The organism is Mariniflexile fucanivorans, assembly GCF_004341235.1.
GTDB classification, from domain to species: Bacteria; Bacteroidota; Bacteroidia; order Flavobacteriales; family Flavobacteriaceae; genus Mariniflexile; species Mariniflexile fucanivorans.
Map to the genome: position 1 here is coordinate 1 of NZ_SLUP01000004.1, position 115,343 is coordinate 115,343.

Sequence of the window (115,343 nt, forward strand, 5' to 3'; positions counted from 1 at the left end):
ATGCCTTACCTTACTTAATACCATTACGATAAAACTCCAGCATAAAAAGATATAGCGGATAGCGCGCTTTTTAAACCACTTAAAAACTTGCCATAAAGCCTTTTAATTGTTACGAAATAACCCCTAATGTATTATTACACCAATATTGAAATCCTATAAATTTGGTTTGTATTATGCTATTATTTTGCATTTAGATAAAAGTTTTTAGCGTAAAGGATTTTTGAATACAATTCATTGTTTTTGAGTTAGTTATACTAGCTGTATTTTGCAGAAATATCTTGATGGATACTCATTTGGTATCTTTTTTTTTGAATGATTTATACCATAATAAACCACAAAGTGATTATCTACAGGTTTATTACAAACCAGGTAAGTAATCACAATGAGTGAATAGTAGGATAAAATCGAGTTATTTAGAATAAGAATTAATTTTTTTTACTTTTAATTTCAGTAAAAAAGAGGCCATAATGAAATATATAAGAGTTAACCCCCATAACTTATACCATTCATTCATAATTTCAGTAAAGGATGCTTTCATTTGGGTTAATTTTACAAATCCTTCAATTCCATGCGTTGAGGGTATTAACTGAGCTATAATTTGATAAAATTGAGAGAAACTTTCAGGAGGAAATGATAATCCGCTAAGCATTAGTGCAGGAATGGATGTTAGAACGATAAACAAAAGTGAGTCTTCTCTTCTTTTAAAAAATGAACTGATAACTAATCCTAAAAAAACAACGGAAAATACATAGGGAATTATAAAAATATAAACGGTTATTATTGATGATCTAATAGGTATTGAAAACAGCGTATAAACAATTCCAATTTGTATGGGTATGATTATTAAAAAGAGGCATGTATATAAAATTGCTTTACCTAAAAGTACAGGAATTGTACCTCCTTTATGTGCCAATCTAGGGAAGTGAGATTTTGTTGTCCGGTCTTCATTACGGGTTCCGTTTATCAGACCAACCCCCATTAATAATACCAATTGTACAATTAAAGCCGTTAGTATGGGGATTAAATATGTGGCGTAGCCTCCCGATATGTTAAATAAGCTATTGTTAACAGATTTAATTGGTGTATAATTTTCAACAGCTTGTTTATATGTCATGCCTTTTAATACATCTTTTTTTATTATAATTGCTGCATTGAAATATCCATTAATAGTAGTAACTGTACCTAGTACTTTCTTGTAAAATAGCATGTTAGAAGCATCAGAGTAAGTTGTTATGGTAACTTGTTTTCCGCTTTTAATATTTTTCTCAAAATTGTTAGGGATTATAATGATGCCTTTAATAGTGTTTTCATAATAAGCAACTTTAGCTTCTTGTAAATCGGTATAACTGGTTTTAACTTCCAAACCATCCCCTGAATTTAACATAGCGATATAATCTCGACTTAACCTTGAGGCATCTTGATTTATGATAGCTACAGGTACTTTTTCAACAACTTGATTGGAATAAACAAAGGTGTATGCTACAAGGACTAAAAAAGCAATGGATAGAAAAACACCTATAATGGCTTTATCATTTTTAATAGCATTCCATTCTGTATTTATGGCATTCCAAAATGAAATTTTTGATCTGTGATATGACTTTGTGATTTTTTTCATAACTAGATTCTATGGTTAAATTCACCTTTGATAAAAAGTTTTGTTAGTTTCTTCCAGAAAAAAATAATTGGTAATGCACAAAGGAGCATTAGTACTATAATCGTTTTAAAAGAATAATATACAGGAAATCCTTGTTGAGATTGTTCCATAAACAATTTAAAAAAATGTGTAAACGGAAAAATTTGACTTATCCATTTTAAAACTAAAGGCATAGAAAAAATGGGAAATGTAATTCCTGAAAAAGACAAACTAATAGCAGCAAACCCAGAACCAATTGTTAATGCTTCTCTGAAACTATTGCTTAAAGACAAAAAGAGTAGCCCAAAACACTGACTTGAAATAATCAATAATATTAATCCAATTAATAAAGCAATTTTACTTCCATTTAAAGGGAAATCTTGCCAAACAAACATGGTGTAATACATGATAAGTCCAACAAAAAAGAACCATATGGTATAAGGTAAAATTTTACCCAAAAGTATGGGGCTTAATTTTCCGTTAGAGATTCTTAATAATTGATTGCCTTTAATGTATTTTAAATCACTCCCAAAACAATAAATGGTAGTTAAAATAATTATTATTTGAAAAAAGTATGCTAAAAAGCCTGAATTTAAATAATAGGAATAATTGGTATAAGGATTGGATAAAACATGATTTTCTAAGCTAACAGGTTGATAATTTATTACTGCTTGCTGAAATGATACACCTTTTACAAGTTGTTTTTGAATATATATTTGAGCAGAAATAGTACCAATAACTTTACTAAAAGCTTTAAACTCTAGTCCACCTGGTAGTAAAACATTGTTATTGTATTGATTTAAAATGGTTACTTGTTTACCGTTTTTTAAATCGGCTTCAAAATCTTTTTGAATGGTAACCAATCCGTAAATTTCACCTTGCCGGATTAATGATTCTCCTTCTTGTTGATTAATTAATGTATGACTAATTTGTAATTCTGGTGTAGCGTCTAATTGAGAAATAACATTTCTTGATATTGCCGAATTATCCAAATCAATCACAGCAATTGGTAAATTTCGCGCTACCCCAACTTTTAATAAACTAGAAAAGAAAAGAAATGAAACAAACGGTAATATTACAGCAAAAACAAATAAGGTTTTACTATTTAAAAGTAATCCCACTTCTCTTTTTGCTATACGGAACATTGGTTTCATATTATTTTTTAAATTGAGAATAGTCTATTAATACACTCATTCCTGGTCTTAAATCTTCCTCTTTGTTTATGGGTGAAGCTTTAATTTCAAAGGTTCTAATATCAAATTCTCCAGTTGATTTTGTAGCATTCCATGTTGCATACTCTCCCAGTGGCGCTATGTAATACACTTTAAATTTTATTTTTTTGTTTTCAAGGGCAGGAATGGTGGCTTCAAACTCAGCATCTTTTTTAAAATGAGCTAAATAAGTTTCTTTTATGTTGATAACGGAATAACTATTTGCTAGATCTACTAAATGTACAACAGGATAGCCAGCTGAAATTAATTCACCTTCTTCGGGTAAAAAGTTTAGTACTTCAGCATCAATAGGTGAAACAATATTTCTTTCATTGCTATAATTTTCAACTTCACTTAAAGCACCATCAGCTCGTTTTACTAAAGCTTTAGCCGCAGCTATGTCTTCTTTTCTAGCACCATTCATTGCCATTTGATACATGTTTTGAGCTGCTATTTGATCGCTTAAAGCGGCTTGTTTTTTAGCAAAAGCTTCATCTTTTTGTTGTTGTGATATTAAACCATCATTAAATAAATTATCGATACGTTTGTACGTTTTATTCATAACATCGGCAGCAGCTGTCGCTTTTTCAAAAGTACTTTTAGCGGCTCTAATTTCCTCAACTCGTGCACCATTTATGGCTTTATCTTTTTGGGCAATAGCAGCTTCTTGGGCAGCAAGCGCTTGATTGATTTTAGCCATAATTTCCGGACTCTCTAAAGTTGCCAACAATTGTCCTTTTTTTACGGAAGCTCCCTCTTTTACATCGAACGTTTGAATTCTAGTTGGAATTTTGGCAGATAAATAGATTTCTTTTGCCTCAATTCTACCTTGTAAAACAATGTGTTTTGGTTTTATTAAAAGCCAAACGCCGGTTAGGACTAAAATGGCTACTAAAGTGCCAATAAATAGTGATTTTATTAATTTTGAATTTTTCATTTTAAGTTTAATTTTGGTTCAAGAATAGTTCTGTTTGGCCAGATACAACCATCAATTCTCCGTAGGCTATATTGTAGTCGTATAAAGCTTGTAATTTGTGAAACTGTATTTGTGAAAGTTTTAAGGTGGCATCTACAACTTCTAATGAAGTTCCTGTACCTTCTTCAAAAGCACGCGTTCTCATAAATTTTAATTTCTGTGCATACGTTTCATTTAAAACAAGACTTTGATATTGTTCTGATGCCTTTTTCATTGTGTTATATAATTTTTCAGAATACGTTTGAAGATTCAATTTGGCTTGAGAATCTATAGCCTCAACTTGATTTATTTTATATTGAGCCGCTTTAATTTTGTGTTCTCTTTGTAAGCCATCAAATAACACCCATTCTACACCCACGCCAACAAACCATTTTGTATTTTCTGTAATTGTTAAATTATCTGTCCATGGTACATAATTTCCAAATAAACCAATTTTAGGATAATAATCACTTTTTTCTGCCTTAACACCAACTTCAGCTAGACTTTTGTTTTGCTGAATGGCTTTTAATTGATGGTTGTTCTTCAATATATCGGTTTGAAATTCGCCTAGTGATTTAATTAAATTTGGTTGAGAAAAATTAGTTGAAAGACTATCTACATTGTCAGACCCTATTAAATTTTCTAGGGCTGTAGTAGCTAGTTCCAAGTCTTTTTGAGAACTCATTAAATCTGTATTTGCGTTAGATAATGCCACTTGAGCATTCAAAGTTTCAACTTCTGGAATGATGCCATTTTCAAAAAACTTATTTGCTTGGTTATAGTGTAATTCTACGGTTTTATAAATAGTTTGTCTAAGGCTTTCAACAGATTTAGCTAGTTTTAATTTATAATAAAGTTGAATGAGATTAATAGTGTAATCATTATCCACAATTTGGTGATTGTTTTTCGCTAAATTATATTTTATTTTAGCCGCTTTGTTGGCGCTATTTATTAAACCTCCAGAGTAAAGGGGCATGGAAAGACCAAGCGTTGCAAAACCTAAGTTTTTTTCCTGTAAGGTGAAATTCCAATCGCCTAAAACTTCAGCAGGGTTCGATATGCTTAATAAGCCACCAAACATATCTCTTGGTGTATTTAAGTCAACACTAATATCATTATCGATTCTTAAATAGGTTCCAGAGGCGGTTATTTTTGGTAAATACAATCCTTTTGCAGCTTTGTACTCTTCTTGGCTCTGGTTTATTTCAAATGAAGAGGCTTTAATATTACCGTTTGAAGATAGCATTAATTCATGGGCATCTTTTAAAGAAATTATTTGTGCTTGACCAATGATGCTGCCCATTAATAAAATTAAAAAATTCAATTTTTTAATTCTGGATTTATATGTTTTTTTAATTTTTAAACTAATCATCTTTTTATTCTTTTAAAATTCTCATAATACTTTGTGTTATAAAAGCAAGATCTTCCTGTATGGATTCTTCTAATCCGAAAATGTTTTTTCTTTTAAAATGGATATAATCTATGGCATATAGAAAAATATGGTAGTGCAGTTGAGCGATACTTATGGAGGTAGAAATTTCGCCAGATTTAATTCCAATATCTTTTATCTTTTCAATTAATTTTAAGCTTTTTTCTTTTAGTTCGTCTGGCAGAATATAATTTTCGTTGTGTAGAAGCTGATAGTAAAATTTGGAAGCTATAGGTTCGTTTATGGAATACACAATTCTGTTTCTAATAAAAGAATGTACAAACGGTTCAATATTTGTTTGATTAAAGCCTAGGAAGAAATCTAATTCCTGATAAATGGAGTTTGCTTTTTCAAAATAAAGCTCATTTATAAGGTCTTGTTTTCCAGTATAAATTCTGTATAAATAACCGCCGCTTACCTTAGCTTCTTTGGCTATCATGGCGATGGTGGTCGATTCTATGCCGTTTTCAACAATAGTAAGCATCGTTGCTTCTTTAATTCTCTTTATTTTTTCTTCATCTATTTTTCTTGCCATAATCTAATAATTAGTATCGGATGCAAATATATGAATAAACGTTCATTCATTTATAAAATGATTAAAAGATTTAGCATTTTATATTCTGATAGATATAATTAAAGACGAGAAGGCTAATTAATGGTTGCAATAAGGTCTCAAATATTTTGTAGATGTTAATATCAAAAAAAGAAAAAGAGGTATTTTTTTTGAATCTTAGACACAGGAAATTGATGTTAACAAAAAATCCCGTAAACATTAAAGTTTCGGGATTTTTTCGTGGTACCTCCAGGAATCGAACCAGGGACACAAGGATTTTCAGTCCTTTGCTCTACCAACTGAGCTAAGGTACCTCGCCAAAGCGGTTGCAAATATATATTCATTTTTGCTATTCACCAAAATAAAGTTAAAAAAAATGACATCTATTTTTTATTATTTACCATGTTGGGTTTTATTTCTTTTATAATCAATATAATAAGTTAAATAGGATACATATTATTTCTCATTTTGTAATTTTGGATTTTAATAAAAATATGAATTTAATAATAGATATAGGGAATTCTCTAGTGAAATTAGCTGTTTTTGATGGAAACAAAATTGAACATAAAGAAGTAGTTGAACTAGATTTGATTTTAGTACGCATAGAAGTTATTAAAAGCATGTTTAGTACAATTAGGAAAGCCATTGTTTCTTCTGTTGGAAAATTAAGTGAAAGTGATATTGAAGCTATTGCTAGCCATTTTGAATTAGTCATTTTGAATTCTAATACAAAACTACCTTTTACAAATCTTTATAAAACCCCAAAAACATTAGGCGTAGATAGGATTGCTTTGGTGTGTGCGTCTGTTAAATCCTATCCAAATAATAATGTGCTTATTATTGATGCTGGCACTTGCATTACTTACGATTTTGTAAACAGTAAAAATGAATATCTTGGAGGCGCTATTTCTCCGGGTTTGCGTATGCGTTATAAAGCATTGAATAATTTGACGGCCAATTTACCGTTATTAGATACAGAATTGCCAAACAGTATCATTGGTAATTCAACAGAAACATCCATGCATTCTGGCGTTGTTTTTGGTGTTTTAAAGGAAATAGAAGGCGTTATTTTGGAATACGAGCAAAATTATTCAGATTTAACAGTTATTTTAACAGGAGGTGATAGTAATTTCTTGTCTAAACAATTAAAAAGTAGCATATTTGCGACTTCTAATTTTCTTTTAGAGGGACTGAACTTTATTTTACAATATAATTCAAACGAATGATTAAAAAACTTGTATTGGTTTTTATTGCAATTTTTGCAATTAATAGTTACGGACAACAGGGTACAGCTTCACCTTATTCTTTTTATGGTATTGGAAGCTTAAAATTCAAAGGAACAGTCGAAAACCGAAGCATGGGTGGTTTAAGTATTTATAATGATAGTATACATATAAACTTAAGAAACCCTGCCGGATATGCAGGTAAAAACTTGGAAATGCTTAATGGAGAAAGTAGACCGGTAAAGTTTACCGTTGGTGGATCTTATTCCGATGTGGAACTAAAAAGCAATTCAGGAAGTGCAAAGGCTAGTGCTACCACGTTTGATTATTTAGCCTTATCTATTCCAATGGGGAAATTTGGTTTTGGCTTTGGATTAATGCCATATACAGCTGTGGGTTACAAACTAGAAACTTTAGACGATAATTATGATGATGGCAAAAAATCGAATAGATTTAGAGGTGAAGGTGGACTAAACAAAGCTTTTTTAGGTTTTGGCTATCAAATTACAGATGAATTAAGTGTGGGTATTGATGCCCAATATAATTTTGGAAATATTCAAAATAGCAACATCACATTCAGTTATGATGAAGATGGTAATACTACACAATATCAAAGTAGAGAAAATAATCGCTCTGATTTAAGTGGGTTAAATATAAATTTAGGATTGTCATATAAAACCATGATAAACACTAATTTAGAATTAGTTACAGGTTTAACATATACGCCAAAAAGCATCTTAAGTTCAAAAAACGAAAGATCCATTTCAACAATAATTCTGTCATCTACGGGCTCGGAGTCTGTTTATAATACAATAGACACAGATTTAGAATCTTTAGGTTTATTGGAAACCGATTTGGTGTTACCATCAAAATTCTCAGTGGGTGCTGGTGTTGGAGAGCCAAGAAAATGGTTTGTGGGTGTAGAATCTGAATACCAAAAAACCAGTGATTTTTCAAACGATTTATACAATTCTTCTGCGGTAGTTTATAAAGACGCTGCCAGTGTTTCAATTGGTGGTTTCTACATTCCGCAGTATAATTCATTTACAAGTTATTTTAAACGCGCTGTTTATAGAGCTGGTTTACACTATGAAAATACAGGTTTAAATATAGAAAATGAATCAATAAACGAGTTTGGCATATCTTTTGGAGTAGGATTACCAGTTGGTAGTTTTTTCTCTAATGCCAACTTAGGAATGGAACTTGGAAAAAGAGGAACAACAAACAGCAATTTAATACAAGAGAATTTTATTAATTTCCAAATAAGTTTATCTTTGAACGATAGATGGTTCCAGAAAAGAAAATATGACTAACAGCGTAACATTATTATCATGAAAACAAAAATTACATTATTATTAGCAGCATTATTTATTGGATTAAATATAGGGTTTGCACAGCAAGATGAAGAGTGTATGACAAAGCTTTCTATATTCCACGAATATGTAAAAGCTAAAAATTATGATGCAGCCTTCCAGCCTTGGATGGATGTAAGAAATAAATGTCCTAAATTTAACAATGCCATATATATAGATGGTGAGAAAATTTTAATGGACAAAATTGAAAAAGCTACAGGTGCAGATAAAGCAACTCTTCTAAACGATTTAATAAAGTTATGGGCAGAAAGAGGCGAGCATTTTCCAGATAAAACACCAAAAGGAGAGTACGGTGCACAAACTGGACAATTAATGTACGACAATAAAGCTATTTTAAATAAATCGAGTGAAGATTTGTATACCGTTTTTGATAATGCCTATCAAGAGGATAAAGCAACTTTTACAAATCCACAGAGTTTGTATACTTACTTTTCTTTAATGGTAGATTTATATGATGCTGGTAAAAAACCTGCAGAAGATTTATTTAATAAATATGATGATATTGTTGAAAAAGTAGAAGACGAAGTTAAAAATTACTCTGAAAGTCTTAACGTACTTATAGAAAAAGAAACTGCGGGTACCGAGTTAACAAGCAAAGAGTCTCAATACAAAGCCTATTACGAAAGCTACTTAGCTGCTTACGATCAAATTGAAGCTGGTATTGATGAAAAAATGGGAACAAGAGCAAATTGTGATATCTTAATTCCATTGTACGAAAAGAATTTTGAGGCTAATAAAGAAAATGCCGTTTGGTTACAAAGAGCCGCTGGTAAAATGTCTGAAAAAGAATGTACAGATGATCCTTTATTCTTTAAATTGGTAAATGCATTTCATGAGATTAGCCCATCTGCTAATTCAGCATATTACTTAGGTATCTTAAAAGATAAAGAAGGAAGATCTAGCGAAGCAATTGCTTTTTACAAACAAGCGATTGATTTAGAAACTGATAGTTTCAAAAAATCAAATTTAAATAATAGAATTGCTTTGAAACTAAAATCAAGAGGTAGTTATTCTCAAGCAAGAAACTTTTTTAGAGAAGCTTTAAGATTAAACCCTTCCAACGGACGTCCTTATTTGTCTATTGCAGCTATGTATGCAGCAAGTGCCAATGATTGTGGAGATACTAACTTTAATAAAAGAGCTGTGTATTGGTTGGCAGCAGATGAAGCTCAAAAAGCAGCACGTGTTGATTCCAAATTGTCAGGTGCAGCAGCAAATTCGGCAGCGAACTATTTATCAAAAGCACCATCAAAATCTGAGATTTTTAGTGCAGGTAACTCAGGTACAGTTATTAAAATTGGATGTTGGATTGGAGCTTCGGTTACAGTGCCAAAAATGTAATGAAAAAACAAAGTTTACATAAAATTCTAAACATAGTCATCATATTAATGATGGCTATGTTTTTTTCATGTAACGACAGTTTTAATCAAGTCCAGAAAATAGGTGTTTCAGAAAATGAACCTATTGGAATTGCAGAAAATATTAATTTAAAACACACCGATTCTGGTAGAGTTACAGCAAACTTACTAAGTCCAAAAAGGTTAGATTTTACTAACAGAGACTTTCCATATAATGAATTTCCCGAAGGGATTACTTTATATTTATATGACGAGCAAAACAGAAAAAACACTGTGGTAGCCGATTATGCTATTGTTTATGACCAAACCGACCTATTAGATCTGCAAGGAAATGTTGTTATAACCAGTGAAAATGGGGTTTTAAAAACCGAACAATTATATTACGACCAGAAAAAAGAATGGTTGTTTACCAATAAACCCGTAACCTATAAAACCGAAACGGATATTATAAATGGCAATGGTTTCGACTCTGATTCAAAATTCAAGACTGCCGAAGTGCTAGAAGTTACCGGTATTATTTCTGTTGAAGATTAACTAATTCCCTAAAAGGAATTTAAAAATGCTGCTTCTTCAATTTTAATTATCTTTACACCAGTTTTTACAATAAATATAAACATGAAATATTCTAAAATTTTTCAATACGCCTATTTGGTTTTCGCTATACTTTTTATTTACGATGGTATCACCAAATGGAATGATGGTACAAATGGCGCTTATATTTCTCTAGGGCTTGCAGCACTAGCTATTTTCATGTATTTCTTTAGAAGGAAATTTGCTAAGAAATACGATAAAACAAATAATTCAAAATAAATGAGTATTGATGTCGTCATCATCATTGTATCATTAATACTTTCTGCCTTCTTTTCGGGTATGGAGATTGCCTATATATCTTCAAACAAAATTCATATAGAAATTGAGAAAAAACAAGATGGCATCTTATCAAAAGTTTTAACCAAACTTACTGCAAAACCATCCAAATTTATTGCAACCATGCTTATTGGCAACAATATAGCTTTGGTTATTTATGGGTTTTTTATGGGCGACTTGTTGGTAGATTGGTTTAAAACCATGGTGCCAACATCCTATGGTTTTTTAGATTTAATGTTAACCGATTTTAGTTTGTTAACCCAAACAATAATTTCTACGCTCATTATTTTAATAACTGCGGAGTTTTTCCCTAAAGTATTTTTTCAAATATATGCCAACACTTTAATTAAAGCACTGGCAATTCCTGCATATGCCTTTTATATGCTGTTTACGTTTATTTCAGATTTTGTTATTTGGATTTCAGATTTTGTGTTAAAACATATTTTTAAAACGGAAGGGGACCAAATACAATTGGCATTCACCAAAGTGGAATTGGGTAATTATATAACTGAACAAATGGAATCGGTTGAAGCACACGATGATGTAGATTCTGAAATACAGATTTTTCAAAATGCCTTAGAATTTTCCGAAGTAAAAGCACGCGAAGTCATGGTGCCACGTACCGAAATAACGGCTATTGAAATTAACGATTCTATTAAATCGCTCAACGCTCTTTTTACAGAAACAGGTTTTACCAAAATATTAGTATATAAAGACACTATTGATGATATTTTAGGTTATGTACACTCCTTTGAATTATTTAAAAAACCTAAAAACATTAAAGCCATGATGCTTCCTGTGGAATATGTTCCAGAAACCGTCTTGGTTAAAGATGTGCTTAGTGTGCTTATAAAAAAACGAAAAAGCATGGCCATTGTTTTAGACGAATACGGAGGAACTGCGGGTGTTATGACGGTTGAAGATATTGTTGAAGAATTGTTTGGGGAAATTGAAGATGAACATGATACCGTCGATTTAATTGAAGAAAAACTAGACGATAGCACCTATACCTTTTCAGCACGATTGGAAGTTGATTATTTAAATGAAACCTATAAGTTGAACCTGCCGGAGAGTGAAAATTACGAGACTTTAGGAGGTTTAATAGTGAATCATACCGAAGAGATTCCTGCACAAAACGATGTTGTAAAAATTGATGATTTTGGTTTTACAATTTTAGAAGTATCAAATACTAAAATAGACCTTGTAGAACTGAAACTTTTAGATGACAATTAGTCTTCTTTTTTGTTGAAAATTGAAGTAATTTTTCCTTCGCAGAAAACAAAGCGTATTACTGCAAACAAATGCCTAATAACACTTTTATTATTAAATAGAAAATAGTATTTTCGCCCACGATATTTTGTCAAGCGTAATTGACAACCAACTTAACAATAGTTTTTTAAAAAAATATATTTCAAATGGCAGTTTTAAATAAGATAAGACAACGTTCACTATTTTTAATCATAGTGATAGCGTTAGCGTTATTTTCTTTCGTATTAGCAGATTTATTTAAAAGCGGTAGTTCGTTTTCATCAAAATCTCAAAATATTGTTGCAACCGTAAACGGAAAAGACATTACCCGCGAAGATTTTATGCAAAAAGTAGAGGCAGCACAGCGTCAAGCAGGTCCAAACGCTACGGGGTCTCAAGTAATTAACCAAGTTTTTGAGCAGGAAGTAAGACAAGCCATTATGGATAACCAGTTTGAGAAACTGGGGATTTCTATTGAAAAAGACCAAATGAGAGACTTGTTAAAAACGACATTGTCTACCAGTCCAGAGTTTTTAAACGAAGCTGGTCTATTTGATGAAAATAAATTAAACGAATACATTGCTAACTTAAAAGAAACTTCTGCCGAAGGGTACCAAGGTTGGGTTAACTACGAAAAATCCATCGCTGCAAATGCTTTGCAACAAAGCTACTATAATATGGTTAGGGCAGGTTTAATTGCTACGCTTAAAGAAGGCGAGCTAGAGCATAAATTAGAAGGGAATAAAGTGGATGTTCAATTTGTTCAAATTCCTTATTCTTCAATTGAAGACGATAAAGTGAAAGTATCAACTTCAGATGTTTCCGATTATATAAACAAACATAAAAAACAGTTTGAAGTAAAAGAATCAAGAGATATTAAATTTGTTCAATTTAATGAAGTTGCTTCAACTGAAGACGAAAACACGATCAAACAAAGTTTAAAAGGGTTGTTAAATGATAAAGTGGAGTATAACGATGTTTCAAAAGCAGATGAAACCATTGTCGGTTTTTCAAACACATCCAATAACGAAAGCTTTGTAAATAATAATTCAGATATTAAATTTGATAAACGTTTTGTATTTAAATCGGACTTACCAGCTGGTGTTGCTGATAGTATTTTTAAATTAAATGAAGGTAAAATTTATGGGCCTTATACAGATAATGGGTACTATAAGCTTTCTAAGGTAGTTGCTGTTAAACAAATACCAGATTCTGCAAAAGTAAGACACATATTAATTCCTTTTATTGGTTCTCAAGGAGCCACTCCAGAGGTTACACAAACTGAAGCTCAAGCAAAATCAACTGCAGATAGTTTGTTAACAGTATTAAAAGGAGATAAAAGTAAATTCTCAACATTTGTAACTGATTATTCTTCCGATCAAGGAAGTGTGAACAATGAAGGACGTTACGATTGGCATCCGTACAACTCTATGGTGCCAGAGTTTAATGATTTTGAGTTTGAAGGTAATGTAGGCGATTTAGGTGTGGTTAAAACAATTTTCGGTTTTCACATTATAGAAATTGAAGGTCAAAAAGATAGAAAACGAGCTATTCAAGTGGCAACGGTTGCTAGAAAAATAGAACCGTCTGAAGCTTCTATTGATAAAATATTTAGAGATGCTTCTAATTTTGAAATAGCTGCTGGTAAAAAAGATTTTGAGGCCGCTGCCAAAGAGAAAAACTATACTGTACGTCCTGTAAATGATTTAAAGGCTTTAGATGAAAACATACCAGGTGTTGGAAGCCAAAGACCAATAGTGCGTTGGGCTTTCGAAGAAGATGCTAAAGTAGGAGCTATTAAACGTTTTAATGTTACTAATGGATACGTTATTGCTCAATTAGTAGCTAAGCATGAGGAAGGACTTATGTCTGTTGAGGATGCAAAAGCAACTGTAATGCCAATAATACGTAAACAAAAGAAAGCTGAGTTAATTAAAAATAGAGTGTCTGCAACAAGTTTAGATGCTTTAGCTAAGGCTGAAAGTACAACTGTAAGAACAGCTGTTGATGTAAATATGAAAAACCCAATGCTAACAGGCGCAGGAAGAGAGCCTTTAGTTGTAGGTGCTGCTTTTGGATTGAAAGAAGGTAAAACTTCTAACTTAATAGAAGGTGAAAATGGTGTGTACATGATTAAAGTGACTAAAGTAAAACCAGCAGCTAAGTTAGATAGCTATCAAGCGGTTGCAAATAGAGTTGAACAACAAAAATTTAATGTGGTTTCTTCTAGACTTTATAATGCTTTAAAAGAAGCTTCAGAAATTGAAGATAATAGAGCGAAAAACCAAATTCAATAATATTCTTTTTTAAAAAGAAAAGTTTTAGATATATTTAAAGAGGCTGTCTGAAAAGTGTAATGCTGTGTCATATTGAGCCTGTCGAAATATTTTAACTTACTGATAATAAATATCGGTTTCGACAAGCTCAACCTGACAAAGTAAATGCAATACACTTTTTCAGATAGCCTCTTTTGTTTTTAATAATATTTAGAATTAATTAGAAAAGAAGTATCATTTCTTTATAAGGAAGTACAACATCAAATCCTTTTTCTTTAAAGTAAGCGTTAGGGTTGTTTTTAGAAGCAGCTAAAACAAAATCGCCACCCCAAGCACCTAAACTTTTAATACTTCCGTTAAAATCGCTAAAGAAACGTTCTTGAACGGTTTTCTGATTAATGATTTTTGAAATGATGTTTTCGTGTTGTGATATTAAAAATTCAAAATCTTCTAAAGAGTTACGGCTAATTATTTGATTTGTAATATCGTTAATTTCAGAAACAATAGAAGCAGTATTGTTTTTAGTGGCATTATAGGTAGCAATACCATCACGACTGTTTTGTTTTTTATTCAAATACACAAAGTATAAAGACTCTTTAAATTCAGGATTGAAATCGATTTTTTTAATGCTTCGGTGAATCTCCGTAGAGTTTAAAGGTTTTAGTTGATAGGTTATGGGCGTGTTGTTTTGTGCACAAGCAATATCATAACCACTACCACCAAATGTTTTTTCTAATAATTGATAAGCATCCACATTAGCCCAATCTGCAATGTTGTTTATTAAGGTGGAAGACGTTCCCAAACCCCAGTTTCTTGGAAACGTTAGTTTTGTTGAAATTTTAAAACCTTCATTAGTAATTAAAAAATCTGGATTTAATGTTTTTACAGCTTCTAAAATTTGAATGATTCTTTTTGAAACGTCGTTGTGAGGTTTTTTAAATCCAGAACAAACTTCATCAATAGTAAAGCTGTCTTCAAACCAAATATTGTTTTTTTCATCAAAACTTTCCCAAATAATCTTAGGTTCATTGATTGTTTCAATTTCTAACGATTGTCCGAATTTTGTTGGTAACGCAAGCGATAAGGCACCATCTAGTACCACATATTCTCCAGTAATTAAAAGCTTTCCGTTGCTGTAAAACTTTTTCATTATTAATTATTAATTCTTAATTGGTTGATAGCTTCAACAACCGCACTATGTGTTACTACGTTTGTTTTAAAATGTTCAGTCAATGTGGCTTTTTCAGTTTCTGTAGCTTCAAACTGATTTAAAATATTCATCAAATGCATTTTCATATGCCCTTCTTGAATGCCAGTAGTTGTTAGTGACCGTAATGCGGCAAAGTTTTGTGCTAAACCAGCAACAGCAACAATCTGCATCAATTCTTTAGCAGTAGGGTGGTGCAGTAATTCTAAGGACAGTTTCACCAATGGATGTAATCCCGTTAAACCACCTACGGTGCCTAATGCTAATGGAATTTCCATCCAAAAAGTAAAAATGCCGTTTTCTACCTTGGCATGCGATAAGCTGCTATATATGCCGTTTCGGGAAGCATAGGCATGAACGCCTGCTTCAACGGCTCTAAAATCGTTACCAGTAGCTAAAACAACCGCATCAATACCATTCATAATGCCTTTATTATGGGTGACGGCTCGGTAAGGTTCAACTTCTGCTATTTTAACGGCTTGTAGAAATTTAGTAGCAAATTCTTCAGCTGAAATGTTTTTATCTTCATTCAAATCTTCAACCCTGCAACTTACTTCGGCACGCACCAAACAATCGGGAACATAATTTGATAGAATACTCATTACTATTTGAATGTTTTTTTCTTCTTCAGAAAACCCATCAAAAGTTAAAGCTTCAGTTTTAAATGTTTTCGAAAATTGTTCAAGGCAAGAATTTATAAAATTGGCACCCATAGCATCCAAAGTTTCAAAAGATGCATGCAATTGGTAATAGCCTTCTATGTATTCCGTTTTATCGCGTAGTTCAATATCTAATATACCACCACCACGTTTTTCCATGTTTTTGGTAATGGGTTTTGCGTCTTCAATAAGTTGCGATTTAATACTATTGAAGTAATTTTTTATATTTTCAGTACTTCCATAATACATAAAATGCACTTGCCCTATTTTTGTAGTAGAAATAACTTGGGTTTTAAATCCGCCCCGATCCATCCAAAATTTAGCTGCTTTACTCGCTGCAGCAACCACAGAACTTTCTTCAATGGCCATGGGTATGGTATATAATTTTTCGTTTATTAGAAAGTTAGGAGCGACTCCTAAAGGCAAATAATAGTTTGTGATGGTGTTCTCAATAAACTCATCATGAAGCTGTTGCAGTTTATCGTTGCTATTCCAATATTGTTTTAAAATGCGTTTTGCATCTTCAGCATTAGAAAAATAGGTGTCAACGATCCAATCAATTTTTTTTGATTTTGACAATTTAGAGAAGCCAGAAATGGATGCGCACATTAATTTTAGATTTAAAAAGCAAAGATACTATAACCTTTTTTTATATGAATGAAGACCGATTTAATTGTTAATATTTACTGTTTTTTGAAGATTTTTTAGTAAACTTGAAAACTTTTAGCAAAACCGCAACGATTGATTGAAAACAGCAAGATTATTTTAATATTCAAGAGCTTAAATCAGTCTACTTTAATAATTTTTTTATAATAAATTCATGGCAGTTAGCACTTTAAAACCACACCAAAAAGAACTTTGGGGACAACCAATAGGATTATACATTTTATTTTTAACAGAAATGTGGGAACGCTTCTCATATTATGGTATGCGAGCTTTATTGGTTTTGTATATGACCACGTCTGCTTTAGGTGACGATGCACGTGGTGCGGGTTTAGGTTGGACAAGTAAAGAAGCACTGGCACTTTACGGCTGGTACACCATGTTGGTATATGTGATGTCTATTCCTGGCGGTATGATTGCAGATAAATTGATAGGTCAGAAAAAAGCTGTTTTGTTTGGTGCTGTTATATTATGTATTGGTCATGGCGTGTTAGTGCTTACAGATATTTGGGCATTTTATACAGGTTTGGGCTTAGTAATTTTAGGAGTTGGGTTATTAAAACCAAATATTTCAACTATGGTAGGTGGATTATATCAAGCTGGTGATATACGCAGAGATAAAGGTTTTAGTATATTTTACATAGGAATAAATTTAGGCTCATTATTGGCAACGCTCATGGTGGGTGGCGTTGTAGCAAAATGGGGTTGGCATGCAGGTTTTGGTCTTGCAGGAGTAGTTATGGTATTAGGGTTAATTAATTATATTGCTGGTCAGAAGTATTTAAAAGAAGTAGGTAATTTAGAGCCAAGTACCAATGATGAAAATGAAGTATCCTACGGAAAATTATATTCAGATTTATTTAAATCACCAAAGCAATTACTAATTGTAGGTATTTTATTGTTAGCATCTATTTATGGTTGGTTTACTTTAGATTGGGGCTATGGGTTACTATTTATGTTTTTAACAGCTATAGCGGCATTGTTAATCATGATCTATAAAGAATTAGACACGCAAGTTTATAAAGACCGATTTTTAGTGCTTTTACTCTCTTTCATTATGGTCATCATTTTTTGGGGTGCTTTTGAACAAGCAGGCGGATTAATGAATTTATATACCGATACAAAAACTGATAGAGTACTGTTTGGTTGGACCATCCCAACAGTGATGTTTCAAAGTTTAAATGCAGGATTTATTATTATTTTTGCAACGGTAGTAGCTGGAATTTGGGCTAAAAGAAAATTGAAAGGTAAAGAAGCATCGTCGTTATTTAAAATGGCCTTAGGGATAATAATCATGGGCTTTGGCTTTGTTTTTATGGTTTTTGCAGCTATGGAGTTTGAAAAATCAGGCACTTCAAGTATGATATGGTTGGTTTTAGCCTATTTGTTTCATACTATTGGAGAACTTTGCTTATCACCTGTAGCTTTATCGTTTATTACTAAATTAGCACCTGTAAAATATGCTTCATTAATGATGGGAGTTTACTTTGCAGCCTCAGGGTTAGGAAATAAAGTAGCAGGTATTGTAGGGGAATCAGCTTCCGATTTTGGCGAATACGCTGTGTTTTCAGGCATATTAATTTTTACTGTGATTATTGGAACATTGTTTATAATTCTATTAAAACCTTTAAAGCGATTAACACATGGCGCTGAAGATAATGAACGTGTAATGCATTAATGAAAATATCATATAATTAAAATTCAATATTATTTTTTAAATTACTAAAAATGAGTGAAAATTCAACCGACCAATTTTTTAAAAGCACTGTTTTAGGTCATCCTGCTGGATTATTTGTACTATTTTTTACTGAAATGTGGGAACGTTTCTCGTTTTACGGAATGCGTTCACTTTTAATTTTATTTTTAACAGCCTCATTTACTGATGGTGGTTGGGAATGGACACGAGAAAATGCTTCGGCGCTTTTTGGTTCTTATGTAGGTTTGGTTTACCTATCAACCATGTTAGGTGGATATTTTGCCGATAAAATTATAGGTTTTAGATGGGCGGTAGTTGTTGGAGCTGTTTTAATGACTCTAGGGCACGCTTCTATGGCCATAGAAACACAATTTTCTATTTATTTAGGGCTTGTTTTATTAGTTTTTGGAAATGGTTTTTTTAAACCAAATATGACATCTATTATTTCTGAAATGTATAAAGACAGACCCGAGAAAAAAGATGGCGCTTATACCTTGTTTTATATGGGTGTAAATGCAGGAGCTTTCTTTGGAATTCTACTTTGTGGCTATTTAGGTGAAAAAGTAGGTTGGAGTTATGGTTTTGGGTTAGCTGGAATTTTTATGTTCTTTGGAATGTTGCAATTTTGGTTGTCGCAAAATATTTTTGGAGACATAGGCTTAAAACCAACGGCAGAGAGTAAAGCAAAATCTGAAGCTTTAGATACGGATAAAAGAAACCCATTTACAAAAATAGAATTAGCCGTTATTTTAATATGCTCAGTGTTAGGATTGTTATGGATTATTAATGATCCTGCTTCTAAAATTTCTGGAGGAACTGTAAATATTTTTGGGTTTTTAGGCGACAATGGAAATAACATTGCCATAGTTTCAGCTTTAATATTATTTTTAATATTACTTGTTGTTCGTTTAATGAAATATTCTCAAATTACCAGAGAAAAACTAATAGCAGTAACATTTTTTGCTTTCTTAACTATTTTCTTTTGGGCTATTTTCGAACAATCTCCTAACTCTTTAACCATTTTTGCTAATGATTATACAAATAGAGTTTTAGATGGTAATTGGAGTACCTTTTTCCTGATTATAAATTCACTAATTACTGTTGTGCCGTTAGCAATTATAACTTGGGTGCTTTATTTATTGTTCAAACAAACGTTTAAAAATTATGCAGTAGCTAATCTTATATTATCTGCGAGTTTTATCATGGTTTGGACGATAGCTATTTGGATGTTGATTAAAGATTTTTACACAGCTGGATTTGTTACTTTATCTGATGCTACTTTAGAGGCTTTAAAAATTGATAAAGTTACTGAGGCCATTACAGAGGTACCGGCAACATGGTTTTCTACTTTAAACTCATTATTTATAATTTCATTAGCACCATTATTTTCTAAATGGTGGGAAAGTAAATACAATCCCTCAGCTAATATGAAATATGGGATAGGTATGTTTCTATTGGCTTTAGGAATGGCTTGTGTTGCGTTTGGAGCTATGGGTATTGCTCCAGGAGCAAAAACGGCATCAGTAAGTATGATTTGGTTAATTTTAGTATACTTATTTCATACTATGGGAGAATTATGTATATCTCCAGTGGGCTTATCATATGTTAGTAAATTAGTTCCAGCAAGAATGATAGCCTTTATGTTTGGTGTATGGTATTTGGCAGTTGCTATAGGTATGAAAGGTGCAGGTAAATTTGGAGAAAACATTGATGCTATTGCAAACGAACATGGTTTAAGTTATTTCTTTTGGATGTTAACTATAATATCATTAGCCGTTGGAATCTTTTCAATAGCTATGACGCCCGTTATTAAAAAATTAATGCACGGTGTTCGTTAATCGAAAAAAAAGTTAAAAAATATTGAAAATGCGCCCTTTTTGGCGCATTTTTTGTAAGTTGGACGCTAGTATTACAACAAAGAAAATTATGAAAAGAATAGTATATGTATTAGTTTTTACTGTTTTAGCCTCGGTTAGCAGTATAGCACAAGAGATTAATTGGGTAACGCTCGAAAAGGCGATTGAACTTCAAAAGAAAGACCCTAAGAAAATAATGATAGATGTTTACACAAGCTGGTGTGGACCATGTAAAATGTTAGATAAAAACACGTTTCAAAACCCAGATGTTGCAAAGTATGTGAATCAAAACTATTATGCCGTTAAGTTTAACGCTGAAGGTAATGAAACAGTTAATTACAAAGGTAAAACTTATACGAACCCTAGTTATAAAGCAGAATTAGCTAGCAGACGTAATTCAGCACACCAATTGTCTAGTTATTTCCAAATTCAAGCATATCCAACCATTGTTTTTATGGATGAAAATGCCGATGTTATTGCGCCTATTAAGGGGTATCAAACACCACCTCAGTTAGAGTTATATCTAAAAATGTTTAAAGCGGATGAGCATAAAAATTTAGACACACAAGAAAAATTTAATACTTATTACACTGCTTTTAAACCAGAATTTAAAGGTTAAAAAAAGTTCAGGTTAACTTAATAATCAATAATAAAAGCTCCTTTTTTACTAGTTGGGTAAAAAGGGAGTTTTCGTTTTTTACAAATAGCTTCCCAACGTTCTACATACGATTTGTAATTACTACCGTCTGCAATAACATATTTAGGTTTTATAGAATCAATCAATCGGTTTAAGTTTATTTTTGGTGATTGCCGCAACAAGACATAATCTGGTTGAAACGATTTTATATTGTAAATGCCTAAACTATCAATCACTAATAATTTTTTAGTATTCAGTATATAAACTGATTGCAGCGTATCTTCATAGATGGTTTTTATGTGATTCCCAACAGTATAATCTTTAATTATTTTAGTTTTAAGTTTTTCTATAAGGTCTAAGTCTGAAGCTACTGTTATACTATTCTTCAATGAATTTCCTAATAAAGTATATCTGCTTTTATGAAATACAATAAATTGATTTTCGGATGTGTTGTAATTTGTGTAAATGATTGCAGATTGAATAATTATAATACTAATTAAAAACCATTTTAAAGCTGAAAAATTTCTTTTTACGTAAAACCGAACTAGAAAAATAATGAATACATATGCTACAAAAACATATAGTAAACTAAAGGGGATATCCTTAAATAAAAACTCTTCTTGTTTAGAAACCCATCCTACAAATTCATTCATTAAACTAATAATATAGCCGTAGCCAGTTGCTAAAAATTGAGGCAACATATTTAAAACTGCTAATAGAATAAGTAATATTCCAAAGCCTAAAATAAGCCCTAAAAGCGGTATAATCACTAAGTTTGAAAGAAAGAATAAACTAGGTAATTGATGAAAATAATATAAACTCAACGGAATAATTCCAAATTGTGCCGAAACCGTAACGGTTAATGTATGCCAAAGTTTGTCTGGTAACCAATATGTAGTTTTCCATAATTTATAAAGTAACGGGTCGATAGCGACAATAGCAAAAACGGCTAAATAACTAAGCTGAAAACCAACATCAAACAAAAACATAGGTTTAAAAAGTAGTATAATAAGCATCGATATAGCAAGCGTATTGTAAATATTGGTAGGTCTATTTAAATTTTTAGCAATTGCAACTACGCTAAACATGGTGACGGCTCGGGTTACAGAAGCTGAAAGTCCTGCAACAATAGCAAAACTCCATAAAACACTAACTAATAATATGGCATTCAGTAATTTACCGTGTTTAATGTGTGTAATAGGTTTGAAAATAAACTGTAAAATCAATAAAATAAGACCGATGTGCAATCCGGAGATCGCTAAAATATGAATAGCGCCCGCATTGGTGTAGCTGGTGTAAACTTCTTCGCTAATATCTTGCCGTTGCCCTAATATAAGTGCGTTGATAATGGCTATTTCGTCGGGTTTGAAATGATAGGGTTTTAGCTTTTCGTTGATGTGATTTCTAATACGGTTGGCGATTCCAAAAAGTGTTTGAGTGCCCGATTTTACTTTGAAAAGCGATGGTTCTGTAGTGAATATTTGATGGTAAATATATTTTTTCTCTAAGTAAGATTTATAGTTGAACTGATTCGGGTTTAATGGATTTATTAAATCTTTAAATGCTGTTCTACTAATAAAAATAGCATCAACCTTCAGCGGTTTTGTTAAAGAATCTTTTTGAATGTTTAAGAGTGACTTTCCAATAACTTTCTTATCATTAACCGCTAATAAATCAATAATATATTTATCGTAATAATTACCCGGTTTTAAAACTTCTCGAATTCTAAATGTGATGGTTTTTAAGGAATCTTTTTCTTCTGAAATTTGATATGAATAATGTTTCGCATTGTTTTTTTCATTGTGAAGATTGGTTACTAAAACGCCTACCAAAACCATGGAAACGAAACTAAAAAAACCAAACCAAACGGTTTTAACCAATCGGTTTCTATCAATAAAATAAAAAGTAGTAAGCAAAAGTAAAGCACTACCAGTTAAAAGCAGGCTTAAGTGTAAAGGTATATTAAAACCAAAGCCAATAACAATGCCTAGAATAAAGCACGATGTTAGTTTTATAATGGTGAAATTGAGTAGCCGCATAACTACTCTAAATATATAAAAAATCTTATAATATTCTACGAGCTTCTACAAAAGCATTATTCCAGTAATTTTCTGAAAGTTTTGAAACAATTACACCAGCACTTGTGGTGGAATGAATAAACTCGATATCGCCATTTTCAGAAGTAACAACAAGGCCTACATGGCTAATATCGTTGCGCCTGTTCATGGTTTTAAAAAAAAGCAAATCGCCTTCTTGTGTATTTTTTAAAGTCACTTTTTCGCCTTGTTTTGCCATGTCTCTGGAAATTCTTGGTAAAATAACATCAAAAGCTCTAAACGATTCAAAAACCAAACCAGAACAATCCATACCATCTCTTGTAGCACCACCAAACTTGTATCTTACGCCATTAAATTGTTTAGCGTAGTCAATAATATTAAATGCTTTCGAATTGTTGGAGTTAAATTCGTCTGTTTTAGTATTAGAATCTTCTGCCTCTGCATAAGTAATTACCCGTGCTTCCGAAGTTCGATTTGGTATAATAGTTTTAGAAGATGTTTCTTTTTTTACTACGATGCTTTTAGAGGATTTGCAACTAGTAAAACATAAACTAATAGCGAGTAGGATAATTGTAATGTTTTTAATGAATATCATGAGGCTTTAATAGATTTATAAATTAATTGGGCGGTTTTTGCACTGGCTCCTTTACCACCAAGGGCTTTTTCAAGTTCGTAATAATTAATAAATATTTTAGAACGCTCTTTATCGTCTAAAATTTTATCAAGTTCTTTTTTTAGGCGTTTTTTGTTAAAATCACTCTGAATGAGTTCGGTTACCACTTCCTTATCCATAATTAAATTCACCAAAGAAATAAATTTTAAAGTGATAATGCGTTTAGCAATTTGGTACGAAATAGCACTTCCTTTATAACAAACCACTTGGGGTATTTTGAATAGAGCAGCTTCTAAAGTGGCCGTTCCAGAGGTTACTAAAGCCGCATACGAAACACTTAACAAATCATAGGTTTTATTGGAGATGAATTTTACGTTAGCCGATTTTATAAACGGTTCGTAAAAACTGTAATCTTGACTTGGTGCACCTGCAATAACAAATTGATAATTGGGAAAATCATCAACTAAACTAAGCATAACCGAAAGCATATTTTTTATTTCTTGTTTTCGGCTTCCAGGTAATAAGGCTATAATAGGTTTGTCGTTTAGTTCGTTTTCTTCTCTAAATTTTTTTACACCCACCTGTGTTCTGTCGGCAATGGCATCAATCAAAGGGTGCCCTACAAACGTAACCTTGTAATCGTGTTTTTCATAAAAAGGAGCGACAAAAGGCAATATTACATACATGGCATCAATATCGCGTTTTATAGCATTTACTCTGCTGGCTCTAGAGGCCCAAACTTGCGGAGAAATATAGTAATTGGTTTTAAAACCTGCTTGTTTTGCCCACTTCGCTATGCGTAAATTAAATCCTGAATTATCTATAAAAATAATGACATCGGGCTTAAAAGTTTCAATGTCGCTTTTACATAATGAAATATCTTTAAAAATAGCAGACAGGTTCATGATAACTTCAACAAAACCCATAAAGGCACGTTCTTTATAGTGCTTTACCAATGTGCCACCAACCCCTTGCATGAGGTCGCCACCCCAAAACCTAAAATCTGCATGTGCATCTTCATGTAGTAATGCTTTCATTAGGTTCGAGCCATGTAAATCGCCCGATGCTTCTCCTGCTATAATGTAGTATTTCATTTAATTTGATCTTCCGTTTCTTGTCTTCGGTTTTGCGTCCAATGCCTAAAACAACTTAAATACAAAAGTAAAAATTGCTATAAAAATAGTCATTAATAAAACACCTCGTGCGCGATAATCTTGTCGTTTTCTTATAAAAACAAAAAAGGCAACTAAATTTAAAATAGCTCCTAAACTAATCAGTTTACCTAAAAAACCTTCATTAGAGGCTGCTTTTATAACGGTTATAAAGTCATCGCCTTGTCCTAATAACGAGGCCACTAAAAATAAGCCTACACCATTAGCTACTAATCCAACAAGCATGCCTATGAATATATCTTTTTTAATCATTTAAATTCCAAGTATTTAATGTTTGAATGAAATGGTGTGCCGTTAAATCGAATTGCACAGGTACCACGGAAACATATCCGTTTTCCAAAGCCCATTCATCGGTATCCTCACCGCCATCTAAATTAACAAATTTTCCTGCAAGCCAATAATAATCACGCCCTTGTGGTGTTTTGCGTTTATCAAATTTTTCCACCCAATTCGCTTTGGCTTGTCGGCAAACTTTTATGCCTTTTATAAGTTCTTTAGAAATATTAGGGATGTTCACGTTTAAAATCACACCGTTTGGTAACCCTTGTTTTAAAACGTTTACCACAATAGTTTTTACGAATTCTTTAGTTGCTTCAAAATTAGCGCTCCAAGCATAATCCAATAATGAAAAACCAATGGCAGGAATTCCTTCAATACCTGCCTCAATGGCAGCACTCATGGTGCCTGAGTATATCACGTTTATAGAAGAATTTGAGCCGTGGTTAATACCAGACACGCAAATATCTGGTTTTCTTTTAAGTTTTTCTCTAATAGCAAGTTTTACGCAATCGGCAGGAGTACCCGAACAACTGTATTCGATTTGTGGACCGTCATCAATAAAAACTTGTTCAACATATAAGGTCGAATCTATCGTAATAGCGTGTCCCATACCACTTTGTGGGCTATCGGGTGCTACTACTACAACCTCTCCAATGGTGTTCATTATAGAAATTAAAGTCCTAATTCCGGGTGCATTAATACCATCGTCGTTAGTAACTAATATGAGTGGTTTTTTTGTCATTTTTACATTTGAAAAACTCTCGCTAAAATACATAAATTCCTTAGGAATTAGGCTAATTCTTCAGTTTAACAAAAAATTAGTAGCAGTTTACCTTTAATGGCATAGTTTTTTCTTTATTTTAGTAAAAAAATGAAGGGCATACTATGAGCCATCGAATATTAATCGAATGAAAAAAATTATGAAAAGGAATTATAAAGTGCTGTTTCTATCGTTGTTATTAGCCTTTGCCTCGTGCAGTTTCACAACAAAAAAATTCAGTAATCCAGATAAAGATAAATTACTAATTCAGGTCATTACTTTTGTTTTAGAACAAGGACATTTTGATCCCATTGTTATAGATGATACGTTTTCGGCAGAATTATTTAAAGATTATTTAGAAATAATTGACCCTGTAAAGAGGTATTTCTATGAGTCTGATTACAAGGAGTTTGAGAAGTATAAATTAACAATTGACGACCAGCTTAAAGCTACGGATATCACATTTTTTAATGTGGTACATGAGCGTATGTTAAAACGTATTGAAGAAGCTAAAGAAATTTACAAGGAAGTATTATCACAGCCTTTTGATTATTCACTAGACGAAAGTTTTAATACCGATTATGAAAACAGTGGCTTTGTGAAAAATAGAAAAGAATTAAAGGAGCGCTGGAGGCAGCAACTTAAATTCTCTACACTTTCAAATTACGATGACTTATTGGTGCAAGAAGAATTGGCTAAGAAAAACGATCCGTCTTATGTCATGAAAACGGATGCGGTGATTGAAAAAGAAGCGCGTGAATCTACCTTAAAATCTATTAATGTATATTTCAATGATAACATTGATGATTTAGAGCGTGAAGATTGGTTTGCCATTTATGTGAATACTATTGTTGAAGAATTCGATCCGCATACGTATTATTTAGCACCCAAAAGTAAAGAAGATTTCGATCAGCGTATGTCTGGTAAATTAGAAGGTATTGGTGCCAGATTGCAAAAAAGAATGGATTATATAAAAATTGTTGAATTAATTTCTGGAGGACCTGCATGGAGAAGTAAAGAATTGGAAGTTGAAGATGTTATTTTAAAAGTAAAACAAGAAAATGAAGCCTTCCCTGTAAATATTGTTGGTATGCGAATTAATGATGCCATAAAATATATTAAAGGACCAAAAGGAACTAAAGTAACCTTAACAATTAAAAAAGTTGATGGTACCATTAGGGATGTGGTTATTACTAGAGATGTGGTTGAGTTGGAAGAAACGTATGCAAAATCTTCAGTAGTTAAAAAAGACAATATAACGTATGGAGTGATTGATTTACCTTCATTTTATGTCGATTTTCAAGATTATAAAAACATCAATGCTGCTAAAGACGTTAAATTAGAAATAGAGCGTTTAAAAGCAGATGGGATTCAAGGTTTGATACTGGATTTGCGTAATAATGGAGGTGGTTCTTTACCCGCAGTAGTAGATTTAGCCGGTTTGTTTATTAAAGATGGCCCCATAGTACAAGTGCGTTCTACAGGTGAAGCTAAGGAAGTGTTGCGAGATAAAGATAAATCTATTTCATGGGATGGGCCTTTAGTTATTTTGGTTAATGAAATATCGGCATCAGCATCTGAAATTATGGCTGCCGCCATGCAAGATTATAAACGTGCTATTATTATTGGTGGCAAGCAAACCTATGGAAAAGGTACAGTTCAAAACGTAATCAATCTTAACAACATGCTTCGAAATAATACCAGTGGCGATTTAGGAGCTTTGGCTTTAACCACTCAAAAGTATTACCGAATAAATGGTGGATCTGTACAGTTAGAAGGTGTGAAAAGTGATGTAAATGTGCCTGGGCGTTTTAGTTTTATTGAAGTTGGTGAAAAAGATAAAGAAAACCCATTACCTTGGGATGAAATTGATGCAGCCGACTATACGCCATGGGTAAATTATTATGATTATGATGCGACTATTAAGAAAAGTAAAGAACGTATAAGCCAAAACCAGCAGTTGAAACTTATTGAAGAAAATGCCAAATGGGTAAAAAGTAAAATTGATGAAACCTTTGTGCCTCTTAACTATAAAATATATAAAGCGGGATTGGAGTTGAATGAAGAAGAAGCAAAACGATTTGATGATTTAACAAATTATAATACTAATTTAACGTTCGATTCTACAAAATATGAAAAAGCACTTTTTAATAATGATACAACCGATTTAAAAGAAAAACGAGAAAGATGGCATGAAAGTTTAAGTCATGATATTTATATTGAAGAAGCGATTAACGTTTTAGAAGACTTGAAAGTAGTATCCCCAGTTAAAAAAGTAGCAGCAACAACAAAAAATTAAGTTGTATATGAGTCATAAATCAAACTCATTAAAACAGTTAGCGCTCCAAAAATTTAAAAAGAATTTTTGGGGCGTTTTTAGTTTTTATTTTATAATATTTATTGGGTTGGTTTCGGTGTTTGCATATGCGTTTGCTCCCGATAGTTCGCAATATGCCAACCAAATGCATTTAGCAATTCACTCGAAAAAACCAGGGTTTAAAGTTAGCATGCTCACTATTCCATCACAACTAGAAACCAATCAAAGTGGTTTTGATAAATTATTTTTCGGGAAGAAAAATGCCGATTCTGAAATTCCTATTTCAGTATTTAAAATTGAAAACGACATGTTAACCTATAAAGAATATGCTTCTGATGGGTTAGAAGGTGTTGAAAAAACGATGCGTATTACTGAGTTTCCTAATAACAATCCCGAAACTTTTATTAAAGAAAAAACCTTTCTTTTTGGCACCGATAAATATGGTCGCGATTTATTAAGTCGGGTTTTAGTAGGCGCCAGAATCTCTTTTTTTATAGGTTTTGTAGCAGTATTTATATCGTTGGTAGTTGGCATTTTTATGGGAAGTATCGCAGGCTATTTTGGAGGTAAAGTAGATGCACTTATTATGTGGGTTATTAACGTAACCTGGTCTATACCAACATTATTATTGGTTATTGCCATTACTTTAGCTTTAGGAAAAGGGTTTTGGCAAGTATTTATTGCGGTGGGTTTAACCATGTGGGTTGAAGTGGCTAGGGTGGTACGTGGTCAAATAATTAGTGCCAAAGAAATGCAATACGTTACTGCAGCCAGAGCTTTAGGTTTTAATAATTATAGAATTATTACCAAACATATTTTGCCCAATATTATGGCGCCTGTTATTGTAATTTCGGCAGCTAATTTTGCAGCAGCTATTTTAATTGAAAGTGGTTTAAGCTTTCTAGGTATTGGTGCGCAACCACCTATGGCAAGTTGGGGAGCCATGATAAAAGATCACTACAATTATATCATTCTAGGAAAGCCTTATTTAGCGATTATCCCCGGACTTTGTATTATGAGTTTGGTGATGGCATTTATGCTTATTGGTAATGCGTTGCGCGATGCTTTGGATGTGAAGGGGTAATGTTTAGATGTTATATTCGTTAATAAGTAACTATTAGATGGCTGTGTTGGTTGCGTTTTTTTTATAAATATATTCCATAATGAAACAAAATAATATTATTCCAACTGCTACTATTACTCCAGTTTTATTTTTGTGAAATTGTTGTATCAATAAAGTAAAAAACGCTAATAAGCAAAGAACGCTTGCTATTAAAGATATGCTTTTTTTCGACTTCAATTCGTTGTGTTTTTTAAAGGCAATATAATTCACAATAGCAAAAATCAACAGAAATCCTGCGCTTCCTGCAGTCGAGATACTTTCTAAGTTAAATAGGTTTACCAATATAATGGATAAGATTGCTGTTATAAGAAAACCAATAGGTTTGCCCCAAAATTTGTGACAAAAATATCTGGGTAATTCTTGGTCTTCTGCTATGTCGTAGTTTACCCTGCCACTTCCTAAAACGGTAGCATTAATAGCAGAAAAAGTAGAAATCAATGCCGTAATGGTAATAATGGTGAACCCTATTTTGCCTAACGTTGGTTCTGCTGCTTTAGCAAGAACGTAATCTTGGGCATTTGCAATTTCTTTAAATGCTAAAGAGCCAACTGTTACAATTGCAATTAAAATATATAATACAATAACAAATCCTACGGCTCCAAAATATGCCTTTTCGGTATTTTTTTCTTTATCCTTTAAATCAGATATGGAATTGGCTATCAATTCAAAACCTTCATATGCAACAAATATCACCATACCTCCAGATAGTATTAAAATTGGGCTTTCCCAATTTTTGGGTGATAATTGTGCTATATTTTCAGAATTTATTGAAAGTCCATAAAACCCTATTCCTAAAAAAGCTATCAAAATCAATAATTTTATTACTACTGCAATCGATTCTATTCCGCTTACCAGTTTTACGCTTAAATAATTAATTAATAATGCAATTGTTAATATAGATGTTTGAAAAATATGAATATCAAATTTTTTAGAATCGGTTAAAGAAATCAATTCGGCAGCATAAGAACCAAATGCAGATGAATAGAGGGCAAGCATTACTATATAACTTATCCATAGTAAATTATTGATCCCTCCTGCAAGTATGCCGTTTCCATATTGTTGGTGTACAAACTTTACAGTTCCACCATTTTCTGGATACTTTTTTGAAAGTTTTGCATAAGAATAAGCTGTTAATAATGCGATAATACCAGCAAATAAAAAAGCTAGTGGTGTTCCGCCTTTAGCGAGTGAAACAGCAAGTCCCAAAACTGCAAAAATTCCGCCGCCAACCATTCCTCCTATACCAATAGAAATAGCATCTTTTAGTCCAATTTTTTTATCCATATTTTATTTTGAATTTTAAAAATAGGAATTTTTTGCTTACAATTAAGGATGTTTAGTTGACTAAAAAGAAATTTAAAATAGAAAAGTTTAAAAGAATTTAATCTGATTTATTGTTCAATAAACAAACAAGATTCAATTGTATAATTTTTTCTGAGGCAACTAGTTAATTACTCACATTTAGTAAAAAGCTTTTTAATTTTTCATATTTGGTTATATAAAAGGAAGTCCATAATAAGGACCATATAACTAACCCCATAAAAGCATATAGTGCTATTTTGTGGTTGTTGAAATAAATTATAAAACTCAAGGCTAATATGACGATGCTGTTGATTAAAAACGCATTTTTTATACTTGTGTTTATAATGCCTGTTAAGCAATTCCAACCAACTAATTTGTTTATAATTATAGGCTTTTCAGGGTTTGAAAAGTCTATTAATAGTTGTTGAGAAAATTCCATGTTAATAATGATCTTGTCATTATTTCGCTGGTAATTGTAATCGAATTTTCTTAAAAAATTTTCAGTATTTTCAGGTTTCATTTCATAATGATTATTTGAAAAATAAAAATACCTATTTCTGCTAAGTGTTTGTTTTTGTTAATGTTAAGTAAATGTTATTTGTTGTGTGAAGCCTTAATGGAATAAGAGGGCAGAAATTTTGAATTTTAAAAAGTATCTAATTCCATATTGCTGTTCAGTTCATCAATATAATTTAAAACCTCGTCTTTTCCAGCTTCGTTGCTTGATGAGGTAATAAAGTAATTAGGCATGTCTTCCCAAGTTTCCAAAAGTACGTTTTTGTAGTCATCCACATGTCTTATAATAGCGTTGGGCTTTAGTTTGTCGGCTTTGGTGAAAATAATAGAAAACGGAATGCCATGTTCACCCAACCACTGCATGAATTCTAAATCGATGGGTTGTGGGTCGTGCCTAATATCTACTAAAACAAAAGCGGTTACTAGCTGTTCGCGTAAGCTAAAATATTGGGTGATAAATTTTTGAAACGTTTTTTTAGCATTTTTAGAAACACGCGCGTAACCATAACCAGGTAAATCTACCAAATGCCAATTTTTGTTTATTAAAAAATGATTGATAAGTTGCGTTTTTCCAGGTCTACCAGATGTTTTTGCTAAACTTTTTCGACTGGTAAGCATATTTATAAGCGACGATTTGCCTACGTTACTTCTTCCTATAAATGCGTATTCGGGTAGCAATCCTTTGGGGCATTTTTCTACATCGGAATTACTCATTACAAATTCGGCCGATTTTATATGCATGGAAAAAAAATTTTGTCATTCCCTCGAAGCAGGGAATTTTAATTAATTGAATTTTAAATTAAAGACCTCGTTTTTGCAACCAAGCATCTAATATTTGGTTAAACTCATCAGGGTGTTCCATCATAGCGGCATGCCCGCATTTGTCAATCCAAAACAATTCAGAATCTGGTAACAAATTATCGAATTCTACAGCGACTTGGGGTGGTGTTACATTATCATTTTTACCCCAAATAATACAAGTAGGAAGGTTCATTTTCGGTAAATCTTTAGCCATATTGTGTCGAATGGCACTTTTAGCAATGGCAAGGGTCTTTATAAGCTTGTTGCGGTCGTTTACAGTTTCATAAACTTCATCTACAATGTCTTTTGTCGCCACAGCAGGATCGTAAAAAACATCTTGAGCTTTCTTTTTAATAACCTCATAATCACTGCGTTTTGTGTAGCCTCCACCCATAGCACTTTCATATAAACCAGAACTTCCAGTTATAACCAATGCTTTAACTTTTTCAGGAAATAGTTTGGTGTGATATAGGCCAATGTGTCCTCCTAAAGAGTTTCCTAATAAAATAACTTCACTATAGCCTTTAAATTCTATAAAGTCATGTAAGTATTTGGCAAAACTTTTTACGTTGGTTTTTAGTAAAGACATGGTGTAAATAGGTAGCTCTGGAATGATAATTTTATATCCTTTTTGGCTAAAATATTTAGTTACTGATTCAAAATTACTTAATCCCCCCATGAGTCCGTGCAAAACTATGATTGGGGTGCCTTCACCTGCTTCAATATAGCTGTAATTTCTCTCTTTTTTTAAACGATGCGTCATTAATCGGTTGTCATTGCTTTAAAAACAAATATAGTTATTTCATTCATATTTCAATCATTTTATTGGTTCTCAAAAATAATATTTCCAAAAGAATATGTTAACAAACCCACAGCTCCTAAAAAGCAAGGTTTAATCTGTTGATACTAAGCGGTAGTGGGTATTGTTGCTGTGTAATAACATGAATAAACACCAATTAATCGAAAAATTATTAACAAAGTGGTACAAAGTGGTAAAAAGTGGTAAAATTTTCAATATATTTGAATTTCAAACTCTAAAAAGTTTTTAAATCACATTGGACTTATTAACAGGAACATACGATTGTAAAGTGGATGCTAAAGGCAGGTTGATGATGCCTTCTCCGCTTAAAAAGCAGCTGTCTTCGGTTTTGCCGGACGGGTTTGTGTTGCGTCGTTCGGTGTTTCAAAAGTGTTTAGAATTGTACCCAATGAGTGAGTGGCAGGTGTTGATGCAGAAAATGAACAAGCTTAATAGGTTTAATAAAAAGAACAACGATTTTATTCGTCGTTTTACTGCGGGTGTTAAAATGGTTGAGGTTGATGTGAATGGGCGCTTATTAATTCCGAAAGATTTAACTGTGTTTGCTAATATTTCAAAAGATATTGTGGTGGCTTCGGCTATTAATATTATTGAAATTTGGGATAAAGATTTATATGAACAAGCCATTGATGATGCGGCTCTAGATTTTGCAGATTTAGCTGAAGAAGTAATGGGACAAGATGAAGATGACCATGGAATATCATAACCCAGTATTGTTGAAAGAAACCGTTGATGGGTTGAATATCAATCCGGACGGGGTGTATGTAGATGTTACTTTTGGAGGTGGCGGACACAGTAAGGAAATATTAAAACGACTTGGCGATAAAGGTAAATTGTTTGCTTTTGATCAAGATTTAGATGCACTCGAAAATGCGATAGACGATTCAAGATTTACTTTAATAAATGAAAATTTTCGCTATATAAAACGCTTTTTGAGATTTCATGGTGTGAAAAAAGTAGATGGTGTTTTGGCAGATTTTGGTGTATCGTCCCACCAGTTTGATGTCGCTGAACGCGGATTTTCAACACGTTTTGAAGCTAATTTGGATATGCGCATGAATCAAGAAAGTGTCTTGTCTGCTTTTCAGGTGGTGAATAAATATGAAGAAGAACAATTGAAGCAAGTGTTTTTACAATATGGTGAATTACGAGCGGCACCAGCTATGGCACGATTAATTGTAGAGCAGAGAGAACTGCAACCCATAGTAACTAGTGAAGAACTAAAAGTAGTGTTGAAAAAGTTTTTGCCACCACGACATGAAAATAAGGTGTTGGCTCAAATATATCAAGCGATACGTATTGAAGTGAATCAGGAAATTGAAGCTTTAAAAGAGTTTTTAGAGCAAACACCTGAGATTTTAAATGAAGGAGGAAGGTTGAGTTTAATTTCGTATCACTCGTTGGAAGATCGTTTGGTAAAACGCTTTATAAGAAATGGCATGTTTGAAGGGGAGCCAGAGCGTGATATGTTTGGAAATTTTGAAGTGCCTCTTAAAAAAGTAAATGGATTGATAGTGCCTTCAAAAGAAGAAATTAAAATTAATAGTAGAGCAAGAAGTGCAAAGCTTCGAATTGCTGAAAAAATATAATTAGAAGTGACTAATCGGGGTTGAAGCCGAAATTCAACTATGAAAACAAACATCTATAAATTATTAAAAGGCACTTTTTTAGTAAGTGATGATTCTTTTAAGAATTGGAGGTTTATACTGTTTATTTCGGCTTTGGCTATTATAATGATTGCGAGTTCACACAGTGCCGATAAAAAGGTGTATGAAATAGCACGATTAAAAAATGAAGTAAGTGAAATGCGTTCTGCTTTTATCGATGGACGCTCAAGGCTTATGAAATTGAAAATGGAATCGAATGTTATGGGGGTTATGTTAGAAAAAGGTATTGCACCGTCAGTGATTCCTCCAAAAAAAATAAAAGTAAAATCTCAAAAGTAACGCATTAGTTAAATGGTAAGCGAAAAAAGTATATTGAACCGATTGTATTTTGTTGCAGGATGTATGTTCATCTTTGGGCTGGCCGTGGCATTCAAATTGGTTAGTATTCAGTTTTTTCAAGGTGATAAATATAAAGCCTTAGCAAGTGAACGTGTCGTTAAAAATGTGGTGATTCCGGCTAATAGAGGAAATGTCTATTCTGTGAAAGGAAATTTATTGGCAACATCCATTCCCAAATATGATATTAGGTTTGATGCCTTAACGCCTACAACAAAAACCTTTGAAAAATATGTGAAACCATTAAGCGATTCACTTTCAAAATATTCTAAAAAACCTTCTGGTTATTTTCAAAACGAACTTAGAAAAGCACGTGCTAATAAAAACAGATATTATTTAATAGCGCGCAATGTTGGATATTCAGATTATATCCGTTTAAGAAATTTCCCTTTGTTGGAATTAGGAGCTTTTAAAGGAGGTTTAATTGTAGAGCAAACCACTAAACGTGAGCATCCAATGGGTGGTATCGCGCAACGTTCTATTGGTTATGAACGTTTTGATGAAAAAGGAAATGTGACTAGAGCGGGTATTGATGGTGCTTTTGGAGTGAAGTATTTACGTGGAACCGATGGCCAACGAAAAAAACAACAAATTGGAAAAGGACAGTGGAAACCGTTGAACGACTCCAATGAAATTGATCCGAAAAACGGTTATGATGTATATACAACCATTGATGTTAATATTCAAGATATTGCCCACCATGCACTTTTAGAGCAATTGGAAAAATACAAAGCAGATCATGGTTGTGTAGTAGTAATGGAAACCAAAACGGGTGAAATTCGTGCTATTTCAAATTTAGGAAGAAACAATAGTGACGGCTTTTATTACGAGCGTTTAAATTATGCCGTTGGTGAAAGTCATGAGCCAGGTTCTACCTTTAAACTAATGGCTATTACTGCAGCATTGGAAGATAAAGTGGTCGATACATCTACAGTTGTTGATACTAAAAACGGAAGGTTGACTTTTTATGGTAAACATGTGGAGGATTCTAACCATAGGGGTTATGGTAAAATAACGCTTTCTAAGGCTTTTGAGCTTTCTTCTAATACAGGATTGGTGGCTGCAATTGATGAAGCCTACAGGAAAAATCCTAGCAAGTTTATAGACAGGTTGTACTCCATGAGTCTTAACGAAAGTTTGAATTTGCCTATTATAGGAGAAGGAAAGCCTATTATTCCAGACCCAAGAATTAAAAACGGGAGATGGAGTGGTATTGCGTTACAGTGGATGGCTTATGGTTACGGTGTGTCTTTTACACCACTTCAAACATTAACCTTTTATAATGCTATTGCTAATGATGGTGAAATGGTTAAACCTCAATTTTTAAGAGAAGTTAGGGAATTTGATGATGTGGTAGTGCCATTTAAAAAGGAAGTGATAAACAAGCAAATTTGTTCCAAAGAAACCATTTTAAAAGTAAAACAACTCCTTAAAAATGTGGTAGAAAAAGATCATGGAACGGGACATAGGTTGTATTCTGAAAATTTCTCTATGGCAGGGAAAACAGGAACTTGTCAAAAAGACTATGCCACCAAAGATAAACTGAGTTATATCTCATCGTTCGCTGGTTATTTTCCTGCTGAGAACCCAAAATACTCATGCATTGTGGTTATTCATGAACCCGATAAAAGCGTCGGGTATTATGGTGCCGATGTATCTGGGCCTGTATTCAAAAAAATAGCTCAAAAAATATTTACAGATACGCCTATTACAGATGAGGTGAGGTCTTTAAAGGTACGAGTTGCTTCCGTAGAAAACGAATACGAGAATTTCTATAAAACAGCTCAAACTTACAAAACCATCATGCCGAATGTGGTTGGTTTGCCAGCTATGGATGCTTTGGCTTTGTTAGAAAATATGCAAGTGAAGGTAAAAGTGAAATTAGAAGGGAGTGGCGTTGTTAAAAAACAATCCATCGAAAAAAATATAAAGTTAAAAACTAATCAAATCGTAGTATTAAAAGCTTCATGATCGCATTAAAAGACATATTGTATAAAGTAACTATTAACGCCGTGGCAGGTGCTACGGGTGTTAATATAACTGCTATCGATTTCGACTCTAGAAACATTAAGAGTGGTTATGTCTTTGTTGCTGTAAAAGGAAGTGTTTCAGATGGTCATAAATTTATTGATACTGCTATAAGTCAAGGAGCTGTGGCTATAGTATGTGAGGTTATGCCCGAAAAATTGATAGATGGTGTTACTTATGTAGAGGTAGATAATGCTAATAAAGCTTTAGCTATCATGGCTTCAAATTATTATGAAAATCCATCAGCAAATTTGCGTTTAGTTGGTGTTACTGGTACAAACGGAAAAACTACGGTCGCCAGTTTGTTATATCAGTTATTTAAAAAAGCTGGTTATAAAGTAGGTTTATTATCTACCGTTAAAATTATGGTTGATAATGACGAATATAAAGCAACGCATACAACGCCAGATTCATTAACTATTAATAAATATTTACAGTTAATGAATAATGAAGGTGTTGAGTTTTGTTTTATGGAAGTAAGCTCTCATGGTATTCATCAGTCAAGAACAGAGGGTTTGCATTTTGAAGGTGGCATTTTTACCAATTTAACGCACGATCATTTAGATTATCACAACACATTTGCGGAATACCGCGATGTAAAAAAAATGTTTTTTGATACACTTCCAGAAAAAGCATTTGCGCTTGTAAATACCGATGATAAGAATGGCTTGGTCATGTTGCAAAACACCAAAGCGCGAAAATATACTTATGCTTTAAAAGGATATGCCGATTATAAAGCCCAAATATTAGAAAACCAATTCAGTGGTTTGTTGTTGAAAATAAATGATGCTGAAGTTTGGACTCGTCTTATAGGGAATTTTAATGCTTACAATATTTTAGCAATTTATGGTACGGCGGAATTATTAGGTCTTGAAAAAGTTGAAATACTACGCTTAATAAGCGAATTAGAGAGTGTAAGTGGTCGTTTTCAGTATGTGATTTCAACAGAAAAAATCACTGCTATTGTTGATTATGCACATACGCCAGATGCGCTTAAGAACGTGTTGGAAACCATCAATAGCATCCGTACTAAAAATGAAGAGTTAATAACCGTTGTGGGCTGTGGTGGCGATAGAGATAAAACCAAGCGTCCAAAAATGGGACATATCGCGACCGCATTAAGTACTAAAGTGATTTTTACTAGTGATAATCCGCGTAGTGAAGAACCGGAAGCTATTTTAAAAGAGATTGAAAAAGGTGTAGAACCTCAAAATTATAAAAAAGCATTAACTATTACCGAAAGGCTTCAAGCTATAAAAACGGCATGCCAAATGGCACAACCTAATGATATTATTTTGATTGCTGGAAAAGGGCATGAAACTTATCAAGAAATAAAAGGCAGACGCTTTGATTTTGATGATTTTAAAATAGTGCAAGAATATTTAAAAGAGTTAAGTAAATAAAAAAAGTTAAGTCGGTTGTCGTAGAGCTGTTAAGCTGATTTATAGTCAACAACTGTACAACTAAGCAACTAACACAAACAATTAATAAAATGCTGTATTACCTATTTGATTATTTAGAAAAACAATTCCAAATTCCTGGAGCATCTCTTTTTGGGTTCATCACCTTTAGAGCAGCTTCCGCTATGATTTTGTCGTTGTTAATTTCTACCATATACGGTAAACGTATCATCCGTTTTTTGCAAAAACAACAAGTGGGTGAAACTATTAGAGATTTAGGTTTAGAAGGGCAAAGTGAAAAAGCAGGAACGCCAACTATGGGTGGAATTATTATTATTCTAGCCACATTAATTCCTGTGTTATTATTAGCGAAACTAAGCAATGTTTATATTGTTTTACTAATTGTTACCACGCTTTGGATGGGAACCATTGGTTTTATTGACGATTATATTAAAAAATTCAAAAAGGATAAAGAAGGTTTAAAAGGACGTTTTAAAGTATTAGGTCAAGTAGGTTTAGGAATTATTGTTGGAGCTACATTGTATTTTAGTCCCTATGCAACTATCAAAGAAAAACTGCCCATTGAAGTGCGCCAGCAAATGGTTGCCGAAAATCCCAATGTATCACCTACTAAGTTTTTTAAAGAAGAAGCAAAATCAACAAAAACAACCATTCCATTTGTTAAAGGAAATGAGTTTGATTATGCTAATATCATTACTTGGATTAACCCAGAATGGTCTAAGTATGCTTGGGTGATTTTTATTTTGGCATCTATTATTATTATTACTGCAGTATCAAATGGGGCTAATCTTACTGATGGCATTGATGGGCTTGCGGCGGGTACATCAGCCATTATCGTGCTAACTTTAGGGATTTTTGCTTTTGTGTCTGGACGTACCGATTTCTCTGATTATCTCAATATCATGTATATCCCAAATATTGGTGAAATCACCATTTATATTACTGCTTTTGTGGGGGCGCTTATTGGGTTTTTATGGTACAACACGTATCCAGCGCAAGTGTTTATGGGTGATACGGGGAGTTTAACTATTGGTGGAATTATCGCAGTTATTGCTATCGCCGTTCGTAAGGAATGGCTAATTCCTGTGTTGTGCGGCATCTTTTTAGCCGAAAATTTATCCGTCATTATGCAGGTGAGTTGGTTTAAGTATACCAAGAAAAAGTTTGGAGAAGGACGTCGCATTTTCAAAATGTCGCCATTGCATCATCATTATCAAAAATCTGGATATCACGAAAGTAAAATAGTAACCCGTTTTTGGATTATTGGAATTTTACTAGCAATACTTTCAATTGTGACTTTGAAAATTAGATAAAAGCCCATCTCTTAATCTCTTCCCAAAGGGAAGAGAAGCGATTGTGAATATGAAAAATGAATTAAAAAATGGAGATAGTTTGAAGCCCTCCTTTGGAGGGTTTGGGAGGCTTGTTGTTTTAGGTGGAGGCGAAAGTGGTGTTGGAACAGCACTTTTAGGGAAAGCAAAAGGTTACGACGTTTTTGTTTCTGATAAAGGAAAAATAAAAGAAAAGTACAAACAAGTTCTTATACATAATGAGATTGAATGGGAAGATGAAAAACATACAGAAGCTAAAATTCTGAATGCAGACATCATAATGAAAAGCCCTGGAATTCCAGACAAAGCGCCTTTGGTAAAACAAATTCGTGAGCAAGGGATTTTAGTAGTTTCAGAAATTGAATTTGCTTCCAAATATACCAACGCAACTATTGTTGGCATTACGGGAAGTAACGGTAAAACAACCACGGCAACCTTAACACATCATCTTTTGAAAGGAGAACTGGAAGTTGGTTTGGCAGGTAACATTGGCGATAGTTTTGCAAAACAAATTCTGGAAAAGGATTATCCTAATTACGTTTTGGAGATTAGTAGTTTTCAATTAGATGATATTGTTGATTTTAAACCACATATCGCTGTAATTACTAATATTTCACCCGATCATTTGGATAGATATGATTACAAATATGAAAATTATATCGCTTCAAAATTTAGAATTGCAGAAAATCAAACGAAAGAAGATTTTTTGATTTACGATGCTGATGATGAAGTGCTAACAATATGGTTAGCCGAACATCCAGTTCAATCCACATTATTGCCATTTTCATTGGTTAAAACAATAGAAAACGGAGCGTATTTAGAAAACGGAAATATAATAATAACAATAAATAACAATAAAATAATTATGCCAACAACAAGTCTAAAGTTAGAAGGAAATCACAACGTTAAAAATGCGATGGCTGCTTCTACTGTGGCTCATTTACTAAAAATTAGAAAGCAAACTATTCGTGAAAGTCTTGAGAATTTTCAAGGGGTAGAACACCGTTTGGAGCAAGTGCTTAAAATTAACAAAGTACAATACTTTAACGATTCTAAAGCAACTAATGTGAATGCAACTTATTACGCTTTAGAAAGTATGGATGCACCAACGGTTTGGATTGTTGGCGGTGTAGACAAAGGTAATAATTACGAAGAACTGTTTCCTTTTGTAAATGAAAAAGTGAAAGCAATTATTTGTTTAGGTGTTGATAATGAGAAGATTTTAAGTGCTTTTGGAGGTATGGTTGATGTTGTTGTTGAAACTCAGTTTATGAGTGAGGCTGTTAAAATAGCTTACAAACTAGCTGAAGCAGGTGATAATGTATTGCTTTCTCCAGCATGTGCAAGTTTCGATTTATTTGAAAATTACGAAGATAGAGGTCGTCAATTTAAAGAAGCAGTAAGGAATCTATAAAAAATAAACAGATGTTTTTCTGAAGAGAAAAGTGTCTAAGAAAAAATGGAAAACATATTAAATAACATAAAAGGCGATAGGTTAATTTGGGCAATAGTGGCGCTATTGGCAATAGTGTCGTTTTTACCTGTTTACAGTGCTGCTAGTAATTTGGCATACAAGAGCGTAGGCGGTAATACTTTTACGTTTTTTATTAAGCATTTAGTTCACTTAGGGTTAGGCTTTGGTATTATGTATGGGGTTCATAAAATTCCGTATAGATACTTTAAAGGTTTATCATTAGTTATGATTCCTATTGTGTTGGTTTTATTAGGAATCACCATGTTGCAAGGAACCACCATTGAGGGTGCAAACGCTAGCAGATGGATTCAAATACCCATAGTAGGTGTATCGTTTCAAACGTCCACATTAGCATCGGTGGTGCTTATGATTTATGTGGCGAGGTACATGTCTAAAATTAAAGATAAGGAAATCACATTCAAAAGTTCCATTTTGCCACTTTGGGTGCCTGTATTTATGATTTTAGCATTAATACTTCCTTCCAACTTTTCAACGACTGCTATTATGTTTTTAATGGTGTTGATATTGGTTTTTTTAGGAGGCTATCCACTTAGGTATATAGCTCTTATTTTGGGAATGGGTTTAGTAGGTCTGGTGCTTTTTATCATGTTGGCAAAATTAACAACAGGTCCCTTAAGTGTTAAGGTTGAAACTTGGGAAAATAGAATTAAAAATTATTCAAATGATGAAGATACCGAGGCGGATTATCAAATTGAAAAAGCTAAAATAGCCATTGCATCAGGCGATATTTTTGGTGTGGGGCCAGGTAAAAGTATTCAGAAAAACTTTTTACCACAATCTTCTTCCGATTTTATATTCGCTATCATTATTGAAGAATATGGACTTTTAGGAGGTTTTTTTATCATGATACTGTATTTGTGGTTACTATTTAGAATTGTTATAGTAGCCCAAAAATCAGACACAGTTTTTGGTAAATTATTAGTTCTGGGTGTTGGGCTTCCAATTGTAGTTCAGGCATTAATAAATATGGCAGTTGCAGTAGAATTGTTTCCCGTTACAGGGCAAACCCTGCCTTTAATAAGTAGTGGGGGAACATCTATTTGGATGACCTGTTTAGCATTAGGAATTATATTAAGCGTAAGTGCTAAACGTGAAGAAATAAAAGAACAAGAAAGTATAGAAGATAATCCGTTAGAAATATTAAGCGAAGCGATTTGATAAATTATGATATACGATTATTGAATTACGATTTGTAAAATGAAAGAAGCATTAAAAAATAGAACTAAAAAATTTGCATCAGATTGTTGGAATTTGTGTGCTAAGTTTCCTGTTTCTAGAGAATATAATGCTTATTGTAATCAGTTAATTAGGTGTTCTAGTTCGGTTGGAGCAAATTATAGAGCCGCTTGTAGAGCAAAATCGGATGCGGATTTTATAAATAAGCTTAAAATAGTTGAGGAAGAAGCGGATGAAAGCATGTATTTCTTAGAATTATTATTAGATGTATCTGGAAAAGAACAAGAAGAAATGAAGAGATTGCATAAAGAAGGAAATGAATTATTCTCAATTGTAGTTGCGTCTATAAAAACGATGCGAAATCGTAAATCGTAAATTGTGAATCAAAAATCAAAAACATATAAAATCATATTATCCGGTGGCGGAACAGGTGGTCATATCTACCCAGCCATTGCTATTGCAAACGAATTAAAACTACGTTTTCCAGATGCTGAATTTTTGTTTGTAGGAGCCAAAGATAGAATGGAAATGGAAAAAGTGCCGCAAGCGGGCTATGAAATTAAAGGTCTTTGGATTTCAGGAATTCAGCGCAAGTTAACAGTAACAAACTTGAAATTTCCATTGAAACTAATTAGTAGTCTTTGGAATGCGCGACAAATTGTGAAATCGTTTAAACCCGATGTAGCTATAGGTACTGGGGGTTTTGCTAGTGGACCGTTGTTGCAGGTGGCTGCGGCAAAAAACATTCCTTATTTGATACAAGAACAAAATTCATATCCTGGTATCACCAATAAAATGTTAGCTAAAAAAGCCAAAAAAATTTGTGTGGCTTATGATGGGTTAGAGCGTTTCTTCCCAAAAGATAAAATAATAAAAACAGGTAACCCTGTGCGCAAAGGGTTGTTGGATATTGAATCTAAAACAGTTGAAGCTAAAGAGTTTTTCAATTTAAAACAAGGTAAATACACCTTATTGGTTTTGGGAGGCAGTTTAGGGGCGAGACGTGTAAATCAATTAATAGAAAAGAAATTAGACTTTTTTGACACCCAAAATGTACAAGTAATATGGCAATGTGGCAAGTTGTATTACAGTCAATACAAAATTTATAATAATACAAACAACGTACAGGTTTATGAATTTTTAAATAATATGGACCTAGCTTATGCGGCTGCGGATATTGTGATTTCAAGAGCAGGTGCAAGCTCTGTTTCAGAGCTTTGTATTGTAGGTAAGCCTGTTATTTTTGTGCCTTCTCCCAATGTGGCTGAAGATCATCAAACAAAAAATGCCATGGCTATTGTAGATAAAGAGGCTGCCATGATTATTAAAGAAGAGGATTTAGATGCCGATTTCGAAAATAAATTTTCACAGCTTATAGCCTCGCCAGAAAAGCAAAATAAGTTGGGTGATAATATAAAAAAGTTGGCATTAGTGAATGCAACAAACCAAATAGTAGATGAAGTTGAAAAGCTTCTTAGATTAAAAAAATGAATTTAAACAGCATACATAACGTTTATTTTGTAGGTATCGGAGGTATCGGTATGAGTGCTTTGGCTCGTTATTTTGTGGCTAACGGGAAAGTGGTAGCGGGTTACGATAAAACGCCTTCTGAAATCACTGATAGCTTGGTGGCGTTGGGTGTTGAAATTCATTTTGAAGATGCTGTTGAAAATATTCCTCAAAGTTGTTTAAATATTGAAAATACGTTAGTTGTTTACACGCCAGCAATACCAAAAAATCATATTGAATTTGAGTATTTTAAAACTAATAATTTTCAAATTCTTAAAAGATCTCAAATTTTAGGACTCATAACGGAGAATACGTTTTGTTTAGCGGTTGCAGGTACTCATGGAAAAACAACCACATCGAGTATTTTAGGGCACTTATTGTATGAATGTAATGTGCCACTAACCGCATTCTTAGGGGGTATTTGTGAAAATTATAATTCTAATTTAATTCTGAATGGTACGGAGGTTTCGGTAGTTGAAGCAGATGAATTTGATCGTTCATTTTTAACCTTATCACCCAATTTGGCCTGTATTACTTCTATGGATGCAGATCATTTAGATATTTATGGTGATGCTTCAGAATTAATAAAATCATTCAAAGATTTTTCAAAAAGAATTAAACCTAACGGAAAATTGTTTGTAAAAAATGGTTTGCCAATTCAAGGTATAACGTATGGTATTGAAGATGATTCCGATTATTCAGTTCAAAACATAAAAATAGAAAATGGCTCTTATGTTTTTGATGTGAAAACGCCAAAAACAGTGCTTAAAAATTTACAGTTTAATTTACCTGGTCGGCATAATTTATCGAATGCGCTAATAGCTTTGGCAATGGCATTGGAATATGGTTGTGAACATGAAGATTTGGCTAAAGGGTTAGCGTCTTTTAAAGGGGTTAAGCGCAGATTTACATATCAAATTAAAACAGACAATTTTGTTTATATAGATGATTATGCGCACCACCCTGAAGAAATAAATGCAGTGCACCAAGCGGTTAGGGAAATGTATCCCGGTAAAAAAGTATTGGCTATTTTTCAACCGCATTTGTTTAGTAGAACTCGCGATTTTGTTGATGACTTTGCTAAAAGCCTTTCGAAGTTTGATGAGGTTTTGTTGTTGGATATTTATCCAGCCAGAGAATTGCCAATGGAAGGAGTTACATCGGCATGGTTATTAAGTAAAATGACGAATGAAAATAAACAACTAATAAATAAATCAGATTTATTACAAAAAATACAAGAAAGTGATGCAACCATTGTATTAACTATTGGAGCAGGCGATATAGGTGAAGAAGTAAAACACATTAAAAATAAATTTAGTCTTGAAAATTAACTGGAACTACATAAAAATGTTTGTGTTACTAGGTTTAGTAATTTTTCTTTTTGCTTTCTCATCAGCAAGAAATTCGGCGCGATTAGTGTCCAGTCCTCAAATTAAATTTGTTGGAGAAAACAACCTGTTTATAACAAATGAGAATGTTAGTAAATTGTTAATACAAAATTTTAAAGGTCTTGAAAATATACCTAAAGAAACTTTAGTTTTGAATGAGTTAGAAATCGCCCTGAAATCTAGTCCCATGATAAAAAAGGCTGAAGTGTATGTCGCTGTAAATGGCACACTTAACGCCGAAATTGAACAGAAAACGCCTATAGCAAGAGTAAGTACAAATGTATCTTATTATATAGACGATGACGGTTTATACATGCCTTTGTCTAGTAATTTTTCTGCTAGAGTGCCACTGGTTACTGGTTTTGTTGAAAAAAATAATTTAAAAAACATTTATATAGTTGCAAGTAAAATTAATAATGATGAATTTTTAAAGAAGCATGTTGTAGAAATTCATCAAGGCATGGATAAGTTTATTTATTTAAAACTTAGACACTGCCAATTTTTAGTGCAATTAGGAGATGTTTCATCTATAGATAAAAAAGTGAATAACCTTAAAGCGTTTTATCAAAAAAATTTAAAAGAAAAAACGCTCGATAGTTATAGCAAAGTCAATTTGCAGTTTGATAACCAAGTAGTATGTACCAAAATATAAGCCATGGAGCATAATTTAGCAGTAGGATTAGACATAGGAACCACAAAAATTGTGGCTATGATTGGTCGTAAAAACGAGTACGGAAAAGTTGAAATTTTAGGTATAGGTAAATCTAAAAGCTTGGGTGTGCATCGTGGTGTGGTAAATAATATTACCCAAACTATTCAATCTATACAACAAGCGGTACAAGAAGCAGAAGCCGCTTCAGATATGAAAATTGAAGGTGTTACCGTTGGTATAGCAGGGCAACACATTCGCAGTTTACAGCACAGTGATTATATAACCAGAGCAAATGCAGAAACGGTTATAGATGATGAAGATATTGATAGGTTAATAAACCAAGTACATAAATTAGTAATGCTTCCTGGAGAAGAAATCATTCATGTATTGCCACAAGAATACAAAGTAGATGGTCAAGGTGAAATTAAAGAACCTATCGGCATGTATGGAGGTCGTTTAGAAGCGAACTTTCATGTAGTAGTTGGGCAAGTATCGTCTATACGGAACGTAGGACGTTGTATTCAAAGCTCGGGTTTAAATTTAGAAGGCATTACGTTAGAACCTTTAGCATCAGCCAATGCGGTTTTAAGTCAGGAAGAAAAAGAAGCAGGCGTAGCATTAATTGATATAGGTGGAGGTACTACCGATTTAGCTATTTTCAGAGACGGAATCATTCGTCATACCGCTGTAATCCCTTTCGGTGGAAATGTAATTACTGAAGATATTAAAGAAGGTTGTTCCATCATTGAAAAACAAGCCGAATTATTAAAGATAAAATTTGGTTCTGCATGGCCAGGAGAAAATAAGGATAACGAGATTGTATCCATTCCAGGTTTACGTGGCAGAGAACCAAAGGAGATAACCCTCAAAAATCTCTCTAAAATAATTCATGCGCGTATAGTTGAAATTATTGAGCAAGTGTATGTAGAAATTAAAAACTACGGACACGAAGAGCAAAAGAAAAAATTGATTGCTGGTATCGTTTTAACAGGTGGCGGCGCACAATTAAAACATTTAAAACAGTTAGTAGAATATATCACCGGTATGGATACCAGAATAGGCTACCCAAACGAACATTTAGCAGGCGATAGCGATGAGGACATTACAAGCCCATTATATGCAACAGCCGTAGGTTTGGTTTTAGATGGTTTAAAGCGTAATGAACGTAAAAAAGTTGAACTGCAGCAAGAGAAAAAACATGAGGCTAAAGAAGAAGAAAAGCCTATTGAAGAAATTAAAGAAAAACCAGTAAAAGAACGTCGTTCTTTTCTAGACAAATTAACAGAGCGTGTCAAAGATTTTTTAGATAACGCAGAGTAGCACAAAATCCATTGAATAAAAATAATTATAAAAGTATAATACCAGTAAAACAGAATTTATGAGCAGCAAAAACGAATTCGCAAGTATCGCATTTGATTTACCTAAAAATCAATCAAATGTTATTAAAGTTATTGGTGTTGGCGGTGGCGGCAGTAATGCCATTAACCACATGTTCCAACAAGGCATTAAAGGAGTCGATTTTTACATCTGTAATACAGATGCTCAAGCGCTTCAAAATAGTGGCGTACCAAACAAAATCCAATTAGGACTTAACTTAACCGAAGGGTTAGGGGCTGGTGCTAACCCTCAAGTTGGAGAAGAATCTGCAGTTGAAAGTTTCGAAGATCTTTCAAATATGCTTGATACTAATACCAAAATGGTTTTCATTACCGCAGGTATGGGTGGTGGAACCGGTACAGGTGCAGCGCCTATTATTGCTAAAATGGCTAAAGATTTAGACATATTAACAGTAGGTATTGTAACAATGCCATTTCAATTTGAAGGCAAAATGCGTATTGAACAAGCGCAAATTGGTATTGAGAATTTAAGAAATGTAGTCGATTCATTAATCGTAATAAATAATAACAAACTTCGTGAGGTTTATGGTAATCTTGGTTTTAAAGCTGGATTTTCAAAAGCAGATGAAGTGTTATCCACAGCTGCTCGTGGTATAGCCGAAGTTATTACGCACCATTATACACAAAACATCGATTTACGTGATGCTAAAACCGTATTGAGCAATAGCGGAACAGCTATCATGGGGTCTGCATTGGCATCGGGTAAAAGTCGGGCGCAAGATGCTATTCGTAAAGCCTTGGATTCACCTTTATTAAACGATAATAAAATTACTGGAGCTAAAAATGTATTGCTGCTAATAGTTTCAGGATCTCACGAAATTACTATTGATGAAATAGGTGAAATTAACGACCATATTCAAAATGAAGCAGGTCATGGTGCCAATATTATTATGGGTGTTGGTGAAGATGATAGTTTGGAAGAGTCTATTGCTGTAACTATCATAGCTACAGGTTTTAATATAGAACAGCAAGATGAAATTTCTAATACCGAAACAAAAAAAGTGGTGCATTCTCTTGGAAATGAAGATTTAGATGCGAAACCTAAACCAAAAGAACCCGTTGTTATAGCTCCAATTGTCGAGTTGAAAGAAGATAAAGAGCCACCTGTAGTAAAACATACTTTGGACTTTGATATTGAAGAAGAACCTCCTATTAAATTTGAGAAACCAATTGTAAAAGAGGAAAAAATAAGCAAACCTTCAATTGAAAATAATATAGATTTAATACCAACTTCAGAACTTATAAAAAACATTAGAGTTCTTTATGAAGAATTAAGTGCAAACGATCCAGAAGAAGAAGATTTTATTATAAAACCAGTTACTAAAATGTCTAAACCAGACAAATATATAGCTGATTTTGAAGCGGTTTCTGATTATATGGAAGAAGAAAAACAAATCACATTAACGTTCGATTTGCCTTTGTCATCAAATAATAAATTTGATCTTGAAGAAGATGAAATGCCATCAAAGAAAGTTGATGATAATATTAAAAAAATAGCGGTTAATGATTATGTAGAGTTAATTCCTGTTAACGAATCAAATGAAAAAGGCGAAATGCGCTATGCCTTAGAAGATTATATTGAAGTTGAATCTTCAATGAATAAAAAACAAGTAGAAACAAAAAAAGTTATAGAAGAGTTTGATCAAGAAATAGTTTTTGAAAAGAAAGTGGTTAAAGCCCCTGTTAAAGAAGAAACTGCAGATGAAGAATTAGACCCTATGAATAGTCCTATTTCTGAAATATTGATAGAACGTGCCGAAGAACGCAGACGTAAAATGAAAGACTTCAACTATAAATTCAACAATGCAAAAATTGACGATATAGAAAGAGTTCCAGCTTATAAGCGTCAAGGTGTTAATTTAGATGAAGCAAAACATTCATCTGAAACAGATTTTTCAAGATCAAGTGTTGGAACAGATGATAATGATGATATTCAAATAAGAAGCAACAATTCATTTTTACATGATAATGTAGATTAAAAATATACTGGCCTAACTTAGTTATGAACCCGAAAAGTTTCCCTCAGCTTTTCGGGTTTTTTTAATTCTTGCGAAAGCAGGAATCTTATATATTTTAACTTAAAACTAAAGATTGAAGACTGCCTAATTTTTTTTATCTTCGCATTCTAATAAATAAAACAATGAGTTTATCACAGGATATCATGACGGCTTTAAAGGAAGCCATGAAAGCTAAAGACCAAACAGCTTTAACTGCTTTACGCGCAGTAAAATCAGCTATTTTATTAGCACAAACTGAAAGTGGTGCTAAAGAAGAATTAAGTGAAGAGCAAGAGCTTAAAATACTTCAAAAGCAAGTAAAGCAACGAAAAGATAGTGCAGCTATTTATATAGAACAAGGTCGTGAAGATTTAGCGGCACCAGAATTGGCTGAAGCTGAGGTTATCAATCAGTTTTTGCCAGAAGCGATGAGCGAAGAAGCGATTGCGCAAGTAGTTGTAGATACCATAAAAAAATTAGGCGCAGATGGTATGAAAGATATGGGTAAAGTTATGGGTATTGTAAGTCAAGAACTTGCGGGGAAAGCAGATGGCAAAACCATTTCTAATATTGTAAAAGAGAAATTGTCTTAAAAATATAAGATTCCCGCTTTCGCAGGAATAATGGCCACGTAGCTCAGCTGAATAGAGCACTGGATTTCGGCTCCAGCGGTCGGGGGTTTGAATCCCTTCGTGGTCACTAAAGGGGATTTTCTGCAAATTGCGTGGGAAGTCCCCTTTTTTATATCGTCCGAACCCCTTGAAAATAAACAGATTGCACCGAAAATTTCATTGACACTAAAAGTTCGAACTACCTTGTTTTTGAAGTCGTAGCCAATTCCGTCGGGGAACACCATATATTGTATGGCCCTTTTGGTTTTCAGATTGCCTAACTCCCACAATAAAGGCAGGTTACAGGCAAATTCAAGTGCGATTTTTATGGATTTTTTAAGGTTCGAACTGTTTATTCCCCCATTTCCCAGTTTTTTCTCCAATTCTCTTTTTTCGGTTTTTAGTTCCGGCATAAAAAGGTCGTACTGAGGTTTTGTGATTTCGTTCAGCACAACGAACCTTCTTTCCAATGTATCTATCCGTTCTTGGAGCTGGTCAAGTTCTTTGGCCGATCGTTTTTGGTCGTTAAGTGCCTCTTGGTTTTTATCAAGTAAGGTGCCGTGTATGATATCGGTCAAGGGTGCGATATATTTTTTATCGGCTATTGCAAACCTGCCCAATACATTTAAAAATTCTTCATGGAGCTTTTTGGCACTTCTGTTCTCTTTGCTGCCCTTACGCCTGTTCTTGTAATAATACAGGCCTTTTTTCTTTACGACATATCCAGTGTAGGGTGTTCCGCAAACCGAAGATCTGATAAACATTTTCAATGGCAGATTTTCATCATCGAACGAATATTTCTTAGGTGGGTCCCCGGCATGAAGTAAATTATGGATCTTAAGGAAAATTTCTTTCGATATCAGGGCTTCGTGTTTTCCCTGGATTACCTCCCCGGGAATCAGGCCATTGACCATAAGCCCACAATAGAAAGGGTTTCTAAAAAGGTCGGTCAATTTTTTTGCTTTTATGTCCAAGCCCTTTTCTTTCAGGCGTGCGGCAATTTCAACATGGGACATATTGGCGTTTGCTTTCCATAAAAAGGCTTGCTTTAGCAACCTTCCTTCTTCTGAAATCACGAAATTCGGAATCTTCCCTTTTCCCGGATTTGTATTGGTGTATCCAAATGGGTAGGCTCCCGTCCAGTATCCCCTTCGTAATTTTTCCCGCATTCCCGTAATGGATTTATCCCTTCGGATTTGGTTGTCAAAGTGGGAAAACATGTGGTACAGGTTTTCCTGGAACGTACCGGCACTTGTGGTTACATCAATTTCCTGAGTGGCCGAAATCACGGCCACTCCCTGCTTTTTTAGTTGCCCGCTTATATACGCGCCGTTCGCACCTGTTCTTGAAAATATGTCGTAGGAATAGACAATGATATAGCCAATGTTCTTTCTCCTTTTGACATAGTCCAGCATCTTTTGGAACTCCTTACGTTCATCGCTCTTTGCCGATTCATAAGTTCCCCCAAAATATTCCATTACTTCCAATTCTTTCTTAAGTGCATACTCCTGGCAATACTTAAGCTGGGTTGTTAGACTGGCATTGTTGTCAAATTGCTCTTTACTGGAAACACGGGTGTAAATAACGGCCGTATTGCTTTTTCCAATAATCCTTCCCTTTTCCTTTTTTGCAAATTGTTCAAATACATCTAAGTTCATGTGCTCCCTTTTTGGACATGGCCGCAAACTATATTGGCGAGTTCTTGAAGTTGTTCTACGGTCTTTTCCGCATCTTCTTCCAAGTAATCCTCAAAACCTTTATAAGTTTTAAGCCATGCGCTGTTGAATATTCTATTTTTCTGCTTTAGCTCAATTATTGAGTTTGACATTTCCCGTAAATATTGGCAGCTCCTTTGTCTTGTAGGTCACTACCGTATTTGTAAAAGCAGGCTTTAATTTACCTTTTTTAATTGATTGAATCCCTCTTGGAACTACTATTTTATCACATACTTATTAATTGCTTGTTAACAACTTTTGGTGTTGGGGTTGATTTTTTTCTTGAATATCCTGTTTACACAGACGATCTTCCCATTGCTCTGCTTGATTTCCAAATTTTGATAATCGTGCTGTTTCAAAACGTCAATGATACGTTCTCCAGTATTTATTCTTTCAAAACCTTCAATTGCATCAACCTCCCCATTTTTGATTATTAATTTGATGGATAGGAACCTTTTGTTGCGTATCATCTCCAATACTTGGATTTCAGAGGAAGATAATCCTGTAGATTGTAGCTTATCGATTTTTTTCATAGGTTCTGTTTTTAAGTTGTATCCAAGTGGATTTTGGTTAACGCAACCCTTGGATTCGGGCGTGCGTCCATCCGTTCATTAAACCTTATGTGTTTTCAATTTTGTTGAATTTTGGCTTGTTTGACATTTGTCAAACTTACTACCGTTTAAATCTATATAAAGGCTTTGCTGTACATGATGAAGTGTACGTTAAATTGATTGATAGAGGTTAGCGTCATTAACCAAGCGGGGTTCCTGCTTCTGTCATTTGGGGATATTTAGAGTGTTTATTTGCAAAAGGTGGTAAGCAGCTTTTCAGTAAGTTTTTACATATACTTTGTTTTCTCTATATTCAAATTGAATGTGAGCTCTACTGTAAGCCCTATCATCGATTATTTGTGTTGCTTGATTTTTTGAAGAATAGTTTGGATGCTTTATGGGGGCTTCCCCAGTCTTTTGGCAAGCCTGCTGCATTGCGGTTTCAAGATTTGGGATGACTCCGCTTCGCTCAAGGTCATCCCAAATCTTTTACCTCCATTCCGCAGACCTGCCCAAGACCGCACATAAAGACAAAGGAAACTTTAAAAAAAAGTTCCCTTTGTCTTTATTTTTCCATGCGAACCGCATTAGCATATAGTTGGTTAAGTAAAATTGAAAACAGGTTTGTAAAGAATATTTGATGGGAAAGGATTTATGCTTGAATGAGGGCGTACAAGATTTACTTCTCAAATTCGAAAACATTCATTTTTCTATTTTGTGATAAAATTATCTTGTTTCAGATTAATATTGATCCGCTTCATCCAGCACCCTAACGGGTGCTTTTTTGTGGCTAGGGAGAAAGAAGAAAAAGATGGCATTCACTTGGTTTTTAGCTATTTCATCTAATTGTATGTATATATTCACATATATATACATATATAAATATATATGACAGGTAATCATGATTTTTTCCATATTTGCAAAATGGTGGACTAACAGTCTGATTCCTTCTACCCTTTATTTTTTTCTCCCTCTCCATTTGTTTTCACATCCTTTTTTCAAAATAGTTTTGCGCTAATTACTTAAAGTTAACTTGTCAAGAATTGGAAATACATGAGGACAACGCCCATGGAAAAGCCCGCTACAAAACCACTTTACAATTTTTGGTAAATGACCCCTATAAATACTTCCAAGTGCCTGAGGCGGAAACTTCACTTAAAATAACGTTAGAGGACGTAAAACTCTGTTAATCATTTTACCGTACATTACACCATGTACGTTAAAGCCATTACATGATGTTAAATGGTGGTAGGTTTGCTATATGCCGAACAAACCACAAATAAACAAAATGAAAAGAATTTATGTAATGGATGGTGACGGAATCCAAGAGTACGTTCCCATTCACGGTCAAGACAATCAAATTCCAAAAATCGGCTTAGAACTATCTGCAAATTCATCAAATTCAAAATCAGAGGATGCGTTATTGACCATTTCAGACCTTACCGAAAAATTCTCGATTTCAAGACTAACCATTTATTTCTGGATAAAAAAAGGGCTGTTAAAAAAAATCTTCATTGGAGGCAGAGTTCTTTTTTGACCCCTAACGACATAAGAACACTTATTGATAACCAAAAGTCAGTCGGATAAAAAGCCAAAGTCAGTCGGTAGTCACGAAGCAAGCCATGTTTTTGCAAGCAAAAACTGCTCACTTCGTTCGCAGGTGCTATAAGATATCATCTCAAAATTAATAAATATGGCAAGACCGAAAAAAGATATTCAATCACTAAAGGCGATTCGCATTAATGTTAGAATGACGGTCAATGATTTTTTGATTGTATCGGATAGTGCAAATTGTTTGGGTATCGGAATCCCGGAATATATAAGAAGAAAGACAACCGGTAAGGCGATGCCAAGAACGAAAGTCACGCCTCACGATAGACAGTTGTTTGTGGCATTGAGCCGTATCGGGAACAACTTGAACCAATTGACGAAAAAGGCACATTTGGGGATGCACACCCCAAAATTGCTCCAAAAAGAATTGTTAGAGTTGAAAGAAACCATTGACCAGTTAAAGTTAAATATTGTAAATAAATGATAGCGATGGGATTGAATGGATGCCTTTTAAATTGGAACTGGAGGATAAAGACTGTTTGAAAAGGAAAAAAAGAAAAGGGAGAAAACTCTAAAACAAGATGGACATAGGGTTAATCAATGATAAAACATTAAATGCCTTGGTGGATAGCCTATCCATTGAGGAGCTGGAAGGTATTTTAGCTGAAAAGAAAACCAAATCGTGTTCCGATTACAAGCCCGAAGCCATGACAGTAGAATAGCGCTTAAAAGAATATTATAGCAAACTTTTGATTTCTACGGGCACGGTTTATCCACCGAAGCATGGGGTTAGGTAGTGCGAGTTCCGAAATGGATAACATATAAAACCTATTAGGGACGAATGATTTAGAGTATGGAGATAAATAGGGCTGATTAAAAATATACCTTAATTTTAACCTTATATTAGGAATATGCATGGAACACGAGAATCAAAGAAAAAGGCATTGTAACAATTGTATGCTTCCCTAGTTGGGAACTATTTGTTACTCAAAAGACTTCGTTCTTCCGTTAATATTTTTAAAACACCTATCGGAGCGTTTCGAGTTGCGCAGAGATTTGTTAAAAGCTGCTTTAAACGATCCTAAATCAGATTACTAAACACAAAACACCGAGGAGCAAGGAGTAATTATATTTCTGGAACTCTTGATATAAAACTAACCCGCAAACTCGAAAACTGGCACGAGTTAGATTTTTCAGACTTTATAAAAGAACTGAACAAAGCCATTAAAAAAGCAGGTGGCGCACCACTCACCAAAAAAGATGAGTTTGAATGGCTGGAACTATTTGAGGACAACAAGAAAAAAGCCCAAGAACTACAGACCCAAATTAACCAAACCGAACGGGAAATTGATGCCATGGTGTATGAATTGTATGGGCTAACGAAAGAAGAGATTGCTATTGTAGAAAACGCATAGCTCTAACTTTATTTATGGTGACGCATCATGCTGCAACACTTTTGCACAACCATTGCATCAAAAAAATAGTATCTTTGTTTCAATGAAATTTTTAGCATTCATATTAGCTATAACCTTATTGGCATTATCTGCAATGCCTTGTTCTGATGGTCAAAATTTTGAAGACCAACAGCACGAGGACATGAGTGCGGAACATAACCATCAAGAAGATAGTGATGATTCTTGTCCAATAACTTGTATTTGTAATTGTTGCGGTATCTCAATCACTTATGAGCCATTGGCAACATTTGAGTTATTAAATTTCAATAAAATTCCAACACAATTATTATCTACATATCAATCGAATTATAGATTCGATTTCCATTCCAATATTTGGCAACCGCCACAAGTTTAATGAATGCTTGCCTTTCGTCTATCGCTCAAGATTAACTTCGGCAGGTATCTTATAAATTCAAGTAACCAATAATAACTATTGGTCGCTATTCTTTATTTGTAAATTCATTATAACTATTTCTATGATTAATAAAATCATTGATTTTTCAATCAATAATAAATTCATTATTGGTTTGCTTACGCTTACCATTATTGGAGCAGGTGTTTGGAGTATGACCAAAGTACCAATCGATGCTGTTCCAGATATTACCAACAACCAAGTACAGGTTATTACACAAGCACCCAATTTAGGAACAGAAGATATTGAGCAAATTGTAACCTATCCTATTGAGGTAGCAATGAGCAACCTTCCCGATGTACAGGAAATTAGGTCAATTTCCCGTTTTGGCTTATCTGTGGTTACCATTGTGTTCGATGATGAAATGGGAACCTATCTACCTCGACAATTGGTAGCCGAAAAACTAAACGAAGTTAAAGAACAGATTCCCGCAGGTTTTGGCGAACCTTTTATGGGACCTATTTCCACAGGTTTAGGAGAAATTTATCAATATACCTTAAAGGTAGCAACAGAGTACAAAGACAAATATACCATTGCAGATTTGCGCTCTATGCAAGATTGGATTGTTCAGCGTCAAATGGCGATGGTTGAAGGTGTGGTCGAGGTAAACGCCATAGGTGGAAAAATTAAACAATATGAAGTAGCGGTTGATCCAAACGATTTAAACGCTATTGGTTTAACCATTACAGATGTCTTTAATGCACTTGAAGCCAATAATCAAAACACAGGTGGTGCGTACATCGAAAAAAACCATCAAGCCAATTTTATTAGAGGCGAAGGCTTGGTGCGAAGTTTAGAGGATATTAAAAAAATCACGGTTAAGAATATCAATAATATTCCTGTCACTATTGGTGATATTGCTACGGTACAATTTGGTTCTGCAATCCGTTATGGTGCATTGACCCAAGATGGCGAAGGAGAAGTTGTTGGTGGTTTGGTAATGATGCTTAAAGGTGCAAATTCCAATGATGTTATTGCCAATGTAAAGGAACGGATGGCTCAAATAGAAAAGTCATTACCCGAAGGTGTTATTATAGAGCCATTATTAGACCGAAGTAAATTAATAGGTGAAACAACTTCCACAGTTACCACAAATCTTATTGAAGGCGCATTGATAGTCATTTTTGTGCTTATCTTCTTATTAGGAAATTGGCGAGGTGGCTTAATAGTCGCTTCAACCATACCATTATCCTTATTATTCGCTTTTATTTTAATGAACTTTTTCGATGTTTGGGTAAACTTAATGAGTTTGGGAGCCATAGATTTCGGAATTATAGTTGATGGGGCTGTCATCATTGTAGAAAGTACTGTATTCTTAATTGCATCACAAGTCCTAAAAAAGAAACAGCTTACATCCAAACAACGAGATAAAGTTGCTTCTAATGCTTCAAAAAAGATGATGAATGCTGCGTTTTTTGGTCAGTTAATTATCCTTATCGTTTTTCTACCCATTTTAGCCTTACAAGGTATTGAAGGAAAGATGTTTAAACCTATGGCGTTGACCTTTATTTTCGCTATGATTGGCGCCATGGTACTGTGTTTAACGTATGTGCCAATGATGTCTGCTTTGGTGTTAAGAGCACCAAAAAACGATAAAAAATCCTATGGGGATAGATTTGTACATTGGGTTGAAGACAAATACCAACCTTTACTGGTTAGAGCTTTGCGAAAAGGAAAATGGGTAATTGGTATTGCGGTTGTGCTGTTCGGGATTACGGTTTTTATGTTTTCAAGAATGGGTGGCGAGTTCATCCCTCAACTTGATGAAGGCGATATTGCCTTTCACGCTATATTAAAACCCGGAAGTTCACTTACCGAAACCATTGAAACCACCACCAAAATAGAGCAGATTGTAAAAGCGAAATTTCCAGAAGTCGAAAAAATTGTAAGTCGTATTGGTGTTGCCGAAATACCAACAGACCCAATGCCAATGGATTTAGCCGATGTTTTTGTGATTCTGAAACCTAAAAGTGAATGGACAACAGCAGAAACAAAAGATGAATTGATTGAGAAAATGAAAGAAGCGGTTGAAATCGTTCCTGGTGTAAATTATGAATTTACCCAACCTATCGAAATGCGTTTTAATGAGTTACTTGAAGGTGTTCGAGAAGATATTGCTATAAAACTTTATGGTGAAGACATTGACATTCTATCCCAAAAAGCCGAAGAAATATCTAAAATCATAGCAGGTACTGAAGGTATTGGCGATATGAAAGCAGAAGCCACAACAGGTTTGCCACAAATGACCATTAATTATAACAGGAATAAATTAGCACAATACGGGCTTCAAATAAATACCCTAAATCAAACCGTACAATCTGCATTTGCAGGTGGTACAGCAGGTGTGATTTTTGAAGGTGAAAAACGCTTCGATTTAGTGGTGCGTTTAAGTTCCCAAAACCGTAAGGATATTACAGATGTTCAAAATCTATACATCAATTTACCTTCGGGTGCTCAAATTCCATTGCGTGAAATTGCAGATGTAAGCTACAAAACAGGACCCATGCAAATCAGTAGGGATAATACCAACAGAAGAACTTATGTTGGTATTAATGTAAGAGGTCGTGATGTAAAATCGTTGGTAACCGAAATAAAATCAAAATTAGATGCACAACTGGAATTACCATCAGGTTATTTTATTCGATATGGTGGTGCATTTGAAAATCTGGAACGTGCCAGCAACCGGTTACAAACCGTTGTACCTATTGCATTGTTACTCATTTTCATATTGATATACTTTGCATTAAAATCACTACCACAAACCTTAATGATTTACATAGCCATCCCAATGGCAACTATTGGTGGTGTTGTAACTTTATGGTTGCGTGATATGCCATTTAGTATTTCAGCAGGTGTTGGTTTTATTGTGCTATTTGGTGTTGCGGTTTTAAATGGATTAGTAATGATTAGTGGACTCAACGAATTAAAAGACGAAGGTGTAACCAACCTAAAAGACAGAATTGTTGAAGGTACCAAACGAAGAATAAGACCAATTATGTTAACCGCTTTTACAGATGTATTAGGCTTTCTACCAATGGCGATTTCATCATCAGCAGGTGCAGAAGTACAACGTCCATTAGCAACTGTGGTTATTGGTGGTTTGTTAACTTCAACCTTGCTTACTTTATTTGTGTTACCCATTTTATATCATTGGGTAGAAAACAAATCGTTTACGTTTAAACCGAATAAAAAGTTGGTTACAGCAACAGCAGTTTTACTTTTACTATTTGGCTTTTCAGCACAAAGTATTGCGCAAGAAGTAAACGATACAATTCCCAAAATTTCATTGCAGGAAGCTGTAAAACTTTCAAAAAATAATTATCCATTACTAAAGCAAAAGCAGTTGGAAATCACAAAACAAGAGCAATTAAAAGCGACTGCCTATGATTTTGGAACTACGCAAATTTTTACAGGTGGTGAAGAAATAAATAGTGACAATGGTATTTACACAACCATTGGTATTGGTCAATCGAATATCGATGTATTTGGTATCGGTTCAAAAAAGAAGTTGCAAGAGCAACGTATTCAATTGGCGCAAAAGGCTTTTCAACTTTCTGAATTGGAATTAGAATTGGAAGTTAAAAAAGCGTGGTCAAAATGCTATCAAATGAAACGGAACTATGATTTGTATAAAGAACTGGATTCTGTTTATTCCAAATTCGAGCAAGCTGTAGCGTTAAATTATGAAGTAGAAGCTATTTCTAAATTAGAATATTCAGCAGCAAAAAATCAAGCGTTTCAAATTCAGAATAAAAAAACACAAGCTTATAGTGATTATCTTATGGCTTTACAGCAACTTAATCTATGGTTGGTTTCAGATGAAAATTTTACGGTTTCAGATGAATTTGATACAGCTTTTGATTTAAACATTGAGTCTTTCAATATTGAAAATCATCCGTTGTATAGTATATCCCAGAATATTGTAGATGAAGCGGAAGCCAAATATAAAGCTGCAAAAGCAGATAATTTACCAAAGTTGAATTTACAAGGTGGTTTACAAAAAGTAAATGGTGATTCAGGATTTTATAGCTATCAGGCAGGTATTTCCATTCCGTTTTTATCTGGTTCAAACAAAGCACAAATTAGAAGTTCCAAAATTGATAAAGAAATAGCCGAAACCAATGTAGCGTTCAAAAAACAGGAAGTACAATCAAGATTTGTTCAGGCTAAAGAAAATTATATCAAATGGAAAACATCTTGGGAGTTTTACAAAGACCAAGTATTGCCAGTAGCAAAAGAGCAAAAAACAGGTGCGTTATTGGCATATAGAGAAGGTGAAATTGATTATACTGCATTTACGCAGTTGATAAAAGAAGCCATTCAATCCGAACTGGAAGCACAAACAGCATTAGTAAACTATTTAGAAAGCACATTTCAACTACAATATTTTAATCAATAAGACAATGAAAAGAAAAATATATAAAATCCTTACCTTAATGGTGTTAACCATTTTTGTGTCAGCTTGCGGAAATAAAGCAAATCATAACGAGAATGATGGTCATTCCCATAATGAAGAACAAAACACAGAAGTTAAGGAAGCACATAATGAAAGTGAAGAAGTAATGCTTTCACAGCAACAATTTGATGCGCTAAAAATGAAAATAGACACATTGGCATTACGTAATATGAGTGGATATGTCGAAGCAAATGGTTCTTTGGAAGTGCCACCACAAAATGAAGCGGCCATCACTACGGTTGTTGGTGCAAATGTTGTTTCAATTGAAGTTATTGAAGGTGATAAAGTCAATAAAGGTCAAGTTGTGGCTTATCTATCCCACCCAAATATTATAAAACTACAAACCGATTATCTAAACGCCTATAGCAATAGTAATTTTCTGAAAAAGAATTATGAACGTCAACAAAAGCTATATGAAGCTAGTGTAGGTTCTGGCGCTAACTTTCAAAGGGCAGAAGCCGAATATGAGGCATCAAAAGCAATTGTAAATGGTCTGGAAGCGCAATTGCGACTATTAAATGTTAATACTACTTCTATTCGGAATGGCACAATTGCACAACGCATTGCCTTGCGAAGTCCAATAGAGGGTTTTGTGCAAAACGTTGAAGTAAAAACAGGACAGTATGTAGAACCACAAACCGAATTATTTGAAATCGTAAACACGCATCACGTACACGCAGATTTAATGGTCTTTGAAAAGGATGTCTATAAAATACAGAAAGGTCAAAAAGTAAACTTTACAGTACAATCCATTCCAGATACAGAACTTACCGCAGAAATCTATTCCGTAAGCAAAACGTTTGAGGACAACCCAAAAGCAGTTCATGTTCACGCAGAGATAGAAAACAAAAAAGGCAACTTAATTCCAGGAATGTATATTCAAGGTAAAATACAAGTGGATAATACCAAAACAAGAGCATTACCTGAAAGCGCCATCATAAAAGAAGGCGAAAGATATTATGTGTTTTCAGTAGAAAAAGAAAATAACGATTGGAGTTTTAAACCCATAGAAGTCATATTAGGTACTAAGGATGGTGACTGGGTGTCAGTTCAATTTATTGAAGACGTAGAAAGTAACACACAATTTGCCTATAACAATGCTTACTACCTTAACGCAGAAATGAAAAAAGGGGAAGCAGAACACGCACATTAATTATGGATGCAACAAGAAAACAAAATTTAAAACAAGCAAGAACACTTCAAATATGGAATGTCATTTATGACGTTATTGAGGTGTTGATATCTCTTATTGCAGGGTTTGCCTCAAACAGTTCAGCTTTGATAGGTTGGGGATTGGACAGTACTATTGAAGTTATAAGCGCATCAACTTTAGGTTGGCGACTGCACGGAGAGATAAAAGGCATTGATGAAGAAAAAGTAAAAAGAAGAAAGAAAATTACACTCTACGTCATTGCTGCTTCTTTTGTATTAGTTAGTATTTTTATTACTTACGATTCTGTTACAAAACTTATCAATCAAGAAACCGCAAGCTGGAGCACTATGGGATTAATTATCTTATTGGTTTCATTGGTAGTAAACCCTATTCTTATTTATTTTAAAAGAAAATACGGTAAAAAACTTGATAGTCCAGCACTATTAGCAGATGCCAAGGATACGTTTATTTGTCTATATCAAACAGTAGTTGTGCTTTTAGGTTTGCTATTGGTCAATCAATTAGGTTGGTGGATGGCAGATCCTATTGCAGCACTTCTTATTGTTCCTTATGCTTTAAAAGAAGGTTGGGAAGCATTTAGCAAAGCAAGAAATATTAATTTTAATGAGACTAAAAAATGACAGAAATAGAAAAAACGCTCAATAGTTTTAATGTTCGTCCAACAGCAATGCGCATTTTAATCTACAAGTTTCTTACAGAAAGGAAAATTGCGGTTACGTTAAGCGACATAGAAAATGCTTTTGAAAAAGCAGATAGAACAACTTTATACAGAACGATAAAAACCTTTGAGGAAAATGATATTGTACACCAAATAGATGATGGTACAGGAATAACTAAATATGCATTATGCGAACAAGGTTGTAATTGCAATATAAAAACCGATTTGCATCTACATTTCCATTGTAATAATTGTAATGAAACCGTTTGCTTAACAGAACATAAAATCCCTCAAATAAAAGTTCCTGAAGGTTATTTGGCAGAGGATGTAAATTTGGTAGTAAAAGGGATATGCGATAAGTGCAGTAGCTAAAAATGCACTTCCATTGCACTTAATTTATCAGTATTTTTAAATATAATTAATTAAAATATACAAACAATGATACATTTAATCAATACAGAAAAAGACAATTTAATTTCAGCAAAAATTAGCGGTAAAATTTCTAAGAGTGATGTGGAAAAGATTCATCCACTTATCCATAATATTATTGAAAAAGGTAAAAAGGTAGATTTCTATTTTGAAATGGAAGATTTTACAGGTTATACCTTAAAAGGATTTTGGGAAGATATAAAAGTAGATAGCGCACACATTTCCGATTATGGAAAAATGGCATTTGTAGGCGAAAAAAAATGGCAGGAATTTGCAGCAAAAGTTACTGACTTTTTTACAAGTTCAGAGATTAAGTATTTTGATTTAAAAGATAAAGAACAGGCAAAAAATTGGATATTACAATAGATGAAAAAAAAGAAAGTTAATTTAAGAGATTTAAAACCAGATTCAGAGACCCAACATAGTCATGATGATGGTCATAATCATAGCAATACTAAAAGTGCTTCAAATTTAAAAACCTATTTACCTGCTATTTTCAGTTTTGTAATGTTAATGGTAGGTATTGCTGTAGATTATTTTGAAGCAATCCCTCAATTTTCTGGCTGGATTCGTATTATTTGGTATTTGGTAGCCTATATTCCTGTTGGTTTTCCAGTAGTAAAAGAAGGTTGGGAAAGCATTAAAAAAGGCGACTTTTTTACAGAGTTCTTTTTAATGTCTATTGCCACAATAGGTGCATTTGTAATTGGGGAATATCCAGAAGGTGTTGCAGTAATGTTATTCTATGCAGTAGGTGAATTATTCCAAAATGCAGCAGTTAATAGAGCAAAAGGAAATATAAAAGCATTGTTGGATATTAGACCAAAAGAAGCCAATGTATTTCGTGATGGTGATTATAAAAGTGTTTCGCCAGAGGATGTTAATATTGGAGAGAAAATTCAAATTCGAGTAGGTGAAAAAATCCCATTAGATGGTATTTTATTATCTAAAAATGCAGCTTTAAATACGGCAGCTTTAACAGGTGAAAGTAAACCCGATTCTATACTTGAACAAGCCAAAGTGTACGCAGGTAGCATCAATTTAGAAAGTGTTATTGAAGTTGAAGTGACCAATAAATTTGAAGATAGTTCTATAGCCAGAATATTAGATTTGGTTCAAAATGCAACAGCACGTAAATCTAAAACGGAGTTGTTTATCAGACAGTTCGCTCGTATCTATACACCAATAGTAGTTTTTTTAGCGATAGGTGTAACATTCATTCCTTACTTTTTTGTAGGTGATTATGTGTTTAGAGATTGGCTGTACAGAGCCTTGATTTTCTTGGTAATATCTTGTCCTTGTGCATTGGTAATTTCTATTCCATTGGGTTATTTCGGTGGATTGGGAGCAGCTTCAAAAAATGGAATATTGTTTAAAGGTGCTTCATTTTTAGATGCAATGACCAAGATAAATACATTGGTGATGGATAAAACAGGAACGGTTACCAAAGGTGTTTTTAAAATCAAGGACATTAAAGCTATAGGTTGGGAAGAATCTGAATTTATGAAATACTTAATGGCTATGGAAGAGCAATCCACACATCCAATAGCAAAAGCCATAATGGAGTATAAAGAAAATGGAGAAGATTTTGAAGCACAAGACGTTTCTGAAATTGCAGGCAAAGGTTTAAAAGGTATTGTAAATGGTAAAACAGTTTTAGTAGGGAATAAAGCCTTGATGTCTGCTAATAATATTAATGTTCCAACTGAAACGGAATCTATTGTAGAATCCATTGTATTAGTGGCAATTAATAACAAGTTTGCAGGTTACTGTGTAATTGCAGATGAATTAAAAAAAGATGCTAAAGAAACAATTACCGCATTACACAAAGTAGGCATTAAAAATATTATGATGCTTTCCGGTGACAAAGATTCCATTACTCAACAAGTCGCAAAAGAATTGAATATTAAAAATGCTAAAGGTGGATTATTACCAGAAGATAAATTAAACGAAGTTGAAAATTTAAAGAAAAATCCTGAAAACAAAGTGGCTTTTATTGGTGATGGTATTAATGACGCACCTGTATTGGCAGCAAGTAATGTAGGTATTGCAATGGGCGGTTTAGGTAGTGATGTCGCAATTGAAACAGCAGATGTCATCATTCAAACAGACCAACCTTCAAAAGTTGTTAGAGCCATTAAAATAAGTCGTTCTACACGAAAAATTGTTTGGCAGAATATCATTTTAGCATTTGGTGTTAAAGTTATTGTTTTGATTTTAGGAGCAGGTGGTTTAGCGACAATGTGGGAAGCAGTATTTGCAGATGTAGGAGTAGCTTTGTTAGCAATTTTAAATGCTGTTCGCTTGCAGAAAATGACTTGGGATTAAGCAGATTAGTCAATTAAACTTCTGTTAAACAAAATCATAGTTGTTAAAATTTCGTAACTTCGCAATTAATATGAAACAGTTTTTCCATAAAATAATGTCTTTAGCAATGGCTTTTGTAGTGTTATTCTCTACAATGTCATTTACTGTCAATATGCATTATTGTGGAGATAATTTAGTAGAAACTGCTATTTTTCAAAAGGCCAAAGGTTGCGGAATGGAAATGGAAAAGCCTTCATCCGAAGGATGTTCTATTACCAAGAAAAATTGTTGTGATGATGAACAATTAGCAATTGAAGGTCAAGACGAACTACAATTGCAAGTTGACAAAATCACGTTTGAGCAACAAGTATTTATAGCTTCATTTGTTTACACTTACATTAACCTTTTTGAAGGTTTAGAAAATAACGTTTCTACTTACGAAGAATATAAACCGCCACTAGTCATAAGGCAACTCTACAAGATTGACGAAACATACTTAATTTGATTTTTAAACAATAGACTGTGTTATCCTATGACAGTATAATGTCATAAGGATAATTTGCTGTATTCGGTGTTTTCTTAACACCAACGTCTAACTGTTTAATAAACAAAGCTAATGCTAAATAAAAGCATCAAATTTTTAATAGAAAACAAACTCGTAGCAGTTCTGCTACTCGTCCTTTTTGTTGGATGGGGAACTGTAAACGCACCTTTTAATTGGGACACAGGATTTTTATCAAGCAACCCTGTAGCCGTAGATGCCATTCCAGATATTGGAGAAAACCAACAAATTGTATTCACAAAGTGGGATGGTCGTTCGCCACAAGATATAGAAGACCAAATTACGTATCCTTTAACGACTTCTTTACTTGGCATTCCAGGAGTGAAAACCATTCGTAGTTCTTCTATGTTTGGGTTTTCTAGTATCTATATCATTTTTGAAGAAGACATCGAATTTTACTGGAGTCGCAGTCGCATTTTAGAAAAACTCAATTCATTACCAAGTGGATTATTACCAGAAGGTGTTAATCCTGCATTGGGACCTGATGCCACAGGTTTAGGACAAATATTTTGGTACACGCTTGAAGGTCGAGATGAAAACGGAAATGTTACCGGTGGTTGGGATTTACACGAACTGCGTAGCATTCAAGATTACTATGTAAAATATGCTTTATCTACTGCAAGCGGTGTTTCTGAAGTAGCTTCCATTGGTGGTTATGTTCAGGAGTATCAAGTTGATGTCAATCCAGAGCTGATGCGTCAATATAACATTGGTTTAAACCAGATCGTAAAAGCGGTTAAAACTAGTAATCAAGATATTGGTGCGCAAACTTTAGAAATCAATCAAGCTGAATATTTAGTACGTGGTTTAGGTTATGTAAAATCTGTTGAAGATATTGAAAATGCTGTAATTACTTCAGAAGATTTTACTTCAATCAAGATTAAAGACATTGCTAAAGTATCATTAGGTCCAGCAACACGAAGAGGTTTATTAGATAAAGAAGGTGCAGAAGTTGTTGGAGGTGTTGTAGTGGCGCGGTATGGTGCTAATCCAATGGAAGTCATTAACAATGTAAAAGCTCAAATTGAGGAACTGAAAGGAGGATTGCCTTCAAAAGTATTGGCAAACGGCAGAACATCTCAATTAACAGTCGTTCCTTTCTATGATCGTACCGAACTTATTCAAGAAACATTAGACACACTAAACGAAGCATTAACACTAGAAATATTAATTACCATTTTGGTTATTATTGTTATGGTTTTCAATTTAAGGGCTTCTATTTTAATTTCTGGATTGTTGCCTGTCGCCGTATTAATGGTATTTGTTACCATGAAACTGTTTAACGTGGATGCCAATATTGTAGCACTTTCTGGTATTGCTATTGCCATTGGAACTATGGTAGATGTAGGCGTCATTCTCGCAGAGAATATGATTCGCCATCTCGATGATGAAAAATTACGGTTACGAGAAGATGGTACAGCGTTAACTACAAATGAAGTAGTTTATAATGCGACTGCCGAAGTTTCAGGAGCAATCTTAACAGCGGTATTAACCACCATTATCAGCTTTTTGCCTGTATTTACAATGATTGGTGCAGAAGGAAAATTGTTTAGACCACTTGCATTTACCAAAACGATGGCATTATCAGCATCTTTGGTTATTGCTTTATTTCTAATTCCACCATTTGCAGCATATTTATTCAGAAAAACATCACTTAAAAGTTCATTTAAATACATTATAAATGGTGCTTTAATAGTTTTTGGAATCGCAATTATGGTTATTGGATATTGGTTAGGGATTATTTTAATTGCTTTTGGTATTACAGGTTTACTTGGGGTTTTGGGTAAACTAAATAAGAGAAATAGCAATCTTGTAAATATTATTATTTCATGCACTGCCATTATATTTTTACTTGCCGAATATTGGAGACCATTAGGCTTTGACAGAAGTATTCTAGTTAACTTAATTTTTGTGGCTATTATTTGCTTCGGAATTTTAGGAATATTTTCAATTTTCAGAAGGTATTATGGACAAATTTTAAATTGGGCTTTAGCAAACAAGTTATTGTTTTTAATTATTCCAGCAACTGTGCTTGTTTCTGGAGGATGGATAATGAATAATACAGGAAAAGAATTTATGCCATCTTTAAACGAAGGCTCTTTTCTATTAATGCCAACCTCATTACCACATTCTGGTGTTGAAGAAAATAAACGTGTGCTTCAGCAATTAGATATGGCTGTAGCCACCATTCCAGAAGTTGAAACCGTAGTAGGAAAGTCTGGTAGAACAGAATCTGCATTAGACCCTGCGCCTTTATCCATGTATGAAAACATGATTCAGTATAAATCTGAATACATGCGTAATTCCAAAGGAAAAAGACAACGTTACAAAGTAAACGACGATGGTGCTTTTGAGTTGAAAGATGGAACCTTCATCGCCAATCCTAATAATTCGGAAAATGTTGTTTTTACAAACGTTGAACATACTCAACTTATCGAAGATGTTGATGGCGAATTCTATCGTAATTGGCGACCAGAAATTAATAGTCCTGATGATATTTGGAATGAAATCGTTAGAGTTACCAAATTACCTGGCGTTACTTCTGCACCAAAATTACAACCGATAGAAACTAGATTGGTAATGCTTCAAACAGGAATGCGTGCACCAATGGGAATAAAAGTAAAAGGACAAGATTTAAAACAAATTGAAGCGTTTGGGTTACAATTAGAAAGTCTTTTAAAACAAGCTGAAGGTGTAAAAGAGCAAGCTGTTTTTGCAGATAGAATTGTAGGGAAACCTTATTTACTTATTGATATTGATAGAGAAAAAATAGCACGTTATGGTGTGTCTATAGAAGATGTACAAAGTGTGCTGAAAGTAGCCATTGGTGGTATGGCTATAACGCAAACTGTTGAAGGAAGAGAGCGCTATGCTGTTCGAGTTAGATATCCTAGAGAGCTACGTGGTAATCCAGAAGATATAAAAGGAATTTATATTCCTGTTGAAAAAGGCAGCCCTGTTCCTTTAAGTGAATTAGCAACTATTAGATATGAACAAGGCCCGCAAGTCATTAAAAGTGAAGACACCTTTTTAGTAGGCTATGTGTTGTTTGATAAATTAGATGGGTTTGCAGAAGTTGATGTTGTTGAAAATGCGCAAGCTTTGTTTCAGCAGAAAATAGATTCAGGAGAATTAATTGTTCCAAAGGGCATCAGCTATAAATTTACAGGAACTTATGAAAATCAGTTACGAGCAGAAAAAACGCTTTCAGTCGTCGTTCCATTAGCACTTGCCATTATTTTCTTGATTTTGTACTTCCAATTTAAGTCTGTCTCTACTTCACTAATGGTTTTTACGGGAATAACAGTTGCATTTGCAGGTGGTTTTATTATGCTATGGCTGTACGGTCAAGATTGGTTTTTCAATTTCAGTTTGTTTGGAGAGAATATGCGAGACCTTTTCAATATGAAAACCATCAATTTAAGTGTAGCGGTTTGGGTAGGTTTCATAGCATTATTTGGTATTGCTACAGATGATGGAGTTGTTATGGCAACATACCTCACTCAAACATTTGAGCGTGAAAAACCTGCCGATAAAAAGAGTATTAGAACTTCCGCTTTGCAAGCAGCCGAAAAACGTATTCGTCCGTGTTTAATGACTACTGTAACTACCATTTTGGCGCTGTTACCAGTATTGACCTCTACAGGAAAAGGAAGTGATATTATGATACCTATGGCAATCCCCATATTTGGCGGAATGGTTATAGACATTACCTCTTACTTTATTGTACCAGTTTTATACAGCTGGAGAGAAGAGTTTAAATTGAAAAGAGCAAACAAATGAAAAGAATAATTTATACACTCATAGGTTTATTAGCTTTTAATGTTTCTAATGCACAAGAATTAGAAACACTTATTGATGAAGCATTAAATAACAATCCTGAAATTCAAAAGTTTGAATTACAGTATAGTATTGCTTCCGAAAAAGTGAATGAAGTAAATACATTACCTAATACCGAATTTGGTGTGGGTTACTTCGTAAGCGAACCAGAAACACGTACAGGAGCACAACGTTTTAAAGTCTCGGCTAAACAAATGTTACCGTGGTTTGGAACCATTACGTCGAGAGAAAATTATGTAAGTTCATTAGCAAATTCAAAATACGAAGATATTGTTATTGCAAAGCGAAAACTAATGGCTTCGGTATTACAAAGCTATTACAACATGTATGCTAACAAAGCAAAGCAAGATGTATTAGTTGAAAATATAAAATTATTAGAAACCTACGAAACATTGGCATTAACATCGGTTGAAGTTGGCAAAGCATCAGCAGTAGATGTATTGCGATTGCAAATGCGTCAAAACGAAATGCAACAATTAAAAGATGTTTTGAGTCAACAGTTTTTAGCAGAACAAACTAATTTTAATAACCTATTGAATAGGGGAAATAATATTGCGGTCAATTTGGTAGATAGTTTAATGATACCTTCTAAAGACTTTGATGTTACTATTGAAAATTTAGCATTGCATCCCGAACTGCTGAAATATGATAAACTCTATCAATCCATAGAACAATCAGAATTGTTAAATCAAAAAGAAAGCAGTCCAATGATTGGTTTTGGATTAGATTATATCAATGTTGCTGAAAGACCAAATATGGATTTTAGCGATAACGGAAAGGATATTGTAATGCCAATGGTTTCAGTTTCTATCCCAATTTTCAATAAGAAATATAAATCGCAAACCAAACAAAATGAGTTGCAACAGCAGGAAATTACTGCTCAAAAACAGGAACGTTTAAATTCATTGGAAACGCTTTTAGACAAGGCGATTAATGAACGCATTTCAGCTAGAATAAGTTATGCTACCCAAACCAAAAACCTAAAGCAAGCCAAAGATGCAGAAGATATTTTAATCAAAAGCTATGAAACAGGAACGATTGATTTTAATGATGTTTTGGATATTCAAGAGTTACAGCTAAAGTTTCAAATGAACCAAATAGAATCTGTGAAGACCTACTATGTGCAAAGTACATTCATTAATTATTTAACACAGCAATAATGAAACACACATATCATATACACGGAATGACCTGCAACGGTTGTCGCAGTCACGTTGAAGAAACGCTCTCTAAAATAGAAGGTGTTTTAAAAGCAACAGTCAATTTAGAAAAGGCAGAAGCTACTATCGAAATGGAATCACACATACCTATAGAAACTTTTGAAGAAGCCTTAGTAAAGGATGGTGGCAGCTATAGCATTCATAAACAAGGTAAGAAGCCCCGCCCGACCTCCCTAAAGGGGAGGAATCAAGGCGCAGAAAAGCGTTCGAGTAAGAAAAGCCCTCTTCGGGGGTTGGGGGCTTTCTATTGTCCTATGCATTGCGAAGGCGATAAGACCTACGGCAAACCAGGCGATTGTCCAGTTTGCGGAATGGATTTGGTGGAAGAACAAAATCTATCAGTAACTTCAAAAGAACAATGGACCTGTCCTATGCATCCAGAAATTGTCAAAGATGAAGCAGGTTCGTGTCCTATTTGTGGGATGGATTTAGTGCCAATGGAAGCAGATAGTTCAGCAGAAGAAAAAACCTATAAAAAACTATTAAAGAAATTTTGGATAGCATCTGTATTCACATTACCTATTTTCTTAATTGCTATGAGCGAAATGCTTAATAACAATCCATTGTATAATATAATGGAACAGAAAAATTGGAATTGGATTCAATTTGCACTATCCATTCCAGTTGTTTTTTATGCTACTTGGATGTTCTTTGAGCGTGCTTATAGAAGCATAAAAACGTGGAATCTCAATATGTTTACACTCATTGGAATCGGTGCAGGTGTGGCTTGGTTATTTAGTGTATTTGGGATGTTGTTTCCAGATGTATTTCCTGAACAATTTAAAACTGAATCAGGTGCAGTTCACGTCTATTTTGAAGCAGCAACAGTTATTCTAACGTTAGTGCTTTTAGGTCAGTTGTTAGAAGCTCGTGCGCATAGTAAAACCAATTCGGCAGTAAAAGAGTTACTAAAGTTAGCACCTAATAAAGCCATAAAAATAGTAGATGGTGAAGAAGTTGAAGTCAGTATTGACGAGATAGAACTTAATGATATTTTAAAAGTAAAACCAGGCGATAAAATTCCTGTGGATGGTGTGATAACTCAAGGCGAAACAACCATTGACGAATCTATGATTACAGGAGAACCTATTCCTGTAAACAAGGCTGAAAATGATAAAGTAAGTAGCGGAACAATTAATGGGAATAAAACCTTTTTAATGAAAGCTGAAAAAGTAGGAAGTGACACGCTTTTATCACAAATCATCCATATGGTTAATGATGCAAGCAGAAGTCGTGCACCAATTCAAAATTTAGCAGATAAAGTTTCAGGTTATTTTGTGCCAGTTGTAGTACTTATTTCTATTATCACATTTTTTGTATGGTCTATTTGGGGACCAGAACCAGTTTATGTGTATGCGTTTGTCAATGCAATTGCAGTACTAATCATTGCGTGTCCTTGTGCTTTAGGTTTAGCAACACCAATGTCTGTAATGGTTGGTGTGGGTAAAGGTGCTCAAAATGGTGTATTGATTAAAAATGCTGAAGCTCTTGAAAAAATGGATAAGGTAAATACGCTTATCGTTGACAAGACAGGAACAATTACCGAAGGAAAGCCAACAGTTGAAACCGTTGGTGCTTTTAACGATGCTTTAAGCGAAAAAGAAGTGCTACAGTATATCGTTTCACTAAACACAAATAGTGAGCATCCTTTGGCAGAAGCGACAGTTAAATATGGCAAAGAACACAACGCTGAAATTTTAAAGTCCGAAGATTTTAGTGCAGTCACAGGAAAAGGTGTTGAAGCGACCATAAAAGATAAAAAAGTAGCATTAGGTAATCCTAAGATGATGGAATATGCCAAAGCAGAAATTGCTTCTAAAATGAAAGACGAAGCTAAATCTTACCAAAAACAAGGCAAAACAGTTTCTTATTTGTCAATAGATGAAACCGTAGTTGGATATGTAGTTATAGGCGATAAGATAAAAGAAACAAGTGCTAAAGCCATTAAAGCACTTCAAGATAAAGGGATTGATGTAATAATGATAACAGGCGATAATCACGATACAGCACAAGCAGTAGCATCAGAACTAAATCTTGCAGATTTTAAAGCCAGTATGCTACCAGAAGACAAACTCAAAGAAGTAGAGAAACTACAAAAAAATGGAAAAGTAGTTGCTATGGCAGGTGATGGAATTAATGATGCACCAGCATTGGCTAAAAGCGATGTAGGTATTGCAATGGGAACAGGAACAGATGTAGCGATAGAAAGTGCAATGATAACGTTAGTAAAAGGCGATTTACACGGTATTGTAAAAGCAAAAAATTTAAGTAATGCTGTAATGAAGAATATTAAGCAAAACCTATTTTTTGCACTTATCTACAACACTTTAGGTGTGCCTATTGCAGCAGGTGTGTTGTTTCCATTCTTCGGAATACTACTCTCGCCAATGATAGCAGCTTTAGCAATGAGTTTTAGTTCGGTTTCGGTAATAGGTAACGCACTACGATTAAGAACAATTAAAGTATAACTATAAAATCAAATAATTATGAAAAATCCAAAAGAACACTCAAACAAAGGAAATTACAAAACCTTCTTTATTATGTTGGCTTGCTCATTTGTAGCAATGTACATAACGATGTATTTAAACACCTATTCCATAGACCACGTATGGTTTAGTTTAACACGATTCTATATGACGTGTTTAGGAATTTCAACAATGGCAGTAATAATGTGGTTTTTTATGCGAAAAATGTATAATGACAAAAAGAAGAATATCGCCATAATCGCGGGTAGTTTTATACTGTTTGTAGGTGCATTAGGGTTGGTAAGAACACAAGCACCAATTATTGGTGATGTACTTTGGATGAAAGCAATGATACCACATCATTCTATCGCTATTTTAACAAGTGAAAGAGCAGATATTCAAGACCCAGAAGTAAAGAAATTAGCAGAAGACATTATAAAAGCACAACGTAAAGAAATAGAAGAAATGAAAGCAATGATAAAACGATTAGAGAATGAAAAATAATAAAATAGTCATATATATTGGCATACTCGTAGTAGGTGTGTTATTGGGTTGGTTGCTTTTTGGTGGTTCATCAAAAGAAGGAACAGACCATAATCACGATGCGGTAGCAGCAACCAATCAAATGTGGACGTGTTCTATGCATCCACAAATTATGCAACCAGAACCAGGCGATTGTCCTATTTGTGGTATGGATTTAATTTCTGCGGAAAATGGAAGTGATGGTTTATTAGCAGACCAATTCAAATTGACCGAAAATGCGATGGCATTAGCTAATATTCAAACATCTATTGTTGGTAAAGGCAATGTTGAAGGCAATACTATCAAATTATCTGGTAAAATTGCTGAAAACGAAGAAGCCAATGCAGTACAGGTAAGTTATTTCGCTGGAAGAATTGAACGTTTGAATGTGAGTTTTACAGGTGAAGAAGTGCGTAAAGGTCAGCTTTTAGCAACAATCTATTCGCCAGAACTCTATGCAGCACAACAGGAACTGATTACAGCAGCCTCTTTAAAAGAATCACAACCTGCATTATACAAAGCAGTTCGAAACAAATTGAAATTATGGAAGCTCTCTGAAAATCAAATCAATCAGATTGAAGAAACAGGAAAAGTGAAAGAAAACTTTCCTGTTTATGCAACCGTTTCGGGTACTGTTACAGAAAAATTGGTAGAGCAAGGCGATTATATCAAACAAGGTCAACCCTTATTAAAAATAGCCAATCTTAACACAGTTTGGGGAAATTTTGATGTGTATGAAAATCAGATTGACCGCTTTAAAAAAGGACAGGAAGTAATGATAACTACTAATGCTTATCCTAATAAAGAGTTTAAAGGTAAAGTAGATTTCATTGACCCAGTTTTAAACACCAAAACAAGAACTGTAACCTTGCGTGTGGTACTAAATAATAAGGACGATGTATTTAAACCAGGAATGTTCGTAACCGCAAATATTGAAGGCAGTACAGCTAAAAATGACGACGTATTAACAATTCCTGCATCTTCTGTGTTATGGACAGGTGAACGTTCTGTGGTGTATCTTAAAACAAATCCAGACCAACCTATTTTTGAAATGCTTGAAATTAAATTAGGCAATCAAATTGGTAATGAATATGAAGTTTTAGAAGGCTTGTTTGTTGGAAATGAAATAGTGACTAACGGCACATTTACGGTTGATGCAGCAGCACAATTACAAGGCAAAAAGTCTATGATGAATAAAGATGGTGGTAAAATAATGACTGGACACGAAGGTCATTTAGGTATAGATAACAATGCATCTAACAAAGTAAATGACCACACTAATATGAATGAGCGTTTGGAGGTATCAGCGAAATTTCAAGAGCAGTTAAAAGCTGTTTTCAATGAGTATATCAATTTAAAAGATGCTTTAGTAAAAGAAGATTCCAAAAGTACTTCAGCAAACGCAACAACTTTGTTAAATAAATTGAACAAAGTAGATATGAAATTGTTGTCAGATAATAAGGCACATAACCATTGGATGTCATTAGCAGGTGACATAAAAGCATCTGCTACTTCAATTTCTAAAGCGTCATCAATAAAATCACAAAGAGACGATTTTAAACATTTGTCATCACATTTAATCAAGGTTCTACAGTTATTTGGTGTTAACGAAAAAGTGTATGTGCAGTTTTGTCCTATGGCAGATAATGACAAAGGCGCCTATTGGTTGAGTAAAGAAGAAAAAGTAATCAATCCATACTTTGGCAGCGCCATGCTTACCTGTGGTGAAGTGAAACAAGTAATCTAATAATAAATCAAGCAGTAACAATTAAATTTTAAACAATGAATTTTTCAAAGAAAAATCACGACCACAAAAACAAAAATGTAATCGACGTGAGTAAAAAAGTAATTTTAAGTGTAGCTGTAATAGCAGCATTAGGTTTAACAAGTTGTAAAAACGAAACCAAAAAAGAAACAGAAACCACAACTACTGAAATGTCAAAAGATATGGCAATGACAGACCTGTCTTTTGGTGTAAGAGGAAATTGCGGAATGTGTAAAAACACTATCGAAAAAGCAGCTAACGGTGTTGAAGGTGTTGCAAGTGCTAATTGGGATGTCGATAAAAAGAAGATTGATGTGTCTTTTGATGATACAAAAACCGATGCAATGGCAATCCATAAAGCAATCGCAGCTTCAGGTTATGATACTGAAAAAGTAGCAGGTGATGAAATAGCCTACAAAAACCTGCCTGATTGCTGTCAATACGACCACGAAATGATGATGAATCATAAATGAAGGAAGTGAATGGGAATAACATTAAAAGATGAAAAAAAATTGATGTAGTCCCTATTGTTGTCCCCCTAAAAACAAAAAACCCTGTAAACATTTAAGTTTCGGGATTTTTCGTGGTGCCCTACCAGTACCAACAAACTCAACAACAACCAGAGCGTTTTTATAATAAAGTAGATAACCAGTTGAAGTTAAACCGAAGATTATTGAAAAATTTCAACAGGGCAGGAAAAACAATGGTCAGGACTGAACAACTCTTTGCAGAAGGGTTTAACCCTAATTTTATTTTCTCATTATTGGAAAAACACAAGGGGCGATGTTTATCTGTTCGTGTTCGAATACGGCTTTACAAAAAGAACAGAGAATAATAGTAAAAAGTACGTATTGATTCAATGGCAGGATTATATGGAAAAATAGTTTTTTGTTATACTAAAATCGCCTAATTTCAACCAAAATTATTACTAACAAAAGTGAACATAAAACGGAACACGTTTTGGAACACGATTTTCAAAAATAACATCGGGAAGCCTAGTATTTACATTGAGAAAACTCTCAGCTTTGAGATTATAACCTGAAGTTTTTTTTCAAGTTTGGGTTTCATTTTCTTGGAGGAACCGTTCCCTTACCTTGTAACCTTTGGATACAGTGGGTTCAAATTCGACTGATATGACATGATTTATTGATAATAATTTCAATATCTTCTTTCAAAAAGTTCGAATTCTGTCCTCTTGAGGTCACTAATAAAATCAAAGCTTCCAAGAGATTGGAGGCTTTTTTGTTTTTATCATATTCACACTTTTTTAGAATTAATGAGGGTAGTGCGGTCAATGTGAGCCACCTTTAGCCAATAAGTTAGTGGTCTAGATCCTTAAATAGAGCTTTTTAATTAATATATAGTATTTTTATTTTTGGTTTTACCCAATAAAAAAACACCTATGAAATTTATTGATTTCATAGGTGTTTTTTTATTCAAACAATTTGAAGAATTGAGGAAAAAGAATATCCTTAATCATGAACTTTTAAAGTCCTATAGCCATAAAAAGCAATAAAACAGAAACATATAAAAGGTAAAATAAATGAAAAATTAACACCTGAGAAAGGGCCTATTTTTTCCATATCAATTAAAGTACCTTGTAAAATAGGCATTAATGCACCTCCTACAATGGCCATAACCAAACCAGCAGCACCTAGTGCGGTATCTTCTTCAGGTAAACCGTGAAGTGCAATCCCGTAAATAGTTGGAAACATTAAAGACATAAATGCAGAGGTTGCAACTAATAAATACAAACCAACAATACCTTCAATTAAAATAACTCCGGAAATTGTTGCCATAGCACAAAGAGCAAAAATCATAAGTAGCTTTCTTGAATTCACGTATTTCATTAAAAAAGTGCTGATAAAACGACTTAATAAGAAAATAGACATGGCCACAATATTATAGTTTTGGGCTTCAGCCTTTGCAATTCCTAAATTACCGGCATATTGAATGATAAATGTCCAACACATAATTTGAGCAGCAACGTAAAATAATTGCGCTAAAACACCTTCTTTGTATTTTCCATTGCTGAATAATCTTTTAAATGAAGACGCAGCACTTGTTTGATTGTCGTTCTTCACTCTCTTTGGCATTTTTGTAACCGAAATAATAACCAACATAGCAATAACAACAAAACCAAGAATAACATAGGGATTTCTTATAATTTCTAAATCATGTGTTCTAATTACAGCCTTTTTTGCTTCATCTAAAGTGTTGAATATAAGTTCGCCAGCTTCATTCCTTTTATCAGAATCCAAAGCAACCAATATGAATTTTGAAGCTACAAACATCCCTAATAAAGAACCAATTGGGTTAAAGGCTTGAGCTAAATTTAAACGTCTGGTGGCAGTACGTTCATCTCCCATCATAAGTATAAATGGGTTTGCGGTAGTTTCAAGAAAAGCTAATCCAAAGGTTAATATATATAGAGAAACTAAAAAATAGCCAAATACTTCAAATTTAGCAGCTGGATAAAACAATAAAGCTCCTGTGGCGTAAAGCACTAATCCCAAAAGAATACCACTTTTATAACTGTATTTTCTAACAAAAAGCGCCGCAGGAATCGCCATAGTTGCATAGCCTCCGTAAAATGCAAATTGAACTAAAGCGGCTTTGGCTGTCGAAATTTCCATAACAGTGCCAAAGGCAGCTACCATAGGGTTTGTGATATCGTTAGCAAACCCCCAAAGTGAAAACAAGGATGTTATTATGATGAAGGGAATTAAAACTTCCTTGGAAACTACAGGTATTTTTTCTGAATTATTCATTGGTTTATTAGTGTTGGTATGTGTTAAAAAAAAGCACCATTCAATTTAATGTTTTAAATGAACGGTGCTTAGCTACTTTAGTATTAATTTTTATCTGTATTGAGCATAGATAACTTTGGTTTGAAGGTATTCTTCCATACCATGTTTTCCATCGGCACCACCTACACCAGATTTTTTCCATCCGGCATGGAAACCTTGAATAGCTTCAAAGTGCTCTCTGTTAACGTATGTTTCACCAAATTCTAATTGATCGCAAGCATGCATGACTTTATTGAAATTTTCAGAGAATATAGAAGATGTTAACCCAAATTCACAATCATTAGCTAAAGCAATAGCTTCGTCTAAGGTTCCAAATTTCATTACTGGTAATACAGGTCCAAAAACTTCTTCTTGTATAATTTGCATGTTTTGTGTTACATTGGTTAACAATGTAGGTTGGTAAAAATAACCTTTGTCAAATTGACTAGATCTTGTGCCCCCAACAACAACTTCAGCGCCTTCTTTTTTAGCATATTCAACCATTTCAGCTACTTTGTCAACTTGGTCTTTAGAAACCATACTACTCATATCTGGGTTATTATCTGAAAACGCATCTTCAACTTTTACTTCAGACATTTTCTTGGTAACTTTTTCCATGAATTGGTCGTAAATAGAATCTTCAACGTAAACACGCTCAGCACAGTTACAAACTTGTCCGCTAAAAATTACTCTAGAAGAAACAACAGCATTTACGGCTAAATCTAAGTTTGCATCAGCACAAACAATTGCTGGTGCTTTTCCGCCTAATTCTAAAGACACTTTTGTAATGTTTTCAGAGGCAGCTTGCATAACTAATTGACCTGCGCCTACGCTTCCTGTTAAGCTAATAATACCTGTAATTGGGCTTTTAGAAAGTGCATTTCCAACAATACTACCTTTACCACAAACAAAGTTTAATACACCAGCAGGAACGCCAATTTTTTCAATTAATTTTGCAAATTGCATAACTGTATTGGGAGCCACAGAACTTGGGTTGATAATACATGTATTTCCTGTTACTAAAGATGGTGCAATTTTACGCGCCATTACAAAGAAAGGGAAATTCCAAGGTAAAATACCAACGGCTACACCTATGGGTGCTTTATGCAAAAAGATATGCTCTTTTTTTCGGTCACTTTGAATAATTTCACCTTCAATACGTCTTGCCCAACCTGCGTTATAGTCAAAATAATCGGCGGTAACATCAATTTCAACTTGAGCTAATCCTATAACTTTGGCTTGTTCCGAAGCTAAAGTTTTAGCTAAAGAAATTCTGTTTTCACGAATAACATCGGCCATTTTATGCAAATAACCAGCTCTTTCTATGGCTGTTAATGATTTCCAAGCATGTTGAGAAGCTTGTGCGGCATCCAACGCTAATTCTGCGTCTTTAACACTTCCAACTGGCATTAAAGATAAAACCTCTTCGGTGCAAGGGTTTAAAATCTCAATAACATCTGTTGAAGTCGATTTTATAAATTTTCCGTTTATGAACTGATCAAATTCTTTCATCCTTATTTAGTTTTTAAGTTTAGTTAATTTTAAGTTTTTTTTGAAATTGAAATAACAAGATGGTTAAATTACGTGATTTTTTATTCAAAATAAAAAACTCTACCTAAAAAAACTTTAAATTATTTAATTATACCTGAGAAAACAAATCTATTCAATAATACTAGTGAAATCTTTATCTGTAATAATCAAAAAAATGTATAATTTAAACATTGCTATGTATTATTTGTGTTGTTTTAGTTCGTCAATAAAGGGTTAATATGCTTGTTGTTAGTTAATTGTTGAATTTTTGAAGTAGATCATTGTAAAAACAATATTAAGTGTATTTACCAGATTTATAAACCGCTGGTGTTAACCCGGTGACCGATTTAAACACTCTGGAAAAATGGTAACGGTCTGAAAACCCTAAACTAAATGCAACAGTTTCTATGGATTTGCTGGTGTGTTCAAATAATTCGCAAGATTTGGCAATTTTTCTATTTTGAATGAAATTGTGAAGTGTAATATTCATTTCTTCCTTAAACAAACGAGCAAATGAATTTGGTGCCATATTTACCAACGAAGACATTTCTGTATTGCTCAATTTCTGGCTAATATGAACTTCCGCGTAGCGAATCACTTTTAAAACACGTTCGTCTATATTAATTGCTTTCCATAATTCTGGACCAATATTAGTAAGTGCTTCTTTAATAAAGGCTTGCAGTTTGAGGTTAAAAGTTAACTTGAAGTCTTTATTTTCAATTTTTAATCTTTCAGTTAGATACTCCAGTCGTTCTCTTAAATAATCTGTCAATTCAATTTTCAAAATTCCCGGATACACATTGTCAAAAGGAACACCTAAATTAAAATGTATGAAGAAATGAATTAAATATTTGTCGTTATAATCATTTTCATTGAAATGGCTTGTGAGGTGTTTTCCAGAAACATGGATACCTTCATTATAAATATGGTTTTTTTTGTAATGAGATGAAAAAGATGTAAACGGAGGAATAATATATATATGGTTGGGGTCCATTTCAAAAATTTGTTCTTGATGAATTAATTGCCCGCCAGAATTTTTATTCCAATATAAACGCCAAAATGGAAAAACCATATCGTGGCAATCCCATAAATTCAATAGCCAATATCTGCAACATAACAACTTCAGTTTAAGGTCGATAAAGTTTTGTTTGTTGGCGGAAGGGTCGCCTAAGTCAGCATTTTTAACAAACTTCATAATGTAGCAATGTTTGAATTAGATACAAAAATACGGATTTTAAATATTTATAATAGCGAAGTGTTTGAGTATTTTTGTTGTAACAATTTTATATAAAATTTTTATGAAAACTTTAAAACTTCCAAAACAAGTAGAAGCAGAATTAGTAAAAGTATCCAAAGTTGCTGGTTATTTATGGCAACGCGAATGGGCCGAAAGAAATGCGGGCAATATATCAATGAATTTAACCTCTTTCTTTAAAAAAGAAGAAGTTCAAGGTATTGGTAAAGAAGTACCTTTTGAGTTTCCTAAGGGAGCAGCTGGTTTTGTGATATATATTACTGGAACAGGTTGTTATTTAAGAGATTTAGTTGATAAATTAGAAGAAGCTTCGTGCATTCTTTATATTAATGAAGATGCTACGGCGTATTCAATTATTTGGGGCGGAAAACGTGAGAACTTTGGGCCAACTTGCGAGTTAATTTCACATTCAAGTATACACTTATTCAATTCAATAAATCATCCAGAAAATTTAGCGGTTGTACATACGCATCCAATTGAATTGATTTGTATGAGCCATCACGATTTATTTAATGATGAAGAAGAATTAAACCGTCAATTATGGATGATGTGTCCAGAGGTTAGAGTATTCGTTCCTAAAGGTGTTCATTGTACGCCATATGCACTTTCTAGTACGGCTGAATTGGCAAAAGTTACTATCGAAGCTTTTAAAACAAGAAATGTTTCGCTTTGGGAAAAACATGGCGCAACGGCGACAGCTCCAGATGTTGAAAAAGCATGGGACTTCTTAGATGTAGCAAACAAAGGCGCTAAATTATTGTTAACATGTTGGGCAGCTGGTTTTAAACCTGCAGGATTATCCAATGAGCAATTAACGGAATTAGAGCAATTTACATAATATAAAAAAGCATTATAAACTATGAGTAGATTAATAGGTAGATTACCAAAAGTAGGTATTCGTCCAGTAATTGATGGACGTGAACTAGGAGTTAGAGAGTCTTTAGAGGTTCAATGTATGGACATGGCTAAAGCGGCAGCTAAACTTATTGAAGAAACATTGCGTTTTCCAAGTGGTGAAAAAGTAGAATGTGTTATTGCAGATACTACAATTGGTGGTGTTGCAGATGCAGCAGCTTGCGCCGATAAATTTAAAAGGGAAGGTGTTGAAGTATCGTTAACAGTAACACCATGTTGGTGCTATGGAACTGAAGTTATGGATACCGATCCATTAACACCTAAAGCAGTTTGGGGTTTCAACGGAACAGAACGCCCAGGAGCTGTATATTTAGCAGCAGCATTGGCAGGGTATTCCCAAAAAGGATTGCCAGCTTTCGGAATTTATGGTAAAGAAGTTCAAGATGGTGGTGATCAAACCATTCCAGAAGATGTTTCAGAAAAAATATTACGTTTCGTAAAAGCGGCTCTAGCAGTAGCTCAAATGAACGGTAAATCATATTTATCAATAGGTTACAGTTCTATGGGTATTGCAGGTTCTATGGTCGATGTAAACTTTTTACAAGATTATTTAGGCGTTAGAGCAGAATTTGTAGAGTCTGTTGAGCTTTTAAGACGTATTGATAATGGTATTTATGACCAAGACGAATACAAAAAAGCATTAGCTTGGACTAAAGAAAACTGTAAAGAAGGAAAAGATTATAATACACCTGAAACTCAAAAATCAGCAGAACAAAAAGATGCCGAATGGGAAAAAGTTGTAAAAATGACTTTAATTTGTAAAGACTTAATGAACGGAAATCCTAAATTGAAAGAGATGGGATTTGGTGAAGAGTCTAAAGGTAGAAATGCTATTATGGGTGGTTTCCAAGGACAACGTCAATGGACCGATTACCAACCAAACGCCGATTTTACAGAATCAATATTAAACTCATCTTTCGATTGGAATGGTATTCGTCAAGCCTATACATTTGCAACAGAAAACGATTGCTTAAACGCTATTTCTATGTTGTTTGGTCACTTGTTAACAGGTAAAGCACAATTGTTCTCAGATGTACGCACGTATTGGAGTCCAGAATCTGTGGAACGTGTAACTGGAAAAAAACTTTCTGGTATTGCCGAAAACGGTATCATTCACTTAATAAATTCTGGTTCTACAACTTTAGATGCAACGGCACAACAATCGGATGCCGATGGTAATCCAACCATGAAACCTTTCTGGGAAATTACCGAAGAAGAAGTTAAAAAATGTTTAGATAATACAAAATGGCCAGCCGCTATTTTTGAATATTTCAGAGGTGGTGGATTCTCATCTCAGTTCAAAACTAAAGGTTCTATGCCAATTACCATGTGTAGAGTAAACTTAGTAAAAGGTATTGGTCCAGTTTTACAACTTGTTGAAGGATGGAGTGTTGAATTACCAGAAGATGTACACTACGTTTTAGATGAAAGAACCAATCCAACATGGCCAACAACTTGGTTTGTGCCAAGAACAACGGGAACAGGTTTCTTTAAAGATGTTTATACCGTAATGGCTAAATGGGGTGCCAACCATGGCGCTATTTCCCACGGTCATATTGGTGCCGATTTAATTTCTCTAGCAGCTATGTTACGTATTCCAGTGAATATGCACAATGTGGAAGAGAGTGATGTGTTTAGACCTAGCGCATGGTCTGCTTTTGGTGAAAACCTTGAAGGAGCAGATTACAGAGCTTGTGAAAACTACGGCCCTTTATACGGATTCAAAAAGTAAATACTATATGTTTTAAATTGAGTTAGGTTATTTGGTTTAGTTAGTTTAAGTAATTTGTTTTTATACCATACTCTTTTTAAAGCTATGAATAAGTTTTCTCCTTTTAATTGTCTAGTACAATTAAAAGGGAGGCTTCTTCATATCTAAATCTTCAATAAAATGAAAAAAGTAATAGCAATTATAGACATTGGTAAAACAAATAAAAAGCTGTTTTTATTTGACGAAAACTACCATGTAGTTTCTCAAAATTCCATTCAATTTGATGAGATAGTTGATGAAGATGGGTTTCCTTGTGACGATATTGAATCTATTGAAAAATGGATTTTAAGTGAAATTAAGAAAATACAAGACAAAGGCGATTTTAAAATAAAAGCGTTAAATTTTTCTACACATGGGGCATCATTAATTTATCTTAATGAAAAAGGACAGCGTATTGCTCCGTTATATAATTATTTAAAACCTTTGGATTTAAGCGATTTTGAAGATTTTTATAAGTCTAATGGTGGCGTTGAAGAGTTTTCAAGAAAAACGGCATCTCCTGCTTATGGTATGCTAAATACTGGTATTCAGATGCTTAGGTTAAGAAAATATAAACCTGAAATTTGGAAAAACGTAAAAACTATTTTGCATTATCCACAGTATTTAAGTTTTCTTTTTACAAAAAAAATAACGGCCGATTTTACTTCGGTTGGTGCGCATACAGCGACTTGGGATTTTGATAATATGAAATACCATAAATGGTTAAAAGATGAAGATATTACTTTACCTGAACCATGTAAAGGGAATGAAGCCATTATAACAGATATTAATGGCGAACAAATTGCTGTAGGTTCTGGTTTGCACGATAGTTCTTCATCCATTATTCCCATTTTAGAAAACGATAAAGGAAAAGATTTTGTATTACTATCCACCGGAACATGGATTATTACAATGAATCCTTTTAGTGCAGAAACCTTAACACAACACCAGTTAAAAAATAATTGCTTGTGTTTTATGACGCCTGAAAAACAGCAAGTAAAATCATCTATGCAATTTTTGGGTAGAATCCATGAAGTGTATTTAAAAGCATTAAGTGATCATTTTAAGGTTGATGTTAACACACATTTAGACTTAGTTTTAAATAATACGCTTTGTAAAGAATTATTAGATACGAGTACACGTGTGTTTTTATCGGAAGGGATTGATACAGACTTTGAAGCACACCCTGAATTACTACAAAAATTCACTTCTTATGAAACTGCATATTATCAATTAATATATGAAATAAGCAAAAAAGTAATTTCAGGAATCAATTTAATTTCAGATAAAAATGTGAACATATCTAATGTTTATATCTCTGGAGGGTTTAATAGAAATGAAGTTTTTATTGAATTTTTAAAACTATTAAAACCAAATATCACCATTAAAATTTCAGATTGCAAAAATGAAAGCGCTTTAGGGGCTGCTTTATTAATGAAAGATTATTTAAAATAAAAAATATGTTAGAAAGTAGAAGAATTTATTTGCCGCCTTTAAGTTTAATTGGTCCAGGGTCTCTAAAAGAATTAGGAGAAGAATTAAAACAATTACCTTATAAAAAAGCACTTTTTGTAACCGATAAAATGTTAGTTAAATTAGGTGTTGCACAAAAAGTTATAGATGTTATAGAAAGCGCAAATGTTGGAGTGACAGTTTTTGATAATGTACAGCCCAACCCAACAGTGAAAAATGTAAATAATGGGTTAAAGTTGTTAAAAGAAAACAATTGCGACGTCATCATAACTCTTGGTGGTGGTTCTCCACAAGATTGTGGTAAAGCCATTGGTATTTTGGCGACCAATGGAGGTGATATTAACGATTATGAAGGAATTCATAAATCTAAAAAAGTATCGTTACCCATATTAGCTATTAATACAACTGCAGGAACTGCTAGTGAAGTTACTATAAATTATGTTATAACAGATGTAGAACGCCATATTAAAATGGTAATGGTTGATAAAAACTGTTTGGTTTCTATTGCCATTAACGACCCAGAATTAATGTTAGGCAAGCCAGCTTCATTAACTGCAGCAACAGGTATGGATGCTTTAACACACGCTATTGAATCTTATGTGTGTAAAGGTGCTTTTCATTGGTCTGATGCTTTGGCTTTAGAGGCTATAAAATTGATAGCATCTAGTTTAGAAGAAGCTGTGCATAACGGTAGTAATTTAGAGGCTAGAAGTAAAATGGCTTGGGGACAATTTATTGCTGGACAATCATTTTCTAATGCAGGTTTGGGTTTTGTGCATTCGCTTGCGCATCAATTAGGAGGCATGTACGATATGCCACATGGTGTTGCAAACGCCATTTTATTGCCACATGTAGAACGATTTAATATTCCTTCTTGCACACATAAACTTAAAAAAGTAGCGAGAGCTATGGGTGTTGAGGTGAATGATAAAAATGATTTAGAAGGCGCTGAAGCAGCAATAAAAGCAATTGAAAAATTATCTAAAGCCGTTGGAATACCTTCTGGACTTAAAGAATTAGGTGTTAAAGAAGAAGATTTTAAAATTATGGCTGAACATGCGCTCGATGATGTTTGTACTGGAGGTAACCCTAGAGAAGTCTCCTTAGAAGATGCCATAGCAATTTATAAAGCAGCTATGTAGTACGATGAAGATAAGTAATACATTACTTATTTTCATTTAAAAGAAGATTTTGTAGCTTCAAAAAAAAATCAACCTTACGCAGGTTCATTATAAAAATTAAGTGTCATTTAAGTAAACTAGATAATTTTCCTCTAGTTTACTTAAATGTTTTAATTTATCTTCAAAAGAAATGAGCAATGGATAAAGCAGATTCTGCCAGCTATTTTTAATCATTAAGCCATTTGTTAAGTTTTCAAAACAGAATAGCTTTCATTTAAATAATTAATCTTACCTCTCCCAATTCTTGAATTTTATAGGGGAATTTATCGCCAGGCGATGCTATAAACATAAAGTTTGATGGAATGTTCCAGCGTTTTGAGAGCTCTTTTATTTTCTCTGGTCCAAAAACTCCTGGTTCTTCAATAAATTCAACATCTATTAAAGGATAAGCTCTGTTTAATGTTTCAATATCCTTTTTTAAATTTATGGCAAACGTTTCATCTTTATTAAGTACAGTAACGATTTTTACGCGTTTTGTAGCTTCATTGTTTGATATATAAAGTAACACACGGTTTAGTGTTGCAACATCGTCATGGTTGGTAAAATACACAAACTGCTGTTTGTTGATGTTTTTAAGTAATTGCTTTGTTTTGGTGTTCAATTTCCGGAAAAGCGTGCCTTTGTCTGGAAAAATATAATCTAAAATAGTTAAGAATATTTTAAAAATATAGGTGCGGTAAAGCATAAAAAAAACAATGCCCAAAGCAGGGATTAGGTATTCCATAAAAATACCCAAGTCTTCAGGATTTAAAATAATGTTACCAACTATCGCCGCTATTACCGCCATAACGGCAATAAATAATCCGAGCCAACTCGATTTTTCTGGTCGTGGCAATCGGGAACGATTTACCTTTAAAAGTAAATTCCCAATACCAAAAAGCATCATAACCGATAAAAAAGCGATGGTATATATGCCCGCTAATTTTGCTAAATCTCCTTGGGTTATTAATAGTATGGAAACACATAATATAAAAAATAGACTATAGATTAAGTAATTGCTTCCTTTTTTGTTTTTTATTAAAAGTTGTTTCGGTAATATTCTATCCAATGCCATGCGTTTCATTAAGCCACCTACACCTACAAATGAGGTCAATACGGCACCACTTAAAACCAAAGACGCATCAATACCAATTAATAATGAAAGCCAATTTCCGCTTGCGGTTTCCCCTAAAACAGAAAGTAAGGCGTCTTGATTTGCAACAACCGTGTGTATGGGTATAATGGCCAACGCTAAAAAGGCTATCAAAGGATTAAAAACGGTTACAACAATCCACATGTTGCGAAGTGTTTTTGGGAACACGCCCTTTTGTTGTTCTTCTACATAATTTGCAGAACTTTCAAATCCGCTAATACCAAGCATAGCTGCAGAAAATCCTAAAAATAAAGCAGTGACAATGCCTCCTTTAACAGGTGTATTGAAATTAGAAAACAACGTTTCAGTACCATTTTCAATGAAAAAATATATGCAGAAACCACACAAAATAACCAATGAAGCTAAATGAAAAAGAAAGATAACAATAGCCACTTTTGAGGATTCACCAATACCAATGGTAACCAAGGCCATAAAAATAAAAAGCAATGCAATAGTAACAGGTAAAATAGGTATTACATGCCAAATACTGTGTGCATATTTAACCGCTTCGCTAGCCGAAATAACCGCAGTTGCCATATAAGATAAAACCGTTAAAGTTGCAGCCAAAGAAGCTGTTGATTTTTTTGTGGTATTCAACAACGCATTATAAGCACCGCCATTAAGCGGCAATGCACCAACAACTTCGCCATAAATACTCCTAAAAAAATAGAGGACAACAGCAACCATTAGTAAAGATATCCAAGCGTATTGTCCTGCATAAACAATGGCTAAAGCAGATACATACAAACAGGATGAACTAATGTCATTACCGCAAATAGCTGTGGCTTCGAGTTGATTAAGTTTTTTAGACATAAGTAATTATAAACTTTATAGATAAGAGTATCAATATAATAAGATCGCTACTTAGGTAGCATAAATATACTTATTAATAACGAAAGATTTAGTGTGTTACTCTGCATTCCTTTTTGATAAGATTTAAATTTTCAACTTTAGATTGAATTAAGAATCCATTACTAATTTTAAAGCATTAATTTTATAGTTATGAAATATTTAATAGCTGAAGACGAAATCGATTTACAGCAATCTATAGTGAAATATTTGAACCGCGATGGAAACGTTTGCGAAGTTGCTTCTAATTTTGAAGAAGCATCCGAAAAAGTTGCTTTGTATGACTATGATGTAATAATATTAGATATTAACCTAATAACAGGTAGCGGATTAGACATTCTTAAATTCATAAAAAAAGAAAAAAAGTCTTTGGGTGTTATCATTATTTCTGCAAACAACTCATTAACGGATAAATTGGAAGGCTTGGATTTAGGAGCCGATGATTATATTACAAAACCCTTCCATTTAGCCGAACTAAATGCGCGAATAACTGCCGTTTTAAGAAGAGGTAAATTTGGAGGAAACGATATTTTAGAATTCAACGAAATTTCCATAGACACGAAGTCTAGATCCGTATTTATAAACGGGAAAGATATAGCTCTCACTAGAAAAGAGTACGATTTATTGGTGTTTTTTATATCCAATAAAGGACGGGTTTTATCCAAAGAAATTATAGCAGAACATCTTTGGGGCGACAATAGCGACTTACTTGATAATTTTGATTTTATTTACGTTCATATCAACAATTTGCGTAAAAAGCTAACCGTTGAAGGTTCAAAATATATTAAAACAGCATATGGTAGTGGCTATAAATTTATGGAAGACTAAAAATGACTAAAAAAACGAAGCTTATTAAAAAAACGTCTAAAACCTTCCTTTTAACAGGATTGGTTTTAACAATTTTAAGCACCGCTGTTTTATATTTTTACACCAAATATCTTTTACAACAAGAAATTGAAGAAGAATTATATTCCATAGAAGCCAGAATAGTTGATGCTATTAAAGATAAAAAGGAGCTATTTTCTTTACCGCCTATAACCGAAATTTATAAAGTAGAAAAATTAAAACCACAAATTTTTAAAGATACCCTTATTTACGATCCTGCTCAAAAAGAGATGGAAGTATTTAGAGAATTCACTACTTATGAAACTATTAACAACCAAATTTATCAAATAACGGTTAGAGATTTAGTGGTTGAAAATGACCAAATTCTAATTGCTATTGTAGCATCTACCATTACAATATTTGTATCAGCATTTCTTTTTCTGTTCTATTTTAATACAGCTAGGAACATTAAACTTTGGAGCCCATTTTTTAAAAATTTGGAACATATGAAAAGGTTTTCATTAACATCTAATCAAACAATTGAATTAGAAGATAGTGATGTTTTAGAATTTTCAGAATTAAATAATGAAATTAAAACGCTCACCAATAAAGTAAGAACAGATTACGAAAACTTAAAGCAGTTTACAGAAAACGTGTCGCATGAAATGCAAACGCCACTAGCTATTATACAAGCAAAAATTGATAATATTATAAACGACAATTCTATTAGCGATAAGCAATTCGAAGAAATTACTAGCATTCAAAAAGATATTCAACGCCTCAAAATTCTAAATCAAAAAATCACGCTTCTTACAAAAGTAGATAATAATCAGTTTGATAAAGTAGAATCTGTGAACCTTATCAACTTAATTTCAATGAAACTTCAGAGCTTTAAAGAATTAAGTGCAAACAACATTGTTTTCAATTATAAAGAAGAATTAGTAGTTTCAATGGATGTTGATTTAGCCGATATCCTTATTAATAATCTTATTTCGAATGCTATTAAATATAATTCTAGAAAAGAAGATATTTTAATAGTCGCCAATAATAAATCCATCATAATTTCGAATGCTGGCAATGCAGAATTATTAAATCCTGAAAAACTGTTTTTAAGATTTTATACCGAAACAAACAACAAACAATCTATTGGCTTGGGTTTAACAATTGTGAAAAAAATCTGTGATTTATATAATTTTAATATCACCTATTATTTTAAGGAACAAAAGCACTTTTTTGAATTAACTTTCAAGTAAACTTCTTAAGATTTGCTTAAAGTTTTCTTTAGAATTAAACGTTACTTTAGTAAGGTATTTAATTTAAAATAGATCCATTATGAAAACAGTAACAAAATTATTAGTGCTTTTTATTGGGTGTAGTTTGTTGGCTTTCACTTCTTCAATTAAAAAGGACCCACCTCAAAAAGTTAAAGAAGCTTTTGCTAAAAAATTCCCCAACATTAAGAAAGCCGATTGGGACAAAGAATCTGAGACAGAATGGGAGGCAGAATTCAAAATGAATAAAGTCGAATATTCTGCAAATTTTTTATCTGACGGAACATGGCTAGAAACAGAACATGACATTAAGATGAAAGATGTACCAAAAAACATTTTGAATACTTTGAAATCTGAATTTTCAGGATACGCTATTGAGGAAGCCGAAATTTCAGAAACATCTAAAGGTGTTTTTTATGAATTTGAAATTGAAAAAGATAAAATTGAAATGGAAGTTGTTTTTGATACGAATGGAAAAATTCTAAAAAAAGAACTTAAAGAAGACGAAGAAAACGATTAATATTTCAAACTTTATGAAATGCTAAAAACTGCCTATTGTTTTTAGCATTTTTTTTTGATCAATTTCAAAAAGCATCAATCACAGAAACACTTTATCTTAAGTTTCTCTTAAGATTTTATAGTTACTATTGTCAAAAGAATTTCGCATGTTTAGAAAATTTATTTTATTAGTATTAATCACCTCATTTTATTCAAATTTATCCGCGCAATCCAATATTACCATTTCAGGTATTGTAAAAGATAAGGAATCGCAAACCTCAATTCCTTACGCCAATGTTATTTTAAAATCTGAAAAAAATAATGTTTTTGTAACAGGAACCGCAACCAATGAAGAAGGCAGATTTACTATTGAAAATGTAACATCAGGAAACTATATTTTAGAAGTATCAGTTATAGGATATAATACAGAAACCCAATCGCATTTTGTTGGAAAACTATCAAAATACTTAGATGTAAAAACCATTGAATTAACAGAAAACATAACGTCTCTTGGTGAAGTTTTAGTTACAACAGAACAAGACGAAGTAAGTACCAAAATGGATAAAAAAACCTATGATTTAAAAGATAATATAAGTCAAAGTGGTGGTTCTGTGCTACAAGCAATGCAAAATTTACCAAGTGTTACTATACAAGAAGGCAAAGTGCAATTACGCGGAAACGATAAAGTAACTGTGCTTATTGATGGTAAACAAACCGCTTTAACTGGTTTTGGAAACCAAAGCGGATTGGATAATATTCCAGCTTCGGCAATTGAAAAAATTGAGATTATCAATAACCCATCGTCTAAATATGATGCTAACGGAAATGCAGGTATCATCAATATCATTTATAAAAAAAATAAGGTGCAAGGGTTTAATGGTAAAGTAGGTTTTACTGGCGGACTTGGGTCTTTATGGGAGCGAAAAGCCAATTTTCCAGACATCAGACCACAATATACCTTCACGCCAAAAATCAATCCGTCGTTATCTCTTAATTATCGAAAGAATAAAGTAAATCTTTTTTTTCAAGGCGATTATTTATATACAGAAACGCTTAATAAAAATGAATTTGTAAACCGTATTTATGATGACGGAACGATTATAAACAGGCAAACCAAAAGAAATAGAGATACACAGTTTATAACTCTAAAATCTGGATTGGATTGGAATATAGACGACCAAAACACACTAACAATATCGGGTTTGTATGGTGGAGAAATTATTATTGATAATGGCGACGAACCTTTTGTTGATGAAAATTTTGAACGCCTCTATCTTTGGAAGTTTTTAGAAGACGAAGTTAAAACCACCATTATGGCAACTGCCAATTATCAGCATAAATTTAAAGAAGCTGGTCGTTTATTAAATGTTGGTTTTAATTACACCTTCCACAGAGAAGATGAAAAATATTTTTTCGAGAATATACAACCCACTTTTACTGGTTTAGATTCTTTTGTTTTACTTTCAGATGAACAGGTTTACGATTTTAATGTCGATTATATTCGTCCGTTAAAATACGGAAAGTTTGAAACAGGTATCAAGTTAAGAAAGCGAAACATTCCAATAAACATGCAATTTTTTCAAGGGCAAAATTCACCAATAGATGCCGGTGCAGGTGGATGGGCAGAATACAAAGAAATAATTCCTGCGCTTTACGGAAATTATAGTTTTGAGAACGAAACCTACGAAGCCGAAATTGGCTTACGAATGGAGTATGTGGATTTAAATTATTTAGTAAACCCAGACCATAACACCTATAAAAGTGATGGTTACAATTATACCGAGCCTTTCCCAAACATGCGATTTGCCTATAAGTTTAATGAAAACAACAAAATGTCTGTTTTTTATAATCGTAGAGTTGACAGACCGAACGAAGTTGATATTCGCATTTTTCCAAAATATGACGATGTGGAATTGATAAAAGTGGGCAATCCTGGGTTACGTCCGCAATTTACAAACCTTGTGGAATTGGGTTATAAAACCAGTTGGGAACAAGGTAGTTTGTATGCTGCACTTTATCATCGTTTTGCTGATGGCACCATTACCCGAATTTCTTCAACAGATGGTACAAGTAATGTCATTTATGCCATCTTTCAAAATGCAGGAAAAAGTTATAATTCTGGGATTGAAATGGTTTTTGAACAAGAGGTTACAGATTGGTATTCCTTAAATTTAAACGGAAATATTTATAGAAATCAAATAGACTCCTTCACAGTTCAAAATTTATATCCAACACCCAATACTTTTTCAGCCGATACACAAAAAACAACTTCTGGAAGTTTAAAACTTAATAATACACTAAAGTTTTCTGAAAAAGTAAATGCACAATTAAGCGCCGTTTATTTAGCTGCAGATATTATTCCGCAAGGAAAAATAGAATCGCGTTTTTCGTTAGATTTTGGCATTAAAAAATCGATTCAAAAGGGTAAAGGTGAATTATTTTTAAATGCCACCGACCTTTTAAATACCATGACCGTAAAAACACAAGTTTTTGGTGATGGGTTTCAATATACCAGTAGTAATTACGCCGAATCTCAGGTAATACGCTTGGGGTATAGTTATAAGTTTTAATCTTTAAAAATGAACATGAAAAAGTTAAACAAAGTAGCCGAAATTACATTGATTTTCTGGTTAATGAAAATTGTGGCAACCACTTTAGGGGAAACTTTAGGCGATTATCTATCCATGACCTTAAATCTTGGTTACCTAACTGGTATTTTTATAACTTTAGTTTTCTTTTTAATCGTCCTTTCCGTTCAATTATTAACTAAAAAATACATTCCTGTTTTTTATTGGTTGGTCATTATAGCTACCACAACCTTAGGAACCGAAATATCTGATTTTCTAGATAGAAGTTTACATTTAGGATATACTTTAGGTAGCTTGGTGTTGTTTTCAGGTTTGATTTTAACCTTATTTCTTTGGAACAAAAAATTCAAAAACTTAAAGGTATTTCCAATTTTTGATAGAGATAAAGAGGTTTATTATTGGGTAGCCATTCTCTTTTCAAATAGTTTGGGAACTGCCTTTGGCGATTATTTAAGCGATGTAGTTGGGTTAAGTTATCTTAATGGTGCCATGATTACTGCCGGAATAATTTTGGTGGTAGTATTGTTACATTATAAAACCACCATAAACCATGTTATTTTATTCTGGATAGCCTTTATTTTTACAAGACCTTTTGGAGCCACTTTTGGAGATTTTTTAACCAAACCACTTGCAAAAGGTGGTCTGGATTTAGGGACTTTAAATGCTTCTATCGTTTCAATAATAGTAATGACTATTTTAATTTTTGTATCTCATAACAAATTGAAAAATAAAATTATGGAATAGTTTTAGCTATTTCGCTTACCATTTATTTTTAGCTTAAGTTTTTCTTTAGAATTGGGCATTAATTTCGTTTTCAATTAAACTAAATTACATGTCATTTAAATTATTCCCCTCGCGTTTTGCATTGCTCAAAGCGTTTATTGTTTTGTTTTTGCTCCTATCGTTTTTAGTGCGATTAAGTTTTTTGGTTTGGAATTTTTCCGAAGTGGATAAAAGTTTTTTCATATTAGCAAACACCTTTTTTATTGGTTTTTTGTTCGATTTAGCAACTGTTTCCTTCTTTGCAATACCATTTCTCATGTATCTTTTGGTAATTCCTAAAAAATTTCATGGATCTATCTTTGATAAAATTGCCGTTTATTTTGGCTTTTCATTAAGCGTATTCATTTTATACTTTTCGTTTTTTGGTGAAATTACTTTTTGGGACGAGTTTCAACGACGCTACAATTTTATAGCTGTCGATTATTTGGTTTACACATATGAAGTTGTAAAAAACATTAATGAATCTTATCCATTACCCATACTAATTTCTGCAATGTTAGCGCTGGTTTTATCTAGTATATTCATTGTAAACAAATTAGGATTCTTTAAAAAAACATTTTCAAGTGAAACCTTATTTAAAACTAAGTTAATAGCCTCTATGCCTTGGTTAATTATTGTATTATTAAGCGTATTCTTGTTCACCAACAAACAAGCAGATTTTTCTGAAAACCGCTATAACAATGAATTGGCTAAATCTGGAATCTACTCCTTCTTTGCAGCTTTCAGAAATAATGAGTTACCCTATAATGAATTCTATAAAATCATTCCTGAAAAAGAAGCGTTTCAAACTGTAAAAACAAGTTTAAAAGATGCAAAAACGACGTTTGAAAACCCTAATGAAAATTCAATTTTTAGAACCATAATAAATTCAGATAGCGTTCAAAATCCAATAAAACCGAATGTCATTTTTATTTGCATTGAAAGTTTAAGTGGAAACTTTCTAAAAGTCTTTGGAAATGAAGACAATATCACCCCTACTTTAGATTCATTAGCAAACAACAGTTTGTTTTTTGATAACCTATATGCCACAGGAACACGTACCGTAAGAGGCATGGAAGCAATAACCTTATCAATACCACCAACTCCTGGGCGCAGTATTGTAAAACGAAAACAAAACCAAGGTTTGTTTACCATTGGCGAAGTGTTTAAACAACAAGGGTACAAACGTAATTTCTTTTATGGTGGCGATGGTTATTTCGATAACATGAATACGTTTTTTGGCGGTAATGGATTTAATATAATTGATAGAGGCAGAGGATTTCTTTTAGATAAATCAATTACTACAACACGCACCAATATTGAAGATAATGAAGTAACCTTTGAAAATGCTTGGGGTGTTTGCGATATGGATATTTATAATAAAGTGTTGAAAGAAGCCGATAAAGCCTATGCAAACGAAACCCCTTTTTTCGATTTTGTAATGACGACTTCAAACCACAAACCATATACCTATCCTGAAGGTGTTATTGATATTCCATCGGGAACCGGACGAAATGGCGCAGTAAAATATACCGATTATGCTATAGGCGAATTCATTAAAAAAGCAAAACAAAAACCTTGGTATAAAAATACCGTTTTTGTGATTATGAGCGACCATTGCGCTAGTAGTGCCGGACGTTGGGAACTAGATGTTAACAATTATCATATACCTGCATTAATATTCAATTCACCTAATATTCAAACAGAAAAAGTCAACACATTAGCTTCTCAAATTGATGTGTTTCCAACCCTGTTTTCGGTTTTAAATTGGGATTATACTTCTAATTTTTTCGGGAAAAACATTTTAACAATGCAGCCAGAGGATGAAAGGGCTTTTATTGGAAACTACAGGAAATTGGGCTATTTAAAAGACAATAAGGTTTTGGTGCTTGATGAACAAAAAAACTCCCATTTCTATTTATGGAATCCCTTAGATAATAGTCAAAAACTAATACCAACAGATAAAGATTTTGAGCACAGAAGTATCTCATTTTATCAAGTCGCAGACGGTTTATACCGCAACGGAAAATTAAAAATTAAAGAGTAAAAGTTTGATAAGTATTCATTTTATAGTAAACCCCATTGCAGGAACAGGAAATCATGGTTTTTCTGAAACTTTTTTACAAGATTATTTTGATGAAAGTCAATATAAACTAACCGTAAAATGTTCGTCATATAAAGGTCATGCCATCGATTTAACCAAAGAATCTGTGAATCAAAAAGCAACTATTATTGTTGCTTGTGGTGGCGACGGTACCATAAACGAGGTAGCATCTACTTTAGTAAATACCAATATCCCGCTCGGAATCATTCCAGTTGGTTCTGGAAATGGATTGGCATCCAATCTTAAAATTCCACAAAATGTAAAAAAAGCCATCGAGGTTATTAAAAACAATCATCAAACCAAAATTGATGTTGGCTGCGTCAACGAACATTATTTTTTTAGTAATGTTGGGTTTGGTTTTTCCGCTAGTGTCATTAAAAATTATGAGCATTTACAGAAAAGAACCTTGTATTACTATATAAAAGCATCCATCAAATCATACAAAGAATTCAATAAAAAAAGGAATATAGAAATTGAAATTAATGAATTGGAATCTTTCGCTAACCCATTTTTAATTTTCATTTCAAATACCAACGAATTAGGCTATCATGTTAGTTTAACCCCAAAAGCCTCATTACAAGACGGATTGCTTGATGTATTAATTGTTCCGAATTTAAACAATGCCAAAATGTTGCTTTTTGGAATTTTCATGCTTTTAAAAAAGCCGAAAACACTGAAGGAAGCAAGGTGTTTTCAAACCAAGGCTATTAAGTTACAACGAAATCAAGGTGATTATTTTGAAGCACAATTAGATGGTGAATTTCTGAAAATACAAGAATCTTCGATAGAAATAAGTATAAATGAACAAGCATTAATTATTATCGTTTAAACAAAATTCACTTTAAAAATAACTTAAGAATTAATTAAGGTTTCAACTATACTTTTATTAGAAATTTAATAAACAATAGATGAAGCCAATAATATTTTTGTTAGCAATTTTTATTCCATCAATCGTTCTAGCTCAAAATGAAACACCTTCCGAATATCGAACTGAAAAAACAATTCAAGACATAGGCGATTATGCGCAACATGCACCAGCATTAACCTCACTTATTGTTATAATAGCTAAAAAAGATAAAAAAGGGTTTTGGCAATTTACCAAATCCTATGGAACAAATTTAGCACTAACTTACGCTTTAAAATATAGCATTAACAAACCGCGACCAGAAGGTAGAACAGATGGTCATGCATTTCCGTCAGGGCATACATCCAATGCGTTTCAGGGAGCTTCATTTTTGCAACGCCGTTACGGTTGGGGGTATGGTATTCCAGCTTATGCAGTGGCAGGATTTACAGCTTTTAGCCGATTGGAAGGTTTAGAAGACAGACATGATGCTTGGGATGTTTTAGGAGGGGTGTTAGTTGGCGTAGGAAGCACCTATTTATTTACAACACCCTACCTAAAGGAACATTATGAATTATCTTTTAATAGCGGAAGTGGTGAATATTTACTTGGAGTGACTTATAAATTTTAATTGGTATTCTTGCTAATATTTAATTTTAAAGGCATCAATAAATATTTATCTTTATAAAGATGATTGACCAATTTTACTAATTGAAATTATGCTGAAATTAACTTCATGGTTCTTGTTATTTATTCCGTTACTTGGATTTTCACAAATTTCTAAGGAAGAAACACAAACTTTTTACCTTGACAACGGAACAGCTTATACCTATAAAAAACCGAAACTCCTAGAGGTCATAAAATATGCGCCAAGAGATTTAGCAGAACTTGGGAAGTTTACTTTGCAAAAAGAAAATTTACTGTGGACAAGTTTAACTTTTGGAAGTACAGTAGCTCTCATACCTTTCGACCAGAAACTATTAGAAAATGCTATGGAATTGGGAGAACCAATAGGCTGGAATAAAGATGCAACTTACGATAGACTTTTTGGTGTTCTTGAATTATTTCCAAGAGATATAAATGCAGCAGTTTATTTTTTAGGTAACGGGGTAACTACATTACTTATTGGTGGCACGTTTTATTCAATTGGAAAAATAAATAATGATTTTAGAGCTTTAAACACAGCCAACGAACTGGTTGAGATTTTAATATCAACAGGGTTAACAACACAAATATTAAAAAGAATTTCAGGTAGGCAAAGTCCGAGTGCAGCAATTGAAAGCGGAAATGCAGGAGGACATTGGACACCATTTCCTAGTTTTAAATCTTTTCAAACAGAAACTCCAAATTATGATGCTTTTCCATCAGGTCATGTAGCAACCATGATGGCAACCATAACCGTGATTTCAACCAATTATCCAGATGCAAAATGGGTTAAACCTATTGGATATTCACTTATGGGATTAATGGCTTTTGAAATGATGAGTGCCAGAGTACACTGGATATCCGATTATCCATTGGCAATTCTAATTGGTTATGTAATAGGAAAAAATGCAGCAAATAGAAGGATTGATAAAAATTTTAAAAGAGATTTAACGGATGAAATTATAAAGCCAAGATTTAAAACAAATTTTGGGTTTACTTTTGATTCGGAATTCAAGATGTTAAAAGTAACAGTTGTATTTTAATTATCAATCTGTCGTTTTTAATATTAAATAAAAGTCATATTAAGAAACTTAAAAAGCTTTCTACTTAACGGTTTCCTTTATTATAAATACTTTAGCAATGTTATTAAATGTAAAGTTTAATCCAGCGCATTTTTGGTTACAAACCATCTCCAGCCAATAATAGCCATTTGAAGTTTGGTGGCTTTAGCTAAATCTAATTGTTGTTTAGAGTAACTGGGTAAGATTAGTTTGTTAACCTTCGCTAAAAATTTGAATACTTGCTTTTTCATTTTTTTTAAACGCTTCTTGTGAAGACAAAAATAGTAAAACTTATTCTAGACTAAGTTCTACATTTTCTTTGTTTATATAATCATGAGTATGATAATGATTATAAGTTTAGCAAGTGTAATCATAATTTTAAGGTTTTAAGGTTAGCAAAAGTTTAATAACATTAATGTTTATTCAAGTTACGTTTTTGCTAAAATATCTTCCTAATGGTTTTATTAAAATCTGTAAATTTGAATACAAATATGTAATCATATAAATAAAAATGATTATATTTTTTGTTTCAATACCTATTTCCTTGTTATAATATAAAATATAAATTTAATTTTTAGTTGTAATTTGTAACATTTATAAGGGATTTTTTGAACTGCTTTTTAAAAGCAAGGGGCAGTTTATTTCAAAAACCCTGTAATTTGTGATTATTATCTTTTTTTATTATTTTATTTTCAGAAATTTGAAGTTTGAAATTCGTTAATTATTATCAAAAAAAATGTACTCCAAAGTATTTTAAACTTTCAGAGTACATTATAAGGATGTGGTATGAAAGTTACTTTATTCTTTCTTTTTAGTTGTTATTTCTACAACGCCGTTTTTTGCTTTGTTGCCGTATTTTTTAATGGCAGCATTGCCTTTTAAAACATTTACAGACTCTATCTCGTCTGGATATATTTTATCGTATACTTCTTTTTTCACCTCTTTTCCATCAAGTATGTATATAGCTTTACCAATAACTTTAACAATTGGAGTTTTGGAATTATCAGTTTTCGTTTTTATTTCAACAACGCCATATTTTCCTTTTTCACCATATTTTTCTATAGCATATTTACTGTCTTTAATTTCTGAAACAGATTCTATGTTTAATTCATTTAGTTTACCTAATTCTTTTCTTGAAATTTCTTTTCCGTTTAATAAATATAGTGGTTGATTATTTTTATTTGTGTCAAGTTCTTTAAATAAATTAGGTTTTTTTTGAACATAAATAGTGTCTTTTTTGGCATAAATCACATTAGTATTTCTTTCAGTAGAAATTTTCCATTCACTCCTCGGTTTTTTTTTGGTTGTAACTTCAATGACGCCATATTTTCCTTTTTCACCATATTTTTCTATTGCCATGTCATCTTTTAAAACATTAATACTTTCAATATTATAATGCTGTAAATTATCCATTTCATTTTTTTTAGATTCTTTTCCGTCAATAAAGTATAATAGTTCTTTGCCATTAGATGAAGCCATTTTTATGTTAGATTCATTTGTACTAGAAAGACTTACTTTGTTTTCTTCCTCTGAAACCCAATTTAAACCAACCCTTTTTTTAGTGGGCTGCCACTTTAAGGTGTCAGTATCTGGATAAGAAACAGCATTCCTCCCAATAGTTATTTTCCAAGGATTTAATTGATTCTCGTTATTGGTAGCATTTATTTTTGTTCCAATCTTTGTTTTTAAGACAGAATCTTGGGGTTGGGCATATCCAGTTACTTTTACACTATCCATTGGTTTTCCTATTATAAATTCAGTTTTCCATTTAGTAGTAATTTCAACCACGCCATGTTTTCCTTTAGCGCCATATTTTTCAATGGCAACTTTTCCTTTTAAAACATTAATAGAATCAATATTTTCAGGATTAATACTTTCAACGTCTTTTTTTGATGTTTCATTCCCATCTACAAAATATAAAGGAGGTTCAGGTTCAGTTTGATTAACATTTTCTAAATTGACTTCTAATTTTTCAACATAAACCTCCTTGTTATTAAAGCTCATTAAAAACAAGCCCAAAACAGGAATTATTAGCGCATACTTTAATTGATTAATTTTTTTTGATTTTGATTTTTGTAACATAACGATTCGTTTTTTGATTGATGAATTATAAAAAGAATTACTTAAAGCCACTTGATGAGATGGCATACTTGTTTTAAGTAATGTGTATTGGTAGTTTTTTTTACAGGAAGTTTGTTTTGCGGTTTCCTTATCGGCTATAAACTCTAAATTTTGTTTTAAAAGGTTGCTAAACAGCCATATAAATGGGTTGAACCAAAGTACTATGCAACTTAAGTGAGTTAAAAGTATGTCTAGTGAATGTTTTTGGTTGGCATGCACCTTTTCGTGGGTAATAATTTGTTCAAGTTCAGTACTACTGAATTGAGCTGGGTTGTAAACTATCCAATTAAAAAACGAAAAAGGTGACACGCTATTGGTTGTTTTAATAAATATAAAACGACCTGTTTTTCCACTTTGATTTTTAAAAATTACAAGTGCTAAAGATGTAAATTGAACTAAAAAACGAATTGAAAAAAACAAAACACCAATACCATAAGCTAATGGCAAATAATCTAAAATATTAAATGGTTTTTCAAAGTTTTCGTTTACAGAGGTAGTTTCAAAAACATATCCAGAAAAATCTAAAGGTGTTGCTTCAATATAAATAGGAATCACTAAAAAAGGCAACAAAAACGAAGTGATTAAGCCCATTAATAAGAACCATCTGTTTTGTTCAAAAAAGGTTTCCCGTTGCAAGAATATCTTATAACTCAAATAAAAAATGGCTATAATGGCACTAACTTTTAGTAAATATTCCATAATTATTGGTCTTTTTCAATTAATGCAATAATTTCTTTTAAATCTTCCACACTAATTTTTTCTTCCTTAGCAAAAAATGATACCACGTTTTTGTAGGAATTATTGAAATAATTGTCGATAGCCACTGTCATAAATCGTTTTTTGTAATCTTCTTTACTCACAATAGGGAAGTACTGGTGTGTTTTTCCGTAGGCAATATAGCTTACAAAACCTTTATCTTCAAGATTTCTAATAATAGTAGAAAGGGTGTTGTAATGCGGTTTTTCATCTGTAATTTCAGCTAAAACATCTTTTACAAAAGCCTTTTCCAGCTTCCATAATATCTGCATAATTTCCTCTTCTTTGTTTGTTAACTTTTCCATTGAATATTTTTTATTTCCCCTAAAGAGGAGTCTTTTATCATTTTAATTTCGATAATACAAACATATAACTATTTTTATAGTTATGAAACTATATATTTAGTTATTTAACTAAAATTTAAGTTTTCAAAAAAAGGTTTCGCTTTTCAGTTTTCACCTTTCACTTTCTTTTTATCTTCGCAAAAAAATAGAAGAATGAGTATAGTTTTGGTTGTATTAGGGTTTACTTTATTAGTAGTAGGCGGGGAGTTCCTTGTTAGGTCGTCTGTGGCATTATCATTTAAATTTAATATATCTAAAATGGTTATAGGGATGACGGTTGTTTCGTTTGCCACTTCTGTGCCTGAATTATTGGTAAGCTTACAAGCTGCCTTATCGGGTTCTCCTGCCATTGCCATTACCAATGTAGTAGGTTCCAATATCGCAAATATAGGTTTGGTGTTAGGTGTTACTGCGATGGTAGGAACCATTGCGGTAGATAAATCTTTTTACAGACTCAATTGGCCTGTCATGATGGTTTTTTCTATAGTGTTGTACTATTTTCTTAAAAATGACCAAATGCTTTCTGCTATTGAAGGTATGGTGCTTTTTATAGGGCTTATTCTTTTTTTAATATTTTTAATAAAAAACACAAAAAACGATACTGTAGTTGAAGAAGTTGATGAAACTTTATCTGTTGTTTCTAATTTTAAAATAGGGACCTGGTTGCTTATTGGTGCAGTGGCATTATATTTTGGAAGCGAATGGTTGGTAACAGGTGCAAAAGAAATAGCTTTATCGATCGGGGTAAGTGAAGCCGTAATAGGTGTGTCTTTAATTGCTATAGGAACAAGTGTTCCTGAATTGGCTGCCTCTATAATAGCGGCTGCAAAGCAAGAAAAAGCGATTTCATTAGGAAATCTTATCGGTTCCAATATTTTTAATATTGCATCGGTTTTAGGTTTAACAGCTATTGTAAAACCAATACCTGTAACAGAACCTTTAATACTTACCAGTGATATTTTCTGGATGTTAGGTTTTTCTTTTGTATTATTTCCGTTAGTAATGTTGCGTAAAAAGTTTGAAATTAACCGCGCTAAAGGTTTCTTTTTAGTCTTTGTTTACGGTGTTTTTATGTTTTTACTTTTTACGGCAGGAAAGTAAAACAGTAAATAAATATAAAAAAAGGGTTTGCAAACTGCAAACCCTTTTTTTATGAACAAAATGTATGTAAATTAAACCTTAGCAGATTTAACAGTTTTAATAATTCTTGCTGCAATTTTATATGGATCACCGTTTGAAGCAGGACGTCTGTCTTCTAACCAACCTTTCCAGCCTTTGTTAACAGCGATTAATGGAATACGAATTGAAGCACCTCTATCTGAAATTCCCCAAGAGAAATCATGGATAGATGCTGTTTCGTGTAAACCAGTTAAACGTTGGTCGTTAAATTCACCGTAAACGGCAATGTGTTCTTCAACAACAGGGCGGAAAGCTTCACATATTTTAGCATAAACCTCTTTATCTCCACAAGTTCTTAATATAGAATTTGAGAAATTGGCGTGCATACCAGAACCATTCCAATCCATATCTTTTCCTAGTGGTTTAGGGTGGTATTCAATAAAGTAACCATATTTTTCAGTTAATCTGTCTAGTAAATATCTAGCAATCCAAAGTTCGTCACCAGCTAATTTAGCACCTTTAGCAAACAATTGGAATTCCCATTGTCCACAAGCAACTTCTTGGTTAATTCCTTCAAAGTTTAAACCAGCTTGAATACATAAATCTGCATGCTCTTCCACTAAATCTCTACCATGAGTATTCAATCCACCAACAGAACAGTAGTACATACCTTGTGGTTTTGGATATCCACCAACAGGAAAACCAAGAGGTAATTGTGTTGCAGTATCCATTATAAAATATTCTTGCTCAAAACCAAACCAGAAATCATCATTGTCATCATCAATGGTGGCTCTACCATTTGAAGCGTGAGGTGTTCCATCTGCGTTAAAAACTTCAGTCATTACTAAATAACCGTTGATACGCTCTGGATCTGGATAAATAGCTACAGGCACTAATAAACAGTCTGAAGATCCACCTTCTGCTTGTCTTGTAGAAGACCCATCAAAAGACCAATTTCCTATTTCTTCAAGAGTTCCTTTAAAGTTTTCATGCTCTTCTACTTTGGTTTTGCTTCTCATGTTTTGAGTTGGGTAATAACCGTCTAACCAAATGTATTCTAATTTAATTTTTGCCATAATTTTTTTAATGAGAAATTAATAATGTTTCAACAAATATATATTTTTATTGAGACACTTCATATTTGAAGGGGTGTTAATCTAAAAACTTGAGTTATTTTTATTTATACCCTATTTTTTTGAGGCATCTATTAAAAAAAGTATATTTTTTTATTTAAAAATTGAAAAATTCTTAAACGCCAAAAGCAAAAATTGTTTACTATATTATTACTTTTGTGAAAAATATTAACTTAATTTAATAGAACTCATGTCTACTTTAAGATTTCATGCTATAAAAGAATCGTTGGCTAATAAACCGGTTTTGGTTGAAGAGAAAGAGCGTCGTTCAGATTTGTTCGGGAAAAACGTTTTTGACGAAAACACCATGCGTCAATATTTAACCAAAGATGCCTTTGTAGGCGTTATGAATGCCATTCAATTTGGTAAAAAAATTGATAGAAATATTGCAGATCAAGTATCGTCTTCCATGAAAGACTGGGCGCTATCTAAAGGTGTCACACATTATACACATTGGTTTCAACCCTTAACAGGAACCACTGCCGAGAAACACGATGCTTTTTTTGAAACTGTTGGAAATGGTATGGCTATTGAAAAATTTGGTGGTAGCCAGTTGGTGCAACAAGAACCAGATGCCTCAAGTTTCCCCAATGGAGGTATTCGAAATACCTTTGAGGCTAGAGGCTACACCGCTTGGGATCCTACATCGCCCGCCTTTATATATGGTACCACGCTTTGTATCCCAACCATATTTGTGGCTTATACAGGTGAGGCGTTGGATTATAAAACACCTTTATTAAGGGCGTTAAATGCCGTTGATAATGCGGCTACCGATGTTTGTAAATATTTTGATAAAAACGTAAAAAAGGTAACTTCCTCTTTAGGTTGGGAACAGGAATATTTTTTAATTGATAAAATGTTAGCGGCAAGCAGGCCAGATATATTGTTAACAGGTAGAACGCTTTTAGGGCATTCATCGGCAAAAGGCCAACAGTTAGACGACCATTATTTTGGTTCCATTCCAAACAGGGCTTTAAATTTTATGCGCGAATTGGAAACCGAATGTATGCTTTTGGGTATTCCAGTTAAAACCCGTCATAACGAAGTGGCTCCAAATCAGTTTGAATTAGCACCCATTTTTGAAGAAGCTAATTTAGCTGTAGACCATAACTCCTTATTAATGGATATTATGGGGAGAATCGCATCAAAGCATAATTTCAAAGTATTATTCCACGAAAAACCTTTTGCTGGTATTAATGGGTCTGGAAAACATAATAACTGGTCATTATCAACCGATACGGGTGTTAATTTGTTATCGCCAGGAAAAACACCCATGAGTAATCTTCAGTTTTTAACTTTTTTCATCAACACCATAAAAGCAGTTCATGAAAATGAGGAATTGTTAAGAGCATGTATCGCATCGGCAAGTAACGACCACAGATTGGGAGCCAACGAAGCGCCTCCTGCTATCATTTCGGTATTCATTGGTCAACAATTAACCAAAGTTTTAGAAGAATTAGAAGGCGTTACAAAAGGAAAATTGTCGCCAGAAGAAAAAACAGAGCTCAAATTGAACGTTGTTGGTAAAATACCAGACGTTTTACTTGATAATACGGATAGAAATAGAACATCACCGTTTGCCTTCACTGGTAACAAATTTGAATTTAGAGCCGTTGGGTCTTTAGCAAATTGCGGAAACCCCATGACGGTTTTAAATACTATTGTAGCAAAACAGTTGATAGATTTTAAAAAAGAAGTCGATTTACTCATTGATAAAAAAGGACTGAAAAAAGACGAAGCAGTTTTTAATGTGCTGCGGGAATATATAAAAGCCACTAAAGCCATTTTGTTTGAAGGAAACGGTTACGGAAAAGCATGGGAAGAGGAGGCGAAAAAACGCGGTTTAAGCAACAATAAAAGTACGCCAGAGGCTTTAAAAGCTAAAATTTCCAAAAAAACAATAGCCCTATTTGAAGATATGAATGTGATGAGTAAAATCGAATCGCACTCACGTTACGAAATTGAAATGGAAGCCTATATCATGCACATTCAAATAGAAGGACGTGTTTTAGGGGATATTGCTCGTAACCACATTGTGCCAACAGCAGTTAAATACCAAAATATGTTAATTGAAAATGTAAAAGGCTTAAAAGAGATTTTTGGAGAAAAATTCAAAAACGTTTCAAAAGAGCAAATTAGTTTAATTGAAGAAATTTCAGGTCATATAGAAGGTATAAATGCCAATGTTACTAAAATGACCGACGCACGCCGAAAAGCCAATACTATAGAAAATATAGAAGAAAAAGCATTGGCCTACTGTAACGAAGTAAAACCATTGTTCGATGATATACGTAAGCACTGCGATAAGCTGGAATTATTGGTAGACGATGAAATTTGGCCACTAACAAAATACAGAGAGCTGTTGTTTACACGTTAATTTTTTGGGCGTTACCCAAGGGTCGGGCTTTTCGCTGCAATCTTTTTTTCGTGCCTCAAAAAAGGATTTCCACTGCAATCCCTACGCTGCTCAACTTAAAGGCAAGTAACAATTAATAAAATCCCGTTGTAAAAAGCGGGATTTTTTAATTCAAAAAATTAACTTTGCAGCTCAATACACTACTATGGGTCAAGAAGTTTCAAAGCGTTACGCACAACGTGGCGTTTCGGCATCAAAAGAAGATGTTCACAATGCCATCAAAAACATCGATAAAGGATTATTTCCAAAAGCATTTTGTAAAATAGTTCCGGATTATTTAACAAATGATGATGCTTATTGCTTAATCATGCATGCCGATGGTGCAGGAACAAAATCTTCTTTGGCATATATGTATTGGAAAGAAACTGGCGATATTTCAGTTTGGAAAGGCATTGCACAAGACGCCTTAATAATGAATATAGACGATTTGTTATGTGTAGGAGCAACCGATAATATTATGCTATCTTCAACCATCGGAAGAAATAAAAATTTAATTCCTGGTGAAGTGCTTTCGGCAATTATAAACGGAACTGAAGAATTAATTTCAGAATTAAAAAATTTCGGAGTCACCATTCACTCAACAGGTGGTGAAACTGCTGATGTGGGCGATTTAGTGCGTACCATTATTGTAGATTCAACCGTAACGGCTCGTATGAAACGCAGCGATGTTATTGATAATGCCAATATAAAAGCAGGTGATGTTATAGTAGGCTTAGAAAGCTTCGGGCAGGCTTCTTACGAGAAATCGTATAATGGTGGCATGGGTAGTAACGGATTAACATCAGCAAGACACGATGTGTTCAACACCTACTTAGCTGATAAATATCCTGAAAGTTTTGATGCTGCAGTACCCGAAGATTTGGTTTACTCTGGTAATGTGAAATTAACGGATGCTGTAAAAGACGCTCCAATTGATGCTGGTAAACTTGTATTGTCGCCAACACGAACGTATGCACCCATTATTAAAAAAATACTTTCTGAATATAACAAGAATCAAATTCATGGCATGGTGCATTGCTCTGGTGGTGCACAAACCAAAATTCTTCATTTTATTGATGAATTCCATATTATAAAGGATAATATGTTTCCCATTCCGCCGCTTTTCAAATTAATTCAAGAGCAATCTAAAACCGATTGGAAAGAGATGTACCAAGTGTTTAATTGTGGGCATAGAATGGAATTATATGTAACGCCAGAAATTGCAGAAAACATTATAAGTATTTCAAAAGAATTCAATGTAGATGCCAAAATTATTGGTCGTGTTGAAGCGTCAAAAGCTAAAAAGCTTACCATAAAAAGTGAATTTGGTGAGTTTACTTATTAGATTTTTATTTTTCACCCTTAAAACGGAATGATTATTGATAGAAAAGTAATTTGTCAAAACCAACCCTAATAGTATTATGAAGTATGTTTTATTGATGGCTGTTTGTTTCTTTTCTCAGCTTGCACAATCTCAACCTGATACCTTATTTTTAAAAACAAAAGCAGCAGTATATGATGGACCTATTTGGGTTCGAAAAAATAAAGTTTCTGCTAATTTAAATCAAGTAACTTTTGTTAATTGGAATGCTGGTGGTAGTAACTCCATTTCTGGTTTATTAGGCATGGAATCATCGGCTAATTATACTGACAAGTTTTTTTCATGGAGAAATAATGCTGCAATTAAGTATGGTATTAATAAGCAAGAAGCGAGAGAACTTCGTAAAACGGAGGATAAATTTGAAATTAATTCTGATATAGGTTTTAAGCCAGATAGTGTCTCGAATTGGTACTATTCTGCAAAACTTAATTTTTCAACACAATTGACCAATGGTTATAGTTACCCAAATACAGAAACGCCTATTTCAAGATTATTAGCGCCCGGATATTTATTTTTTGGTGGTGGTATGGAATATGGAAAGAATATAGATAAAATGTCTTTATATATATCTCCATTAACATTGAAAGCAACATTTGTACTAGATGATAATTTAGCGAATGCGGGTAAATTTGGTGTAGAACCAGCAGTTTATGATGATGATGGTAATATTGTAATACCCGGGGAGCGCATCAAAAGAGAGTTAGGTGTATTAATAAACAATACCTACGAAATGGATGTTGCTAAAAACATCAAAGTAAAACAGCAAGTGAGTCTTTATTCCGATTACATAAATAATTTTGGAAATATAGATGTTGATTGGCGATTAGATTTCGATTTTAAGGTAAATAATTTTGTAAAAGCAACATTTGGATCGTACATAATATACGATGATGATGTTAAAACTACAGAAACAGATGTTGATGGTGAAACTTTTGAGGCAGGTGCTAAAGTGCAGTGGAAACAGTACTTAGGTATTGGTTTTGCTGTAAATTTCTAATCAACTACTTTTTTTGTAGCAAATAAATTTGTTAACTTTTTTATGTTAATAAATTTTTAAAACGCTAAAAATCATATATTTAACCTGTTTTAGGTGTAAACTTCATGATTTTAATCATGTGATAAGTGTTATTTTTTTTGTTATTTTACGGTCTCAATTAATAACCGTTAATTAAAATAACAAATGAATCCAGAACTTACCAAAACCCCTCCTAAAACCTATTCCCAAGACGAAGCTTTCGAAGCCTCTCTAAATTATTTCAATCAAGATGATCTTGCTGCACGTGTTTGGTTAAATAAATATGCCTTAAAGGATTCTGAAGGTAATATTTATGAGTTAACCCCGAATGATATGCACCATCGTATTGCTAAAGAAATAGCAAGGGTCGAGAAGAAATATGCAAATCCACTTTCTGAACAAGCTATTTTCGATTTAATTAAAGATTTTAAATACATTGTTCCGCAAGGTAGCCCTATGGCAGGAATTGGTAATCCATACCAAATAGCATCACTTTCAAACTGTTTCGTTATTGGAAATTCAGGAGATTCAGATTCTTATGGTGGCATCATGAAAATTGACCAAGAGCAGGTTCAACTCATGAAACGCCGTGGAGGTGTAGGTCACGATTTATCACACATTCGCCCTAAAGGTTCCGCAGTTAAAAATTCAGCGTTAACATCTACAGGTATTGTGCCTTTTATGGAACGTTATTCAAATTCGACGAGAGAAGTAGCACAAGATGGACGTCGTGGTGCACTTATGTTATCGGTATCTATCAATCATCCAGATTCAGAAGATTTTATCAATGCGAAGTTAGAGCAGGGTAAAGTTACTGGTGCAAACGTATCTGTGAGAATAGACGATTTGTTTATGGAAGCCGTTAAAAATGGAACGGAATATACTCAAAAATACCCCATATTTAGTGCTAATCCAAAGGTTACTAAAACCATTGAAGCCAATACACTGTGGAAAAAAATAGTTCATAATGCATGGAAATCTGCCGAACCTGGTATCTTGTTTTGGGATACCATTATCAATGAATCGGTGCCAGATTGTTATGCCGATTTAGGTTATAAAACCGTTTCAACAAACCCTTGTGGAGAAATCCCGTTGTGCCCTTATGATTCTTGTAGATTATTGGCAATCAATCTGTTTTCTTATGTTGAAAATCCATTTACTGAGAAAGCGAGTTTCAATTTCGATTTGTTCAAAAAACACGTGGCAGCAGCACAACGAATTATGGATGATATCATCGATTTGGAATTAGAAAAAATTGATAATATTCTTCTTAAAATAGATGAAGATCCAGAATTGGATGAAGTTAAAGCAACTGAACGTAACTTATGGGTTAACATACAAAAGAAAGCTGAAGAAGGTAGACGTACCGGTGTTGGCATTACTGCCGAAGGTGATATGTTGGCAGCATTAGGTATTCAATATGGTAGCGAAGCTGGTAATGCATTTTCGCTGGAAGTGCACAAAACTATAGCTATTGAAGCCTACAGAAGTTCGGTGCATTTAGCAAAGGAGCGTGGTGCATTTTTGGTTTTTAATGCCGAACGGGAAAAAAACAATCCGTTTATAAATCGTTTAAAAGAAGCTGATAGCAAGTTGTATTATGAAATGTTGGAATATGGTAGACGAAATATCGCTTTATTAACCATTGCGCCAACAGGTACAACCAGTTTAATGACGCAAACCACATCGGGTATTGAACCTGTGTTTTTACCAGTTTATAAACGTAGAAGAAAAGTAAACCCAAACGATAAAGAAGCTCGTGTAGATTTTGTGGATGAAGTGGGAGATTCTTGGGAAGAGTACGTTGTATTCCATCACCGTTTTAAGCAATGGATGGAAGTAAATGGCATTGATACTTCTAAAAATTATTCTCAAAAAGAAATTGATAAACTAATAAAAAAATCGCCTTACCATAAAGCCACTTCTAATGATGTGGATTGGATGAGCAAAGTGAGCATGCAAGGTGCTATCCAAAAATGGGTAGACCATTCCATTAGTGTAACTATTAATTTACCAAATGATGTAAATGAAGAGTTAGTTGGCGCATTATACCTAAAAGCATGGGAGGTAGGCTGTAAAGGTGTAACGGTTTATAGAGATGGGTCGCGTTCAGGTGTGTTGCTTGCTAATGATGATAAAGAAGAAAAAGCACAAGATTCATTAACACCATTCCCCATAAAACGGCCACAAGTTTTAGATGCCGATGTGGTTCGTTTTCAAAATAGTAAAGAAAAATGGATTGCCTTTATTGGATTAATTGATGGTAAACCATATGAAATTTTTACAGGTTTGGCTGATGATGAAGATGGTATTTTAATACCACGTTGGGTGAATGAAGGGTTAATTATTAAGAATAGAAATGAAGATGGTACATCGCGTTACGATTTTCAATATAAAAACACGCGTGGTTATAAAACAACTATTGAAGGTCTGTCGCATAAGTTTAATCCAGAATTTTGGAATTATGCGAAGCTTATATCAAGTACCTTACGCCACGGTATGCCAATTGATAAAATTGTCGATTTAATTAATAGCTTACAACTGGATAGTGCATTTATCAATTCATGGAAAAATGGGGTTGGTCGTGCATTAAAACGCTATGTAGAAGATGGTACACAGGCCAAAGGTTACCAATGCGACAATTGTAAATCTGAGAATTTAATATACCAAGAAGGCTGCTTAACTTGTAAAGATTGCGGTTCTTCTAAGTGTGGATAATTAATTTTTTTATAGTATTGATAAAGGAAGCCAGTTTTATATTGGCTTCCTTTTTTAATTTAAAATGAGTCTGAAAAACCAACTTTTCAATGCTATTATGGCTCGTAGCCTAAAGGTAAAAGTTCTGAAATACGTTTTTTAGACATCTCACCCCTTATATTAATAGATTCAGGCGGGTCAAGATGTCCCGAATAATCAATAGTAAATACATCTTTAGCTATCAGAAAAGATTGTTCATAGGTTTTATATCTAATTTGAATTTCATTTACAAGAAGTTTCACATGTTTTGTGTTTTCATACTCCGTTATCTCAAAATACTCATAAGTGGGGACTTGAACCCATTGATAGTAAATTTTGAAGTTATTTTCATCAAGTTCTTTTAAATAAAGTGCTTTCATAAAATGGGAAGTCGACCCGAGGTAACTTTTCTTTCTGTTTCTTGAAATTTTCCCTGATAGTTTATTTTCTAATGGTTCAAAAAAACTAAAACCATGATAGTTAATCGATAGAGGCATGGTTGAGTCTTTTTCGTTTGTTTTAAACTTCACTTGAAAATCTCTTAAGCTGTATTTTAAAGTATATCCTAAATATTTATTTTCAATAATTAAAGGTTCGTTGGAAGTTGCAATTAGTGTGTTCGATGAGTTAACGTACCTTAACTTAATCGAATTCTCATTAATTATGTCGCATAATTTAGCTGCTTTATTAGTTCCTAAAAATTCTCGTTTAAATATTTCGAGTTTTTTTGATCTACTCCATGAATCCATTTCTATATAAACGGTTTCTAAATCCTCTGATTTCTCAGAAAGATAAATGTTAGGTAAAGTTTTATTAATAAGAATATTTTGGGGGTTAATGATGACAGTTTCGTATCCAATTGAACTTATTATGAGCGATGAATTGCTTTTTTCAAATAAAATTTTAAAGTAACCTTTATCATTTGTAGAAGCCCCAATACTTGTTCTGTCAAAATATACTGATGCGCCATATATTGCCGTTGAATCTTTAGCGCTAAATACATGTCCTGATATTTGATTTTGAGAAAAGCAGATATCAATTTGTAGAAGCATTATTAAAACTAGTAAATATAAGATTGATTTTTGGTTGGTTATTTTATAAGGTATCATTTAATTGGGTTACTTTAAAAATGACATTGTTTCAATGCTTTATGTTTTATGTTAAACTAAGTTATGCTTTTTTCTACCAAAGTCAAGTTTCAATTGCTAAAAAAGTATGCTAATTTACAATGTAACTTAGTTTAGTAAATTCCAATTTAATCCTATTATCAACATAGTTTTCAATACTAACATATCAACTATTATAAATTCATAAATTATCGTATTTTTGCCACACAATTTAAAAAGGTAAATGTTAGACAAATTACAAATAGTAAAACAGCGTTTTGATGAGGTTAGCGATTTGATCATCCAACCGGATATTATGACCGACCAAAAACGTTACATCGCATTAAATAAAGAGTATAAAGATTTAAAGGTGCTGATGGAAAAGCGCGATGAATATATTGAGGTTACCAATAATTTAGCGGAGGCTGAAGATATTATTTCGGAAGGTGCAGACCCAGAAATGGTTGATATGGCTAAAATGCAATATGAAGAAGCTAAAGAGCGTATTCCTAAATTAGAAGACGAAGTTAAATTTCTTTTAATACCTAAAGATCCGGAAGATTCTAAAAATGCAGTCGTAGAATTACGTGCGGGAACTGGTGGTGATGAAGCAAGTATTTTTGCGGGCGATTTGTTTAGAATGTATACCAAATATTGCGAAAGCAAGGGTTGGAAGGTTGATACTGTGGATTTTAGTGAAGGAACCAACGGAGGATTTAAAGAAATTCAGTTTGAAGTTTCAGGTGAAGATGTTTACGGAACCTTGAAGTTTGAAGCAGGCGTACATCGTGTACAACGTGTGCCACAAACCGAAACACAAGGGCGTGTACATACCAGTGCAGCAACCGTTATGGTGTTTCCTGAAGCTGAAGAATTTGATGTGGAAATTAATCCCAAAGAAGTACGAATTGATTTTTTCTGTTCATCAGGTCCTGGTGGTCAGTCGGTAAATACTACCTATTCAGCAGTTCGATTAACGCATTTACCAACCGGATTGGTGGCACAATGTCAAGATCAAAAATCGCAACATAAAAATAAAGAAAAAGCCTTTAAAGTATTGCGTTCTCGTTTATACGAAATGGAGTTAGCAAAGAAAAACGAAGCAGATGCAGCAAAACGTGGTTCGATGGTAACTTCGGGTGATAGAAGTGCGAAGATTAGAACTTACAATTACCCACAAGGACGTGTAACCGACCATAGAATTGGATTAACACTTTACGATTTATCAAACATCGTTAATGGTGATATCCAAAGAATAATTGACGAATTACAATTAGCAGAAAACACCGAAAAGTTGAAAGCTAATAGTGATGTGATATAAAAACATTCGTGAATTCGTGGCAAAATAAATTATGAATACGAACCAACTAATTTCTGAAATTCAAAAAAAGAAATCTTTTCTGTGTATTGGGTTAGATGTCGATTTGGATAAAATTCCAAAACACCTTTTAAAGGAAGAAGATCCTATTTTCGCTTTCAATAAAGCGATTATTGATGCAACATATCATTTATGTGTATCTTACAAACCGAATACTGCGTTTTATGAAGCTTATGGTTTAAAAGGTTGGAAAGCTTTAGAAAAAACCATCAATTACTTAAACGAGAACCATCCAGATATTTTTACAATTGCCGATGCGAAACGTGGTGATATAGGGAACACAAGTACCATGTACGCCAAAGCGTTTTTTGAAGATTTAGCGTTCGATTCGGTTACTGTGGCGCCCTATATGGGAAAAGATTCTGTAGAGCCTTTTTTGGCTTTTGAAGATAAACATACCATTCTATTAGCACTTACCTCTAACCAAGGTGCTTTCGATTTTCAAACGAAAACTGTTGATGGAAAAGAGTTGTATAAACAAGTGTTGGAAACCTCAAAAACTTGGAAAAACTCTAGAAATTTAATGTACGTTGTTGGAGCCACCAAAGCAGAATATTTAGCTGATATTAGAAACATAATTCCAGATAGTTTTTTACTCGTACCTGGCGTTGGAGCGCAAGGTGGTAATTTACAAGAAGTTTGTAAATATGGAATGGCGGATAACGTTGGTTTGCTAATAAATTCTTCCAGAGGCATAATTTACGCTTCAAATGGCGAAGATTTTGCACAAGTAGCAGCTGAAAAAGCAAAAGAGCTTCAACAGGAAATGCAACTTATTTTATCGCAATAAAGGTTTTTACCCGTTTATAGTTTTAGGATAATCAACTTTACTAATGTCTTCAACAAAATTTGAAATTCTTTTTTCAAATTCTTTTAAACTCACTAACTTATTTAGGTTAGGTTTAATTTTGCCAACTTTGCAAAAATGTGTACTCATAACTTCTTTTTGTATAAAGTACGGAAGTTTATGTCTTTTGGATGTAACTAAATAGTTAAAGAATTAATAAAAAAAAATGAAACTAATATTTCACTTGATTTCTAGAGAAATATCGAAGGGTATTTAGCTTGTTTAGTAAACGCATAGCACGAAATTCAGCAAGGTCGCTAAGTTCAGAATCTGTTTGACGAAAATTGTATGCTTGCTCCATCAGCTCTTTATATTGCTCATCGAGTTTTTTTTGACGATTTTTTATAATTTCATTAACGCTCATATAGAATGCTGAATAACAGATAATTAAATATACATTTTTTATTCTTAAATGAAAAAAAATATTTAATTTTTTTTTCAACCACTATAAAATAGTCAATAATTAAGCTTGTTTTAGTCTTGCAAAGCGAACACTTTTCTCAACAAATCAGTAGTTCTAGAGCCAATATTATTGCGAATCTCTTTTTCTTCAACAGCAATCATGGTATAAACACCTTTTAAAGCTTCTTCAGTAACATAATCTGTTAAATCAGGATTAACATCTGAAGTAAATGGAATGCTATTGTATTTATTTATAAGATTTGCCCAAATTTCGTCCGCACCCACTTTATTAAAAGAATTTTTAATTACAGGGTTAAATTTAGCGTATAAAGCTGTTTGGGTTTTTCCGTTTAAATATTGGGTTGCAGCATCGTCGTTACCAATTAGTATATTTTTAGCATCTGCAAATGTAATGCCTTTAACAGCATCAACAAATATAGGAGTC

93 protein-coding genes, 2 tRNA genes and 1 pseudogene (1 of these 96 running past the window's edge) are annotated in these 115,343 nt (G+C 33.4%); 65 read left to right on the forward strand and 31 right to left on the reverse strand.

Features of this window, described 5'->3' with window-relative positions; all coding sequences use genetic code 11:
* Window positions 1–409 precede the first annotated feature (409 nt).
* From EV196_RS09220 to EV196_RS09245, 6 genes are all read right to left on the reverse strand, one after another.
* Window positions 410–1,615, reverse strand: coding sequence for an ABC transporter permease (locus EV196_RS09220; RefSeq protein ID WP_132217471.1), 1,206 nt, complete (start codon window positions 1,613–1,615; stop codon window positions 410–412).
* Window positions 1,616–1,617: 2 nt separating this feature from the next.
* A complete protein-coding gene (locus EV196_RS09225) occupies window positions 1,618–2,787 on the reverse strand; it encodes an ABC transporter permease (RefSeq protein ID WP_132217472.1) in 1,170 nt (389 codons plus the stop codon).
* A 1-nt stretch (window position 2,788) separates the two neighbouring features.
* Window positions 2,789–3,781 carry an HlyD family secretion protein gene (locus tag EV196_RS09230; protein ID WP_132217473.1) on the reverse strand — a complete coding sequence of 331 codons (993 nt, stop codon included), beginning with the start codon at window positions 3,779–3,781 and terminating at the stop codon, window positions 2,789–2,791.
* A 7-nt stretch (window positions 3,782–3,788) separates the two neighbouring features.
* Window positions 3,789–5,123, reverse strand: a complete 1,335-nt coding sequence (locus EV196_RS09235; protein ID WP_165876131.1) for a TolC family protein — start codon at window positions 5,121–5,123, stop codon at window positions 3,789–3,791.
* 52 nt (window positions 5,124–5,175) lie between these two features.
* Window positions 5,176–5,763: a TetR/AcrR family transcriptional regulator gene (locus EV196_RS09240; RefSeq protein ID WP_132217475.1), complete on the reverse strand. Its 588-nt coding sequence runs from the start codon at window positions 5,761–5,763 to the stop codon at window positions 5,176–5,178.
* A gap of 259 nt (window positions 5,764–6,022) precedes the next feature.
* A tRNA-Phe gene (locus EV196_RS09245) sits at window positions 6,023–6,095 on the reverse strand.
* A gap of 180 nt (window positions 6,096–6,275) precedes the next feature.
* Here EV196_RS09245 and EV196_RS09250 point away from each other — a divergent pair.
* The 7 genes from EV196_RS09250 to EV196_RS09280 all read left to right on the forward strand — a co-directional run bounded on the left by EV196_RS09250 (window position 6,276) and on the right by EV196_RS09280 (window position 14,147).
* Window positions 6,276–7,007 carry a type III pantothenate kinase gene (locus tag EV196_RS09250; protein ID WP_132217476.1) on the forward strand — a complete coding sequence of 244 codons (732 nt, stop codon included), beginning with the start codon at window positions 6,276–6,278 and terminating at the stop codon, window positions 7,005–7,007.
* Entirely contained in the window at window positions 7,004–8,317 is a 1,314-nt protein-coding gene (locus tag EV196_RS09255; RefSeq protein ID WP_132217477.1) for a hypothetical protein, read from the forward strand. The genes EV196_RS09250 and EV196_RS09255 overlap by 4 nt, the downstream gene beginning before the upstream one ends.
* A gap of 18 nt (window positions 8,318–8,335) precedes the next feature.
* Entirely contained in the window at window positions 8,336–9,718 is a 1,383-nt protein-coding gene (locus tag EV196_RS09260) for a hypothetical protein (RefSeq protein WP_132217478.1), read from the forward strand.
* Window positions 9,718–10,269: an LPS export ABC transporter periplasmic protein LptC gene (gene lptC / locus EV196_RS09265; RefSeq protein ID WP_132217479.1), complete on the forward strand. Its 552-nt coding sequence runs from the start codon at window positions 9,718–9,720 to the stop codon at window positions 10,267–10,269. The genes EV196_RS09260 and lptC overlap by 1 nt, the downstream gene beginning before the upstream one ends.
* An 81-nt stretch (window positions 10,270–10,350) precedes the next feature.
* Entirely contained in the window at window positions 10,351–10,545 is a 195-nt protein-coding gene (locus EV196_RS09270; RefSeq protein WP_132217480.1) for a hypothetical protein, read from the forward strand.
* Window positions 10,546–11,835 (forward strand): hemolysin family protein, encoded by a 1,290-nt coding sequence (locus EV196_RS09275; RefSeq protein WP_132217481.1) that lies wholly within the window; start codon window positions 10,546–10,548, stop codon window positions 11,833–11,835.
* Window positions 11,836–12,017: 182 nt separating this feature from the next.
* The gene (locus EV196_RS09280; protein WP_132217482.1) at window positions 12,018–14,147 is read left to right on the forward strand and encodes a peptidylprolyl isomerase; all 2,130 of its coding nucleotides are present in this window, start codon (window positions 12,018–12,020) and stop codon (window positions 14,145–14,147) included.
* Window positions 14,148–14,346: 199 nt separating this feature from the next.
* On the opposite strand, the gene EV196_RS09285 is transcribed toward EV196_RS09280, so the two are convergent.
* Together EV196_RS09285 and EV196_RS09290 are read right to left on the reverse strand one after the other, a co-directional pair.
* Window positions 14,347–15,276: a GYDIA family GHMP kinase gene (locus EV196_RS09285; RefSeq protein ID WP_132217483.1), complete on the reverse strand. Its 930-nt coding sequence runs from the start codon at window positions 15,274–15,276 to the stop codon at window positions 14,347–14,349.
* 2 nt (window positions 15,277–15,278) lie between these two features.
* On the reverse strand, window positions 15,279–16,601 hold the full coding sequence (locus EV196_RS09290; protein ID WP_132217484.1) for a hydroxymethylglutaryl-CoA reductase, degradative: 1,323 nt from the start codon (window positions 16,599–16,601) through the stop codon (window positions 15,279–15,281).
* 211 nt (window positions 16,602–16,812) lie between these two features.
* Between EV196_RS09290 and EV196_RS09295 the strand changes: the two genes are divergently transcribed.
* The 3 genes from EV196_RS09295 (at window position 16,813) to EV196_RS09305 (ending at window position 20,826) form a co-directional block, all read left to right on the forward strand.
* Window positions 16,813–18,333 carry a peptide MFS transporter gene (locus EV196_RS09295; protein WP_132217485.1) on the forward strand — a complete coding sequence of 507 codons (1,521 nt, stop codon included), beginning with the start codon at window positions 16,813–16,815 and terminating at the stop codon, window positions 18,331–18,333.
* Window positions 18,334–18,383: 50 nt separating this feature from the next.
* Window positions 18,384–20,189, forward strand: a complete 1,806-nt coding sequence (locus EV196_RS09300) for a peptide MFS transporter (protein ID WP_132217486.1) — start codon at window positions 18,384–18,386, stop codon at window positions 20,187–20,189.
* 88 nt (window positions 20,190–20,277) lie between these two features.
* Window positions 20,278–20,826: a thioredoxin family protein gene (locus EV196_RS09305; RefSeq protein WP_207902843.1), complete on the forward strand. Its 549-nt coding sequence runs from the start codon at window positions 20,278–20,280 to the stop codon at window positions 20,824–20,826.
* Between the two features lie 17 nt (window positions 20,827–20,843).
* On the opposite strand, the gene EV196_RS09310 is transcribed toward EV196_RS09305, so the two are convergent.
* From EV196_RS09310 to surE, 5 genes are read right to left on the reverse strand one after another with little or no spacing between them, the layout of a single operon-like run.
* Window positions 20,844–22,883: a ComEC/Rec2 family competence protein gene (locus EV196_RS09310; RefSeq protein WP_132217487.1), complete on the reverse strand. Its 2,040-nt coding sequence runs from the start codon at window positions 22,881–22,883 to the stop codon at window positions 20,844–20,846.
* 25 nt (window positions 22,884–22,908) lie between these two features.
* Window positions 22,909–23,496: a C40 family peptidase gene (locus tag EV196_RS09315; protein WP_132217488.1), complete on the reverse strand. Its 588-nt coding sequence runs from the start codon at window positions 23,494–23,496 to the stop codon at window positions 22,909–22,911.
* Window positions 23,493–24,608, reverse strand: coding sequence for a lipid-A-disaccharide synthase (gene lpxB, locus EV196_RS09320; protein WP_132217489.1), 1,116 nt, complete (start codon window positions 24,606–24,608; stop codon window positions 23,493–23,495). The genes EV196_RS09315 and lpxB overlap by 4 nt, the downstream gene beginning before the upstream one ends.
* Window positions 24,609–24,653: 45 nt before the next feature.
* Entirely contained in the window at window positions 24,654–24,938 is a 285-nt protein-coding gene (locus EV196_RS09325; protein ID WP_132217490.1) for a hypothetical protein, read from the reverse strand.
* On the reverse strand, window positions 24,931–25,707 hold the full coding sequence (surE, locus tag EV196_RS09330) for a 5'/3'-nucleotidase SurE (protein ID WP_132217491.1): 777 nt from the start codon (window positions 25,705–25,707) through the stop codon (window positions 24,931–24,933). The genes EV196_RS09325 and surE overlap by 8 nt, the downstream gene beginning before the upstream one ends.
* A 178-nt stretch (window positions 25,708–25,885) precedes the next feature.
* Here surE and EV196_RS09335 point away from each other — a divergent pair, with 178 nt between their 5' ends.
* Together EV196_RS09335 and EV196_RS09340 are read left to right on the forward strand one after the other, a co-directional pair.
* Window positions 25,886–28,024 (forward strand): carboxy terminal-processing peptidase, encoded by a 2,139-nt coding sequence (locus EV196_RS09335; protein WP_132217492.1) that lies wholly within the window; start codon window positions 25,886–25,888, stop codon window positions 28,022–28,024.
* Between the two features lie 7 nt (window positions 28,025–28,031).
* Window positions 28,032–29,126 carry an ABC transporter permease gene (locus EV196_RS09340; RefSeq protein WP_132217493.1) on the forward strand — a complete coding sequence of 365 codons (1,095 nt, stop codon included), beginning with the start codon at window positions 28,032–28,034 and terminating at the stop codon, window positions 29,124–29,126.
* Window positions 29,127–29,159: 33 nt separating this feature from the next.
* Here the strand turns inward: EV196_RS09340 and EV196_RS09345 are convergent, their stop codons facing one another.
* The 3 genes from EV196_RS09345 to EV196_RS09355 form a co-directional block, all read right to left on the reverse strand.
* Window positions 29,160–30,449 carry an APC family permease gene (locus EV196_RS09345; protein WP_132217494.1) on the reverse strand — a complete coding sequence of 430 codons (1,290 nt, stop codon included), beginning with the start codon at window positions 30,447–30,449 and terminating at the stop codon, window positions 29,160–29,162.
* A 663-nt stretch (window positions 30,450–31,112) separates the two neighbouring features.
* Window positions 31,113–31,724, reverse strand: a complete 612-nt coding sequence (gene yihA, locus EV196_RS09350; RefSeq protein ID WP_132217495.1) for a ribosome biogenesis GTP-binding protein YihA/YsxC — start codon at window positions 31,722–31,724, stop codon at window positions 31,113–31,115.
* Between the two features lie 58 nt (window positions 31,725–31,782).
* Window positions 31,783–32,547, reverse strand: coding sequence for an alpha/beta fold hydrolase (locus EV196_RS09355; RefSeq protein WP_132217496.1), 765 nt, complete (start codon window positions 32,545–32,547; stop codon window positions 31,783–31,785).
* Between the two features lie 292 nt (window positions 32,548–32,839).
* On the opposite strand from EV196_RS09355, the gene mraZ reads away from it, so the two are divergent.
* The 16 genes from mraZ (at window position 32,840) to EV196_RS09435 (ending at window position 49,700) form a co-directional block, all read left to right on the forward strand.
* Window positions 32,840–33,310, forward strand: coding sequence for a division/cell wall cluster transcriptional repressor MraZ (gene mraZ, locus EV196_RS09360; RefSeq protein WP_132217497.1), 471 nt, complete (start codon window positions 32,840–32,842; stop codon window positions 33,308–33,310).
* Entirely contained in the window at window positions 33,285–34,193 is a 909-nt protein-coding gene (gene rsmH / locus EV196_RS09365) for a 16S rRNA (cytosine(1402)-N(4))-methyltransferase RsmH (protein WP_207902844.1), read from the forward strand. Before mraZ ends, rsmH begins: the two co-directional genes overlap by 26 nt.
* A 39-nt stretch (window positions 34,194–34,232) precedes the next feature.
* Window positions 34,233–34,550 carry an FtsL-like putative cell division protein gene (locus EV196_RS09370; protein ID WP_132217499.1) on the forward strand — a complete coding sequence of 106 codons (318 nt, stop codon included), beginning with the start codon at window positions 34,233–34,235 and terminating at the stop codon, window positions 34,548–34,550.
* Between the two features lie 12 nt (window positions 34,551–34,562).
* The gene (locus EV196_RS09375; RefSeq protein WP_243652218.1) at window positions 34,563–36,578 is read left to right on the forward strand and encodes a penicillin-binding protein; all 2,016 of its coding nucleotides are present in this window, start codon (window positions 34,563–34,565) and stop codon (window positions 36,576–36,578) included.
* A complete protein-coding gene (locus EV196_RS09380; protein WP_132217500.1) occupies window positions 36,575–38,038 on the forward strand; it encodes a UDP-N-acetylmuramoyl-L-alanyl-D-glutamate--2,6-diaminopimelate ligase in 1,464 nt (487 codons plus the stop codon). Before EV196_RS09375 ends, EV196_RS09380 begins: the two co-directional genes overlap by 4 nt.
* Window positions 38,039–38,127: 89 nt before the next feature.
* Complete coding sequence (gene mraY, locus EV196_RS09385; protein ID WP_132217501.1) at window positions 38,128–39,369, forward strand: phospho-N-acetylmuramoyl-pentapeptide-transferase; 1,242 nt, start codon at window positions 38,128–38,130, stop codon at window positions 39,367–39,369.
* Between the two features lie 49 nt (window positions 39,370–39,418).
* Window positions 39,419–40,801, forward strand: coding sequence for a UDP-N-acetylmuramoyl-L-alanine--D-glutamate ligase (gene murD / locus EV196_RS09390; RefSeq protein WP_132217502.1), 1,383 nt, complete (start codon window positions 39,419–39,421; stop codon window positions 40,799–40,801).
* 45 nt (window positions 40,802–40,846) lie between these two features.
* Entirely contained in the window at window positions 40,847–42,040 is a 1,194-nt protein-coding gene (locus EV196_RS09395) for an FtsW/RodA/SpoVE family cell cycle protein (RefSeq protein WP_132217503.1), read from the forward strand.
* Window positions 42,041–42,079: 39 nt separating this feature from the next.
* On the forward strand, window positions 42,080–42,433 hold the full coding sequence (locus tag EV196_RS09400) for a four helix bundle protein (RefSeq protein WP_132217504.1): 354 nt from the start codon (window positions 42,080–42,082) through the stop codon (window positions 42,431–42,433).
* Window positions 42,434–42,436: 3 nt separating this feature from the next.
* A complete protein-coding gene (gene murG, locus EV196_RS09405) occupies window positions 42,437–43,549 on the forward strand; it encodes an undecaprenyldiphospho-muramoylpentapeptide beta-N-acetylglucosaminyltransferase (RefSeq protein ID WP_394343243.1) in 1,113 nt (370 codons plus the stop codon).
* Window positions 43,546–44,898, forward strand: coding sequence for a UDP-N-acetylmuramate--L-alanine ligase (murC, locus tag EV196_RS09410; RefSeq protein ID WP_132217506.1), 1,353 nt, complete (start codon window positions 43,546–43,548; stop codon window positions 44,896–44,898). Before murG ends, murC begins: the two co-directional genes overlap by 4 nt.
* Window positions 44,888–45,607: a cell division protein FtsQ/DivIB gene (locus EV196_RS09415; protein WP_132217507.1), complete on the forward strand. Its 720-nt coding sequence runs from the start codon at window positions 44,888–44,890 to the stop codon at window positions 45,605–45,607. The genes murC and EV196_RS09415 overlap by 11 nt, the downstream gene beginning before the upstream one ends.
* A gap of 3 nt (window positions 45,608–45,610) precedes the next feature.
* The gene (gene ftsA, locus EV196_RS09420; protein WP_132217508.1) at window positions 45,611–46,927 is read left to right on the forward strand and encodes a cell division protein FtsA; all 1,317 of its coding nucleotides are present in this window, start codon (window positions 45,611–45,613) and stop codon (window positions 46,925–46,927) included.
* 58 nt (window positions 46,928–46,985) lie between these two features.
* On the forward strand, window positions 46,986–48,983 hold the full coding sequence (gene ftsZ / locus EV196_RS09425) for a cell division protein FtsZ (RefSeq protein WP_132217509.1): 1,998 nt from the start codon (window positions 46,986–46,988) through the stop codon (window positions 48,981–48,983).
* A gap of 161 nt (window positions 48,984–49,144) precedes the next feature.
* A complete protein-coding gene (locus EV196_RS09430; RefSeq protein WP_132217510.1) occupies window positions 49,145–49,594 on the forward strand; it encodes a GatB/YqeY domain-containing protein in 450 nt (149 codons plus the stop codon).
* Window positions 49,595–49,626: 32 nt separating this feature from the next.
* A tRNA-Arg gene (locus tag EV196_RS09435) sits at window positions 49,627–49,700 on the forward strand.
* Window positions 49,701–50,445: 745 nt separating this feature from the next.
* On the opposite strand, the pseudogene EV196_RS20130 reads toward EV196_RS09435, so the two are convergent.
* Together EV196_RS20130 and EV196_RS09445 are read right to left on the reverse strand one after the other, a co-directional pair.
* Window positions 50,446–51,270 (reverse strand): annotated as a pseudogene (locus EV196_RS20130) (recombinase family protein); the annotation flags it as partial.
* A 305-nt stretch (window positions 51,271–51,575) separates the two neighbouring features.
* Window positions 51,576–51,860 (reverse strand): hypothetical protein, encoded by a 285-nt coding sequence (locus EV196_RS09445; protein ID WP_132217511.1) that lies wholly within the window; start codon window positions 51,858–51,860, stop codon window positions 51,576–51,578.
* Between the two features lie 1,306 nt (window positions 51,861–53,166).
* Between EV196_RS09445 and EV196_RS09450 the strand changes: the two genes are divergently transcribed.
* The 3 genes from EV196_RS09450 (at window position 53,167) to EV196_RS19880 (ending at window position 54,151) form a co-directional block, all read left to right on the forward strand.
* Window positions 53,167–53,415 (forward strand): helix-turn-helix transcriptional regulator, encoded by a 249-nt coding sequence (locus EV196_RS09450; protein ID WP_132217512.1) that lies wholly within the window; start codon window positions 53,167–53,169, stop codon window positions 53,413–53,415.
* A 156-nt stretch (window positions 53,416–53,571) separates the two neighbouring features.
* Window positions 53,572–53,913, forward strand: coding sequence for a plasmid mobilization protein (locus tag EV196_RS09455; RefSeq protein ID WP_132217513.1), 342 nt, complete (start codon window positions 53,572–53,574; stop codon window positions 53,911–53,913).
* A 97-nt stretch (window positions 53,914–54,010) separates the two neighbouring features.
* Window positions 54,011–54,151, forward strand: coding sequence for a hypothetical protein (locus tag EV196_RS19880; RefSeq protein WP_165876132.1), 141 nt, complete (start codon window positions 54,011–54,013; stop codon window positions 54,149–54,151).
* Between the two features lie 404 nt (window positions 54,152–54,555).
* Here the strand turns inward: EV196_RS19880 and EV196_RS19885 are convergent, their stop codons facing one another.
* Window positions 54,556–54,786 carry a hypothetical protein gene (locus tag EV196_RS19885; RefSeq protein ID WP_165876133.1) on the reverse strand — a complete coding sequence of 77 codons (231 nt, stop codon included), beginning with the start codon at window positions 54,784–54,786 and terminating at the stop codon, window positions 54,556–54,558.
* Window positions 54,787–54,926: 140 nt separating this feature from the next.
* On the opposite strand from EV196_RS19885, the gene EV196_RS09470 reads away from it, so the two are divergent.
* From EV196_RS09470 to EV196_RS09535, 14 genes are all read left to right on the forward strand, one after another.
* On the forward strand, window positions 54,927–55,238 hold the full coding sequence (locus EV196_RS09470) for a DUF6660 family protein (RefSeq protein WP_132217515.1): 312 nt from the start codon (window positions 54,927–54,929) through the stop codon (window positions 55,236–55,238).
* Window positions 55,239–55,359: 121 nt separating this feature from the next.
* Complete coding sequence (locus EV196_RS09475) at window positions 55,360–59,694, forward strand: CusA/CzcA family heavy metal efflux RND transporter (protein WP_132217516.1); 4,335 nt, start codon at window positions 55,360–55,362, stop codon at window positions 59,692–59,694.
* Window positions 59,695–59,698: 4 nt separating this feature from the next.
* Complete coding sequence (locus EV196_RS09480; protein ID WP_132217517.1) at window positions 59,699–60,904, forward strand: efflux RND transporter periplasmic adaptor subunit; 1,206 nt, start codon at window positions 59,699–59,701, stop codon at window positions 60,902–60,904.
* A gap of 2 nt (window positions 60,905–60,906) precedes the next feature.
* Window positions 60,907–61,545 (forward strand): cation diffusion facilitator family transporter, encoded by a 639-nt coding sequence (locus EV196_RS09485; protein ID WP_132217518.1) that lies wholly within the window; start codon window positions 60,907–60,909, stop codon window positions 61,543–61,545.
* Entirely contained in the window at window positions 61,542–61,955 is a 414-nt protein-coding gene (locus tag EV196_RS09490; protein WP_132217519.1) for a Fur family transcriptional regulator, read from the forward strand. The genes EV196_RS09485 and EV196_RS09490 overlap by 4 nt, the downstream gene beginning before the upstream one ends.
* A gap of 66 nt (window positions 61,956–62,021) precedes the next feature.
* On the forward strand, window positions 62,022–62,378 hold the full coding sequence (locus EV196_RS09495) for a SpoIIAA family protein (protein ID WP_132217520.1): 357 nt from the start codon (window positions 62,022–62,024) through the stop codon (window positions 62,376–62,378).
* Entirely contained in the window at window positions 62,379–64,340 is a 1,962-nt protein-coding gene (locus tag EV196_RS09500) for a heavy metal translocating P-type ATPase (protein ID WP_132217521.1), read from the forward strand. It abuts the gene before it with no gap.
* A 70-nt stretch (window positions 64,341–64,410) separates the two neighbouring features.
* Window positions 64,411–64,824, forward strand: coding sequence for an HYC_CC_PP family protein (locus tag EV196_RS09505; protein WP_243652219.1), 414 nt, complete (start codon window positions 64,411–64,413; stop codon window positions 64,822–64,824).
* Window positions 64,825–64,935: 111 nt separating this feature from the next.
* Window positions 64,936–68,664: an efflux RND transporter permease subunit gene (locus EV196_RS09510; RefSeq protein WP_132217522.1), complete on the forward strand. Its 3,729-nt coding sequence runs from the start codon at window positions 64,936–64,938 to the stop codon at window positions 68,662–68,664.
* The gene (locus tag EV196_RS09515) at window positions 68,661–69,881 is read left to right on the forward strand and encodes a TolC family protein (protein WP_132217523.1); all 1,221 of its coding nucleotides are present in this window, start codon (window positions 68,661–68,663) and stop codon (window positions 69,879–69,881) included. Before EV196_RS09510 ends, EV196_RS09515 begins: the two co-directional genes overlap by 4 nt.
* On the forward strand, window positions 69,881–72,409 hold the full coding sequence (locus EV196_RS09520; protein WP_132217524.1) for a heavy metal translocating P-type ATPase: 2,529 nt from the start codon (window positions 69,881–69,883) through the stop codon (window positions 72,407–72,409). The genes EV196_RS09515 and EV196_RS09520 overlap by 1 nt, the downstream gene beginning before the upstream one ends.
* An 18-nt stretch (window positions 72,410–72,427) precedes the next feature.
* The gene (locus tag EV196_RS09525) at window positions 72,428–72,910 is read left to right on the forward strand and encodes a DUF305 domain-containing protein (protein ID WP_132217525.1); all 483 of its coding nucleotides are present in this window, start codon (window positions 72,428–72,430) and stop codon (window positions 72,908–72,910) included.
* The gene (locus EV196_RS09530; RefSeq protein ID WP_132217526.1) at window positions 72,900–74,675 is read left to right on the forward strand and encodes an efflux RND transporter periplasmic adaptor subunit; all 1,776 of its coding nucleotides are present in this window, start codon (window positions 72,900–72,902) and stop codon (window positions 74,673–74,675) included. Before EV196_RS09525 ends, EV196_RS09530 begins: the two co-directional genes overlap by 11 nt.
* A gap of 35 nt (window positions 74,676–74,710) precedes the next feature.
* Window positions 74,711–75,166 (forward strand): heavy-metal-associated domain-containing protein, encoded by a 456-nt coding sequence (locus tag EV196_RS09535; protein WP_132217527.1) that lies wholly within the window; start codon window positions 74,711–74,713, stop codon window positions 75,164–75,166.
* Window positions 75,167–76,165: 999 nt separating this feature from the next.
* Here EV196_RS09535 and fucP read toward each other — a convergent pair.
* The 3 genes from fucP to EV196_RS09555 all read right to left on the reverse strand — a co-directional run bounded on the left by fucP (window position 76,166) and on the right by EV196_RS09555 (window position 80,207).
* Window positions 76,166–77,464 (reverse strand): L-fucose:H+ symporter permease, encoded by a 1,299-nt coding sequence (gene fucP, locus EV196_RS09545; RefSeq protein ID WP_132217528.1) that lies wholly within the window; start codon window positions 77,462–77,464, stop codon window positions 76,166–76,168.
* A gap of 90 nt (window positions 77,465–77,554) precedes the next feature.
* Window positions 77,555–78,994 (reverse strand): aldehyde dehydrogenase, encoded by a 1,440-nt coding sequence (gene aldA / locus EV196_RS09550; protein ID WP_132217529.1) that lies wholly within the window; start codon window positions 78,992–78,994, stop codon window positions 77,555–77,557.
* Between the two features lie 313 nt (window positions 78,995–79,307).
* Window positions 79,308–80,207, reverse strand: coding sequence for an AraC family transcriptional regulator (locus EV196_RS09555; protein ID WP_132217530.1), 900 nt, complete (start codon window positions 80,205–80,207; stop codon window positions 79,308–79,310).
* Window positions 80,208–80,310: 103 nt separating this feature from the next.
* On the opposite strand from EV196_RS09555, the gene rhaD reads away from it, so the two are divergent.
* The 4 genes from rhaD to EV196_RS09575 all read left to right on the forward strand — a co-directional run bounded on the left by rhaD (window position 80,311) and on the right by EV196_RS09575 (window position 85,547).
* Window positions 80,311–81,105, forward strand: coding sequence for a rhamnulose-1-phosphate aldolase (gene rhaD / locus EV196_RS09560; protein ID WP_132217531.1), 795 nt, complete (start codon window positions 80,311–80,313; stop codon window positions 81,103–81,105).
* Window positions 81,106–81,126: 21 nt separating this feature from the next.
* Window positions 81,127–82,914, forward strand: coding sequence for an L-fucose isomerase (locus EV196_RS09565; RefSeq protein WP_132217532.1), 1,788 nt, complete (start codon window positions 81,127–81,129; stop codon window positions 82,912–82,914).
* Window positions 82,915–83,073: 159 nt separating this feature from the next.
* Window positions 83,074–84,387 (forward strand): FGGY family carbohydrate kinase, encoded by a 1,314-nt coding sequence (locus tag EV196_RS09570; RefSeq protein WP_132217533.1) that lies wholly within the window; start codon window positions 83,074–83,076, stop codon window positions 84,385–84,387.
* 5 nt (window positions 84,388–84,392) lie between these two features.
* The gene (locus tag EV196_RS09575) at window positions 84,393–85,547 is read left to right on the forward strand and encodes an iron-containing alcohol dehydrogenase (protein ID WP_132217534.1); all 1,155 of its coding nucleotides are present in this window, start codon (window positions 84,393–84,395) and stop codon (window positions 85,545–85,547) included.
* Between the two features lie 253 nt (window positions 85,548–85,800).
* On the opposite strand, the gene EV196_RS09580 is transcribed toward EV196_RS09575, so the two are convergent.
* Window positions 85,801–87,531, reverse strand: coding sequence for an APC family permease (locus tag EV196_RS09580; protein ID WP_132217535.1), 1,731 nt, complete (start codon window positions 87,529–87,531; stop codon window positions 85,801–85,803).
* Between the two features lie 189 nt (window positions 87,532–87,720).
* On the opposite strand from EV196_RS09580, the gene EV196_RS09585 reads away from it, so the two are divergent.
* The 9 genes from EV196_RS09585 (at window position 87,721) to EV196_RS09625 (ending at window position 98,147) form a co-directional block, all read left to right on the forward strand.
* Entirely contained in the window at window positions 87,721–88,395 is a 675-nt protein-coding gene (locus EV196_RS09585; protein WP_132217536.1) for a response regulator transcription factor, read from the forward strand.
* Window positions 88,396–88,397: 2 nt separating this feature from the next.
* Window positions 88,398–89,645, forward strand: coding sequence for a sensor histidine kinase (locus tag EV196_RS09590; RefSeq protein WP_132217537.1), 1,248 nt, complete (start codon window positions 88,398–88,400; stop codon window positions 89,643–89,645).
* Window positions 89,646–89,724: 79 nt separating this feature from the next.
* Window positions 89,725–90,183 (forward strand): PepSY-like domain-containing protein, encoded by a 459-nt coding sequence (locus tag EV196_RS09595; protein WP_132217538.1) that lies wholly within the window; start codon window positions 89,725–89,727, stop codon window positions 90,181–90,183.
* Between the two features lie 145 nt (window positions 90,184–90,328).
* Complete coding sequence (locus EV196_RS09600) at window positions 90,329–92,731, forward strand: outer membrane beta-barrel family protein (protein ID WP_132217539.1); 2,403 nt, start codon at window positions 90,329–90,331, stop codon at window positions 92,729–92,731.
* A gap of 15 nt (window positions 92,732–92,746) precedes the next feature.
* Window positions 92,747–93,493, forward strand: coding sequence for a COG4705 family protein (locus EV196_RS09605; RefSeq protein ID WP_132217540.1), 747 nt, complete (start codon window positions 92,747–92,749; stop codon window positions 93,491–93,493).
* 88 nt (window positions 93,494–93,581) lie between these two features.
* On the forward strand, window positions 93,582–95,558 hold the full coding sequence (locus EV196_RS09610; protein WP_132217541.1) for an LTA synthase family protein: 1,977 nt from the start codon (window positions 93,582–93,584) through the stop codon (window positions 95,556–95,558).
* Between the two features lie 4 nt (window positions 95,559–95,562).
* The gene (locus tag EV196_RS09615; protein WP_132217542.1) at window positions 95,563–96,444 is read left to right on the forward strand and encodes a diacylglycerol/lipid kinase family protein; all 882 of its coding nucleotides are present in this window, start codon (window positions 95,563–95,565) and stop codon (window positions 96,442–96,444) included.
* A 79-nt stretch (window positions 96,445–96,523) separates the two neighbouring features.
* Window positions 96,524–97,090, forward strand: coding sequence for a phosphatase PAP2 family protein (locus EV196_RS09620; protein WP_132217543.1), 567 nt, complete (start codon window positions 96,524–96,526; stop codon window positions 97,088–97,090).
* 88 nt (window positions 97,091–97,178) lie between these two features.
* A complete protein-coding gene (locus tag EV196_RS09625; protein ID WP_132217544.1) occupies window positions 97,179–98,147 on the forward strand; it encodes a phosphatase PAP2 family protein in 969 nt (322 codons plus the stop codon).
* Between the two features lie 116 nt (window positions 98,148–98,263).
* Here the strand turns inward: EV196_RS09625 and EV196_RS09630 are convergent, their stop codons facing one another.
* The 3 genes from EV196_RS09630 to EV196_RS09640 all read right to left on the reverse strand — a co-directional run bounded on the left by EV196_RS09630 (window position 98,264) and on the right by EV196_RS09640 (window position 101,347).
* Entirely contained in the window at window positions 98,264–98,416 is a 153-nt protein-coding gene (locus EV196_RS09630; protein ID WP_132217545.1) for an SsrA-binding protein, read from the reverse strand.
* Window positions 98,417–98,963: 547 nt separating this feature from the next.
* Entirely contained in the window at window positions 98,964–100,985 is a 2,022-nt protein-coding gene (locus tag EV196_RS09635) for a M56 family metallopeptidase (RefSeq protein ID WP_132217546.1), read from the reverse strand.
* 2 nt (window positions 100,986–100,987) lie between these two features.
* A complete protein-coding gene (locus EV196_RS09640) occupies window positions 100,988–101,347 on the reverse strand; it encodes a BlaI/MecI/CopY family transcriptional regulator (RefSeq protein ID WP_132217547.1) in 360 nt (119 codons plus the stop codon).
* A gap of 192 nt (window positions 101,348–101,539) precedes the next feature.
* Between EV196_RS09640 and EV196_RS09645 the strand changes: the two genes are divergently transcribed.
* Entirely contained in the window at window positions 101,540–102,487 is a 948-nt protein-coding gene (locus EV196_RS09645; protein WP_132217548.1) for a calcium/sodium antiporter, read from the forward strand.
* Window positions 102,488–102,558: 71 nt separating this feature from the next.
* Here the strand turns inward: EV196_RS09645 and EV196_RS09650 are convergent, their stop codons facing one another.
* Entirely contained in the window at window positions 102,559–103,581 is a 1,023-nt protein-coding gene (locus tag EV196_RS09650) for a glutamine synthetase beta-grasp domain-containing protein (RefSeq protein WP_132217549.1), read from the reverse strand.
* A 247-nt stretch (window positions 103,582–103,828) separates the two neighbouring features.
* On the opposite strand from EV196_RS09650, the gene EV196_RS09655 reads away from it, so the two are divergent.
* From EV196_RS09655 to EV196_RS09670, 4 genes are all read left to right on the forward strand, one after another.
* A complete protein-coding gene (locus EV196_RS09655; RefSeq protein WP_132217550.1) occupies window positions 103,829–106,015 on the forward strand; it encodes a glutamine synthetase III family protein in 2,187 nt (728 codons plus the stop codon).
* A 184-nt stretch (window positions 106,016–106,199) separates the two neighbouring features.
* Entirely contained in the window at window positions 106,200–107,378 is a 1,179-nt protein-coding gene (locus EV196_RS09660; RefSeq protein WP_132217551.1) for an AIR synthase related protein, read from the forward strand.
* A 76-nt stretch (window positions 107,379–107,454) separates the two neighbouring features.
* Window positions 107,455–108,411 (forward strand): DUF3078 domain-containing protein, encoded by a 957-nt coding sequence (locus tag EV196_RS09665; protein WP_132217552.1) that lies wholly within the window; start codon window positions 107,455–107,457, stop codon window positions 108,409–108,411.
* Window positions 108,412–108,594: 183 nt separating this feature from the next.
* Window positions 108,595–111,147: an adenosylcobalamin-dependent ribonucleoside-diphosphate reductase gene (locus tag EV196_RS09670; protein WP_132217553.1), complete on the forward strand. Its 2,553-nt coding sequence runs from the start codon at window positions 108,595–108,597 to the stop codon at window positions 111,145–111,147.
* A 95-nt stretch (window positions 111,148–111,242) separates the two neighbouring features.
* Here EV196_RS09670 and EV196_RS09675 read toward each other — a convergent pair whose 3' ends face one another.
* Window positions 111,243–112,274: a carboxypeptidase-like regulatory domain-containing protein gene (locus tag EV196_RS09675; protein WP_132217554.1), complete on the reverse strand. Its 1,032-nt coding sequence runs from the start codon at window positions 112,272–112,274 to the stop codon at window positions 111,243–111,245.
* Window positions 112,275–112,515: 241 nt separating this feature from the next.
* Between EV196_RS09675 and prfA the strand changes: the two genes are divergently transcribed.
* Both prfA and pyrF read left to right on the forward strand, forming a co-directional pair.
* Complete coding sequence (prfA, locus tag EV196_RS09680) at window positions 112,516–113,592, forward strand: peptide chain release factor 1 (RefSeq protein WP_132217555.1); 1,077 nt, start codon at window positions 112,516–112,518, stop codon at window positions 113,590–113,592.
* A gap of 31 nt (window positions 113,593–113,623) precedes the next feature.
* Window positions 113,624–114,439 (forward strand): orotidine-5'-phosphate decarboxylase, encoded by an 816-nt coding sequence (gene pyrF / locus EV196_RS09685; RefSeq protein WP_132217556.1) that lies wholly within the window; start codon window positions 113,624–113,626, stop codon window positions 114,437–114,439.
* 6 nt (window positions 114,440–114,445) lie between these two features.
* Here the strand turns inward: pyrF and EV196_RS19890 are convergent, their stop codons facing one another.
* From EV196_RS19890 to EV196_RS09695, 3 genes are all read right to left on the reverse strand, one after another.
* Complete coding sequence (locus EV196_RS19890; RefSeq protein ID WP_165876134.1) at window positions 114,446–114,586, reverse strand: hypothetical protein; 141 nt, start codon at window positions 114,584–114,586, stop codon at window positions 114,446–114,448.
* An 82-nt stretch (window positions 114,587–114,668) separates the two neighbouring features.
* Window positions 114,669–114,860 carry a Lacal_2735 family protein gene (locus EV196_RS09690; RefSeq protein ID WP_132217557.1) on the reverse strand — a complete coding sequence of 64 codons (192 nt, stop codon included), beginning with the start codon at window positions 114,858–114,860 and terminating at the stop codon, window positions 114,669–114,671.
* A 110-nt stretch (window positions 114,861–114,970) separates the two neighbouring features.
* A protein-coding gene (locus EV196_RS09695; RefSeq protein ID WP_132217558.1) for a DUF4197 domain-containing protein crosses the window boundary here: on the reverse strand, window positions 114,971–115,343 show its 3' portion. Its footprint extends 341 nt past the window's final position; the window shows 373 of its 714 coding nt (coding positions 342–714); its start codon lies beyond the right edge, outside the window; the stop codon is at window positions 114,971–114,973.

Bases quoted from the DNA above. Each gene is read 5' to 3' on its own strand.
- EV196_RS09220 (WP_132217471.1), bottom strand. From the start codon at position 1,615: ATGAAAAAAATCACAAAGTCATATCACAGATCAAAAATTTCATTTTGG.
- EV196_RS09225 (WP_132217472.1), bottom strand. From the start codon at position 2,787: ATGAAACCAATGTTCCGTATAGCAAAAAGAGAAGTGGGATTACTTTTA.
- EV196_RS09230 (WP_132217473.1), bottom strand. From the start codon at position 3,781: ATGAAAAATTCAAAATTAATAAAATCACTATTTATTGGCACTTTAGTA.
- EV196_RS09240 (WP_132217475.1), bottom strand. From the start codon at position 5,763: ATGGCAAGAAAAATAGATGAAGAAAAAATAAAGAGAATTAAAGAAGCA.
- EV196_RS09250 (WP_132217476.1), top strand. From the start codon at position 6,276: ATGAATTTAATAATAGATATAGGGAATTCTCTAGTGAAATTAGCTGTT.
- EV196_RS09255 (WP_132217477.1), top strand. From the start codon at position 7,004: ATGATTAAAAAACTTGTATTGGTTTTTATTGCAATTTTTGCAATTAAT.
- EV196_RS09260 (WP_132217478.1), top strand. From the start codon at position 8,336: ATGAAAACAAAAATTACATTATTATTAGCAGCATTATTTATTGGATTA.
- lptC (WP_132217479.1), top strand. From the start codon at position 9,718: ATGAAAAAACAAAGTTTACATAAAATTCTAAACATAGTCATCATATTA.
- EV196_RS09270 (WP_132217480.1), top strand. From the start codon at position 10,351: ATGAAATATTCTAAAATTTTTCAATACGCCTATTTGGTTTTCGCTATA.
- EV196_RS09275 (WP_132217481.1), top strand. From the start codon at position 10,546: ATGAGTATTGATGTCGTCATCATCATTGTATCATTAATACTTTCTGCC.
- EV196_RS09280 (WP_132217482.1), top strand. From the start codon at position 12,018: ATGGCAGTTTTAAATAAGATAAGACAACGTTCACTATTTTTAATCATA.
- EV196_RS09285 (WP_132217483.1), bottom strand. From the start codon at position 15,276: ATGAAAAAGTTTTACAGCAACGGAAAGCTTTTAATTACTGGAGAATAT.
- EV196_RS09290 (WP_132217484.1), bottom strand. From the start codon at position 16,601: ATGTGCGCATCCATTTCTGGCTTCTCTAAATTGTCAAAATCAAAAAAA.
- EV196_RS09295 (WP_132217485.1), top strand. From the start codon at position 16,813: ATGGCAGTTAGCACTTTAAAACCACACCAAAAAGAACTTTGGGGACAA.
- EV196_RS09300 (WP_132217486.1), top strand. From the start codon at position 18,384: ATGAGTGAAAATTCAACCGACCAATTTTTTAAAAGCACTGTTTTAGGT.
- EV196_RS09305 (WP_207902843.1), top strand. From the start codon at position 20,278: ATGAAAAGAATAGTATATGTATTAGTTTTTACTGTTTTAGCCTCGGTT.
- EV196_RS09310 (WP_132217487.1), bottom strand. From the start codon at position 22,883: ATGCGGCTACTCAATTTCACCATTATAAAACTAACATCGTGCTTTATT.
- EV196_RS09315 (WP_132217488.1), bottom strand. From the start codon at position 23,496: ATGATATTCATTAAAAACATTACAATTATCCTACTCGCTATTAGTTTA.
- lpxB (WP_132217489.1), bottom strand. From the start codon at position 24,608: ATGAAATACTACATTATAGCAGGAGAAGCATCGGGCGATTTACATGGC.
- EV196_RS09325 (WP_132217490.1), bottom strand. From the start codon at position 24,938: ATGATTAAAAAAGATATATTCATAGGCATGCTTGTTGGATTAGTAGCT.
- surE (WP_132217491.1), bottom strand. From the start codon at position 25,707: ATGACAAAAAAACCACTCATATTAGTTACTAACGACGATGGTATTAAT.
- EV196_RS09335 (WP_132217492.1), top strand. From the start codon at position 25,886: ATGAAAAGGAATTATAAAGTGCTGTTTCTATCGTTGTTATTAGCCTTT.
- EV196_RS09340 (WP_132217493.1), top strand. From the start codon at position 28,032: ATGAGTCATAAATCAAACTCATTAAAACAGTTAGCGCTCCAAAAATTT.
- EV196_RS09345 (WP_132217494.1), bottom strand. From the start codon at position 30,449: ATGGATAAAAAAATTGGACTAAAAGATGCTATTTCTATTGGTATAGGA.
- yihA (WP_132217495.1), bottom strand. From the start codon at position 31,724: ATGCATATAAAATCGGCCGAATTTGTAATGAGTAATTCCGATGTAGAA.
- EV196_RS09355 (WP_132217496.1), bottom strand. From the start codon at position 32,547: ATGACGCATCGTTTAAAAAAAGAGAGAAATTACAGCTATATTGAAGCA.
- rsmH (WP_207902844.1), top strand. From the start codon at position 33,285: ATGAAGATGACCATGGAATATCATAACCCAGTATTGTTGAAAGAAACC.
- EV196_RS09370 (WP_132217499.1), top strand. From the start codon at position 34,233: ATGAAAACAAACATCTATAAATTATTAAAAGGCACTTTTTTAGTAAGT.
- EV196_RS09375 (WP_243652218.1), top strand. From the start codon at position 34,563: ATGGTAAGCGAAAAAAGTATATTGAACCGATTGTATTTTGTTGCAGGA.
- EV196_RS09380 (WP_132217500.1), top strand. From the start codon at position 36,575: ATGATCGCATTAAAAGACATATTGTATAAAGTAACTATTAACGCCGTG.
- mraY (WP_132217501.1), top strand. From the start codon at position 38,128: ATGCTGTATTACCTATTTGATTATTTAGAAAAACAATTCCAAATTCCT.
- murD (WP_132217502.1), top strand. From the start codon at position 39,419: ATGAAAAATGAATTAAAAAATGGAGATAGTTTGAAGCCCTCCTTTGGA.
- EV196_RS09395 (WP_132217503.1), top strand. From the start codon at position 40,847: ATGGAAAACATATTAAATAACATAAAAGGCGATAGGTTAATTTGGGCA.
- EV196_RS09400 (WP_132217504.1), top strand. From the start codon at position 42,080: ATGAAAGAAGCATTAAAAAATAGAACTAAAAAATTTGCATCAGATTGT.
- murC (WP_132217506.1), top strand. From the start codon at position 43,546: ATGAATTTAAACAGCATACATAACGTTTATTTTGTAGGTATCGGAGGT.
- ftsA (WP_132217508.1), top strand. From the start codon at position 45,611: ATGGAGCATAATTTAGCAGTAGGATTAGACATAGGAACCACAAAAATT.
- ftsZ (WP_132217509.1), top strand. From the start codon at position 46,986: ATGAGCAGCAAAAACGAATTCGCAAGTATCGCATTTGATTTACCTAAA.
- EV196_RS09430 (WP_132217510.1), top strand. From the start codon at position 49,145: ATGAGTTTATCACAGGATATCATGACGGCTTTAAAGGAAGCCATGAAA.
- EV196_RS09445 (WP_132217511.1), bottom strand. From the start codon at position 51,860: ATGAAAAAAATCGATAAGCTACAATCTACAGGATTATCTTCCTCTGAA.
- EV196_RS09450 (WP_132217512.1), top strand. From the start codon at position 53,167: ATGAAAAGAATTTATGTAATGGATGGTGACGGAATCCAAGAGTACGTT.
- EV196_RS09455 (WP_132217513.1), top strand. From the start codon at position 53,572: ATGGCAAGACCGAAAAAAGATATTCAATCACTAAAGGCGATTCGCATT.
- EV196_RS19880 (WP_165876132.1), top strand. From the start codon at position 54,011: ATGGACATAGGGTTAATCAATGATAAAACATTAAATGCCTTGGTGGAT.
- EV196_RS19885 (WP_165876133.1), bottom strand. From the start codon at position 54,786: ATGGCATCAATTTCCCGTTCGGTTTGGTTAATTTGGGTCTGTAGTTCT.
- EV196_RS09470 (WP_132217515.1), top strand. From the start codon at position 54,927: ATGAAATTTTTAGCATTCATATTAGCTATAACCTTATTGGCATTATCT.
- EV196_RS09475 (WP_132217516.1), top strand. From the start codon at position 55,360: ATGATTAATAAAATCATTGATTTTTCAATCAATAATAAATTCATTATT.
- EV196_RS09480 (WP_132217517.1), top strand. From the start codon at position 59,699: ATGAAAAGAAAAATATATAAAATCCTTACCTTAATGGTGTTAACCATT.
- EV196_RS09485 (WP_132217518.1), top strand. From the start codon at position 60,907: ATGGATGCAACAAGAAAACAAAATTTAAAACAAGCAAGAACACTTCAA.
- EV196_RS09490 (WP_132217519.1), top strand. From the start codon at position 61,542: ATGACAGAAATAGAAAAAACGCTCAATAGTTTTAATGTTCGTCCAACA.
- EV196_RS09495 (WP_132217520.1), top strand. From the start codon at position 62,022: ATGATACATTTAATCAATACAGAAAAAGACAATTTAATTTCAGCAAAA.
- EV196_RS09500 (WP_132217521.1), top strand. From the start codon at position 62,379: ATGAAAAAAAAGAAAGTTAATTTAAGAGATTTAAAACCAGATTCAGAG.
- EV196_RS09505 (WP_243652219.1), top strand. From the start codon at position 64,411: ATGAAACAGTTTTTCCATAAAATAATGTCTTTAGCAATGGCTTTTGTA.
- EV196_RS09510 (WP_132217522.1), top strand. From the start codon at position 64,936: ATGCTAAATAAAAGCATCAAATTTTTAATAGAAAACAAACTCGTAGCA.
- EV196_RS09515 (WP_132217523.1), top strand. From the start codon at position 68,661: ATGAAAAGAATAATTTATACACTCATAGGTTTATTAGCTTTTAATGTT.
- EV196_RS09520 (WP_132217524.1), top strand. From the start codon at position 69,881: ATGAAACACACATATCATATACACGGAATGACCTGCAACGGTTGTCGC.
- EV196_RS09525 (WP_132217525.1), top strand. From the start codon at position 72,428: ATGAAAAATCCAAAAGAACACTCAAACAAAGGAAATTACAAAACCTTC.
- EV196_RS09530 (WP_132217526.1), top strand. From the start codon at position 72,900: ATGAAAAATAATAAAATAGTCATATATATTGGCATACTCGTAGTAGGT.
- EV196_RS09535 (WP_132217527.1), top strand. From the start codon at position 74,711: ATGAATTTTTCAAAGAAAAATCACGACCACAAAAACAAAAATGTAATC.
- fucP (WP_132217528.1), bottom strand. From the start codon at position 77,464: ATGAATAATTCAGAAAAAATACCTGTAGTTTCCAAGGAAGTTTTAATT.
- aldA (WP_132217529.1), bottom strand. From the start codon at position 78,994: ATGAAAGAATTTGATCAGTTCATAAACGGAAAATTTATAAAATCGACT.
- EV196_RS09555 (WP_132217530.1), bottom strand. From the start codon at position 80,207: ATGAAGTTTGTTAAAAATGCTGACTTAGGCGACCCTTCCGCCAACAAA.
- rhaD (WP_132217531.1), top strand. From the start codon at position 80,311: ATGAAAACTTTAAAACTTCCAAAACAAGTAGAAGCAGAATTAGTAAAA.
- EV196_RS09565 (WP_132217532.1), top strand. From the start codon at position 81,127: ATGAGTAGATTAATAGGTAGATTACCAAAAGTAGGTATTCGTCCAGTA.
- EV196_RS09570 (WP_132217533.1), top strand. From the start codon at position 83,074: ATGAAAAAAGTAATAGCAATTATAGACATTGGTAAAACAAATAAAAAG.
- EV196_RS09575 (WP_132217534.1), top strand. From the start codon at position 84,393: ATGTTAGAAAGTAGAAGAATTTATTTGCCGCCTTTAAGTTTAATTGGT.
- EV196_RS09580 (WP_132217535.1), bottom strand. From the start codon at position 87,531: ATGTCTAAAAAACTTAATCAACTCGAAGCCACAGCTATTTGCGGTAAT.
- EV196_RS09585 (WP_132217536.1), top strand. From the start codon at position 87,721: ATGAAATATTTAATAGCTGAAGACGAAATCGATTTACAGCAATCTATA.
- EV196_RS09590 (WP_132217537.1), top strand. From the start codon at position 88,398: ATGACTAAAAAAACGAAGCTTATTAAAAAAACGTCTAAAACCTTCCTT.
- EV196_RS09595 (WP_132217538.1), top strand. From the start codon at position 89,725: ATGAAAACAGTAACAAAATTATTAGTGCTTTTTATTGGGTGTAGTTTG.
- EV196_RS09600 (WP_132217539.1), top strand. From the start codon at position 90,329: ATGTTTAGAAAATTTATTTTATTAGTATTAATCACCTCATTTTATTCA.
- EV196_RS09605 (WP_132217540.1), top strand. From the start codon at position 92,747: ATGAAAAAGTTAAACAAAGTAGCCGAAATTACATTGATTTTCTGGTTA.
- EV196_RS09610 (WP_132217541.1), top strand. From the start codon at position 93,582: ATGTCATTTAAATTATTCCCCTCGCGTTTTGCATTGCTCAAAGCGTTT.
- EV196_RS09620 (WP_132217543.1), top strand. From the start codon at position 96,524: ATGAAGCCAATAATATTTTTGTTAGCAATTTTTATTCCATCAATCGTT.
- EV196_RS09625 (WP_132217544.1), top strand. From the start codon at position 97,179: ATGCTGAAATTAACTTCATGGTTCTTGTTATTTATTCCGTTACTTGGA.
- EV196_RS09630 (WP_132217545.1), bottom strand. From the start codon at position 98,416: ATGAAAAAGCAAGTATTCAAATTTTTAGCGAAGGTTAACAAACTAATC.
- EV196_RS09635 (WP_132217546.1), bottom strand. From the start codon at position 100,985: ATGGAATATTTACTAAAAGTTAGTGCCATTATAGCCATTTTTTATTTG.
- EV196_RS09640 (WP_132217547.1), bottom strand. From the start codon at position 101,347: ATGGAAAAGTTAACAAACAAAGAAGAGGAAATTATGCAGATATTATGG.
- EV196_RS09645 (WP_132217548.1), top strand. From the start codon at position 101,540: ATGAGTATAGTTTTGGTTGTATTAGGGTTTACTTTATTAGTAGTAGGC.
- EV196_RS09650 (WP_132217549.1), bottom strand. From the start codon at position 103,581: ATGGCAAAAATTAAATTAGAATACATTTGGTTAGACGGTTATTACCCA.
- EV196_RS09655 (WP_132217550.1), top strand. From the start codon at position 103,829: ATGTCTACTTTAAGATTTCATGCTATAAAAGAATCGTTGGCTAATAAA.
- EV196_RS09660 (WP_132217551.1), top strand. From the start codon at position 106,200: ATGGGTCAAGAAGTTTCAAAGCGTTACGCACAACGTGGCGTTTCGGCA.
- EV196_RS09665 (WP_132217552.1), top strand. From the start codon at position 107,455: ATGAAGTATGTTTTATTGATGGCTGTTTGTTTCTTTTCTCAGCTTGCA.
- EV196_RS09670 (WP_132217553.1), top strand. From the start codon at position 108,595: ATGAATCCAGAACTTACCAAAACCCCTCCTAAAACCTATTCCCAAGAC.
- EV196_RS09675 (WP_132217554.1), bottom strand. From the start codon at position 112,274: ATGATACCTTATAAAATAACCAACCAAAAATCAATCTTATATTTACTA.
- prfA (WP_132217555.1), top strand. From the start codon at position 112,516: ATGTTAGACAAATTACAAATAGTAAAACAGCGTTTTGATGAGGTTAGC.
- pyrF (WP_132217556.1), top strand. From the start codon at position 113,624: ATGAATACGAACCAACTAATTTCTGAAATTCAAAAAAAGAAATCTTTT.
- EV196_RS19890 (WP_165876134.1), bottom strand. From the start codon at position 114,586: ATGAGTACACATTTTTGCAAAGTTGGCAAAATTAAACCTAACCTAAAT.
- EV196_RS09690 (WP_132217557.1), bottom strand. From the start codon at position 114,860: ATGAGCGTTAATGAAATTATAAAAAATCGTCAAAAAAAACTCGATGAG.